The 115,343-nt window shown below is 35.7% G+C and carries 106 protein-coding genes, 1 pseudogene and 1 riboswitch (2 of these 108 only partly in view); of the genes and pseudogenes, 30 read left to right on the top strand and 77 right to left on the bottom strand.

Annotation, left to right across the window (positions count from 1 at the left end):
- From cccB to QUF93_RS27090, 4 genes are all read right to left on the bottom strand, one after another.
- A protein-coding gene (gene cccB, locus QUF93_RS27075) for a cytochrome c551 (RefSeq protein ID WP_002124013.1) crosses the window boundary here: on the bottom strand, positions 1 to 281 show its 5' portion. The gene continues 43 nt to the left of window position 1, outside the view; only the first 281 of its 324 coding nucleotides appear in the window; the start codon lies at positions 279 to 281; its stop codon lies off the left edge, out of view.
- 457 nt (positions 282 to 738) lie between these two features.
- Positions 739 to 1,837 (bottom strand): peptide chain release factor 2 gene (gene prfB / locus QUF93_RS27080; protein WP_106408074.1). Its coding sequence is split into 2 segments (ribosomal slippage): positions 739 to 1,764 and positions 1,766 to 1,837, totalling 1,098 coding nucleotides; the frame shifts between segments, so codons are not numbered across the junction.
- A gap of 293 nt (positions 1,838 to 2,130) precedes the next feature.
- Positions 2,131 to 4,638 carry a preprotein translocase subunit SecA gene (gene secA / locus QUF93_RS27085; RefSeq protein WP_289360757.1) on the bottom strand — a complete coding sequence of 836 codons (2,508 nt, stop codon included), beginning with the start codon at positions 4,636 to 4,638 and terminating at the stop codon, positions 2,131 to 2,133.
- Between the two features lie 263 nt (positions 4,639 to 4,901).
- Positions 4,902 to 5,840 carry a helix-turn-helix transcriptional regulator gene (locus QUF93_RS27090; protein WP_289360758.1) on the bottom strand — a complete coding sequence of 313 codons (939 nt, stop codon included), beginning with the start codon at positions 5,838 to 5,840 and terminating at the stop codon, positions 4,902 to 4,904.
- 82 nt (positions 5,841 to 5,922) lie between these two features.
- On the opposite strand from QUF93_RS27090, the gene QUF93_RS27095 reads away from it, so the two are divergent.
- Positions 5,923 to 6,366 carry a VOC family protein gene (locus tag QUF93_RS27095; RefSeq protein ID WP_289360759.1) on the top strand — a complete coding sequence of 148 codons (444 nt, stop codon included), beginning with the start codon at positions 5,923 to 5,925 and terminating at the stop codon, positions 6,364 to 6,366.
- A gap of 103 nt (positions 6,367 to 6,469) precedes the next feature.
- Here QUF93_RS27095 and hpf read toward each other — a convergent pair whose 3' ends face one another.
- From hpf to QUF93_RS27130, 7 genes are all read right to left on the bottom strand, one after another.
- Entirely contained in the window at positions 6,470 to 7,018 is a 549-nt protein-coding gene (gene hpf / locus QUF93_RS27100) for a ribosome hibernation-promoting factor, HPF/YfiA family (protein ID WP_002123998.1), read from the bottom strand.
- A gap of 321 nt (positions 7,019 to 7,339) precedes the next feature.
- Positions 7,340 to 7,537, bottom strand: coding sequence for a cold shock protein CspC (cspC, locus tag QUF93_RS27105; RefSeq protein ID WP_001990088.1), 198 nt, complete (start codon positions 7,535 to 7,537; stop codon positions 7,340 to 7,342).
- A gap of 126 nt (positions 7,538 to 7,663) precedes the next feature.
- The gene (locus tag QUF93_RS27110; RefSeq protein WP_002123997.1) at positions 7,664 to 8,368 is read right to left on the bottom strand and encodes a ComFC family protein; all 705 of its coding nucleotides are present in this window, start codon (positions 8,366 to 8,368) and stop codon (positions 7,664 to 7,666) included.
- Complete coding sequence (locus QUF93_RS27115) at positions 8,368 to 9,546, bottom strand: ATP-dependent helicase ComFA (RefSeq protein WP_289375877.1); 1,179 nt, start codon at positions 9,544 to 9,546, stop codon at positions 8,368 to 8,370. Before QUF93_RS27115 ends, QUF93_RS27110 begins: the two co-directional genes overlap by 1 nt.
- A gap of 127 nt (positions 9,547 to 9,673) precedes the next feature.
- Positions 9,674 to 10,978, bottom strand: a complete 1,305-nt coding sequence (locus tag QUF93_RS27120; protein ID WP_289375878.1) for a C40 family peptidase — start codon at positions 10,976 to 10,978, stop codon at positions 9,674 to 9,676.
- Between the two features lie 261 nt (positions 10,979 to 11,239).
- Positions 11,240 to 11,554, bottom strand: a complete 315-nt coding sequence (locus tag QUF93_RS27125) for a winged helix-turn-helix transcriptional regulator (RefSeq protein ID WP_002089608.1) — start codon at positions 11,552 to 11,554, stop codon at positions 11,240 to 11,242.
- A 173-nt stretch (positions 11,555 to 11,727) separates the two neighbouring features.
- Positions 11,728 to 12,570, bottom strand: a complete 843-nt coding sequence (locus QUF93_RS27130; protein WP_002123993.1) for a fatty acid kinase binding subunit FakB — start codon at positions 12,568 to 12,570, stop codon at positions 11,728 to 11,730.
- Positions 12,571 to 12,808: 238 nt separating this feature from the next.
- On the opposite strand from QUF93_RS27130, the gene QUF93_RS27135 reads away from it, so the two are divergent.
- Entirely contained in the window at positions 12,809 to 13,444 is a 636-nt protein-coding gene (locus tag QUF93_RS27135; RefSeq protein ID WP_002123991.1) for a YigZ family protein, read from the top strand.
- A 74-nt stretch (positions 13,445 to 13,518) separates the two neighbouring features.
- On the top strand, positions 13,519 to 14,646 hold the full coding sequence (locus tag QUF93_RS27140; protein WP_289360762.1) for an LCP family protein: 1,128 nt from the start codon (positions 13,519 to 13,521) through the stop codon (positions 14,644 to 14,646).
- A 103-nt stretch (positions 14,647 to 14,749) separates the two neighbouring features.
- Here the strand turns inward: QUF93_RS27140 and wecB (QUF93_RS27145) are convergent, their stop codons facing one another.
- The gene (gene wecB, locus QUF93_RS27145; RefSeq protein WP_289360763.1) at positions 14,750 to 15,865 is read right to left on the bottom strand and encodes a non-hydrolyzing UDP-N-acetylglucosamine 2-epimerase; all 1,116 of its coding nucleotides are present in this window, start codon (positions 15,863 to 15,865) and stop codon (positions 14,750 to 14,752) included.
- A 75-nt stretch (positions 15,866 to 15,940) separates the two neighbouring features.
- Entirely contained in the window at positions 15,941 to 17,311 is a 1,371-nt protein-coding gene (locus QUF93_RS27150) for a UDP-glucose dehydrogenase family protein (RefSeq protein ID WP_289360764.1), read from the bottom strand.
- 451 nt (positions 17,312 to 17,762) lie between these two features.
- Here QUF93_RS27150 and tagO point away from each other — a divergent pair, with 451 nt between their 5' ends.
- The 3 genes from tagO (at position 17,763) to QUF93_RS27165 (ending at position 22,719) form a co-directional block, all read left to right on the top strand.
- The gene (gene tagO, locus QUF93_RS27155; RefSeq protein WP_002123982.1) at positions 17,763 to 18,836 is read left to right on the top strand and encodes a UDP-N-acetylglucosamine--undecaprenyl-phosphate N-acetylglucosaminephosphotransferase TagO; all 1,074 of its coding nucleotides are present in this window, start codon (positions 17,763 to 17,765) and stop codon (positions 18,834 to 18,836) included.
- 213 nt (positions 18,837 to 19,049) lie between these two features.
- Positions 19,050 to 19,787: a polysaccharide deacetylase family protein gene (locus QUF93_RS27160; protein WP_002123979.1), complete on the top strand. Its 738-nt coding sequence runs from the start codon at positions 19,050 to 19,052 to the stop codon at positions 19,785 to 19,787.
- 256 nt (positions 19,788 to 20,043) lie between these two features.
- On the top strand, positions 20,044 to 22,719 hold the full coding sequence (locus tag QUF93_RS27165; protein ID WP_289360765.1) for a sigma-54-dependent transcriptional regulator: 2,676 nt from the start codon (positions 20,044 to 20,046) through the stop codon (positions 22,717 to 22,719).
- Between the two features lie 159 nt (positions 22,720 to 22,878).
- Here QUF93_RS27165 and exsM read toward each other — a convergent pair whose 3' ends face one another.
- Positions 22,879 to 23,292, bottom strand: coding sequence for an exosporium regulatory protein ExsM (gene exsM / locus QUF93_RS27170; protein WP_289360766.1), 414 nt, complete (start codon positions 23,290 to 23,292; stop codon positions 22,879 to 22,881).
- A gap of 189 nt (positions 23,293 to 23,481) precedes the next feature.
- Between exsM and QUF93_RS27175 the strand changes: the two genes are divergently transcribed.
- A complete protein-coding gene (locus tag QUF93_RS27175) occupies positions 23,482 to 24,663 on the top strand; it encodes a chromate transporter (protein ID WP_289360767.1) in 1,182 nt (393 codons plus the stop codon).
- Positions 24,664 to 24,703: 40 nt separating this feature from the next.
- Here QUF93_RS27175 and chbG read toward each other — a convergent pair whose 3' ends face one another.
- The 5 genes from chbG to QUF93_RS27200 form a co-directional block, all read right to left on the bottom strand.
- Positions 24,704 to 25,408, bottom strand: a complete 705-nt coding sequence (gene chbG / locus QUF93_RS27180; RefSeq protein ID WP_289360768.1) for a chitin disaccharide deacetylase — start codon at positions 25,406 to 25,408, stop codon at positions 24,704 to 24,706.
- 49 nt (positions 25,409 to 25,457) lie between these two features.
- On the bottom strand, positions 25,458 to 26,783 hold the full coding sequence (celF, locus tag QUF93_RS27185) for a 6-phospho-beta-glucosidase (RefSeq protein WP_289360769.1): 1,326 nt from the start codon (positions 26,781 to 26,783) through the stop codon (positions 25,458 to 25,460).
- A gap of 3 nt (positions 26,784 to 26,786) precedes the next feature.
- Positions 26,787 to 27,110: a PTS lactose/cellobiose transporter subunit IIA gene (locus QUF93_RS27190; protein WP_000989054.1), complete on the bottom strand. Its 324-nt coding sequence runs from the start codon at positions 27,108 to 27,110 to the stop codon at positions 26,787 to 26,789.
- Between the two features lie 183 nt (positions 27,111 to 27,293).
- Positions 27,294 to 28,601 carry a PTS cellobiose transporter subunit IIC gene (gene celB, locus QUF93_RS27195; RefSeq protein WP_289360770.1) on the bottom strand — a complete coding sequence of 436 codons (1,308 nt, stop codon included), beginning with the start codon at positions 28,599 to 28,601 and terminating at the stop codon, positions 27,294 to 27,296.
- 16 nt (positions 28,602 to 28,617) lie between these two features.
- A complete protein-coding gene (locus QUF93_RS27200) occupies positions 28,618 to 28,920 on the bottom strand; it encodes a PTS sugar transporter subunit IIB (protein ID WP_002123966.1) in 303 nt (100 codons plus the stop codon).
- A 913-nt stretch (positions 28,921 to 29,833) separates the two neighbouring features.
- Here QUF93_RS27200 and QUF93_RS28945 point away from each other — a divergent pair.
- Together QUF93_RS28945 and speD are read left to right on the top strand one after the other, a co-directional pair.
- Positions 29,834 to 31,207: pseudogene (locus tag QUF93_RS28945) on the top strand (polyamine aminopropyltransferase); the annotation flags it as partial.
- 28 nt (positions 31,208 to 31,235) lie between these two features.
- Positions 31,236 to 31,607 carry an adenosylmethionine decarboxylase gene (gene speD / locus QUF93_RS27210; protein WP_002123961.1) on the top strand — a complete coding sequence of 124 codons (372 nt, stop codon included), beginning with the start codon at positions 31,236 to 31,238 and terminating at the stop codon, positions 31,605 to 31,607.
- Between the two features lie 261 nt (positions 31,608 to 31,868).
- Here speD and QUF93_RS27215 read toward each other — a convergent pair whose 3' ends face one another.
- The 5 genes from QUF93_RS27215 to QUF93_RS27235 all read right to left on the bottom strand — a co-directional run bounded on the left by QUF93_RS27215 (position 31,869) and on the right by QUF93_RS27235 (position 34,805).
- The gene (locus QUF93_RS27215; RefSeq protein WP_289360772.1) at positions 31,869 to 32,273 is read right to left on the bottom strand and encodes a DUF3021 domain-containing protein; all 405 of its coding nucleotides are present in this window, start codon (positions 32,271 to 32,273) and stop codon (positions 31,869 to 31,871) included.
- 3 nt (positions 32,274 to 32,276) lie between these two features.
- A complete protein-coding gene (locus QUF93_RS27220; RefSeq protein WP_289360773.1) occupies positions 32,277 to 32,726 on the bottom strand; it encodes a LytTR family DNA-binding domain-containing protein in 450 nt (149 codons plus the stop codon).
- A 133-nt stretch (positions 32,727 to 32,859) separates the two neighbouring features.
- The gene (locus QUF93_RS27225) at positions 32,860 to 33,177 is read right to left on the bottom strand and encodes a PTS sugar transporter subunit IIA (protein WP_289360774.1); all 318 of its coding nucleotides are present in this window, start codon (positions 33,175 to 33,177) and stop codon (positions 32,860 to 32,862) included.
- Between the two features lie 9 nt (positions 33,178 to 33,186).
- Positions 33,187 to 34,488, bottom strand: a complete 1,302-nt coding sequence (celB, locus tag QUF93_RS27230) for a PTS cellobiose transporter subunit IIC (RefSeq protein ID WP_289360775.1) — start codon at positions 34,486 to 34,488, stop codon at positions 33,187 to 33,189.
- Positions 34,489 to 34,502: 14 nt separating this feature from the next.
- A complete protein-coding gene (locus QUF93_RS27235) occupies positions 34,503 to 34,805 on the bottom strand; it encodes a PTS sugar transporter subunit IIB (RefSeq protein WP_088060532.1) in 303 nt (100 codons plus the stop codon).
- A gap of 225 nt (positions 34,806 to 35,030) precedes the next feature.
- Here QUF93_RS27235 and QUF93_RS27240 point away from each other — a divergent pair, with 225 nt between their 5' ends.
- From QUF93_RS27240 to QUF93_RS27250, 3 genes are all read left to right on the top strand, one after another.
- The gene (locus QUF93_RS27240) at positions 35,031 to 36,248 is read left to right on the top strand and encodes a dicarboxylate/amino acid:cation symporter (protein ID WP_289360776.1); all 1,218 of its coding nucleotides are present in this window, start codon (positions 35,031 to 35,033) and stop codon (positions 36,246 to 36,248) included.
- Positions 36,249 to 36,454: 206 nt separating this feature from the next.
- Positions 36,455 to 37,612: an acyltransferase family protein gene (locus tag QUF93_RS27245; protein WP_289360777.1), complete on the top strand. Its 1,158-nt coding sequence runs from the start codon at positions 36,455 to 36,457 to the stop codon at positions 37,610 to 37,612.
- 42 nt (positions 37,613 to 37,654) lie between these two features.
- Complete coding sequence (locus QUF93_RS27250; protein ID WP_002123951.1) at positions 37,655 to 38,035, top strand: VOC family protein; 381 nt, start codon at positions 37,655 to 37,657, stop codon at positions 38,033 to 38,035.
- A gap of 28 nt (positions 38,036 to 38,063) precedes the next feature.
- Here QUF93_RS27250 and QUF93_RS27255 read toward each other — a convergent pair whose 3' ends face one another.
- Positions 38,064 to 39,149 (bottom strand): transcriptional regulator, encoded by a 1,086-nt coding sequence (locus QUF93_RS27255; protein ID WP_289360778.1) that lies wholly within the window; start codon positions 39,147 to 39,149, stop codon positions 38,064 to 38,066.
- 93 nt (positions 39,150 to 39,242) lie between these two features.
- Positions 39,243 to 39,377 (bottom strand): hypothetical protein, encoded by a 135-nt coding sequence (locus QUF93_RS27260; RefSeq protein WP_002123947.1) that lies wholly within the window; start codon positions 39,375 to 39,377, stop codon positions 39,243 to 39,245.
- Between the two features lie 269 nt (positions 39,378 to 39,646).
- Between QUF93_RS27260 and cydA the strand changes: the two genes are divergently transcribed.
- The 3 genes from cydA (at position 39,647) to QUF93_RS27275 (ending at position 43,752) form a co-directional block, all read left to right on the top strand.
- Positions 39,647 to 41,002 (top strand): cytochrome ubiquinol oxidase subunit I, encoded by a 1,356-nt coding sequence (cydA, locus tag QUF93_RS27265; protein ID WP_289360779.1) that lies wholly within the window; start codon positions 39,647 to 39,649, stop codon positions 41,000 to 41,002.
- Complete coding sequence (locus QUF93_RS27270) at positions 40,995 to 42,020, top strand: cytochrome d ubiquinol oxidase subunit II (RefSeq protein ID WP_002123943.1); 1,026 nt, start codon at positions 40,995 to 40,997, stop codon at positions 42,018 to 42,020. The genes cydA and QUF93_RS27270 overlap by 8 nt, the downstream gene beginning before the upstream one ends.
- Positions 42,021 to 42,393: 373 nt before the next feature.
- Positions 42,394 to 43,752, top strand: a complete 1,359-nt coding sequence (locus QUF93_RS27275) for an arsenic transporter (RefSeq protein ID WP_289360780.1) — start codon at positions 42,394 to 42,396, stop codon at positions 43,750 to 43,752.
- 101 nt (positions 43,753 to 43,853) lie between these two features.
- Here QUF93_RS27275 and thiC read toward each other — a convergent pair whose 3' ends face one another.
- Both thiC and lldP read right to left on the bottom strand, forming a co-directional pair.
- Positions 43,854 to 45,614, bottom strand: coding sequence for a phosphomethylpyrimidine synthase ThiC (gene thiC / locus QUF93_RS27280; RefSeq protein ID WP_289360781.1), 1,761 nt, complete (start codon positions 45,612 to 45,614; stop codon positions 43,854 to 43,856).
- Between the two features lie 112 nt (positions 45,615 to 45,726).
- Positions 45,727 to 45,842: riboswitch (TPP riboswitch) on the bottom strand.
- A 70-nt stretch (positions 45,843 to 45,912) separates the two neighbouring features.
- Entirely contained in the window at positions 45,913 to 47,571 is a 1,659-nt protein-coding gene (gene lldP, locus QUF93_RS27285) for an L-lactate permease (protein WP_289360782.1), read from the bottom strand.
- Positions 47,572 to 47,863: 292 nt separating this feature from the next.
- On the opposite strand from lldP, the gene QUF93_RS27290 reads away from it, so the two are divergent.
- On the top strand, positions 47,864 to 48,181 hold the full coding sequence (locus QUF93_RS27290; RefSeq protein WP_002123936.1) for a magnetosome magnetite crystal formation protein family: 318 nt from the start codon (positions 47,864 to 47,866) through the stop codon (positions 48,179 to 48,181).
- Between the two features lie 201 nt (positions 48,182 to 48,382).
- Here QUF93_RS27290 and QUF93_RS27295 read toward each other — a convergent pair whose 3' ends face one another.
- Both QUF93_RS27295 and QUF93_RS27300 read right to left on the bottom strand, forming a co-directional pair.
- Complete coding sequence (locus tag QUF93_RS27295) at positions 48,383 to 48,874, bottom strand: metal-binding protein (protein ID WP_289375882.1); 492 nt, start codon at positions 48,872 to 48,874, stop codon at positions 48,383 to 48,385.
- 47 nt (positions 48,875 to 48,921) lie between these two features.
- Complete coding sequence (locus QUF93_RS27300; RefSeq protein WP_002112935.1) at positions 48,922 to 49,287, bottom strand: YkvA family protein; 366 nt, start codon at positions 49,285 to 49,287, stop codon at positions 48,922 to 48,924.
- Positions 49,288 to 49,838: 551 nt separating this feature from the next.
- Between QUF93_RS27300 and QUF93_RS27305 the strand changes: the two genes are divergently transcribed.
- The 6 genes from QUF93_RS27305 (at position 49,839) to QUF93_RS27330 (ending at position 59,033) form a co-directional block, all read left to right on the top strand.
- Positions 49,839 to 51,767 carry an LTA synthase family protein gene (locus tag QUF93_RS27305; RefSeq protein WP_289375884.1) on the top strand — a complete coding sequence of 643 codons (1,929 nt, stop codon included), beginning with the start codon at positions 49,839 to 49,841 and terminating at the stop codon, positions 51,765 to 51,767.
- Positions 51,768 to 52,329: 562 nt separating this feature from the next.
- The gene (locus QUF93_RS27310; protein WP_289375885.1) at positions 52,330 to 53,214 is read left to right on the top strand and encodes a D-amino-acid transaminase; all 885 of its coding nucleotides are present in this window, start codon (positions 52,330 to 52,332) and stop codon (positions 53,212 to 53,214) included.
- Between the two features lie 211 nt (positions 53,215 to 53,425).
- Positions 53,426 to 55,126, top strand: a complete 1,701-nt coding sequence (locus QUF93_RS27315; protein WP_289375886.1) for a C40 family peptidase — start codon at positions 53,426 to 53,428, stop codon at positions 55,124 to 55,126.
- A gap of 363 nt (positions 55,127 to 55,489) precedes the next feature.
- On the top strand, positions 55,490 to 56,701 hold the full coding sequence (locus tag QUF93_RS27320) for a NupC/NupG family nucleoside CNT transporter (RefSeq protein WP_289360788.1): 1,212 nt from the start codon (positions 55,490 to 55,492) through the stop codon (positions 56,699 to 56,701).
- Positions 56,702 to 56,979: 278 nt separating this feature from the next.
- Entirely contained in the window at positions 56,980 to 57,735 is a 756-nt protein-coding gene (locus QUF93_RS27325) for a PleD family two-component system response regulator (protein ID WP_289360789.1), read from the top strand.
- Positions 57,732 to 59,033, top strand: a complete 1,302-nt coding sequence (locus QUF93_RS27330; RefSeq protein WP_289375888.1) for a glycosyltransferase family 2 protein — start codon at positions 57,732 to 57,734, stop codon at positions 59,031 to 59,033. Before QUF93_RS27325 ends, QUF93_RS27330 begins: the two co-directional genes overlap by 4 nt.
- A 153-nt stretch (positions 59,034 to 59,186) precedes the next feature.
- Here QUF93_RS27330 and QUF93_RS27335 read toward each other — a convergent pair whose 3' ends face one another.
- Positions 59,187 to 59,321 (bottom strand): hypothetical protein, encoded by a 135-nt coding sequence (locus QUF93_RS27335; RefSeq protein WP_002123916.1) that lies wholly within the window; start codon positions 59,319 to 59,321, stop codon positions 59,187 to 59,189.
- 250 nt (positions 59,322 to 59,571) lie between these two features.
- A complete protein-coding gene (gene opuD, locus QUF93_RS27340) occupies positions 59,572 to 61,089 on the bottom strand; it encodes a glycine betaine transporter OpuD (RefSeq protein WP_289360791.1) in 1,518 nt (505 codons plus the stop codon).
- A gap of 676 nt (positions 61,090 to 61,765) precedes the next feature.
- Here opuD and QUF93_RS27345 point away from each other — a divergent pair.
- Both QUF93_RS27345 and QUF93_RS27350 read left to right on the top strand, forming a co-directional pair.
- Positions 61,766 to 62,647: a cell wall-binding protein EntA gene (locus tag QUF93_RS27345; protein ID WP_289360792.1), complete on the top strand. Its 882-nt coding sequence runs from the start codon at positions 61,766 to 61,768 to the stop codon at positions 62,645 to 62,647.
- Between the two features lie 84 nt (positions 62,648 to 62,731).
- A complete protein-coding gene (locus tag QUF93_RS27350; RefSeq protein WP_289375889.1) occupies positions 62,732 to 63,034 on the top strand; it encodes a DUF3910 family protein in 303 nt (100 codons plus the stop codon).
- A 46-nt stretch (positions 63,035 to 63,080) separates the two neighbouring features.
- Here the strand turns inward: QUF93_RS27350 and QUF93_RS27355 are convergent, their stop codons facing one another.
- Genes QUF93_RS27355 through QUF93_RS27365 form a run of 3 tightly spaced genes read right to left on the bottom strand, consistent with a single transcriptional unit; the run spans position 63,081 to position 66,520 of the window.
- A complete protein-coding gene (locus QUF93_RS27355) occupies positions 63,081 to 64,460 on the bottom strand; it encodes a zinc ribbon domain-containing protein (protein WP_289360794.1) in 1,380 nt (459 codons plus the stop codon).
- Between the two features lie 12 nt (positions 64,461 to 64,472).
- Entirely contained in the window at positions 64,473 to 66,023 is a 1,551-nt protein-coding gene (locus QUF93_RS27360; protein ID WP_289360795.1) for a zinc ribbon domain-containing protein, read from the bottom strand.
- Between the two features lie 5 nt (positions 66,024 to 66,028).
- Positions 66,029 to 66,520, bottom strand: coding sequence for a zinc ribbon domain-containing protein (locus QUF93_RS27365; protein WP_289360796.1), 492 nt, complete (start codon positions 66,518 to 66,520; stop codon positions 66,029 to 66,031).
- 158 nt (positions 66,521 to 66,678) lie between these two features.
- On the opposite strand from QUF93_RS27365, the gene QUF93_RS27370 reads away from it, so the two are divergent.
- Positions 66,679 to 68,298: an SWIM zinc finger family protein gene (locus QUF93_RS27370; protein WP_289360797.1), complete on the top strand. Its 1,620-nt coding sequence runs from the start codon at positions 66,679 to 66,681 to the stop codon at positions 68,296 to 68,298.
- Entirely contained in the window at positions 68,282 to 71,038 is a 2,757-nt protein-coding gene (locus tag QUF93_RS27375; protein ID WP_289375890.1) for a DEAD/DEAH box helicase, read from the top strand. Before QUF93_RS27370 ends, QUF93_RS27375 begins: the two co-directional genes overlap by 17 nt.
- Before the next feature lie 29 nt (positions 71,039 to 71,067).
- On the opposite strand, the gene QUF93_RS27380 is transcribed toward QUF93_RS27375, so the two are convergent.
- Positions 71,068 to 71,553, bottom strand: coding sequence for a VanZ family protein (locus QUF93_RS27380; RefSeq protein ID WP_016130893.1), 486 nt, complete (start codon positions 71,551 to 71,553; stop codon positions 71,068 to 71,070).
- A 111-nt stretch (positions 71,554 to 71,664) separates the two neighbouring features.
- Here QUF93_RS27380 and QUF93_RS27385 point away from each other — a divergent pair, with 111 nt between their 5' ends.
- Positions 71,665 to 71,889, top strand: a complete 225-nt coding sequence (locus QUF93_RS27385) for a DUF1659 domain-containing protein (protein ID WP_000257694.1) — start codon at positions 71,665 to 71,667, stop codon at positions 71,887 to 71,889.
- Positions 71,890 to 71,986: 97 nt separating this feature from the next.
- Positions 71,987 to 72,202, top strand: coding sequence for a DUF2922 domain-containing protein (locus QUF93_RS27390; RefSeq protein WP_289375891.1), 216 nt, complete (start codon positions 71,987 to 71,989; stop codon positions 72,200 to 72,202).
- 20 nt (positions 72,203 to 72,222) lie between these two features.
- Here the strand turns inward: QUF93_RS27390 and QUF93_RS27395 are convergent, their stop codons facing one another.
- On the bottom strand, positions 72,223 to 72,621 hold the full coding sequence (locus QUF93_RS27395; RefSeq protein ID WP_002191205.1) for a DUF4359 domain-containing protein: 399 nt from the start codon (positions 72,619 to 72,621) through the stop codon (positions 72,223 to 72,225).
- 190 nt (positions 72,622 to 72,811) lie between these two features.
- On the opposite strand from QUF93_RS27395, the gene QUF93_RS27400 reads away from it, so the two are divergent.
- Positions 72,812 to 73,318: a competence protein ComK gene (locus QUF93_RS27400; RefSeq protein ID WP_289360799.1), complete on the top strand. Its 507-nt coding sequence runs from the start codon at positions 72,812 to 72,814 to the stop codon at positions 73,316 to 73,318.
- 54 nt (positions 73,319 to 73,372) lie between these two features.
- On the opposite strand, the gene QUF93_RS27405 is transcribed toward QUF93_RS27400, so the two are convergent.
- The 6 genes from QUF93_RS27405 to QUF93_RS27430 all read right to left on the bottom strand — a co-directional run bounded on the left by QUF93_RS27405 (position 73,373) and on the right by QUF93_RS27430 (position 78,312).
- Entirely contained in the window at positions 73,373 to 73,843 is a 471-nt protein-coding gene (locus QUF93_RS27405; RefSeq protein WP_289375892.1) for a sigma-70 family RNA polymerase sigma factor, read from the bottom strand.
- Positions 73,844 to 74,060: 217 nt separating this feature from the next.
- Positions 74,061 to 74,741, bottom strand: a complete 681-nt coding sequence (gene yknW / locus QUF93_RS27410; RefSeq protein WP_000425723.1) for a YknW family membrane protein — start codon at positions 74,739 to 74,741, stop codon at positions 74,061 to 74,063.
- 127 nt (positions 74,742 to 74,868) lie between these two features.
- Complete coding sequence (locus QUF93_RS27415) at positions 74,869 to 76,071, bottom strand: ABC transporter permease (protein WP_289375894.1); 1,203 nt, start codon at positions 76,069 to 76,071, stop codon at positions 74,869 to 74,871.
- Entirely contained in the window at positions 76,068 to 76,748 is a 681-nt protein-coding gene (locus QUF93_RS27420) for an ABC transporter ATP-binding protein (protein WP_000631628.1), read from the bottom strand. Before QUF93_RS27420 ends, QUF93_RS27415 begins: the two co-directional genes overlap by 4 nt.
- Positions 76,745 to 77,935 carry an efflux RND transporter periplasmic adaptor subunit gene (locus tag QUF93_RS27425; RefSeq protein WP_016130899.1) on the bottom strand — a complete coding sequence of 397 codons (1,191 nt, stop codon included), beginning with the start codon at positions 77,933 to 77,935 and terminating at the stop codon, positions 76,745 to 76,747. The genes QUF93_RS27420 and QUF93_RS27425 overlap by 4 nt, the downstream gene beginning before the upstream one ends.
- 239 nt (positions 77,936 to 78,174) lie before the next feature.
- Positions 78,175 to 78,312: a hypothetical protein gene (locus QUF93_RS27430; protein WP_289360802.1), complete on the bottom strand. Its 138-nt coding sequence runs from the start codon at positions 78,310 to 78,312 to the stop codon at positions 78,175 to 78,177.
- A gap of 384 nt (positions 78,313 to 78,696) precedes the next feature.
- On the opposite strand from QUF93_RS27430, the gene QUF93_RS27435 reads away from it, so the two are divergent.
- A complete protein-coding gene (locus QUF93_RS27435) occupies positions 78,697 to 79,005 on the top strand; it encodes a hypothetical protein (RefSeq protein WP_142273901.1) in 309 nt (102 codons plus the stop codon).
- 310 nt (positions 79,006 to 79,315) lie between these two features.
- On the opposite strand, the gene QUF93_RS27440 is transcribed toward QUF93_RS27435, so the two are convergent.
- The 34 genes from QUF93_RS27440 to QUF93_RS27605 all read right to left on the bottom strand — a co-directional run.
- A complete protein-coding gene (locus QUF93_RS27440; protein ID WP_016130900.1) occupies positions 79,316 to 80,650 on the bottom strand; it encodes an MFS transporter in 1,335 nt (444 codons plus the stop codon).
- A 19-nt stretch (positions 80,651 to 80,669) separates the two neighbouring features.
- Positions 80,670 to 81,704, bottom strand: coding sequence for an ABC transporter substrate-binding protein (locus tag QUF93_RS27445; RefSeq protein ID WP_071743897.1), 1,035 nt, complete (start codon positions 81,702 to 81,704; stop codon positions 80,670 to 80,672).
- Positions 81,701 to 82,483 (bottom strand): DUF3919 family protein, encoded by a 783-nt coding sequence (locus tag QUF93_RS27450; protein WP_016130902.1) that lies wholly within the window; start codon positions 82,481 to 82,483, stop codon positions 81,701 to 81,703. Before QUF93_RS27450 ends, QUF93_RS27445 begins: the two co-directional genes overlap by 4 nt.
- Positions 82,484 to 82,549: 66 nt before the next feature.
- Positions 82,550 to 83,980, bottom strand: a complete 1,431-nt coding sequence (locus QUF93_RS27455; protein WP_070145540.1) for a HAMP domain-containing sensor histidine kinase — start codon at positions 83,978 to 83,980, stop codon at positions 82,550 to 82,552.
- 11 nt (positions 83,981 to 83,991) lie between these two features.
- Positions 83,992 to 84,663, bottom strand: coding sequence for a response regulator transcription factor (locus tag QUF93_RS27460; RefSeq protein WP_215580178.1), 672 nt, complete (start codon positions 84,661 to 84,663; stop codon positions 83,992 to 83,994).
- Positions 84,664 to 84,783: 120 nt separating this feature from the next.
- Entirely contained in the window at positions 84,784 to 85,776 is a 993-nt protein-coding gene (gene galE, locus QUF93_RS27465; RefSeq protein ID WP_044439456.1) for a UDP-glucose 4-epimerase GalE, read from the bottom strand.
- A gap of 143 nt (positions 85,777 to 85,919) precedes the next feature.
- Positions 85,920 to 86,825: a polyisoprenyl-teichoic acid--peptidoglycan teichoic acid transferase TagU gene (gene tagU / locus QUF93_RS27470; protein WP_289375897.1), complete on the bottom strand. Its 906-nt coding sequence runs from the start codon at positions 86,823 to 86,825 to the stop codon at positions 85,920 to 85,922.
- A gap of 171 nt (positions 86,826 to 86,996) precedes the next feature.
- Positions 86,997 to 88,022 carry a GDP-mannose 4,6-dehydratase gene (locus tag QUF93_RS27475; protein WP_289375899.1) on the bottom strand — a complete coding sequence of 342 codons (1,026 nt, stop codon included), beginning with the start codon at positions 88,020 to 88,022 and terminating at the stop codon, positions 86,997 to 86,999.
- Positions 88,000 to 89,373 carry a UDP-glucose dehydrogenase family protein gene (locus QUF93_RS27480; RefSeq protein ID WP_289375901.1) on the bottom strand — a complete coding sequence of 458 codons (1,374 nt, stop codon included), beginning with the start codon at positions 89,371 to 89,373 and terminating at the stop codon, positions 88,000 to 88,002. Before QUF93_RS27480 ends, QUF93_RS27475 begins: the two co-directional genes overlap by 23 nt.
- A gap of 251 nt (positions 89,374 to 89,624) precedes the next feature.
- Entirely contained in the window at positions 89,625 to 91,103 is a 1,479-nt protein-coding gene (locus tag QUF93_RS27485) for a polysaccharide biosynthesis protein (RefSeq protein WP_289375902.1), read from the bottom strand.
- A gap of 650 nt (positions 91,104 to 91,753) precedes the next feature.
- Positions 91,754 to 92,872 carry a glycosyltransferase gene (locus tag QUF93_RS27490; RefSeq protein WP_289375904.1) on the bottom strand — a complete coding sequence of 373 codons (1,119 nt, stop codon included), beginning with the start codon at positions 92,870 to 92,872 and terminating at the stop codon, positions 91,754 to 91,756.
- Complete coding sequence (locus QUF93_RS27495) at positions 92,856 to 94,052, bottom strand: O-antigen ligase family protein (protein ID WP_289375906.1); 1,197 nt, start codon at positions 94,050 to 94,052, stop codon at positions 92,856 to 92,858. The genes QUF93_RS27490 and QUF93_RS27495 overlap by 17 nt, the downstream gene beginning before the upstream one ends.
- Complete coding sequence (locus tag QUF93_RS27500; protein ID WP_289375908.1) at positions 94,049 to 95,152, bottom strand: glycosyltransferase family 4 protein; 1,104 nt, start codon at positions 95,150 to 95,152, stop codon at positions 94,049 to 94,051. The genes QUF93_RS27495 and QUF93_RS27500 overlap by 4 nt, the downstream gene beginning before the upstream one ends.
- On the bottom strand, positions 95,130 to 96,218 hold the full coding sequence (locus QUF93_RS27505) for a glycosyltransferase (RefSeq protein ID WP_289375909.1): 1,089 nt from the start codon (positions 96,216 to 96,218) through the stop codon (positions 95,130 to 95,132). Before QUF93_RS27505 ends, QUF93_RS27500 begins: the two co-directional genes overlap by 23 nt.
- Positions 96,199 to 97,341: a non-hydrolyzing UDP-N-acetylglucosamine 2-epimerase gene (wecB, locus tag QUF93_RS27510; RefSeq protein ID WP_289375910.1), complete on the bottom strand. Its 1,143-nt coding sequence runs from the start codon at positions 97,339 to 97,341 to the stop codon at positions 96,199 to 96,201. Before wecB (QUF93_RS27510) ends, QUF93_RS27505 begins: the two co-directional genes overlap by 20 nt.
- 3 nt (positions 97,342 to 97,344) lie before the next feature.
- Positions 97,345 to 98,454, bottom strand: coding sequence for a capsular polysaccharide biosynthesis protein CapF (locus QUF93_RS27515; protein WP_289375911.1), 1,110 nt, complete (start codon positions 98,452 to 98,454; stop codon positions 97,345 to 97,347).
- A 16-nt stretch (positions 98,455 to 98,470) separates the two neighbouring features.
- On the bottom strand, positions 98,471 to 99,511 hold the full coding sequence (locus tag QUF93_RS27520; RefSeq protein ID WP_289375912.1) for a polysaccharide biosynthesis protein: 1,041 nt from the start codon (positions 99,509 to 99,511) through the stop codon (positions 98,471 to 98,473).
- A 20-nt stretch (positions 99,512 to 99,531) separates the two neighbouring features.
- Entirely contained in the window at positions 99,532 to 100,743 is a 1,212-nt protein-coding gene (locus QUF93_RS27525) for a glycosyltransferase family 4 protein (RefSeq protein ID WP_289375913.1), read from the bottom strand.
- Positions 100,744 to 100,878: 135 nt separating this feature from the next.
- A complete protein-coding gene (locus tag QUF93_RS29095; RefSeq protein ID WP_434476099.1) occupies positions 100,879 to 101,046 on the bottom strand; it encodes a PglD-related sugar-binding protein in 168 nt (55 codons plus the stop codon).
- 13 nt (positions 101,047 to 101,059) lie between these two features.
- Positions 101,060 to 101,704, bottom strand: a complete 645-nt coding sequence (locus tag QUF93_RS27535) for a sugar transferase (RefSeq protein ID WP_289375914.1) — start codon at positions 101,702 to 101,704, stop codon at positions 101,060 to 101,062.
- The gene (locus QUF93_RS27540; protein ID WP_289375916.1) at positions 101,704 to 102,819 is read right to left on the bottom strand and encodes a DegT/DnrJ/EryC1/StrS family aminotransferase; all 1,116 of its coding nucleotides are present in this window, start codon (positions 102,817 to 102,819) and stop codon (positions 101,704 to 101,706) included. The genes QUF93_RS27535 and QUF93_RS27540 overlap by 1 nt, the downstream gene beginning before the upstream one ends.
- A gap of 23 nt (positions 102,820 to 102,842) precedes the next feature.
- Complete coding sequence (locus QUF93_RS27545) at positions 102,843 to 104,654, bottom strand: polysaccharide biosynthesis protein (protein ID WP_002184598.1); 1,812 nt, start codon at positions 104,652 to 104,654, stop codon at positions 102,843 to 102,845.
- Between the two features lie 60 nt (positions 104,655 to 104,714).
- Positions 104,715 to 105,596 carry a UTP--glucose-1-phosphate uridylyltransferase GalU gene (galU, locus tag QUF93_RS27550; protein ID WP_289375917.1) on the bottom strand — a complete coding sequence of 294 codons (882 nt, stop codon included), beginning with the start codon at positions 105,594 to 105,596 and terminating at the stop codon, positions 104,715 to 104,717.
- Positions 105,597 to 105,839: 243 nt separating this feature from the next.
- Entirely contained in the window at positions 105,840 to 106,607 is a 768-nt protein-coding gene (locus QUF93_RS27555) for a tyrosine-protein phosphatase (RefSeq protein WP_289375918.1), read from the bottom strand.
- Between the two features lie 83 nt (positions 106,608 to 106,690).
- Positions 106,691 to 107,380, bottom strand: coding sequence for a CpsD/CapB family tyrosine-protein kinase (locus QUF93_RS27560; protein WP_289375919.1), 690 nt, complete (start codon positions 107,378 to 107,380; stop codon positions 106,691 to 106,693).
- Positions 107,370 to 108,107, bottom strand: coding sequence for a YveK family protein (locus QUF93_RS27565; RefSeq protein WP_002184593.1), 738 nt, complete (start codon positions 108,105 to 108,107; stop codon positions 107,370 to 107,372). Before QUF93_RS27565 ends, QUF93_RS27560 begins: the two co-directional genes overlap by 11 nt.
- Positions 108,108 to 108,709: 602 nt before the next feature.
- Positions 108,710 to 109,144, bottom strand: a complete 435-nt coding sequence (fabZ, locus tag QUF93_RS27570; protein WP_002184592.1) for a 3-hydroxyacyl-ACP dehydratase FabZ — start codon at positions 109,142 to 109,144, stop codon at positions 108,710 to 108,712.
- Between the two features lie 1,195 nt (positions 109,145 to 110,339).
- Positions 110,340 to 112,142 (bottom strand): ABC transporter ATP-binding protein, encoded by a 1,803-nt coding sequence (locus QUF93_RS27575; protein ID WP_289375920.1) that lies wholly within the window; start codon positions 112,140 to 112,142, stop codon positions 110,340 to 110,342.
- Positions 112,143 to 112,144: 2 nt separating this feature from the next.
- Complete coding sequence (locus QUF93_RS27580; protein WP_289375921.1) at positions 112,145 to 113,332, bottom strand: nucleotidyltransferase domain-containing protein; 1,188 nt, start codon at positions 113,330 to 113,332, stop codon at positions 112,145 to 112,147.
- A gap of 22 nt (positions 113,333 to 113,354) precedes the next feature.
- A complete protein-coding gene (locus QUF93_RS27585) occupies positions 113,355 to 113,807 on the bottom strand; it encodes a lasso peptide biosynthesis B2 protein (protein ID WP_098888472.1) in 453 nt (150 codons plus the stop codon).
- A gap of 45 nt (positions 113,808 to 113,852) precedes the next feature.
- On the bottom strand, positions 113,853 to 114,152 hold the full coding sequence (locus tag QUF93_RS27590) for a lasso peptide biosynthesis PqqD family chaperone (protein WP_000095761.1): 300 nt from the start codon (positions 114,150 to 114,152) through the stop codon (positions 113,853 to 113,855).
- Positions 114,152 to 115,081 carry a hypothetical protein gene (locus QUF93_RS27595; protein WP_000582033.1) on the bottom strand — a complete coding sequence of 310 codons (930 nt, stop codon included), beginning with the start codon at positions 115,079 to 115,081 and terminating at the stop codon, positions 114,152 to 114,154. Before QUF93_RS27595 ends, QUF93_RS27590 begins: the two co-directional genes overlap by 1 nt.
- 107 nt (positions 115,082 to 115,188) lie before the next feature.
- Complete coding sequence (locus QUF93_RS27600) at positions 115,189 to 115,320, bottom strand: paeninodin family lasso peptide (RefSeq protein WP_000808480.1); 132 nt, start codon at positions 115,318 to 115,320, stop codon at positions 115,189 to 115,191.
- Positions 115,321 to 115,334: 14 nt separating this feature from the next.
- Positions 115,335 to 115,343 carry the 3' end of an asparagine synthase-related protein gene (locus QUF93_RS27605; RefSeq protein ID WP_071734712.1) on the bottom strand. 1,929 nt of this gene lie beyond the right edge of the window, so the window shows 9 of its 1,938 coding nt (coding positions 1,930–1,938); its start codon lies off the right edge, out of view — the gene reads right to left on this strand; its stop codon occupies positions 115,335 to 115,337.

The following is a 115,343-nucleotide window of genomic DNA, read 5'->3' on the forward strand; positions in this document are numbered from 1 at the left end:
TCACCTTGAATAATTCCTGGTGACATTGAACCGCGACCTTTTTCAATAATCTTTTCAATCTCTGCTGCGTCGTATTTCTGTCCTACTTTTCGTAAATCTGGTCCAGTTGCTCCTGATAAATCTTTAGCGTGACAACCTATACAACTTTTTTGAAAAATTTGTTCTGCGCTATCTGTGCTTGCAGATTGTTTTGATGGTTTACTCTCTTCTTTATTTCCACATGCTCCTAAAGCAAAAACGACTGATGTCCCCAGCGTAATAGCCAACAATTTCTTTTTCACTTCTATCGCTCCCCATTGTTGATATTCTTTTCATTCATAACTAGGCAATAGTTTTCATAACACATTCAATATTCATTATAAGCATTATCTTTATATAGAAAAACCAAGGTATATTTCATATTTTTTACAAATATAGTGAGAAGCCTAATAAAATAAGCTTTCATAAATTGTTTCAATTCTGTGAACACCTTAAAAAGTTCTATAAAGAGCCTTTTTCTCCAAACCAAAACTGAGAATCCCTATATAAAGCCCTACTCTATTACCGCTCTGTTTTACTATTCTCTACTTTTTACAAAACAATATACGGCATTGTATTCTACATATAATCTCATCAAAAAGAGAAGTTGTCGCCTCCAACTTCTCTTCCTCTTTATTTCATCAATATAAATAAGATAAACCTCTTTATATCCCCTTGGACCTCAACATGTGCCAACAATTCTGTTGGCTTTTTCTCTTATTAAATACGAGAACGTAAATACGCATCAATAAACGGATTAATTTCTCCATCCATAACTGCTTGTACGTTACCAACTTCTGTATTTGTACGATGGTCTTTCACAAGAGAATACGGGTGGAATACGTAAGAACGGATTTGGCTGCCCCATCCAATTTCTTTTTGCTCTCCGCGAATCTCATCTAATTGTGCTTGTTGTTCTTCTAATTTCTTTTGATATAATTTCGCTTTCAGCATTTTCATCGCATGTTCACGGTTTTTAATTTGAGAACGCTCTGACTGACATGTTACAACCGTGTTTGTTGGTATATGCGTTATACGAACTGCTGAATCTGTCGTATTAACGTGCTGTCCACCTGCACCACTTGCACGATACGTATCTATTTTCAAATCTTCTGTACGCACTTCAATTTCAACTTCATCATTGAATTCAGGTACAACTTCACAAGATACGAACGATGTATGACGACGACCTGAAGAATCGAACGGTGAAATACGTACAAGACGATGTACACCTTTCTCCGCTTTCAAATAACCATAAGCGTTATGACCTTTAATTAATAATGTAACACTCTTAATACCAGCTTCATCGCCCGGTAAGTAGTCAACCGTTTCTACTTTAAACCCACGTTTCTCAGCCCAGCGTGTGTACATACGTAATAACATAGAACCCCAGTCTTGTGACTCTGTTCCACCTGCACCTGGGTGTAATTCTAAAATAGCGTTATTTTTATCATAAGGATCGCTTAATAGTAACTGAAGCTCGTACTCATTCATTTCTTGAATTAAAGTTTTCACTTCAGATTCTAATTCCTCATGTAAATCTTCATCATACTCTTCTTTAAGTAGGTCATGCGTCATTTCTAAGTTTTCGAACGTCTCATCTAACTGACGGAACCTTCCAACCATATCTTTCAGCGCATTCGCTTCATTAATTACAGCTTGTGCGCCTTGTTGGTCATCCCAAAATCCAGCGCCCATCATCGTTTCTTCTAATTCTGCAATTTGTTTTTCCTTAGTAGGAAGGTCAAAGAGACCCCCTAAAAGCCGCTAATCTCTTAGCCATTTTTTCTAATTCTTGCCTAATTTCTACTAATTCCATTTCCTTCACCTCTATGTAATTGCTGTTACTTTCATATGAAAACAAGGGAAACTCTCTCCGCTTATTACGGAGAGAGTTTAATCCTTTTTATCCCGCTATTTGCAGGCAGTAAGACTCCCATCTCACAATTCGGCGAATGCGAAGAAGTTAGGTGAGAGTCGGACTGCCAGTAAAAGCCCGATTGGTGAGGGCTAATAATCAGTGGGAATGAAAAAACCCACTGATTAAAGTTTCACTTTATTATACATTTTTGATGTAAAAATTTGCAAAGCAGTCTAAACTACAGTTCCCTATTACTGCCCAATACCACAACAGTTTTTATATTTCTTGCCACTACCGCATTTACATAAATCGTTGCGTCCCATTTGGTCACCTTTTACAACCGGTTTTTTCTTCGCGTCTTCGCCATCGCTTGATGGATGAACAGCTTCACCTTGAACAACTTCTTGACGCTCTAAGTTTTGCTCAATTTCAGCTTTCATAATGTAACGAGAGATTTCCTCTTCAATAGAAGCGATCATCGACTCAAACATTGCGAATCCTTCCATTTGGTATTCACGAAGTGGATCGATTTGTCCGTAAGCACGTAAATGAATACCTTCACGAAGATGATCCATTGCATCGATATGATCTGTCCATTTCGTATCTACAACACGGAATACAACAACCTTTTCGAATTCACGCGTCTGCTCTTCAGGTAGAAGTTTCTCTCTTTCGTTATAACGCTCTAATAATTTCGCGATAATTGATTCGCTCATTTCTTCTGGAGCAAGGCGACGTAACTCTTCTTCTTTTACATCTCCTTCTTCAAGAAGGTTTGTATTTAAGTAATCGACAAGACCTTTAATGTTCCAATCTTCTTCGATTTCTTCTTGCGTATGAAGTGCAACAGCACGTTCTATCGTAGATTTCATCATACCTTCAATAATGCTGCGTAAGTTCTCTGAATCCATTACTTCTTGACGCTGTTTATAAATTACTTCACGTTGTTGACGAAGTACATCGTCGTATTGCAATAGCTGTTTACGTGCATCATAGTTATTTCCTTCTACACGTTTTTGCGCAGATTCTACCGCACGAGAAACCATTTTACTTTCGATTGGCTGTGAATCATCCATACCAAGACGATCCATCATCGCTTTCATATTGTCAGAACCGAAGCGGCGCATTAGTTCGTCTTCCATTGATAAGTAGAACTGTGTTACACCAGGGTCTCCTTGACGACCAGAACGACCACGTAACTGATTATCAATACGACGGCTTTCGTGACGCTCTGTACCGATAACTGCTAGACCAATGTTTTTAATATCCTCGCCTAACTTAATATCCGTACCACGACCAGCCATATTCGTCGCAATTGTTACAGAGCCTTTCATACCAGCTTCTGCAATGATATCTGCTTCACGCGCATGGTTTTTTGCGTTTAAGATATTATGACGCACACCTTTACGTGTTAACATTTTCGAAATAAGCTCTGACGTTTCAATTGCAACTGTACCAACAAGAATAGGTTGCCCTTGCTTATGACGATTTACAATATCCTCAACAACTGCATTGAATTTACCTTCCATTGATTTGAAGATTAAATCAGCACGGTCATCACGAATAATATCTTTATTCGTTGGAATTACGATAACATTCATATTGTAAATACTACGGAATTCTTCTTCTTCCGTTTTCGCTGTACCAGTCATACCAGATAACTTTTCGTACATACGGAAGTAGTTCTGGAACGTAATTGTTGCAAGCGTCATACTTTCATTTTGAATTTCTACGCCTTCTTTTGCTTCAATAGCTTGGTGTAAACCTTCGCTATAACGACGACCTTTCATAAGACGACCAGTGAATTGGTCTACGATTACGATTTCGCCTTCTTGTACAACATAATCTGTATCACGGTGCATAACAACGTGTGCACGAAGCCCCTGATTAATATGGTGAAGAAGCGCTACATGTTTTAAATCAAATAAGTTTTCAATATGGAAAGCTTTCTCTGCTTTCGTAATACCATCTTCAGTTAACATTACATTTTTCGTTTTCACATCAAATGAATACTCTTTTTCATTTTCTAATGTACGAACGAATGCATTTGCAAACATGTATAGCTCTGTTGATTTTTGAGCTTGTCCAGAAATAATAAGCGGCGTACGCGCCTCATCGACTAAAATAGAATCGACTTCATCGATGATAGCAAAATTAAGTGGACGCTGAACGCACTGCTCTCTATATAACACCATGTTGTCACGTAAGTAATCGAATCCAAGCTCGTTATTTGTGCTATACGTAATATCAGCAGCATAAGCAGCTTGCTTCTCTTCACGTGACATACTATTTAAGTTAATCCCTACAGTTAAGCCAAGGAACTCATGAAGTTGTCCCATTTCACTTGCATCACGTTGTGCTAAGTATTCATTGACTGTAACAACGTGAACACCTTTTCCTGTTAATGCGTTTAAATATACAGGTAAAGTAGATGTTAACGTTTTACCTTCACCTGTTTTCATCTCAGAGATATTTCCTTCATGTAAGGCGATACCACCCATTAGCTGTACGCCATATGGACGCATTCCAAGAACACGATTTGCTGCTTCACGAACAACCGCAAAAGCTTCAGGAAGTAGATCGTCTACTGTCTCACCTTTTGTTAGACGTTCTTTAAATTCAATCGTCTTTCCTTTTAATTGTTCATCAGTTAGTGGCTTAATAGATGATTCTAATGCATCAATTTGCTCCACTGTCTTCTGCATACGTTTAATTTGGCGCTGGTTGACATCAAATACCTTTTTTAAAATACCGATCATAGGAAATACGCTCCTCTTTTATTAAAATAAAACTTCCGATTGCTTTCTTTTTCTCTTTACAATCAGTCGTTATAAAAATCAAATTTATGTTATGCCAATTTTTCTCCTAATTAAAAAAACTAAAATGTATAAACCTAATGATAATTGTAACACTTGTCTTATAACTATGACAACAATCGTCCAAATGTCGAGCTTTAGATTCAGAAAAAGTTTTTATTTTATTTGTTCCAACAAACTAATATTTCTTCGTTTCAAACTTTACGTTACAAATTTCGTATTAAATCTAAGTAGTATTCTTTCAAGTTCTCTTTTAAAGAAGATGGCTCAATTATTTTTATAGTTTTACCAAAACTAGCTAGATACGCGATGATAAAGTTGATTTCAGCAGGCTCATAAGTTCCTATTAAATATGTATCTTCACATTCTTCCCATAACTTCATCGAAGGATATTGCTGTTGCTTAAATATCTCTATCCCCCTCGCAGTAATTGAGCATTTAAATTGAATAGCTTGTTCAGTTGCCTTCCACAGACTATGTGCGTTATGTATATTTATATTTTCCAAATCCAGACTATCCTGAGCAACTACTATTTCTAACGACCTAATACGATCACAGCGAAACACTCGATAAGCCAATTTATCTAAATCGTAAGCCTGGCAATACCAATAACCTTTCATTGCATAAATCGAAATCGGCTGAATACGGCGCATTGTCGTTTGTTTCGGCGTTACATAGTTTATAGTTAAAGCCCTATTTTGAACAGCAGCTAACAAAATCTCTTCTAAATAACTACATTCATGTGCTTGTTCCAAATGAAAAAAGGACACTCTTTTTTGCAAGTTTTCAATTTGCTCACACTGTTTTGACGAAACACTATCTAAAAATTTCTTATTAATGGAACGAAACGAGATTTGAAAGGGAATACTTACAAAGCTTCTTAGCGCTTGCATTGCAAAATAAAGTGCAAAAACTTCATGATTTGTAAATGAAATCGGTGGTAATGTCATCGTTTTTATTAAACGATACCCTCCATACCGACCATATTCTGCAAAAAGAGGTACACCCATTTCCTCTAATGATGCAATATCACGTAAAGCTGTCCTTTTTGAAATTTGAAATTCATCTATTAAATCTTTCAATGTGAATATTTGTTTTTGATTAATAAAACGTAGCATCTGATTTAAACGTTCAACTTTTTTCATAAACTCTCCCTATAGGTGCCACATATTGGCACCTTATATTTGTATAGTAATAAGTGTAAACATATATGAAGGAGGCAATACAATGAACTTTGAAGTAATCCCTTTTTTATCATTAAATGGGCAAGGTGCTAAAGCAATTGCATTTTACGAACAGTATTTAGGCGCAACAGTTTTATTTAAAAAGAATTATAAAGAAATGAAAGAAATAGATCCAAATTTCACATATAAAGAAAGCCAGGAACATTATATTACCCATTCCGTTTTACAAATTGGCACAAATAAAATCATGATTGCAGAACAGGCAGTGGATTCCACACGCCCTTGGCAATTAAGTAATAGCTCATCATTATGCATTCAATCTAAAGATTTCAAAACCATTGAAGCACTCTATCACAATCTAATTCAACATGATGAGGTTTATATTTTAACACCTTTTGAAAAAAACTCCTTCAGCCCGGGTTATGCCATTGTGCGAGATCCTTTTGGAATAGTAATACAATTAACCGTGACAAAACATGACTTCTAAATTTCATTACGAATAGGCCATTTAAATTTATATCAATATTACAAGATAGGAAGGCAAAAACATATAAAAAAAGCGCAGCCATTTCGGCTACGCTTTTGAATGATTATTTTGTTTCGATTAAACCATATTTCCCGTCTTTACGGCCATATACAACATTAGTTTCATTTGTATCCGCATTTGTGAAGACGAAGAAATTATGTCCTAGCATATCCATTTGTAAGATCGCTTCTTCAACGTCCATCGGTTTTAAATCGAATCGTTTTGTACGTACAAGTTCTAATTCATCCTCTTCTACCTCATCCATAACAGCTACTGCTTCTGCTTCTGGAAGGATAAAATTAGTTTTAACAGAACCCTTTTCACGTAGTTTACGGTTTACTTTTGTTTTATGTTTACGAATTTGTCGCTCAATTTTATCAACTACTAAATCAATCGCAGCGTACATATCGCTATTTGTTTCTTCTGCACGAAGTAATAAATCTGTAAATGGAATTGTTACCTCGATACGTTGCTTGTCAGAGTATACTTTTAAATTAACCTTAATCTCTGGGAATGTATCAAAATAACGCTCTAATTTACTTAGTTTTTTCTCTACATATTCCTTTAATGCTGGAGTTACTTCAATATTTTCACCACGAATGTTGAACTTCATAGATGAATTCCTCCTTTCAAGCCTATGTACTATAATTTCGACATTGGCTTAAAAACTCCTTCTAATTTTTTTAAAAAAATTAGTGGAATTGCGATTTTTTTATCGGTTTTTGTTGAAATGAAAAGATGCATCGTTTCTATCTTTATTTTATCCTATTAACATCGTGAATAACGAATGTAACTGTGGACAATTCGTTACAGAAAAGAAACAACTTTTTGACAACTTCCCCACAACAAAAAAGCCCTTGTTACGAGCAAGAGCTTTCACCATCTATATAATGCCGCTAAAAATACAGCTCTATCTTTTCCAAAAACTTAATTTTTACAGTTTCACAACATTAGCCGCTTGTGGTCCTCGTGCTCCATCAACAATATCAAACTCCACTTGTTGACCTTCTTCTAACGACTTATACCCATCTTGTTGAATAGCAGAAAAATGAACAAACACATCGTCACCATCTTCACGCTCAATAAACCCAAATCCCTTTTCTGCATTGAACCATTTTACTCGTCCTTGCATGTTCATTCCATTCCCTTCACTCTTAAAATCAGGGCATTCGCCCCATATTTTGACTATAACGAATGACAAGACTGTAAGTCAAAGAAGATCTGTCGTCTTTTTATTATTCCTTTCGACATTTACATATTAACCTCTACAAAGCGTCAAACAAGAAACATCTCTCGCTCCTCGATCATACAAAAGGCTTCCAATTTGCCTAACAGTAATTCCTGTCGTATACACATCATCCACGATTAAAACATGTTGCTCATGAAACATCTCTTCTCCCTGAAAATAAAAAGGATTAACTCCCGATATCCTTTCTTTACGCTTCTTCTTACTTTGTTTTTCTGTTTCAATTCTTCTTAATGATGTACAAAACATTTTGATAGGCAAACAAGAAGCTAGTAACTCAGCTTGATTAAAACCACGCTCGTATTCTCTCTCTTCACTAAGTGGGACCGGAATAACAGCTGAAACATTCGCAAAATATTTTTGAAAAAGACTTCGAAAAGGCTGATGAAAAATATGCACTAATTCAGCATCTCCTCGAAATTTAAACTGTGCTAATATTTCTTTCATCCCTTCATCATACACATACAACGAACGATTTATGAGAGACGGAAACCTCTGCTCTTTCGTCCACCTTATGCAATCCGTGCAAATATCCCCGTTTTTATATTCAGCTGGTACAAGTTCTAAAGGCCGACCACACTCCTTGCACATTTCCCCTATAATATAGGAAAGTTTTCGCTCACATCTATCGCATATACACTTCTTATGAAGCTTAACAAAAAAAGTATACCAACTAATCGCGTATGAAATATACTCATCACAAAGTAGACAATGCATCAATCTATCAATCCTTGTTCTTTAGCATTTTTATTCATACTTTGAATATGTTTTTTCGCACGCACCATAGCCTCTGTCTTTCCATAATGAAAATAAACGACCTCTCCATTTGGTTCCTCAAAGCTTCTACCTGCTCGTCCTGCAATTTGAACGAGAGCACTTTCTGAAAATATTTCTTCTTCCGCTCCTAAAACTGCTACTTGTAAATTCTTCACAGTCACCCCTCGTTCCAAAATCGTTGTTGTAATTAATAAAGGGATTTCTCCCTTTCTGAAAGCTACTACCTTCTCTTTTCTCACCGGATCTTCTGCATGCACACCGTCAATTTGATTGTTTAATGATTTTAATAACTGGCTAATTTCTTCTACATATCGCACATGAGGAACAAATAGAAAAATGGGGTATCGTTTAGATAAGTACATATTTAACCATTGTAATAAAGCACGAGGAATTTTTTTACGCATAAGACCCTTTTTCCAATTTCCGCACCACCGAAATATCGGGACTGGCAATGGATGACGATGATAACGTCCTGAAATAATAACCCCTTTTTGCTTACCATTCCGTAATTTACGCTTCCACTTTTCATCTGGAGTTGCAGTTAAATAAATACGTGTTGCCTCCTCTTTCATCGCTCCGTTCACTGCATACTGCAACATCTTATCCGCATGATATGGAAAAGCATCTATCTCATCTACAATCATGACATGGAACGCCCTATAATAACGCAGCAATTGATGTGTAGTTGCAACGATTAACGCCACATCTTTTTCTCGATCTAAACTCCCTCCGTATAAAGCAGCTACATTTATATTTGGAAACACTTCTTGTAATCTTGGTGCTAATTCAAGTACAACGTCCGTTCTCGGCGTTGCACTACAAACTCTCTCTCCCTTTTGTAGTGCCTCTGCAATTCCACGAACAAGTACAGCACATTCACTTACCCTGCCCATTGTTATACATTTCCGGCAATACGTACATACTTTACTGCACCTTTTACATAGAAATGACGCAAATAATCGCTTCTCTATATTTCCGCAACGCTGGCACATATATTTTGAAGACTTCTTAATTACCCCTTGTACACAAACGACTTCTCGAGTCCTTTTCAAATGATTTAATTCACCCTGCAAATCTGAAGAAAGTTCTTCTAACAGTAACTGTCTACCAGCTAACATCATCAACCACCTCCAGCACTACTATAAATCCTTCTCTTTATCTCGTAAAAACTCAAAAAAGCCGATAACCTACTTATAAAATAGTAAGCTATCGACTTTATACACGTTTTTTATTCAATTATAAATCCTAGAATCTACCGTAGCCTAAGAAATGTTTTTGGTTGTAGCTACTGCTTAAGCTAGAGTAAGCAATCCCTTTATCACCAGCATGAATCATTTGGTCGTTACCAACGTAAATACCGATGTGAGATGGACCTGGTTTATAAGTACCTTGGAAGAATACTAAATCTCCAGGTTGTGGGCTACTTACTTTAGAAACTGAGTTCCAGTAACCTGCAACGTCTTGACGACCTACACCAAATACGTAAGAAATGAATCCACTACAGTCAAAACCACCGTTTGATGGAGATGCACTTCCCCAAACATATGGTAAACCTAAGTATTGTTGTGCTTTACCAATTACGCCACCCGCATTTGAAGCTGGTGCTGGTGCTGGTGCTGGTGCTGGCTTCTCTTTTTTAGGTGCTTCTTTTTTAGGCTCTTCTTTTTGAGCTTGTCCAGCATTGTTTGCCGGAGCAGCTTGCTGTGCAGGCGCTTGCGCTGGTGCAGCTTGTTGAGCTTGTGCTTCTTTAGCAGCTTGTTCTGCTTGTTTTTGAGCAGCAGCTTCTTGTGCAGCTTTTTCTTGTGCTTCCTGTTCAGCAATACGTTGTAATTGTAGTGCTTGTTTCTCAAGATCTTTCAATTGACTTTCCGTGCTTGTCATTGTAGTTACAACTGTATCCATTTTACCGCTTAAATCGTTTACTGCAGTTTCTTTTTTCGCTTTTTCAGCGTCAAGTTCTTTCTTAGCAGTTTCAATTTGAGCTTGTGCTTCTTTTAATTCTTTTTGTTTTTCTTTTACTGTCTCAACATCTTTTTTCACGTTCGTTTGATCTTCTTGTTGAGTTTTCATGATATCTTCGTCAGACTCAAGAATTTTAGACACAGAATTTAAACGATCAACTAAATCTGCAATATTTTTAGAGTTTACAAGAACTTCTGTTACAACGTTCGTGTTCGGTTGTTCTTGTAGTGCAACTAAACGTTTTCTTAATAACTCTTCACGTTTTGCAATCTTTGTTTGTAGTTCTGCAATATCTTTATTTTTAGTTTCAATTAATTGCTCTGTATCAGAAACTTTTTTTGTTGTTTCATCAAGTTTTGAAGCGTTCTCTTGAACAGACTTATCCAAACCTTGGATTGTTTTGTTTAAGTCATTCATTTGCTTTTGTAATTCATCACGTTCTTGTTGTTGTTTATGTAAAGTATCATTTTGTGTGTTAATTTGTGATTTCACGTCAGAAATTTTATCTTCAGCAAATACATTTGGTGTTAGTCCTGAAAACATTAACCCTGCAACTAGTGCGCAAGATGCCATTTTTAGCTTTTTCATTTTATTTTTTACACCGCTTTCTTTTTCTTTTTCCGTATATAACCTATTAAAATTTATACCATAATTCGGGAGTTTTTTTGCTAATGTTACGGTTTTGTAAAATAAATGTAATATTACATTTATCTCTATAGCAAAGTATATCTAAATTTGTATATATATGTAGAATTTTAAGAGCCTTACGCCGTTTTTTATAGAATTGAAAAAAACGTAAGGGAATCCCTTACGTTTTGAAAATACTCCAATATGAATGAGATAGAAACGTTACTTCATCCATTTTTCAGCCCAATTTTGGACCTCATCCATAACACTTTCCAACGCTTTCCCTTTATCAGTTACACCGTACTCGATTCTAACTGGTACTTCTGGATAAACATTACGAACTACAATACCTTCACCTTCTAATTCCTTTAAACGTTCTGACAACATACGATCGCTCATATTCGGTATAATATCTGCGATTTCTCTGAAACGTTTCGGCTCTTCGAGCAAAGATTTAATAATTAAGCCAGTCCATTTCTTACTAAGCATTGTAAAAGCTGACTCAAACTTTGGACATAAACAAGAATTATGCTCCATATGTTTCACCTCTCTTCTATTATAAAATAGTTTCTTGTAAAAAGTAAGTAATAAAACTTTCCTCATTATTTAATTTTACGTACATTTTACCATTTCCAAATATTAACTTGTCAAATTTCCGTAAAACATCCGTAAAAAAACCCTCTTCAAGTAAGAGAGCTTTTATATCTTTATCACTTCGTATACCAGCCTAAACCAAGCGCACCTTCACCTAAATGCGTCCCAATTACAGCTCCGAAATAACTCGTGCGAATTGTAACATGAGGGTATATCTCTTCTAATTCTTGTTTCCATTCATTAGCTTCCTCTTCACGATTCGCATGAATAATAACAGCTTCCATAGGCACACCTTTATTTGCCTGCTCATCAAAGATTTCAACGATACGCTTTAACGCTTTTTTACGCGTACGAATTTTTTCGAATGGAATAATTACTTTATCTCTAAAGTATAATACTGGTTTTACTTGTAACAAACTACCGATGAAAGCTTGCGCGCTATTTAATCTTCCACCACGTTGTAAATGATGTAAGTCATCCACTACAAAATAAGCATCCATCGTTTGCTTCATTTCATCAAAGCGAGCGATAATCTCTTCTGGTGCCTTCCCTTCACTTGCTAATTTCGCACCTTCACGTACGAAAAATCCTTGTACTTCACAACTGATTTCAGAGTCATACGTATATACATCAATACCATCTACCATCTGGCCAGCTGTCGTTGCTGTTTGATATGTACCACTAATTCCACTTGAAAGATGAATACTAATAACTGCATCATATTCTTTAGATAATTCCTCATATAACTCTAAAAACTTTCCAATCGCCGGCTGCGAAGTTTTCGGAAGTTCTTCCTGCTCACGTACTTTTACATAAAAATCATTTGCTGAAATTTCAGCTTCTTCTTGATAAGATTCCGTTCCAAACACAACGTTTAATGAAATCATATATATATTTAGTTCGTCACGAATATGCTTCGGTATATATGCTGTACTATCAGTAACAATAGCTGTTTTCATTTTCGTACCTGCCTTATAAAAAATTTTTATCCCCTAATTTTACACGAAAACTAGAAAAGGTGCATCCATACATAAAAATGCCGATTAGAAACTACAATCACCCGCTCGACAAATTACAACAAAAAGATAAAATACTCATCAAAAATTTCAACATATTTATAAAAAATGTTTGAATATAAAAACGACCGCTTTTAAAATGTAAAGTACTAGTCATTTTGAAAGATAGGGGCGTATATCATTGTTATTACAATATTTAACAATTAAAGGCTACGGCGAGCACGAAATTGTCATTCAAAAATCAAGATTCATTTGCTATGTGAGTCGCGCCACAACTGAAGAGGAAGCTCAAGCATTTATACAAAAAATAAAAAAACAGCATTGGAATGCAACACATAATTGCTCCGCATATTTAATCGGTGAACAAGATCAAATTCAAAAAGCAAACGATGACGGTGAACCAAGCGGCACAGCTGGTGTACCTATGTTAGAGGTATTAAAAAAACGAGGTCTAAAAGATACTGTCGTTGTCGTTACGCGCTATTTTGGCGGCATTAAACTTGGTGCTGGCGGATTAATTCGTGCATATGGAAAATGTACAAGTGAAGGTCTTAACCATGTAGGCGTTGTCCAGCGAAAACTAATGCGCGTTATGCAAACAGAAATTGATTACACTTTACTTGGCAAGCTAGAAAATGAATTACGTAATTCAGAATATGTCATTAAAGATATACATTATCTAGAAAATGTCACATTTGATACATATGTGGAAGAGGACAAAAAACAACCATTCACAAATTGGATGATTGAATTAACAAACGGGAAATGTACAATTAAAGAAGAAGATATGTTGTACTTAGAACAAGATGTTAACTAAGAATAGCTAACGTATCGTCTTTAAAGATTAATGTAGTGAATTAATTCCCTACAAATGAACTAAGGAGATTATATATGGAAGAACGTTATTATCATCTCCAAAATAGCAGAATAAAAAAGAAACGTAGAAGAAAATTTTTCTTCTTTCTTATTTTCGCATTTTTATTTGGTAGCGTAGGACTTTATATGTTAAATTCCTACTCTTCTCTCATGGGGATGTACAGTGGATTTAACCGTGAAAAATCTAAATTACGAGCAGAAGATGTGGAAATCACAAAAAAACCTTTCACAATACTAATTATGGGTATTGAAGATTACGCAACAGATGGTCAAAACGGTCGAACAGATTCACTCATGTTGGCGACAGTTAATCCAAACTCAAAAAAGATTTCACTTATGAGTATCCCGCGCGATTCTCGTGTTAAGATTGTTGGCAAAAATAAAGAAGACAAAATTAACGCTGCCCATGCTTATGGTGGAGAAAAAATGGCAATTGACACCGTCGAAGGATTTTTAAAAGTTCCTGTTGATCATTATATTAAAATTGATTTCCAAGGTTTTAAAGGTATCGTTGATGCTGTTGGAGGTATTACAGTTGATGTTCCTTTTGATTTCGAGGAGCGCTCCGATATAGATTATTACAAATTAATTCCATTTAAACAAGGTAAACAAGACTTAAACGGTGAAGAAGCACTCGCTTACGTCCGCATGCGAAAGCAAGATCCTAACGGTGACTATGGCCGAGCAGCGAGACAAAGGCAAGTACTGGCTGCAGTTGCCCAAAAGCTAAATTCTGCTTCAACCGTATTTAAAATTAAAGATTTAACAGCGGTAGTTGGAAAATATATAAAAACCGATATTCCTATTTCAGATGGACTTGCTCTTTACAACAAAATCTCTGGATTCGATCCTTCTACAATACAAACGTTAAAACTTGAAGGAGAAGATAAAAAAGTAGGTGGTATTTATTATTTCCTTCCAGACCCGATCAGTGTAGAGACAACTCGTAACGAGATATTAAAAGAACTAGGGGAAAAAGAACAGGCCCCAACAGAAACTACCAAAAACGAGAGTACAACTACAAATTCTGATTCTAAATCCAGTACAAAGCCAAAGAAGGAACCGAGTGAGGACAAAACACCACCACCTCCTCCCCCTTCTACAAATGCTCATGCAGAGTGGATTATGAGGAATCATGAATAAAAAAAGAGCCAAATCGTATATGATTTGGCTCTTTTTATTTCCCGCAATTGTTGCGGGCTAATAATAAACGGAAGATGAAAACCACATTTATTACAGTTTCACTCTACTTGTTGAAATGTTGTAAAATCGCTTCTACAATACGCTCTGATGCAAGGCCATCGCCGTAAGGATTAGATGCTTTCGTCATCTTATCATGAGCTTCTTTATCTGATAACAACTCATCAGCAAGACCAAAGATTGTCTCTTCATCTGTTCCTGCTAATTTCAGCGTACCTGCTTCGATACCTTCTGGGCGTTCCGTCGTATCACGAAGGACAAGAACTGGTACACCTAGTGATGGTGCTTCCTCTTGTACACCACCAGAATCAGTTAGCATTAAGTATGAACGAGCTGCAACGTTATGGAAATCAATTACATCTAGCGGTTCAATTAAATGAATGCGGCTATGCTCGCCTAAAATATCATTCGCTATTTCGCGAACAACAGGATTCATATGAACAGGATACACAACTTGTATATCTTCGTGCTTATCAACAAGACGCTTAATTGCACGGAACATATTACGCATTGGCTCCCCTAAGTTTTCACGACGATGTGCTGTCATAAGTACAAGACGATCATTTCCAAGTTTCTCTAACACCGAATGGCTATAAGTTTCTTTTACAGTTGTCTTCAGTGCATCGATTGCTGTATTTCCTGTTACGAAAATACGTGACCCGTCTTTATTTTCTTTTTGTAAGTTCGTTGCTGATTTTGTTGTAGGTGAGAAATGAAGATCCGCCATTACACCTGTTAGTTGGCGATTCATCTCTTCTGGATATGGAGAATACTTATCCCATGTACGAAGTCCTGCTTCAACATGTCCTACTGGAATTTGATTATAGAAAGCAGCTAAGCTTGCAATAAATGTCGTCGTTGTATCACCATGCACAAGTACGATATCAGGCTTCGCTTCTTTCATTACTTTATCTAAACCTTCTAAACCACGTGTTGTAATATCAATTAACGTTTGACGATCTTTCATGATATTCAAATCGAAATCTGGCGTAATTCCAAAGATATTTAATACTTGATCTAACATTTGACGGTGTTGTGCCGTTACAGTCACAATTGATTCAATCTTTTCTGGGTGCTTTTGCAACTCTAATACAAGAGGTGCCATTTTAATTGCTTCTGGTCGTGTCCCGAAAATTGTCATTACTTTTAAACGTTCAGTCATTTCATTGCCTCTTTTCTTTCACTAGTTACAACTTCTATTATCGCATATAAAAATATTCATGTGAAAATACACTTTTTAACGCGCCTGAGAAACATTACTATTACAGACGTCTTTTCGCCCAACTGAGTAATAATTTAATCCATGCTTCTCGGCATCCTCATTAGTATAACAATTTCTCCCATCAAATAGAATAGGTTCCCTCATAAGCTGTGCATAATTTTCTAGCGGATAATTTCGAATTGATTCCCATTCTGTTACGATAAAAACTACATGCGCCTCTCTAATCGATTCATCTATACACTCAGCGTATCGTATCGTATTTCCAAATAAACCTCTTACATTTTGAATGGCTTGTGGGTCATATACAACCACATCTGCACATATATTAATTAATTCTTCTATTATAATAATCGATGGCGCTTCCCTAATATCGTCAGTATTCGGTTTGAATGCTGCACCAAGAACCGCAATTCGTTTCTTCTTCATATCTATAATTTTCTTCGCTTTTTCAACTAACAACAACTGTTGTTTATTATTCACTTCAATGACTGCTTTCAACAAGCGAAAATCATGAGAAACATTCCCTGCAATTTGCACGAGTGCTTTCGTATCTTTTGGAAAACAAGATCCTCCATATCCGATGCCAGCATTTAAAAAAGATGCACCAATTCTCTTATCCATCCCCATCCCTGTAGCTACATCTACTATATCTGCACCCACTTGCTCACATATATTAGAAATTTCATTAATAAAACTAATCTTCGTAGCTAAAAAAGCATTAGATGCATATTTAATCATCTCAGCACTTCGAATATCTGTAATATACGTTTGTAAGCTTAATTTGCTGTACAAATTCTCTACTTTCCTTGCCGCTTCTTCACTACATGCTCCAATTACGATACGATCACCCTGAAAAAAATCATAAATACCAGAACCTTCCCTTAAAAATTCTGGATTCGATACAATATATAATTCATGTCTACCTTGTAGTTTCTCCTCAATCCATTTTCTCATTACATCATTTGTCCCTACAGGAACCGTACTTTTCGTAACAACAATAATATCGTTATTCACATATGTTCCAATATCATCACAAGCACTACGAATATACGTTAAATCTGCTGTTCCATCTAATGAAGACGGTGTTCCAACTGCAATAAATATAAACTCTACATCATTAAATGCCGTTGATTTACTTGCTGTAAACGTTAAATGATTATTCTCGTATGCTTCATTTATTAATTCATTTAATCCACATTCATAAATAGGTAACTTGCCTTGTTTAATCCGTTCAATTTTTTCACTATTTATATCGAAACATGTGACCGAATGTCCCAATCTCGCCAATCCTACTCCTGTAATCAATCCAACATATCCGGTACCTATTATCGTAATTTTCATTTTCCTTTCGCACAGGAATATACATAAGAAAATATACGAATACATAGAATTCTCCCTGTGCTTCCCCCTCTCACACTAAGAATGAGAAAACTCTTTCACTTCTTTATTATATGAATTGTTTTTTTATTCTTTTTTAAGATTTTGTAAAGTTAAATGATGCAATATATACAAAATGTAAATTCCCACATTTTAACACGGAACTTACTCATTTTTACGTGCAACACTTATAATACTGAAACAAAAGTCATCGCTATATGAGAGGGAAGTACAATCTCATATTACAAGCCATAATATGAGATCAACCTTCTCAAACGACACAACATTCCATATCCAATTGTCATATATTCTATTCACTCCCCTTTACAGCCAAAAGAAAAAAAGATTGAATTCTAATCTTTTTGTGATACCATATGTTATGAGCCTGTAAATAAACATCATAATTTTCAGATAAATAAGATTGAAAAAATTACGTTAAACTATAAAGGGTGGGGTATTAATGGACTCACAAGTGATTTATGCCATTTTGGCATCTTTCATCACTGTACTCGTCGTTACTCCTTTAGTTATTAAATTAGCTTTTAAAATAGGAGCAACAGATAAGCCAAACGCGCGTAAAGTACACCAAAAAATTATGCCTCGTCTTGGCGGGTTAGCAATTTTCATTGGTGTAGCTGTAGGATTTGTTGTCGGTGGATTGTACGAACAAAGAATGCTATCGATAACTTTAGGTGCTATCATTATTGTTATCATCGGGATTTTAGATGATATGTACGAACTATCTGCGAAGGTAAAATTCGGTGGACAACTATTAGTTGCCATCATGATTGTAAAAAGTGGATTATTAGTGCAAGTATTATATATTCCAATCCTTGGAGATACTGAACTCGGATGGCTAGCTTATCCAATTACAGTATTTTGGATTGTAGGTATTACAAATGCCATCAACTTAATTGATGGATTAGATGGATTATCCGCAGGGATTTCATCTATCGTACTTGCAACGCTAGCATATATGGCCCTCACTAGTCCATGGGGTACTGGAGCGGCTATTATCTTGCCTCTAGCACTGATTACATTAGCAAGTACAATTGGATTTTTATTCTATAACTTCCATCCAGCAAAGATTTTCATGGGAGATACAGGAGCACTATTTTTAGGATACTGTATTTCTGTTATATCGTTACTTGGATTATACAAAAGCGTAACGTTATTCAGCTTTATCGTTCCAGTTATCATTTTAGGCGTACCTGTATTTGATACGACATTTGCGATCATCCGCCGTATCGTTAATAAAAAACCTATTTCAGCACCAGATAAATCGCATTTACATCACCGCTTACTTGCAATGGGATTCTCTCATCGTAAAACGGTACTAATTATTTACGCATTTGGTATTTTCTTTAGTATAAATGCAATTATTTTCAGTAGTGCGACATTATGGTTATCCATTATTCTTCTTTTCGTTTTAATCTTCTTTACAGAAATCATTGCTGAAGTAATCGGACTTGTACACGAACGTTACAAACCAATTATTTCCTTCTATAAAAAAGTGAAAAAACGCGAAGACTAATTGTAGTATAGCCTTTACTGTTATGAAATATTCAAATAGCATCCTCTTTCTTGGAAGAGGATGCTATTTTTTGTTTTTTATTCCTCATTTCCTATTTCCAAAATATAGATTGTTTGAGAGTTCCTCTATTGGAGAAAGATATACGTATAGCGAAGATAATGGGGAAAATATCAAATTTTTTACATCTTGATTGTCAAACTGAGGGTGAATGTTATGATCAAGCGAGTATTTCAATGTATAATTTTATTTTTGACTATTACTATGTACGCATCATCTAATACAAAAGCAACTACAGACATTCAAATAGAGGATTACCAAAGCACTCAAACTACCTCTCCTACAAAAAAAATTGCGTACTTAACATTTGATGACGGACCAAATAAATACACACCACAAATTTTAAATATTTTAAAAGAGAAGAACGGAAAAGCAACTTTCTTCGTTATTGGCGGAAAAGTGCCACATTATAAAAAAACGATGGAGCGATTGATTAAAGATGGACATTATATCGGTCTCCATAGTATGTCACATGATGTAAAACGTCTTTACACTGGCGATCCATCTGTTTTAATTGCAGAAATGGAGCAAACCCAAAACATTGTCCAGCAAGTTACACATTTAAATACACATCTCGTTCGTGTCCCATACGGTAGCATGCCTTACTTAAAAAAGAATTACCGCGACGCACTCGTATCTGCCCAGTATAAAATGTGGGATTGGACAATTGATACATATGACTGGAAAAGCTATGATAATCCTTCCGCAATACTAGAAAGAGTACGAAATCAAAGCGATGAACAAGTAGAGGTTATTTTAATGCATGATTCTAGTGTCACAGTGCAAATACTCCCAAAAGTAATTGACTATTTGCAATCACAAGGGTATAAACTACTTCCCTACAATCCATCTTCCCATCTCGAAGTGAATTTTTGGAAAGACACAAGATTGTAACAGCTTTAGTGCCTATGTACTAAAGCTGTTTTACCCCGCGTTAACGGGCAGTAAGACTCCCACCTCAAAATTCAGTTGGAACAAAGACGTTAGGTGGAAAATCAACTGCCCGTAAACGCCCGATTGGTGAAGGCTAGTAATCAGTGGGGCCGAACAAAAACCCCACTGATTAAAGTTTCACTTTATTTTTCTCTTCCCACACTTCCCTTTTTTGTGTAGAATTTTAAGTAGTGATGAAGTTTCGAGGTGAATAGAAATGAAACGAATAGATCTCATTTTTAACGCAATACAAAAAGGGAATTATACAGAAGGTGTAACAGCATTAGAACTCGCTACACTTCTACAGTTAGACCGTGCAAATGTTAGTAGCGATTTAAACAAGCTTGTGAAAGATAATCGTTTATTAAAAACGAGTACACGCCCTGTCCGTTTTTATATAGAAACGAACACTTCATTGGAAACGCATTCAACAAAGGGCACTTCATTAGATACATTTGCTATTGAAAATACAAGCCTAAAAATTGCTATTGAAAAAGCAAAAGCTTCTATTCTCTATCCTCCAAACGGTATGCATACTTTACTACTTGGAGAAACTGGTGTCGGAAAATCGATGTTCGCTTCTTTAATGCACGAATACGCAATTGAAGTGGAACAACTTCCAAAAGATGCACCTTTTATCGTCTTTAACTGTGCTGATTATGCAAACAATCCACAACTACTACTTGGACAGTTATTTGGGATAAAAAAAGGAGCTTATACAGGGGCAAGTGATCAAAAAGGGTTAATTGAAAAAGCACATGAAGGGATTCTTTTCTTAGATGAAGTACATCGCCTTCCTCCAGAAGGACAAGAAATGCTTTTCACATTTATTGATCGCGGAGTATACCGCCGCCTTGGAGAAACAGAAAACGAGCGTAAAGCACAAGTATTAATTATTACTGCAACAACCGAAGAACCAAATTCATTTTTATTAAAAACATTTACAAGACGTATACCGATGACTGTCACGCTGCCACCACTTCGTGAGCGTACACATAAAGAACGCTTTGCTTTACTACAACTATTTTTCACAAATGAAGCGATCCGCCTGCGAAAAGAAATTCATGTTAGTCCAAATGCAATGCGTGCTTTCGTCTTTTACAATTGTCCCAATAACATCGGTCAATTAAAAACGGATGTACAAATCGCCTGTGCGAAAGCCTACTCTGACTTTGTGACAAAGAAACGTGATTCTGTCTATGTTTCAAGTACAGATTTACCTTGGTATATGAAAGAAGGGCTATTCATTGAAAGAAAAAGCCGTCATCTATACCAAATACCAAATGAAACATTTATCTTTACAGTTGATGAAGGTTGGAGTAATCATAAAATAGAGAATGAAAAACAGTCTTCTATTTACGATTATATTGATTATAAATATGAAGAACTTCAAGCACGCGGCATTGAAGAAGAAGAGTTAGAATTACTAATAGAAAATGATATTCAAAGCTTTTTCGTCCAATACTTTAACCAAATATCTAAAAAAACAAGTCATGAAAATGTGTTTAAAATTGTGGATCGTAATATCGTTTCCGTATGTGAAAAAATTGCGGAACTAGCTGAAAAATATTTATCTAAGACTTTTGATGAAAAAATGTTTCTCGCTTTAAGTTTACATGTACAGACAACTCTACAACGCTTGCGAGGCGGGAAACAAATTCACCACCCACAATTAAATCAAATTCGTACGAAGCATAAAGAAGCTTTTTCCGTAGCTATGCAATGCATTCAGCTATTAGAAGAAGAATTACAAATAACAATGCCTATTGATGAAGCTGGCTTTTTAACAATGTTCTTCGTTGTTGATCCAATTCCTGCCTCACAAACAGAAGTAAAAGTATTAATATTAGCACACGGTAATGGCATCGCAACAGAAATGGCAAACGTTGCAAACGAACTTCTCGGTATTGATGAAGTAACTGGTATCGATATGCCCTTGCATGAATCGCCAAAAGATTTCTTAGAGCGTGTTAAAGTGTATATGAAAACACTTCAAAATGTAAACGGGCTTCTCTTACTTGTTGATATGGGATCGCTCGCTTATATTGGTGATATATTAGAAACTGAATTCAAAATCCCTGTACGTGTTCTTTCAATGACGAGCACACCACACGCACTAGAAGCAGCTCGAAAAGCTCAGCTTGGCTATTCATTAGATGCACTATACGAAACAGTGAAGAACTTAACGCCATTCTATTTAAACGTACAGGAAGAAAAGAAAAAGCCACTATCACCAATGAAATCCGTGATTTTAACAGCTTGTTTAACTGGCGAAGGAAGTGCTTTAGCAATTCAAAAAATGTTAGAGAACTATTTACGCTTTGATAAAGACTTAATTGAAATTATTCCGATTAGCATCGTTCACGAAAAAGATTTAACGAAAATGATTGAGAACATTAAGAAAGAACGTAACATCATTTGTATCGTCACAAATTTCGATGTGCAAGTACCTTGCTTAACATATCATTTCCAAGACATTGTGAACTACACAGCTATTCAACCAATTCAAGAATTGATTACGTATGAAGAAACATATGCAAAAATGGCTGATATCCTTGAACAACAAATGCAGCGTAACGATGGGGCATTACTTATTAAAACAATTCGTTATGCATTAAATACAATTCAAGAATTGATTTCTTTACAGCTAACTCCCGACAGTTTAATGGGTGTGATTTTGCATATGAGCTGTATGGTTGATCGTCTTCAAAAAGGCGAAAGTCTCCTCCCTCATCCTGATAAAGAGAAACGAAGACAAGATGAGTACTGGATGTATATGAAAGTGAAAAAAGCACTGCAACCTATCGAAAATACATTTGAAATACAAATACCAGATGACGAAGTATTTTATGTAATGGACTTCTTCATCAAAAATCAACCTGTAAAGAATTAAACTAGGCGATATTTTCGAGTAGTACCCTAAGTACGTAGTAAATGAAATTATATTAGCTATTTTTAAAATATATTGATTTACCGAAAATAATTAACAATAGTAGCACTCTATATAAATAGAAAAGGCTGTTCCAAAATGTTTTTTGGACAGCCTTTTCGCTTACTTCTTTACTTCCCTTATTCTCCCCCTTATTTCTCCCTTTTTATTAGATTTCGTATAAACATTTACATATACATTTGCTTGCATTATCTCTTGAAACAAGCTGTCAAATGCTCTCCCCTGTAAAGGCCCTTCAAAATCTTCCACTTTAGCTACACCAGTAACGACTCCTTCATTCACACTAATTCCTTGCTCTAATGGACCAAACAAACTTAAAACAACTGGACCAATTTGATTCGTTTTCCCTAAATGAATTTGGCATGACGTGATTTTTTTTATGTTTTTTAATATGACCCGATATTGCAACTTCTTTAAATCTTCACTAAAAATGAGCTCTGTTACACCGTAAGCTTCTGTATTTACAGGAGGTATTTCCCTCTTTCCTGTTAACCTAGCAAAGAAATGTGTTGTCATACGGGCATTCTCCTCATATAAATTTCCCAGCACTACTTCTACTACTTTATGGTTTAGACATAATCATTTATGACTTTTTCAAATTTTAATTACGAAGAAAAGATTCACACAATCTTTACATTAAAATTGTTTCTTTCGCTTTACTCCCTCTTGTATAATGCACTTAGAAAAACAGTCTAGGAGGAAATTTTGAAAAATAATAACTACTCTTTCCAATCATTAATAGAGATTTTTCTCGTATCATTTAAATTAGGACTTACTTCATTCGGTGGTCCCGTCGCCCATCTTGGTTATTTCCACCACGAATACGTGCAAAAAAGAAAATGGATGGATGAACGAAGTTACGGAGACTTAGTAGCGCTATGTCAATTCCTTCCTGGCCCTGCTAGCAGCCAAGTCGGGATGGGAGTTGGGTTATTACGCGGCGGATTATTAGGAGCAATTATTTCATGGATTGGATTCACTCTACCATCTGTGCTCGTTTTAGTTTTCTTCGCTTCCTTCCTTAACCAGTTCGAACTTGGAAGTACAGGCTGGATTCATGGACTGAAACTTGTAGCGGTCGCAATTGTCGCTCATGCAATATGGGGAATGGCTCAAAAGTTAACACCGGACCGAAACCGTGCAACAATCGCGATTGTAACTGCCGCAATCACCCTATTATGGCCAAGTAGCTGGACACAAGTCATTCTCATTATAGTATCTGGCTTTATTGGTTGGTTTTTATATCGCGGTCAGCCAATTAGCCAAGCAAATAAAATAAACGTACCTATTTCAAAAATGGTAGCTATGTCTTGTCTCGTCTTATTCTTCGGGCTATTAATACTGCTACCAATGTTACGACCGTACTCTTATTTCATCTCTTTATTTGACAGCTTCTATCGCTCTGGTGCACTTGTATTCGGAGGAGGGCATGTCGTACTTCCTCTTCTTGAAAGCGAATTTGTACAAAACGGGATGATGACAAAAGAACAATTTCTAGCCGGATACGGATTAACACAAGCAGTGCCAGGGCCACTATTTACATTCGCTTCTTATATAGGAGCAGTGCTAAATGGAACCGCCGGAGCAGTTGTTGCAACGATCGCTATCTTTCTTCCTGCCTTCCTGCTCGTTGTTGGCGTTTTACCATTTTGGGACAGTGTAAGGAGAGTATCTTACATACAAGGTGCACTACTTGGAGTAAACGCAGCCGTTGTCGGTATTTTACTTGCAGCTTTTTATGATCCAATTTGGACGAGTACAATTATGAATTCTGTCGATTTCGTTTTTGCTTCTCTTCTATTTTGCTTACTCGCTTTTTGGAAAACACCACCTTGGGTTATCGTTATACTCGGAGCCTTCGGTGGATATGTTCTATCCATTTTGTAAGCACAAAAAACGACGGTCCTATTTAACCGTCGTTTTCTTATTAAAACTTCACAAGCTCCATTCCCTCAGGCAACTCGCTCTCCGTTAAAATACGCAACTCTTTCACGCGATCCATTACGTAAGAAGAACGCTTCACAAGCTCTGGGTCAATATAAGCTGGATGCACCATAATTTCTACCGTTTGTTCATCCTGTACTCTTTCTTTTAACTTCACAAAGTAATCTTCCGTCACACCTTCTGCGTAAAAATCACTGTAAAACACATCAGAAAATGGACGCACCGCTCGCTCTTTCTCACAACGACGAATCGGAACATTATATTTACTTGCCAATCTCTCAAGAACATCATGTAAAATAGGTAATCCGTGCACATGATGATGACTATCTAAATGAGTTGGTGTTAATCCGTAAGATAAGAACCTCTCAATTTGAGTAGTCCATTCTCTTTCTACCTCTTCTGGATTTATGTTTCCTTCCCATACAACACCTTGTTTATGAAACAATCCATCGCTACTCACAAGTGATGGTACATCCTTTAAAAGTGGTTCTCCTGCCGTTAATACAAGATGAACTCCTACTCCTAACGTTTTATACTCTTTCGCTAAACGCACAGCATGCTCTGTCCCTGGCATATTCATCATCATCGTCGTTGAATTTACAAGCCCGTTTTTATGTCCATCAATAATTCCGTAATTTGTACCTTCTGTAAGACCGAAATCATCTGCATTTACAATTAGCTTAATCATCCTAATACCTCCTATCGAAATAAAAAAAGCGGGCTAAATAGCGCCGCTTTTACTTCTCTATCTTTTTGAAGAACTGCGGAAGATGCTCTTTATGTGCTTCCAACATTTCATCTAAAATTTGTTTTGCAACTTTATCTGATGGTACAAGTGGATTAATTGTCATAGCAAGCAGCGCCTTATGATAATCCCCTGTAATAGCAGCTTCAATTGTTGTGCGCTCAAATGATTTAATTTGCTGTACTAAACCGCGAACTGGTACCGGTAAGTCTCCAACCGCAATTGGTTTTGGACCTTCTTTCGTAATAATACAGTTCACTTCAACGGCCGAATCATGTGGTAAGCTTGCAATTGTCCCGTTGTTTCGTGTATTAACAGGCTGGATATCACCTTTATTATTGTAAATAGACGTAATTAAGCTACATGCTGCGTCACTATAATAAGCTCCGCCACGCTTTTCTAATTGTGGTGGCTTAATATCTAAATTCGGGTCTTTATATAACTCGAATAAATCATCTTCTAATTTTTTTACTACTTCTGCACGTGTACCTTTTTCAATCGAAGCTTCTTTCTCTTCTTCTAACATTTCACGTGTTTTATAGTAGTAACGATGGTATGGGCATGGAATAGCGCGAAGACCGCGAATAAAGTCTGGCTCCCAGTTAAGCGCAGCAATGTTTTCCATCGTAATTTGCTTTTCTGGATCTGTTACAAGTTCTAGTACTCGATCCATTACGCTTACTCCATCTAAGTATACATCTAATCCGTATACCATATGATTTAAACCAGCGAAATCAACGTGTACGCGACTTGCATCTACTTCAAGTAATCTTGCAAGACCCATACGAATTCCGATTGGAACGTTACATAGACCAACTACTCTTTGAATGTTCGTGTAGCGAAGTACAGCTTCTGTTACCATACCTGCCGGGTTTGCGAAGTTAATAAGCCATGCATTTGGACATAGTTCCTCCATGTCCTTACAAATATCTAAAATAACAGGAATCGTTCTCAGTGCTTTAAATAAACCACCAGGACCATTCGTTTCCTGACCAATTACATCATATTTTAATGGAATTGCTTCATCTTTTGCACGAGCTTCTAATAAACCAACGCGAAGCTGCGTTGTTACGAAATCAGCATCTTTTAATGCCTCACGGCGATCAAGTGTTAAATGAATATCAATTGGTAAACCTGATTTTTTTACCATACGTTTCGCTAAGTTACCAACGATTTCTAACTTCTCTTTTCCTGCCTCAATATCTACTAACCAAATTTCACGAACAGGAAGCTCGTCATAACGTTTAATAAATCCTTCAATTAACTCTGGTGTATAACTAGAGCCACCGCCGATTGTAGCAATTTTAATTCCAGTCATGCTTTATTCCCCTTTCGCTTCTAGCTTTTTATAAAGGTCAATAAATTCTGCTGCTAATTCTTTTACTGTAATAGAATTCATTAAATGATCTTGTGCATGAATTAAAAGAACACTAATCTCTGTTTTTTCCCCTCTTGCTTCTGATTGTATGAGCTCTGTTTGGAAATGATGCGCTTCATTAATCGCTTCTTTCGCTTTTACCATCGCTTCGTCTGCTTCCGCCATTTTCCCCTGTTTGGCAAATTGAAGTGCCTCCATTGCAAAGCTTCGTGCATTACCACTATTTAAAATCAATTGGAATGGAATTTGTTCTGCTGTAGTCATCATAATTACCGCCCTCTCTATTATGGTTCAACCGATTTAAATACCCCTTCAGTTTGAACATTTCTATTAAAGTATTAATTTATTAATGATAGTTTGGTGTTCTTATAGATGGGTCTCATCTTTCTGAACATGATATAAAGGTAATTGTTCTCACAGACAATATTGTCTGTGAGAACAATCTTTATGTTACATAGGTACAGAGTTGTTATTTCCTTGCGCTGCTGCTTTTTCAGTACGAACAACTGAACGGTCAGATAACACAACGAATGGATAATAGATTACCATTGCAATTACAAAGTTAAATAACTGTAGAATCGCACCAGAAATATGTCCACCTGTTACAAGATAACCACTAATAATTGGTGGTGTTGCCCATGGAATCATCACAACTGTTTTTGGTACCCAACCAATAGATATAGCTGTATAAGAAGTAATTACTAATACAATTGGTGTTAGGATAAACGGTAAGAATAAAATTGGATTTAAAATAATTGGTGTACCAAAGATTACCGGTTCGTTAATGTTGAATGCACCTGGACCAATTGATAGACGCGATACACCACGTAGTTGTGCACTTTTTGCTACAAGTAATACCACTACTAAGAATGCTAATGTTGCACCAGAACCACCAAGATATACGAAAGTATCAAAGAATGGTTTTGTAATAATGTTTGGAACATCAAATGCAGATGTACCACCTTGGAATAACTTCATGTTTTTCTCTAATGCCGGTAAGTATAATGGCTCAATAATACCACCAACGATATTTGGACCATGTAAACCGAAGAACCAAAGAAGATGAACAAGGAGTACAATGACAATTGCACTTGGTAATGTCCCTGCTAAACTTTGCAGTGGTGATTGAATAGTATTAAAGATAAATTCATGAACACTTGTACCAGCTAATTTCACTGCTAATTGAATACCTGCAACTACTGTTAAGATAACAAATGCTGGAACTATAGCTGCGAAAGATCTTAAAACTGCTGGTGGTACTCCATCAGGCATTTTAAAAGTAATGTTTCTTTGTACAAAGAAACGGAATACCTCAGTAACAAGGAGTGCCACAATAATTGCTACGAATAACCCTTGTGCACCTGTCCAAGCTAAGTTCAATCCGCCTTCTTTCGGTGTTGTTGGCGTAAGAATAATTAACGCACCAAATGAAATAATACCTGCTGACAAACCATCAACGCCGTAAGATTTTGCTAAATTATAACTTGTTGTAAATGCTATGATTAGTGCTAGAATTGCGAAAGAACCGGTCCACATTCCACCGCCAACTTGTTTCCACGTTTCACCAAACAAACCTTTCATGAACTCTTGGAAAGCTTCAGACGGAAAACCATTAATTAGTGATGCCAGTGCACCAACTAAAATAAGTGGCATAACTGCAATAAATCCATCACGGATCGCAGCTAAGTGACGTTGCGATCCGATTTTACCAGCGACAGGAACAATATATTTCTCCATAAATGCAATAAACTTTTGCATTTCGCTTCCCCCCTAATTATTTTTTAAGTGTTAATGCGTGATCTAAAACTGCTTCTCCATTCATCATGCCGTAGTGCATTGGGTTAATAACGTCGATTCCAACGCTTTTTTCATCAGCAAGCGTTTTCATTGAAGAAAGCATGTAACGAACTTGCGGTCCTAATAATAGTACATCTGCTTGATCGATATTGTTTTTTACTGCATCCCCAGATACAGCCCAAATCTTACCTTCTAGACCGCGTGCCTTTGCAGCCGCTTCCATTTTTGTAACTAGTAAACTTGTAGACATCCCTGCTGAACAACATAATAAAATATTCATTTATAAATCCCCCTTGTGTGGTATAAAAAATTTATGTTTTTTATTTTTCTTTACGCTATTTATTAATGCAATTAGCGTGCCAACTTTTTAAAACGCCTAAAATCAGCGTTTTTTCGAGCAATTCATTTGTGTGTTACCGCTTTCGATCAGTGTGTCACCCAAAAAACACACAGTGTGTTATAAAACAACACGCTTTTAACACATAACTGTATGAAAATAGATTAGTGTTTAGTTGTCTAGTTGTATTTAAAATAAAAAAACACTAATTTTTTTTAAAAGCGTGAAAATATAATAACGAAAAATATAATATTTCGAATCAAATCAAAAACAAATACCTATTCAAGATACTCGTCTAACTATTGTCCAGTCACACTCTATTAAATTACATAGAATAGAATAAAATAAAGTATTTTGAAAGGGGATTCCAATGCCAAAGCATAGAAAAAAGAATAGAATGAAGATTTATAGAATACAGTTTCAAAATAAGTGGTATAAACATGAAGAGGGGTCTGAAGTAGATTCAAACACGTATAAACTAGACAAACAGGACACTGAAGATACGCAAGACAAGCAAGATAAACAAGACGAACCAGGTAAAACAGACAAGCAGGATAAACAGGATAAGCAAGATAAACAAGACAAACACGACAAGCAGGATAAACAAGACAAACAGGATAAACAAGACAAACACGATAAACAGGACAAACCAGATAAACCAGACAAACAGGATAAACAGGATAAACAGGGTAAACAGGATAAACAGGACAAACCAGATAAACCAGACAAACAGGATAAACAGGATAAACAGGATAAACAGGATAAACAGGATAAACAGGATAAACAGGATAAACAGGATAAACAGGATAAACAGGATAAACAGGATAAACAGGATAAACAGGATAAACAGGATAAACAGGATAAACAGGATAAACAGGATAAACAGGATAAACAGGATAAACAGGACAAACCAGATAAACCAGATAAACCAGACAAACAGGATAAACAAGACAAACAAGACAAACCGCACAAACCAGGCAAACCTGGTAAACCAGGCAAACCAGACAAACAAGATAAACCAGACAAACCAGACAAACAAGATAAACAAGATAAACAAGACAAACAAGATAAACAAGACAAACCAGACAAACAAGATAAACAAGATAAACAAGATAAACAAGATAAACAAGATAAACAAGATAAACAAGATAAACAAGATAAACAAGATAAACAAGATAAACAAGATAAGCAAGATAAACCAGATAAACAAGACAAACAAGACAAACCAGATAAACAAGATAAGCAAGACAAACAAGATAAACAAGATAAACAAGATAAGCAAGACGAACATGAAAAGCAAGTACAATCGGAAAATGTAACAATAGTACCAACAAATTCGTACAGCTTAGATATATGGGATGAAATTTCACTAAAAGAAATACAAGCTGGCGAACATACAAGTTTATTTGAAGAAAAAAGCAATTATCAAAATATTAACTTGCTACAAGTAAGTGATGTACGTCTATATTTGGATAAGCAACTACAATTTAGTTCCGTCGATGAGCAAATCTATCATGAAGCACTAGTTCATCCGATTATGTCAAAGGTAATAGATCCAAAGCGTGTTCTCATATTAGGCGGTGGCGATGGTCTTGCTTTAAGAGAGGTTTTAAAATATGAAACGGTTATCCATGTAGACCTCGTGGACTTAGACGAAGAAATGATTAAGATGGCTCGCAATGTTCCAGAATTAGTTTCTTTAAACCAACGCGCATTTTTTGATGATCGTGCAAATGTACATGTATGTGACGCAAAAGAATTTCTGAACTCTCCTTCCTCTTTATACGATGTAATTATTATTGATTTTCCGGATCCAGCGACAGAGTTATTAAGCACTTTATATACAAGTGAAATTTTTGCTCGTATAGCTACGTTCCTAACAGAGGATGGCGCATTTGTCTGCCAATCTAATTCGCCTGCTGATGCACCTCTTGTATATTGGGGTATCGGTAACACAATTGAACATGCCGGATTAATTGTAAAAAGCTATCATACAATTGTTCCTTCTTTCGGAACTGACTGGGGATTTCATATTGCTGCTAACTCTACCTATGTACTTGATCAAATTGAACAATTATACGTAGTACCAGTTCCTCGAACATTACCTTCTCTTCTTGCTCCTTTATTTCAATTTAAAGAAGAACATTTAGAGCACCGCAATAATGCCGTTTTAAATTCAGAATCGGACCTTACTCTACATCATTGCTATCAACAAGAAATGAAATTCTAATAATATTTTGATAAGGAAGGGAAAGTATATGGAATATTCTACGTTTGGGCGTCATATAATAGTAGATTTATGGGGCGTAGATTTTTCTCTATTAAATGACATTCATTTTTTAGAACATCATTTAGTTGCCGCTGCGAATCGCTCTGGTGCCCACGTTTTAAATGTAAGTAATAAGGAATTCCACCCATATGGGGTTACGGTATTAATTTTATTATCAGAGAGCCATCTCTCTATTCACACTTATCCTGAAAAGGAATTTGCAGCAATTGATTGTTATACTTGCGGCACATCTGTTGACCCTCAAAAAGCCATTGATTCTATAATAAGCGTATTAAAACCAGAACGTATGCATATAAAAAAATTAATTCGTGGTGTAGGAGAATTCGTTACTATCGATTAGTTATCATCCCTATTTCCCCCATGAAGAAGGAGGCTTGTTAATATAAAAATACCATCAGTGGAACTTATAACACTCCACTGATGGTAAGCACACATACATAGTCTATTCACCCCGCTATTCGCCGGGCAGTAAAACTCCCACCTCAAAATTCGGCTGGAGCAAAGAAGTTAGATGGGAGATCCACTGCCCGTAAACGCCCGATTGGTGAAGGCTAATAATCAGTGGGGGATGAACAAAAACCCCACTGATTAAAGTTTCACTTTATCTTAATTGATGATTTAATTTTGCTATTTTTCGTTTCCAATATAAAGTCATCATAAACCATATAATGACGTAAATAACAATGAAGCTTACTGTACAAATAAGAATCGGACCGAGGCGATTCGGAACCCAACCCACCCAAATTGCAATCGGCAAAAATGTCCCTAACAAAATAATAAAGTGAATAATTGTCTGTTTTAATATACTCCATTCTTCTTTTTCAAAAATGAACGAGGCGAAAGAAAAGATAAGACCTACCATATTCGCTGTAAGTAAATAAAGAATTAACATCTTCATATCAATTACCTCGATTCCATTCATATAACCAATCCATAAAAACAACAAACTATATAACATCGCCATCCCTAATCCAAAGGCTATTTTATGAACAACTCTATCAAACATCTTTTAACCTCCTCCTATATTTAAAGCTCCTTTAATAAACGGTACATATTTCCTCGAAACATATTCTTTCATTCCGTTAGAAAAATGGGCACACATACTGCCACTAAAAGACATTTCAAAGCTTTTGACATGTCCTAAATTTGCAAGTATCGACTTAGAAAATCTGGAAAACCGCTTGCCAGCTAGCTGTTCCTCTAATTCATACAAGCGAGCCTTCACTTCAAGACTCCCTTTCCTTGTTTGCGCCATAACTTTTCTTCCTTCCGTATAAAACCAATAAATATCATTTAAAGATAATAAATAATACTGCTGATCTAACACACCGACAATTTGATTCACATTTCCCCCTTCTATTATTTTTAAAAGTTGCTGGATTTCATCTGTTACTTCGTTTGTTTTTATAATAATTTCTACTTCTTCTTGTGATGGGTCCAATTCGATGCGAACTTTCATCTATTTCCCACCCCCTTTACACTTTCATTTTTTCATAAACTTGGAAAAAATAAATACAATCATACGTAAGTGGTCTTTGTTTCGTCATAACTGTCTCTTTTAAAAACATGAAAAAACCTTGCATAAGCAAGGTTCATTCAGCTACTGACATCTTCCTATATAATTCTACAAACTCACTTGCCAATTCCTTCACTGTAATTGCGTTCATTAAATGATCTTGCGCATGTACCATCAGCAGGGTAACTTCTGTCTTTTCCCCGCCAGCCTCTTTCTGTATGAGCTCTGTTTGTAAACGGTGCGCCTCTTGCAGTTCATTTAAAGCTTCTTGTAGTTTAGCTTCCGCTTCCTGAAATTCACCGCGCTTAGCACAATCAATTGCTTCCATTGAACAACTTCTCGCATTTCCCCCATGCAAGATTAGATGAAAAACTTTCGTCTCTATCGTATCCATTTTAGTTCTTTACTCCCCCTTTTCTTCCGCCACTTTTTGTTTATCCCATATTTTTAAAAATGGTAAATAAATAAAGAATGCCAGCGCAAAGTTAACAAGCTGCAACATAACACCAGAAATTTTCCCGCCCGATCCTAAATATCCACTAAAAAGAATAGGTGTAGTCCAAGGTACAGCAGCTCCGCTCGGACGGGCAACTAACCCCCATTCCATCGCAAAGTAAGAAACAATTGTTAACACAACTGGAACTAATATAAATGGAATAAGTAAAAGTGGATTCATTACAATTGGCATACCGAAAGTCACCATTTCATTAATATTAAAAATACCAGGTGCAATCGACAATCGGCCGATACTTTTTAATTGCTGACTTCGCGCAAATAATAACATTCCTACAACTAAAGCAAGTGTTGCGCCAGAACCGCCCATATAAATCCATAAATCAAAAAACTGTGCGGTAATCGTATTCGGTACGTCTTGACCAGCCTGAAAAGCAATTCGGTTCTGATCCATTAACGACAACCAAACCGGGCTCATTACCCCACCAACAATTGCAGCGCCATGAATCCCGCACGCCCAAAGTACATGGACAATAATAACTGCGATTACTGCGCCCCAAAGGCTAGCACCTAGTACACTAAGAGGCTCTTGTAAAAGCTTTCCTACAACATTATGAATGCTACCGAAAGTCGTATTTTCAAAAATCAATCTAATAATCCAAACGACCGTCACAACAATAAAACCTGGAATAAGCGCAGCAAATGAACGCGTTACTGCTGGCGGAACTGTCTCTGGCATTTTTATAATTATCTTTTTTTGTACAACAAATCGATAAATTTCAGTAGATATAATTGCAATAATCATCGCCACAAATAAACCTTGGCTTCCCATTAATGCAGCTGGTATCACTCCATCTACAAGTACACTTTCCTTTGTATTTGGTATCATATACATAACTTGGAATGGCGTTGCAAGTAAAAATGATACAAGTGACAATGCCCCAGATGCTAAAGCATCCACTTTATAATACTCACCAAGTCTGTAAGCGATTCCAAAAACAGCCACTAAAGACATTATATTAAAAGTAGCACTTACTGGGTACCCCAAAGCTTTTTGCCAACCCTCCCCAAACAAGCCGGCCATAAAATCATTATACCCTGGTATTGGTAGAGCACTAATAATAAGAAAAAAAGAGCCGATAATTAAGAATGGCATCGTTAAAATAATTCCATCACGAATCGCTTGTAAATGCCTCTGCTCTGCAACCTTTCCTGCCACTGGCATCACGTATTTCTCTAAAAACCCTATCATCTATCCCACTCTCCTCATGGTTTCATTGACAAAGCTGCTTGTAAGATAGCTTCTCCATTACAAAGCCCATAATGGACAGATTGAATGACATCAACGGGTATTCCTTTCTCCTTACATAACTCTTTCATTTTCGGCAATAAATAACGTACTTGCGGTCCAAGTAAAAGTACATCTGCATCATCAATATGATTTCGCACTTCTGAACCTGATACAGCCCAAATCTTTACCTCTATCCCACTTGCCTGTGCTGCTTTCTCCATTTTTGTAACTATCAAACTGGAAGACATTCCCGCTGCACAGCAAAGCAAAATATTCATCCCGCTTCCCCCCCTTTTTTCTACACCCAAGTTATGGTGTACCCCTTGCCACCACTAGGTTACAAATATATATGTCTAGATTTCTAACTGTATGCCGAGCTTAAAAACAAAAATTTCTAGGTTTTCACGCTATTCCATATATCCGTATTTTCCTAGTAAAGAAGTCTCTAAATCGCTATAATGATTCAGTATGATTTTTTTTATAATCGATAGGAGGGTTTATTTATGAAGGCATATCGCTTTCCGCTTATTTTATTATCTTCTATCCTAATTGGTGGTTTCATTGGTTATTTCATGGGTGCCGATGCAGTTGCTTTAAAGCCGCTTGGTGACATTTTCTTAAACTTAATGTTTACGATTGTTGTACCTCTTGTGTTCTTTAGCATCGCGTCATCTATTGCTAATATGGATGGATTAAAACGTTTCGGTAAAATTATGTCTAGTATGGCTGGGACTTTCTTATTTACAAGTATTTTAGCTGCTATTTTTATGATTATCATCGTGAAAGTATTCCCGCCAGCACAAGGTGTTGTATTAGAACTAACACAACCTGATAAAGCTGAAAAAGCTGTTAGCGTTGCTGATCAGATTGTTGGTATTCTAACAGTATCTGACTTCTCGAAGTTACTATCTCGTGAGAATATGTTAGCTCTTATTTTCTTCTCAATCTTAATGGGAATCGCAACTTCAGCAGTTGGCGAAAAAGGGAAACCATTCGCTACATTCCTACAAGCTGGTGCAGAAATTTCAATGAAAGTTGTATCTTTCATTATGTACTACGCTCCAATCGGACTAGCTGCCTACTTCGCAGCATTAGTTGGTGAATTCGGACCACAACTTCTTGGAACTTACTTCCGAGCAGCAATGGTATACTATCCAGCGTCTCTAATTTACTTCTTTGTATTCTTCACATTCTATGCATACCTTGCAGGTCGCAAACAAGGTGTTCAAATCTTTTGGAAGAACATGGTCTCTCCTACAGTTACATCTCTTGCAACTTGTAGTAGTGCCGCAAGTATTCCAGCCAACTTAGAAGCGACGAAGAAAATGGGTATTTCTTCTGACATTCGTGAAACAGTTGTCCTTCTTGGATCTACACTTCATAAAGACGGATCTGTTTTAGGCGGCGTACTAAAAATTGCTTTCTTATTCGGTATTTTCAACATGGAATTCGAAGGACCGAAAACATTAGCAATCGCACTTGTCGTTTCTCTTTTAGTAGGAACAGTAATGGGTGCTATTCCAGGCGGCGGTATGATTGGTGAAATGTTAATCGTTTCTCTATACGGCTTCCCGCCAGAAGCGTTGCCAATTATCGCAGCAATTAGTACAATCATTGATCCACCTGCAACTATGTTAAACGTAACAGCGGATAACGCTTGTGCCGTAATGACAGCTCGCCTTGTAGAAGGTAAAAACTGGATCAAAAATAAATTTGCTTAATAGATAAAAAGAAGATGCTCGTTTGGAGCATCTTCTTTTTTTGTTATTTGTCAGCGAATCGATACATTGGAAAAATCGTTGATATATTAGCAAAATCGTTAATATAATCCCATTCCGCCACAAATTTGTTAAAATTTTCACAAATATTCCACACCTCTTATCCATTCTCCGTACTATAATCATGTATGGAAAAGGAGATGGACACAATGACACAAAGCGCACCAGAATTTAAAGTTTTGCAAAGCATTGCATTTCTTGCTGTCGTTTTGCAAAGTTCCTTATTATATACAATGAATCAAGGAAATGTCTTACTTGAGCAATCCCTCATTATGGGCATGCTATTTAATCTTGCAAAATTTTCAGCACCTGCCTTCATATTTATCGTTGGCTTCCATTTAATTCGGCAATATACGAAGCAACTCGTTTATACAGAATATATTTATGAAAAAGCTGCACATTTACTCATCCCTTATTTCTTCTGGTCTATTCTTTATCTATTAACAACAAACGATATCATTACACTACAAGGCGGAATAAAAAGTTTATTACTCGGAACAGCCGCACCTCATCTTTGGTACGTTATTATGATGTTCCAAATTCACTTATTGTTCCCTTTACTATGCACACTATTTTATTGGTTTCAAAAACGAACAGAAAATAAAAAAGACATATATAAATATATGACCATCTTTGCTTGTCTATATTTCCTCTTAATGTGGTACTCTTCTCACTACATTTTTAATGGAGAGAAATTGACTAGTTCAACGATTTTACATTATACAGATCGTTCCTTCTTCTTCTATTCATTCTATTTCGTTATGGGAGGAATAGCTGCTGTCGCATTAAAAACTTGGCGTATATTTACCATGAAACATATCCCGCTTATAACAATCTTATTTTTCATCTTATTTTTATTCATCAATTATGAGTTATTTAGTTTTTACGGGGCCAATTCTATTCATTTAACCGTTTCTACTTATTTAAAACCGTCCATGTTTTTATATATTGTTTGTGAAATTATTATACTGTACGTATTATCTATTATGATTGTAAAAAGAAGGGGCTTATTATATAAAACATTAAAATTCATCGGAAACTATACGTATGGCGCCTATTTAGCCCACCTCTTCTTTTTACATATAGGCACAAAGTTTCTTTCTCTATTTGCACTACAAGAAAACACAATATTATATAGTCTATTACTATTTTCAGTAACAGCCGTACTTTCTATATTCACAATGGTCATTTGTAGTACACTACCATTTCATATATGGATTACAGGGCCTTCCCCTACGAAAAATATGAAATGGATCAAGATTGCTATTCGGAAGAATCATGAAAAAGTATTTAAACCATATCTTTGATATAATAGTATTTCATACAGGAAAAGAAAGTGAGCGTAACCTATGATTAATCAAATCGGACAAATTATGTTATATGTAAATAATCAAGATGAATCAGTACAATTCTGGACAGAAACAGTAGGATTCCAAATCGTTGCGGAAGAAAATAACGGACAAGGGTTTCGCTGGATTGAAATCGCTCCAACAAAAGAAGCAGGAACAAGCATCGTCCTTCACGATAAAGCGTTAATCGCGAAGATGCAACCTGAATTAAACTTAAATACACCATCACTTATGTTCTTCTCTAACAACTTAGATCAATTTTATAAAGAGCTTTCTGAGAAAAATGTTACAGTTGGACAAGTTGTAGATTTACCTACTGGTAGAGCATTCAACTTTGCAGATAATGAAAATAATTACTTTGCAGTTATGGAAAAGAAATAAGAAAAAAGTGCCACCCTAGGGTGGCACTCTATTTTTTACTCTTTTCCAATTCCATTTCCGCTAAAAGCGGCAATACATTATCAAAGATATGCGTATTATCATTCTCACCTGTTACATATCCACCATAATATCTACTGAATACATTATCATTTCGGAATGTAGTCATCCGCTCATACAATTCCTTCGCAAACTTTGTATCACCTGTTTGTAATACGTATAAAATTGTTAATCCGTAAGACGCTGGTGATTCATAGTTTACAGTTTGTTTTCCCGTTTCTAAGTTATAACGACCGTATAACTTTCCGTCCTCATGAAATTTTTTCTTTATAAATTCCAAATAAGCATCTGATGAAAGACCGCCTAAACTGCGATGATATGCAACGTATGATTGATCAATAAGATTCACTTCTTTATCGTATGTAAATGTACCATCTTCTTTATACTCTTTCGGAAATGCCCAACCCTCTCTCGGATAATCAGCTAAAAACTGAACAACTTCCTGATACTGCTGTGCAGAAATTTTCCCGTACTTTTTCATATAAGAGAATGCATGAGGATTTATGTAAGATGTTGTTGTAAATTTATTTTGTTTACCTGCATCTGCATCATAATAATCCACGTAATAATTATCTTTTTTATTATAACGAAGTACAGCATTGCTCAATTGATCAGCAAAGGTTTTATAGCGCTCTTCCTTATACATTTCATAAGCACGATATAATTGTTCAATAATACGAAGATCATCTATAAGTGCATTTGTGGCTGACTGCATTTCTCCCTTTTCAGAGATTTTCCATAAAACGATGTGATCCTTATGTACAAAATTATTTTGAATGACCTTTACTTGTTCATCGAATAACGCCTGATCATCTTTATCAAGCGTATATTGTAACCATAGTCCTGCCGATTCTGATAAAGCTTCACGGCCCTTCGCCTCACCCGTTCCTGCCTTCGTATCTGCTAAACGGTACGTTGCAAGTGTCCCATTTTCATTTACCATATGCCTTAAAATAAAATGCTCCGTACGGTTTCCTTGTAAAGCCGACCAAAATACAATTCCACCTAAAGCAAGCAAGACAATAACTCCAATCCCTATATATAAACGTTTTCGCAAACTTGTCACCTCCCTAGTAAGGCTAACCTTAATTTTACCAGAACATACACAAATATAAAAAAGACAATCCGCTAGATTGTCTCCCCCACAAACCTATTTAGAAGGTCTATATAGCGATTCCACAAGTCGATCGTATTCACGACGTGTAATTTCTTTATTATATAACTTTAATAATAAATCTCTATGCTCTTTTGAAAATGCCATCTTTTTAATAACTTCAGGATACATAAGATACCCTCTCCATTTCACATAAACTTCTTCATTTCATAAACGTAATACGCCAAGACGGAACTTATGTTCGCATAAAAGATTATAAAATATTCCTCTCTAAAAAACAAACAAAATATTACCTAACTCACATTTCTTTCTTTTTCGAATATTCAAAAATAATACTACCACATTCCCTTTTTTAAATGCATATATATTTTTGGCAGTTTTTTGAATAAATTTTCCAATTCAATCAGAAAATAATGGCAAAAAAGAAGAGGAGTATACACATGGATACCGTAACATTAGCACGGGCATTTTTTGGTTCTTCATTAGCATTCCACATTATCTTTGCAACGCTTGGCGTCGGGCTTTCTTTAATGATTTTTTTAAGTGAAATATTGTATCACTGGAAGAAAGATTCTGATTATGCCATTATGGCAAAAAGATGGACAAAGGCTTTTGCTATCCTTCTCGGTGTAGCAATTCCAACTGGAACAATTGTTGGTGTACAAATTTCACTTCTTTGGCCTGGTTTCGCCAAAATTGTTGGACAAGTTATTTCCGTTCCGTTTCAAATTGAGATTTTCGCCTTCTTTTTAGAGGCTTTATTCATGTCTATTTACGTATATGCAGCTGATAAACTACCTCCAGTTATGAGATTAGTCTCTCTATTTTTCGTTATGATTGGTGCCACTGCATCCGCCGTGCTTATTACATCAGCAAATACATGGATGAATACACCTGCGGGCTTTTCAATGGGGCCAGATGGCTCAGTTTTTAACGTTGATCCGTGGAAAGCTTTCTTTAATCCGAGCTTTGGCACAAGTGCATTCCACGTTGTTATTACGGCCTATGCAGCTGGGGCAGCTGTTATCGCTTCTATCGCTGGATTTAAATTATTAAAGAAGAATTTAAGTGTGCGTGAAATTGCTTATCATAAAAAAGGATTACTTTTAGGGCTTGTCGTTACATTTATCACAGGTGCTACGATGTGGATTTCTGGACATGAATCCGCGATTGCCTTACATAAACATTCACCAGAAAAACTAGCATCTGCTGAAGCTTTGTTTGAAACGACATCGCATGCACCTTTATCGATTGGCGGGGTTGTTGACCCTAATACACTTGAACTAAACTATGCACTCGAAATTCCGAACATGCTCAGCTTATTAGTAGGACTCGATCCTAGTACCGTCGTAAAAGGGCTAAATGAATTCCCGCAAGAAACGTGGCCACCATTTTATACACATACACTTTTCAACTTAATGGTTGGTGCCGCTGCTTTTACCTTTGCTGTCGCAGCTATTGCCCTCATGTATTGGTACTTTGTTTATCGAAAAAAAGAAGCGGAGTTACCGAAGTGGCTTCTTTGGGGTACCGCGGCATGCGGACCAGTTATGATGCTCGGTATTGAATTCGGATGGATTTTCAGTTGTAGTGGTCGTCAGCCATGGACAATTTATGGCATGCAACGCACAGTAGATGCTTCTACACGTGCTGATTTCGTCGGACCTTTATTTGTTCTATTCATCATTTTATATATCGGACTCGCTATTTTAACCGTCTTTGTACTACGGACATTCTTTAAGAAACATCCATTAAAGAATGATTTACATCACCAAGGAGGCGATTCTCGTGCATGAGGAAAGCATTGCAATCATCATCTTATGGGCTCTTATTTTCGTATATAGCATACTAGGGTCCATTGATTTTGGAGCTGGCTTTTGGGGCATGGTATACGCTAAACATCCAACGCTCGCTGCCAAGCTTGCTAATCGGTACTTATCACCAACTTGGGAAGTAACAAATACGTTTCTTGTCTTTGTCGTTGTCGCTTTTCTCGGTTTCTTTCCAAAAGCGGCCTTTACCCTTGCAACGGTTATGTTTGTACCAGTTATGTTAATTTTAGTACTCGTTGCGATTCGCAGTACATTTATGGTATTTGCTTACTCCCTGCCAAAGTATCAACACCTTCTTCGTATTATTTCAGGTATTACAGGGCTCTTAATCCCAGCTCTATTAATTACCGTTCTGCCCGTTACAGAAGGTGCCTATATTACGATGTCTGAAGGAAAAGAAGTGCTCCTTTACGGAAAACTTCTTTCTAGTCCCGTTATTTATTGTTATATGCTCTTCGGACTAACTTCGGAACTATTTCTATCATCTCTCTTTCTTGCTGATTTTGCTAGGGAACAAGGTTCTGAAGATACGTACCGAATTTATAGAAGAAACGCCATCATACTTGGTCCTGCAACGCTCGTGACTGCTATTATCGCTCTCGTTGTAATGGACCCTGAAACACACTGGCTTATGCAAGGACTAATAAAGCAATTCCCATGGTTTACAGTCTCTATCGTTTTATTTGTTATCGGATATTCCTCCCTTTGGTGGACAAATAAAAAGTATGGCACACTAGGCTTTCCTCGCATTGCAGTTTTAGCTGTCGTCGCTCAATATGCATTTGCAAGCTACGCTTACGGCGTCGCCCATTTACCGTATATCATTTACCCGGACGTAACTGTATTTACAAGCTTTACGACGGTCGAAACATTCTATGCGCTTCTTATTCTTTACGCAATCGGGATTGCAATTTTGCTACCCGGATTTATTTTCTTCTGGAATTTATTCTTGAAGGATCGAACTTTTTTGAAGGAAAAATAATAAAGTGAAACTTTAATCAGTGGAGGTTTTATCCATCCCCCACTGATTATTAGCCCTCACCAATCGGGCTTTTACGGGCAGCCCGGCTCCCACCTAACTCCCTCGCATTCGCCAAATTTTGAGGTGGGAGTCTTACTGCCCGCAAATAGCGGGATAAATGAGGGGCATTCGTACATAGAATGCCCCTATTTATTAGACGTCTCTCCTAATGGTTATTACACTACCACTGATACTTGTCCTATAGCTCAAAAAACACATATTCACATCATTCCATTATACGTCTAGTTCTTCTTATTTTTTGCTGAATATACTACCAATATAAACTTGAGACAAGCTACATTTGTTCAAGGGAAAATAGAAAGGTAGGTTAAATATGAGCATTGAAATATGGATTACTATTATTGTATTCTTCTTAACAATGATTGTTGTCTTTTGGCGACCCCGTGGCTTAAATGAGGCATGGCCGGCAGCAGTCGGCGCTGGCATTATCCTCATTACTGGACTTGTATCAAAACCAGACGTCATGGACATTATAAGTAAAATCGGCGGTGCCTCTATAACGATATTAGCGACCATCGTTATGGCGGTTATATTAGAAAGCTTCGGCTTCTTCCACTGGTCCGCAGCAAAACTTGCAAATTTAGCAAAGGGCTCCGGTCGCCGTTTATACTGGTATATTCAATTATTATGTTTTCTTATGACTCTTTTATTCAATAACGACGGTAGTATTTTAATTACAACACCGATTTTGATTTTACTTCTGAAAAACCTTCGATTAAAACCTCATCAACAAATCCCTTATTTATTAAGCGGTGCTTTAATCGCCACTGCATCTAGTGCACCAATCGGTGTAAGTAATATCGTAAACTTAATCGCATTAAATATTGTTAATATGACTCTTTATATGCATACAGCTATGATGTTTGTACCTGCAACACTAGGACTACTGTTTATGTCATGGCTCATGTATACAGTTTTAAAGAAAAAACTTCCAAAAAGATTACCTGTTTCTTCATATGATATTGAAGAGATTTTTTTCACGAAAAACTTCCATCCGTTAAAAGGAAAAAATTCTGTTGATACGAAACAAAAACGTACAAAATTCATGTTAAAAGTATTAGGCTTCGTCTTCCTTATGCGCTGTCTTCTATTCGTTGCATCCTTCTTATCGATCCCAATCGAAATTGTTGCTGTACTCGGTTCACTCATTCTTCTCATCTGGAGATGGTACTACTTACGAACAAACCCAGTCGATATTTTGAAAAAGACACCGTGGCACATTTTAATTTTCGCTTTCTCTATGTATGTAATTATTTACGGGCTTCACAACGCAGGATTAACAGCAGCACTTGTAAATTGGCTCGAGCCAGTTGTAAATCAGCATCTACTCTATGCAAGCTTTGCGATGGGCGGACTTGTATCTATCCTCTCTAACATCTTCAATAATCACCCTGCACTTATGATTGGTACCATTACGTTAACGGAAATGGGACTAGATCCAGTCACATTAAAAACGATTTATCTCGCAAATATCATTGGTAGTGACATCGGTTCACTATTATTACCAATTGGTACGCTAGCTTCTCTCATTTGGATGTATATACTAAGACAAAACAAAATTAAGGTGAAATGGAAAGATTATTTAAGCGTATCTCTCATCGTAATCCCACTCACAACAGTCGTCACATTATTCCTCTTATACTACTGGGTACACTTATTCTTCTCCTTATAGACAACAGAAGCCCCCTTTGCTACCGTCTTAGCAAAGGGGGCTTCTTCTATAATTAAGTTAGGTACTACAGTGTGATCAATCAAGTAAAGAGGTGTAACGTATTATTGGTATAAATGACTACCGATGTCTTTAAATTCTTTCGATTTCTCTTTCATACCCTTTTCAATTGCTTCTGTCGTTTCTAAATCATTTTCTTTCGCATATTCACGAATATCATGTGAAATTCTCATACTACAAAACTTCGGTCCACACATCGAACAGAAATGAGCTGTTTTCGCGCCTTCTGCTGGCAATGTTTCATCATGATACTCCATCGCGCGTTCAGGATCTAAAGATAAATTAAATTGATCGCGCCAGCGGAATTCGAAGCGTGCTTTTGAAAGTGCATCATCACGCTGATGAGCCGTTTTATGCCCTTTCGCAAGATCAGCCGCATGCGCAGCAATTTTGTACGTAATAACCCCTTCGCGAACATCATCTTTATTTGGTAAACCTAAATGTTCTTTCGGTGTTACATAACAAAGCATCGCAGTTCCGAACCAGCCAATCATTGCAGCTCCAATCGCTGATGTAATATGGTCATAACCTGGCGCAATATCTGTCGTTAACGGTCCAAGTGTATAGAACGGCGCGCCCTGACAAATATCAAGCTCTTTCTCCATATTCTCTTTAATTAAATGCATTGGTACATGCCCAGGTCCTTCAATCATAACTTGCACATCATGCTTCCAAGCAATTTTCGTTAATTCACCAAGTGTTTCAAGCTCAGAAAACTGCGCTTCGTCATTTGCATCTGCAATCGATCCTGGACGTAATCCATCTCCAAGAGAGAACGAAACGTCGTACTGCTTCATAATTTCACATATCTCTTCAAAATGAGTGTATAAGAAGTTTTCTTTATGATGGAATAAACACCACTGCGCCATAATCGAACCACCGCGCGAAACAATACCTGTCATACGCTTTGCAGTAATTGGAATGTAACGGAGTAATACACCGGCGTGAATCGTGAAGTAATCAACGCCTTGCTCCGCTTGCTCAATTAACGTATCGCGATACACTTCCCACGTTAAATCCTCTGCAATTCCGTTTACTTTTTCAAGCGCTTGATAAATTGGCACAGTTCCAACTGGTACCGGAGCATTACGAATAATCCACTCACGTGTTGTATGAATATTTTTGCCTGTAGATAAATCCATAATCGTATCTGCACCCCAGCGAGTCGCCCACGTCATCTTCTCTACTTCTTCTGCAATAGAAGAAGATACAGCAGAGTTTCCGATATTTGCATTTACCTTCACGTGGAAATTACGTCCGATAATCATCGGTTCTGCTTCCGGATGATTAATATTCGCTGGTAAAATGGCACGACCTTCTGCAATTTCCTTACGAACAAATTCAGGCTCTACCCCTTCACGAATCGCAACATATTCCATCTCAGACGTAATAATACCATTACGCGCATAATGCATTTGCGAAACATTTGCACCTTGCTTCGCCCTAAGCGGCTTGCGATCCATTTGCGGGAAAACAGGTGTATGTTTTGAAGCCACCTTGACACCGTCATCCTCTGGTTTTACTTCGCGCCCTTCGTATGCCTCTACATCCTCGCGCTTCATGATCCAAGAATGGCGCGGCGTTGGAATCCCCTTTTCCAGCTCCACTTTATACTCAGGATCTGTATAAGGTCCACTCGTATCATACACACGGATTGGCGGATTTTGAACACCATTCGTATCGCTTTGTGCAATCTCGCGCATCGGTACTTTCATACCTTCCCATGGTCCATCCACATAAACTTTCTTACTTCCTGGTAAACTCGATTTCAATTCAATTTGCTCAGCTGAAACAGACTGTTTCATAACCTTTGTTGCCCCCCTGTACGTGACAAGGACGAGATATGGCCAGCGTATGCCAAAATAAAAAGAGCCAGGTCCATAAAAAAATAAGGACCTGGCTCATAAAGACATAATTATGTAAAGCCGTTAACTTCCCTACGCTGGTACGAGCCAGATCAGGTCCAAAGGGTTAAGAAGTTCACACGCTTCTCTCTCAGCCTACGCATACGTTAGGCACCCCTAGTTTATCACTGATTTAATTTTCAATACTTTCCCATCATACATGATAATCTGAAAAATGCAAAGGTTATTTCTTTTTTGTTTACGGAATCATCCAAGTTAAATAATAAGCCTGTACATAAGTCATAATCCCCACAATAATTACGAAGAATAAACTATGCTTCACTGTAAAGCGGAACAGATCTGATTCTTTCCCAGCAAGACCAACTGCCGCACAAGCGATCGCAATCGATTGCGGAGAAATCATTTTACCTGTTACACCGCCCGTTGTATTTGCTGCAACGAGAAGCACTTCAGATACACCGACTTGCTGCGCTGTAATTGCTTGTAAATTCGAGAAAAGTGCATTCGCTGACGTATCTGATCCTGTTAAAAATACACCGATCCAACCTAGGAATGGTGAGAAGAACGGGAATAACCCGCCAGTTCCTGCAAGTGCTAGCGCTAATGTAGAAGATAAACCAGAATAATTTGCGATAAATGCGAATCCTAATACGAATCCGATAGATAGAATTGGCATCTTAAGTTCGTTTAACGTTTCTTTAAATGTTGCTACTGCATCTTTTGCACTCATTTTCAAAATAAAGATAGAAATGATACAAGCAATTAAAATTGCTGTTCCAGTTGCTGATAATACATCAAGCTTCAAAATTGCCTCATAAGGTGTTGGTTTATTTACAATTGGCTCTGCTTTCATTACTAAATTGTGTAAGCCTGGAACTTCAAACTTAAATACAAGACTTTCTAATGCGCCGCCTGGAGCGAATAATGCTTTAAAGAAACTTTGGCTCCAAATGACTACCATCACAGTTAAAATAATGAACGGAGACCATGCTTTTACTACTTTTCCTACCGTTAGTTTCGGCATAGATGTCGCCTTTGTTGCTGCTACTTCACTATTCGCTTCTTTAGACTGATAAATTTCTTTCGGCTGCCAAACTTTTAAGAATAGCGATAAACTTACTAAACTTACAAGCGCTGACGTAATATCCGGAAGTTCTGGCCCTAAAAACGTCGCTGTAATAAACTGTGTAATTGCAAATGAACTACCCGCTACAAATAGAGCAGGCCATGTTTGTCTTACCCCTTTAAATCCATCCATTAAAAATACGATAAAGAACGGAACAAATAATGATAAGAACGGTAATTGATGTCCAGCCATTTGTCCGATTTTATGCGGATCAATACCAGTTACTTGTCCAGCCACTGTAATCGGAATTCCCATCGCTCCGAATGCTACTGGTGCAGTATTTGCGATTAAACAAAGACCAGCCGCGTATAAAGGATTTAAGCCAAGGCCTGCAAGAAGCGCTGCCGTAATCGCTACTGGTGCACCAAATCCTGCTGCTCCTTCCAAAAATGCTCCAAATGAAAAACCGATTAAAATAACGAGTAAACGATGATCATTCGTAATGGATAATACAGATGCACGAATGACATCAAATTGACCTGTTTTCACAGAAATTTTATATAAAAATACTGACATAATGATAATCCACGCAATTGGCCATAATCCGTATAAGAAACCGTATCCGGTCGCTGCCATTGCCATTGTGAATGGCATTTTATACGCAAATAAAGCCACCAAAATCGTTAATACAACTGTAATAAACCCTGCCACATACCCCTTCATGCGGAAAACTGCTAAAGCTAAGAAAAAAAAGATGATTGGAATAAGTGCGACTGCTGCCGAAATCCAAATGTTACCGAACGGATCGTAAACTTGTGTCCATGTGTTCATTGTTCTCTCCCCCCTAAAGAATCCCCTTTTAAATAGATATAACCTTATCAATAGACTATCAGGTCATCATACCTTTAAGTCTAAAAATAAAAAACGTCTAAGAAAACGTTTTCACTAACTTCTACTTTATCACAACAATTTCCATTAAAAAAGATTTTTTTGAAAATTTCATTATTTAATATGCAAATCTTACAAAAACGTCACGTTCTTGTAATGTTCATCGATAGTAAGCTTGCCAAATTTACTGCATACTAAAAGTATAACAACGGACATTATTTATGAGGTGATATATATGAACGGAAACAAAATACTAGCTGCTTTATCATACTTTAGTGTACTATTTGCCCCTATCTTATTCCCAATTATCGTTTGGATTGTGGGCGATGCTGAAACAAAACCACATGCAAAACGTGCGCTATGGACACACATTATTCCAAGTATAGCTACATTCATCGGCCTAATTATTTTAGGAATTATGGGCATCGGATCTGATCGACCAGACGTAACACTTGGAATTGGAGCAATGATTGTCTTATGTATTTGCGGAATCATTAGCTTATACTACTTCATTTGGAATATCGTAAAAGGTATTAAAGTACTGAAAGCTTAATTTTAAACAAACATTTAATTAAAAAGGACACTTGCAAATTGCAAGTGTCCTTTTTTCCCGCTATTTGCGGGCAGTAAGACTCCCACCTCAAAATTCGGCTGGAGCAAAGAAGTTAGGTGGGAGCCGGGCTGCCCGTAAACGCCTGATTGGTGAGGGCTAATAATCAGTGGGGGATGAACCCCCACTGATTAAAGTTTCACTTTATCTTCTGCGTTTCTTCTTTTTTCTCATCATTTTCTTTCGGCGCGTATTCGCTTTATCCGCTATAATGTGGAGCGTACTCGCCACAACAATTCCCATTACAAACGTTACAATTTCAATCTCGTGTTCCTTCGCAATTTCTATTAAATTCCCATCGAGCGCTATTATATTTAATAGGAATAAAAACGGAGAAAACACGATTAACATGTATGCAATACGAATAATATCACCAATTATAATCGTATGCGTGAAGAAGGAACGATGGGGCATTACGCTCCTATATGGATACCAAAAAATGCGGAGTAATCCCCATTTATTATACGCATTGCTATACGTATCTAAATCCGGTGTTAAAAAGAAAGTACCTACTAGAAATCCAATTGCAAAAGTTAATAAAAAATCAAAATTTGTTAATCCATACGAAAAGAGCATAAACAAAACAACCGGAAGGGATATTAAGTTTATTTTCGTATGCGTTCTTCCTGATGGCATAATGCACTTCCTCGCTTACGTTCGCCCTGTCATCCGACAGGTCTCACCTATTGATCTAATTTTTGATCGATAAATGATGTGTCTATATCCGAACCAAACCATTCTGCCAACTTCACTCGTGCCTTATCTTTCACTTCTTCATTTACGTATATCGATGCTTGTAATAGTGCGGCCATTAACGCACCTAAATCATCCGTATAACCAATTCCAGCAACTAAATCTGGGATTGCATCAATCGGTGCAATGAAATAAGCAAGTGCTCCGATTACAATAATTTTCACTCGTTTTGGAACATCCGGTCTTTGCAAAACGTAAAACAACAATAAACTCGCATAGATTACCGACTGCCCTGCCTGCTTCGCAACATGTTTTATTTTCTTCCAAAACGCTTCAACTGAAAATTTTTGTTTCATTCAAAAGCCTCCCTATTTTTCAAAAGAAATAAGCTACAATATGTTATGTTATCAGTAAAAGTTCATCAAAATTACACATAATCTATCAATGAAATTTCATTGTAACAAACAAAACCAAAAAGAACAAGTGTTCGTTAATTTTTTCGTATTTTCCTTCATATAATAGTTTTCTAGACAACCACTTAAAGATTTCTATTCCATATTTCTCAACCAAAAAACTTTCAATTTCGCTTAACATTCTTTTCTATTTTTGTTATATTTTCTAGTTGACGAGCCTATAAACGAATGTTAAAGTTTTCTCTGGTAGTGACAAATCACATACAAAAAATGTAAAATGTTATAGTGTTTCTCAGAAATGAATTTTGTTGTATAATACAGAAATGACGTTATGCTTATGAGCAGCACAAGAAACCAAAAAGGGTATGCATAGTTAAAGTCGTATATGGGTGAATATAGAAACTCTAATTATGACCAAGAAAACTATGTATTTTTTATTTTAACATTTTTCGCTCCAAAATCGACCAAGCCTGATAGAGAAAGGGTGGAAATGAATGAAAGAAACCATGAAATCACAATTTCAAAATGTGCGTTTCACTTTATTCGTAGCTTTGGCCGTATGGCTAAAAACCTACATCATTACACGCACTAGCTTCGATTTAAAACTTGAATCGTTCATGCAAGAATTCATTTTATTCATTAGTCCATTAGCAGCATCATTACTGTTTGTGGGTCTTGCATTATTTGCAAAAGGGAAAAAACGTAACTATATAGCACTAGGAATTAACTTTATTTTAACGTTCATTCTTGTTGGTAACGTAATGTTCTACGGATTCTACAATGACTTCGTTACTTTACCAGTATTAGGACAAACGTCTAATTTCGGAAGTTTAGGTTCTAGTGTGAAAGAATTATTTAACTACAAAATCATCCTTGCATTTGCGGATATTATCGTATTCTTCGTTCTATTGAAGAAGAAGAAAAATTTCGCACCGACAGAGCGTGTAGCACGTCCGATGCGTTCCCTATACTTCGTGTCAACAATTGCTATTTTCTTCGTAAACCTAGGATTTGCAGAAGCTGAGCGTCCAGAACTATTAACACGTTCATTCGACCGCGTTATGCTTGTTAAAAACTTAGGATTATATGTACACCAAGCATACGACCTTGGCTTACAAGCAAAATCAAGTTCACAAAAAGCATTTGCGGATAGTAGTAAATTACAAGAAGCAGAAAACTATGTGAAAACAACACAAAGTAAACCAGATCCAAATATGTTCGGTACTGCAAAAGGGAAAAACGTAATTGTTGTCTCTCTTGAATCGTTACAAACATTCTTAATTGGTGCGCAAGTTAACGGACAAGAAGTTACACCATTCTTAAACCAATTTGCGAAAGAAAGTTATTACTTCGATAACTTCTTCCATCAAACTGGGCAAGGAAAAACATCTGATGCTGAATTCTTAGTAGATACTTCAATGTATCCACTAGACCGTGGTGCTGTATTCTTCACACACGGTAATAACGAATATACAGCAACTCCAGAAATTTTACGTCAGCAAGGATATCACACATCAGTATTCCACGCGAACAACGCAACGTTCTGGAACCGTAACATTATGTATCCGGCACTTGGTTATGATCGTTACTACAACGAGCTTGACTACAAGATTACGCCAGAAACAAAATTAAATTGGGGATTAAAAGATATCGAATACTTCGATCAGTCTATCGATATGTTAAAACAAGTGAAGCAACCGTTCTATACTCGCTTCCTTACTTTAACAAACCATTACCCATTCACTTATGATGACAGTACGAAATTAATCGAGCCGTACAACTCTGGTGATGGAGTATTTGACCGCTATATGGTAACAGCTCGCTACTTAGACGAAGCAATGAAACACTTTATTGAGCGTCTAAAAGCAGAAGGTATTTATGACAACTCTGTTATCGTATTCTACGGTGACCATTATGGTATTTCTGAAAACCATAACCGTGCAATGGCACAGTTCTTAGGAAAAGAAGAAATTACTACATTTGACCAGATGAACTTACAAAAAACACCGATGTTTATTCACGTTCCGGGTCAAAAAGAAGGTAAAACAATTTCAAAACCAACTGGTGAAATTGACATTAAACCAACAATTCTAAACTTACTTGGTATAGATTCTACGAATCAAATTCAATTCGGTCATGACGTATTCTCACCAGACAATAAAGGATTCGTTGTTCTTCGTGACGGTAGCTTCATTACAGATAAGTACATGTACACAAACAGTACATTCTACGACCGTAACACAGGTGAAGTTGTACAATTACCGAAAGAAGAAGCTCAACCACTTATTGATCGTGCACAAAATGAATTAAACATGTCAGACAAAATCATTGAAGGCGACTTACTTCGCTTCTCTGAAAGCAATAAAATCAAAACTGGTGAAGTAAAAACAGCTATTAAAGAAGAAAAGAAGAGCGCTGAGTAATCTCAGCCTCTTTTTTTATTTTCCTCCCTACAAATTCTTCTATACATTAACTTTAAAATTACATAACCTTCATCTAATATTTACACCACATTAACGAAGCATCTTTATAATAAAATATGTAAACAAGGTTCCACATATTTCTTATCTCTCATCTTTAATAAGATCCCTTAGAGAAATATGCGCATCATTTGTTTTCAACTTTCTTATAATTGTCTTTTAAAGTGTTTTTGTTTCCATACACAAAACCTTTAATCAGGCAATGTCCCTATGAAAGATAACTACCCTCCTTGTGCAACATTCCATACGAATGTTGCTTTTTTTTTTCAAAAAGCAGGATTCTTATTTCTCATTTTCGAATTTGTATATACAAAATGCTGTAAATCATCATTACTTCTCTATGATTTACAGCCCGTTCCCAACGAGAAAGCCCATCGTCTTTAGGCGTGGGAGTCTCAAAAATACATATACGTCATATGTAGAGAATTACTCACATAAAAATTACTATAGTGATTTTTATTCCGAATGAATTAAAGTTTCACGTTACTTATGTACTAACGAAAGGATGGGACGAAAATTGGCATACGAAAGATTTGTGCTATGGAATGATGCAGTTATTGATACAACGAAACATCGCGCGTACATAGAACTTGAAGAAAGAGGTTTACAATTTGGCGATGGCATCTATGAAGTTATTCGCCTTTATAACGGAAACTTTCACTTATTAGACCCACATTTAACAAGATTATATCGATCCATGGAAGAAATAGAATTATCGCTCCCTTTCTCAAAAGCAGAACTCATCATATTACTCTACAAACTAATTGAAAATAATAATTTCCACGAAGATGGAACGATTTATTTACAAGTATCTCGTGGTGTACAAGCTCGAGCACATGCATTCTCATATGACACCTCTCCGACAATCTATGCTTATATTTCAAAAAAAGAAAGACCGGCTTTATGGATTGAATACGGTGTACGTGCTATATCAGAACCTGATACGCGCTGGCTCCGCTGTGATATTAAATCGCTAAATTTATTACCAAATGTATTAGCTTATACGAAAGCTGAGCGCAAAGGTTGTAAAGAAGCACTTCTCGTACGGAATGGTATCGTAACTGAAGGTAGCCACTCTAACTTCTTTCTCATAAAAAACGGAACACTGTATACGCATCCAGCCAATCACCTTATTTTAAACGGCATTATTCGTCAGTACGTCCTTTCTTTAGCTAATACTCTTCAACTTCCTGTACAAGAAGAGCTTTTCAGCATTCGCGATGTTTATCAAGCAGATGAATGCTTCTTTACGGGAACGACTATTGAAATTTTGCCGATGACCCATCTCGATGGAACTGCGATTCAAGATGGTCAAGTTGGCTCTATCACCAAATTACTACAAAGGTCATTTTCTCAAAGCCTTTTAAAATCCAACAGCACATCTTCCTAAATACGAATAATCTTCTCATTTTCCACATCAAATATATGTATTTAAATGGAAATCAAGGTGCGGATTTATACCTTGATTTTTTTCTTGTAATCTTTTTGTCATATTCAGATTCCCGCATAAGTCTTGACAGTAATCGACATGCTCTTTAGAATTTTTAACAGTTGGTAAATATTTCTTCACTACATTACAGACAGAAAGGAATCGACAAATTATGAAAAAATACCTTGCCGGTCTTGCGGCAGTGTCTGTAGCAGGAGGAGCAGCACCCACACTTGATAGTGTTCAAGCTGCCCCGGAACAAAATACACAAAAAGCTGCTACACAAGCTGTCCAAACTTCCGCATCAAACAACTCATCTTATACAGTAAATGCTGACGTATTACACGTTCGTGCAGGATCAAGTACTTCTCACGACATCATCTCTCGCGTTTATAATGGTCAATCATTAAACGTAATTGGAGAAGAGAATGGTTGGTTCAAAATTAACCATAACGGACAAACAGGTTATGTTAGTGGCGAATTTGTATCAAAAAACGGAGCAACAAATAACAATGTAAGCACAGGTGGAAACAATAAAGTTACTGCTAATGTATTACGTGTTCGCACAGCTCCTAACACTTCTAGTGCTATTTCAGGCCGTGTGTATGAAGGACAAACTTTAAACGTTATCGGTCAAGAAAATGGTTGGGTGAAAATCAAACATAACGGACAAGTAGGTTATGTTAGTGGCGAATTTGTATCTGGCGTTTCTTCAAATGGGGGCTCTACAAACAATAACGACCAAATAAATGTACAACCAGCAAGCGGAAACTATACAGTAAACGTATCTTCCCTTCGCGTTCGTACAGGTCCTAGCACTTCTCATCCAACTATAGGTTCTGTTAAGAAAGGACAAGTAGTACAAGTTGTAGGCGAAGTTCAAGATTGGTTCAAAATCAATTACGCAGGACAAACAGCTTACTTAAGCAAAGACTACGTAACAAAAGGCGGTTCTAACGAAAACGTCACGCAAGGTAATAACCAAGAACAAAACAATAATGTAACTGTTCAAACTGGCGGCACTTACGTTGTTAACGCAACATCTTTACGTGTTCGTACAGGCCCTGCTACTTACCATAGCGTAATTGGTGGCGTATTAAATGGTACGACATTAAACGTAGTTGGATCTGAAGGTAGCTGGTTTAAAGTTAACTATCAGGGAAAAACAGGCTACGTTAGTAGCGAATTCATGAAATTCGTTAAAGGTGGGACCGCTACTCCTGAACAACCTGAACAGCCTAACCAAGGTGCAATTGGCGACTATTACATTAATGTTTCTGCACTAAATGTACGTAGCGGTGAAGGTACAAATTATAGAATCATAGGCGCACTTCCACAAGGACAGAAGGTTCAAGTAATCTCTGAAAACTCTGGATGGAGCAAAATTAACTACAACGGTCAAACTGGTTACATCGGAACACGTTTCCTATCTAAAACACCAGTTGGTGGTGCAGTAGATAATAAGCCTAACGACAACCAAAATAACAATAACAATACAAACAATAATAGCGGTGACAGTTCTTCTCTACTTGCATACGCGAAATCTATGCAAGGCGTACCATACGTTTGGGGCGGTACTTCTGCTAACGGTGTTGACTGCAGTGGTTACATCTACCACGTATATAAGAAATTTGGTCATAACATTAGCCGCCAAAGTGTTGCAGGATATTGGAGTAGCTTACCACAAACTTCAAATCCACAGCCAGGTGACTTAATTTATTTCAAAGACACTTATAAAGCAGGTCCTTCTCACATGGGTATCTACCTTGGGGGCGGATCATTTATCCAATCTGGAGATAAAGGTGTAGCAATCGCTTCATTAAGCAACTCTTATTGGAAAAGCCATTTCTTAGGGTATACAAAAGCACCTTAAGTGATAGTTTCAGAGCCTTCTAGTTTACTAGAAGGCTCTTTTTTAAAGGGCTCAATATAGTAACCCCCTTTCATTCTCTCTACGCAAAAATTATGCGTTCATTTTCCTATTTCATACACTATATTCTATAAAAATTATCCAAAACGTTATCATAATGTATATATTTCCACAAAAAACATAACCTATTTCATGTCGATTCATTTTATATGTGTTTTTTCAAATAATTTTCTTTTTATTCAAACTTTTCGTTAGACGTTTGACCTCCGATGTCCATTATGATAAGTTACTTAAGATGTTATATTTGCAGAAGTATAGACAACTGTTTTATACATTTTTTTACTATGAGGAAGGAGCATACACTGCATGAATGTTTTATGGGGAATTGGCGGCGTGATTGGAGTATTAGCAATCGCTTTCTTATTATCTTCCAACCGCAAAGCTATTAATTGGCGCACAATTTTAATCGCGCTAGCATTACAAATGTCATTTTCATTTATCGTATTACGATGGGATGCTGGAAAAGCAGTTTTAAAACACGCTGCTGACGGTGTTCAAGGCTTAATTAATTTTTCTTACGAGGGAATTAGGTTCGTTGCTGGGGATTTAGTCAACGCAAAAGGACCTTGGGGATTTATCTTCGTGATTCAAGCACTACTTCCAATTGTATTTATTAGTTCATTAGTTGCAATCTTATATCATTTCGGTATTATGCAGAAATTTGTTAGTATCGTTGGTGGCGCATTAAGTAAACTTCTTGGAACTTCGAAAGCAGAAAGTTTAAACTCAGTAACAACTGTATTTTTAGGACAAACTGAGGCACCAATCTTAATCAAACCTTACTTAGCACGCTTAACTAACAGTGAGTTCTTCACTATTATGGTAAGTGGTATGACAGCTGTTGCCGGATCAGTTCTTGTCGGCTATGCAGCAATGGGAATTCCATTAGAACACTTATTAGCAGCAGCAATTATGGCAGCTCCATCAAGTTTATTAATTGCAAAACTAATTATGCCAGAGACAGAAAAAGTAGATAACAACGTTGAACTTTCTACAGAACGTGAAGACGCAAACGTTATCGACGCAGCTGCACGTGGTGCATCTGAAGGTATGCAACTTGTTATTAACGTAGCAGCAATGTTAATGGCTTTCATCGCATTGATCGCTCTATTAAATGGTCTATTAGGATGGGTTGGCTCTTGGTTCGATATTAAGCTTAGCCTTGATTTAATCTTCGGTTACTTACTATCACCATTTGCAATCTTAATCGGGGTTTCTCCAGGTGAAGCTATACAAGCAGCAAGTTTCATCGGTCAAAAACTTGCAATCAACGAATTCGTTGCATACGCAAACTTAGGACCACACATGGCAGATTTCTCTGAAAAAACAAATCTAATTTTAACATTCGCAATCTGTGGTTTTGCAAACTTCTCTTCTATCGCAATTCAATTAGGTGTAACAGGAACGTTAGCTCCTACTCGCCGTAAACAAATTGCACAATTAGGGATTAAAGCAGTTATCGCTGGTACACTAGCGAACTTCTTAAACGCAGCAGTTGCAGGTATGATGTTCCTATAATTTTATATAAAGCCTCCTCTTTTAAAGAGGAGGCTTTTTTATATACTATAAATATAATTTTTATATATATTAAACCCTTTATGTCTAGATGTATAGATATATAGATATATAGACAATATGTTACAACAATTAGTATGTCTGTTTATTTTTTCTTGTAAAAGAGGGAGACTACTTGATTTCGCTCACTTAAAAAAGACTTCCAGCTACATGGTCCATTTCTTAATAATTGTGCATACTACAAATATCCCACACGAATTATCTTTAAGGAGGAAAGTTTCGTGAAAGATAAGTCCTATAAAATCCTCTCTATGTGGATTTTACAAATTGTATTTTATTTTACTACTGTACATGTGACGAAATATGAGCACGCACTCATTTTTACAATTATATATGTCATTGTAAATGTACTATTCCTATTTTTAGCTGATAAAACAGCCTTTGTTTTCTTTATACTGGGAACCATTATTTCAGTATTCTATTTATTTTATGAAGCGTGGCTTCACTTATGGAGTACATCAGATCAATGGGAATATATTATTACCCACTTCCTGATGGCAGCTAACTTCTTCATTGTTTATATTTCAACCCATCTATTAAAAAAGGTTATCCTTGAAAATAGAAAGTTAACTGAACGAGTGAGAGTGCTTGAGCAATACATTGGAGAATCAAAATTATTAACAAGACAAGAATTCGACAGACGACAAGCATTATTAACAACTGCAATGAATCGTCGTAATGAAACAGGCATTATCATTTTCTTTGATTTCACTTCCTTTAGTAAATATACGAAGGAAAGTGTCATGGATCGTGTAGCTTCATTATTAGTTGATACAGTCAGAACTGACTTTGACCTTGCTGCTGAATATGACAACAACACATTAGTCATTTTATTACAAAACACAAATGAAGCTGGTGCTGATATTGTAATGAACCGTCTACATCCAAAAATGGAGCAATGGCTTGCTGCTGAAGCAATTCAAGATATTAAAATAAAACGAGAACAAATCAATACAAAAGGACATGCCCCATTATGATGTCACTCTTTATGCTTCTTTTATTTATTTTGTTTTGTGTACTTGTTTTCTGGATCAGCATCACATTTTCAATTAAATATGTATTGATTTTTACAGCCTTTCTATTCTCTGGTTTACTCGTTTATTACTCTTTCTTAACAATTGCGGGCTTAATTCATCGAAATAGTAAACGAAAAGATCGTACGCTAGAACATTATCCAAGTGTAGATATTTTAATACCTGCCCATAATGAAGAGGTTGTTATTAAAGATACATTAGAAGCAATGGCAAAGATTGAATACCCAGGCAAACTAAACGTTTATTTATTAAACGATAACTCTCAAGATGAAACACCTGAAATTGGTGATGATTTCGACAAAGCTTATGCTCATATTCATCACATTCGTGTACCACCTGGCGAACCGAAAGGAAAATCGCGTGTATTAAACTACGGCCTTAGCATTTCGGATGGTGAATATTTCTGTGTTTACGATGCAGATAATCAACCTGAACCACATGCATTACGAATGCTCGTAGAACATGCTGAAACAACCCAGGATGCCGTTGGAGCAGTTGGACACGTTCGTACAGTAAATGAGAAAAGAAATTGGCTTACACGAATGATTTCATTAGAATTTCAGATTTTCCAGCTCCTTATGCAATCTGGACGCTGGCTATTATTCCAAACAGGTTCACTAACCGGAACAAACATGCTTCTTCGTCGTTCTGCATTAGAAGAGCTTGGCGGCTATGATCCTTATGCAATTGCAGAGGATGCCGAATTAACATTAAGAATTACCCAAAAGGGCTATCTCTTACCAATCGTCCCGGAATCGATTACATGGGAACAAGAACCAGAGCATTTAAAAATTCTTATTAAACAGCGTACACGTTGGCTTCAAGGAAACTTATACATTTTAGAAAAAATGTTTTCTTCGTTAAGCTTCTTTAAAGGGAAACTTCTCGTCCATTCCTTACAACAAGTTTTAGTGTATGTCGTATTTTGGCTATTCCTAATCATTTCAAACGTTTGGTTTGTAATTGGACTGCTCGGGATATTCCAAATTCAATATAGCATTCCATTACTATTTATGTGGTATGTCGCATATATTACATATGTTTCTCAATTATTTAGTGCCCAGAGCGTCGAACGAACCTTTACACCGACCAATATTTTCATAAGCGTCATTATGTACTTTACGTACGCACAGCTCTTTACGTATTTGTTTATTCGCAGTCTCATTCTTTACTTACGTGCAAAGAGCAAGAAACAAGTAATTGGTTGGGATAAAACAGTACGATTTAAGAAAGAAAAATAGATTTCATTAAAAAATAAGCACAGAGCGCCGTATGCTCTGTGCTTATTTTTTACCGTAATACTATATATCAGACAATACCCCTTAGCTGAAAGTTATTTCACGTCCATCCCCCAACGAACGATCGACCTTCATTTATATACGAAAAAGTGATTGCTATTTTTGTAGAACCAATTGCTTCTCTTGATGCTCTTTACGAGTTTCAGTCTTTGGTTCCGTGCTTTCTTGGACATTGCGATGTGCCACACGTTTCAAACAAATATGCTTCCACTTTCTTTCGTAACGTTTCATTATTCTAGTTGTCCCCCTTGAATGCGCTTTAAAACTATTTGAAATCGCTTACAGGAAATAATATAGCACATATACATAAAAGTGACAACACATTTCCGACATATTTTTGTCAAAAATATGAACATAATTTACATAATATCGGATATTGTCGAAACATATCGATTTTCCTTTTTAAACTACAGCTATCCACACTTTTCCTAATATTTGCATTAAAAAAGGAGCTGATATAAAATCAGCCCCTTTCCTTCTATTATTTATGTTGCTTCATACGCCCTTCTTTTTGCAACTCTTTAAATAGTGCTGCAATCATAAAGAAAATAACAAATACAAATGGGAATGCCGCAATAATCGACGCAGTTTGCAACGCCTCTAATCCACCAACATACAATAAGGTCGAAGCTATTACTGCTAAAACAATACCCCAAACCATTTTGATGCGATTTGGTGGGTTTAAGCTACCATGTGTCGTTAACATCCCTAGAACAAACGTAGCAGAGTCTGCCGATGTAATAAAGAATGTTGAAATAAGTAAAATAGCTAGTACAGATAAAGCTGGTCCTATGCCACCCATCTGGTCTAACATAGCAAACAATCCTACTTCTGTGCCCATTTCTTTAATTTGGCCATATATATTCGCTCCGTCGAACAATTCCATGTGAATACCTGTTCCTCCGAAAACAGAGAACCAAAGCGCACCGATTACTGTTGGTACGAGTAACACACCAATAACAAATTCACGAATTGTACGCCCGCGTGACACACGAGCAATAAACGTACCTACGAATGGTGACCATGCAATCCACCATGCCCAGTAGAAAATTGTCCATGACTGAATCCATTGATTTCCGCCTTCATTTAATGGACTTAAACGGAAACTCATACTTGGCAATTCTTGAATGTATGATCCGATTGTTGAAGTGAAATAATTCATAATAAAGTTTGTTGGACCTGCAAATAATACAATTATCATAAGTGCAAACGCTAAAATAATATTCGCATTACTTAAATATTTAATTCCTTTATCGAGTCCCGTTTGTGCAGATAGCATATAAAGAACAGTTACAATTCCGATGATTACTAGCTGTGTCGGTAATGAATTTGGAATGGATGTTAAATAACTAACACCACCCGCAATTTGCTTTGCCCCAAGTCCTAATGATGTCGCCACACCAAATACTGTCGCAAATACAGCTAGAACATCAAACATATGGGCAATACGGCCATGTTCACCGCCCTTAAATAGCGGACCTACTGTCGCACTAATTGTACTTGCTCTTCCTTTTCTAAATGTAAAATACGCAATACACAATGCTACAAGTGCATATAATCCCCACGGATGTAATCCCCAATGGAAAAATGAGAAACGAAGTGCAAGACGTGCACTCTCTTCAGTCGCACCCTCTCCAAACGGAGGTGTGTATAAATGATTCAACGGTTCTGCAACGCCCCAGAAAACCAAACCGATTCCCATGCCAGCACTAAATAACATAGCAAACCATGTCATATAACTATAATCAGGTTCATCATCATCTTTACCTAAACGAATCGAACCGTACTTAGAAACAATTAAGAAGATAGCAATTCCTAAGAAAATAGAAACGGAAATAATATAGAACCATCCAAACTTACTAACTAATACAGCTTGAATTGCAGTCGTTACATTTCCTAAGTTACCTTTTCCAATAATAGATTCGGGAATAATCCCCCAAATTGTAAATGCAATACATAATGTTAATGAGACAATAAATGTTTTCGTCAGTTTCCTCATCAAATCCCCCTTCGTATGTTTCATTTTTTGTAAATATCATAAATTCCGATATGTTAAATCGGATAGAAAACTATAGTTTTTGCAGTGATTTTCTTTCGGCTCTCTCAATTTCGCCTTCACCAATTAGAATTCTTATGGACAGCCTTACCTTCCGTATAACCTTTTCACTCTGCAAGAGCTAAAAGATAGGAATACTACTGTCAAATTGCGTGAGAAAAATGCGGATGGGAAGAGATTTTCCCAAAAAAGGATGTGTTACAGTTTTAAAAAAGGGCAGATTTATTCTTCACAACCCTTTCTTCTTGTAACAATTATGCGGTTTTTTTGCTAGTATATAGCACGTATTTATAATTTCACAAACGAAATGTTTATGTTTATATAACTATATTACCCATAAAACGGTAAAATACTCAAGGATTGTAACCGTATAGTAATCATCACGTAACATTCACGTAATGTTTTTATCTCCACTGAAAAAACATGTTGTATTAAAAATTTTGACTTTAACTATAAACCTACTAAAAATCCGGAGTGAAAAACGCTTTTCTTCATTTCTTACTATGTTACAAAGTGTTAACGACTCGTTACGAATGGTTTGTAATTGTGTGTTTTCCCCAAATCCGAAAAAATCTGTTGCTATAATGAGGACACGAAAACAAACGCAATGGAGGCTATCATGAAAAAATTAATTGGTATAGCAACAGCAGCAGTTTTTGGTCTTGGGATTTTCACATCATCTGCTAGCGCAGAAACTGTTGTAACAACAGACGTACTAAACGTACGAGAAAACCCTACTACTGAATCAAAAGTTGTCGATAAATTACTAAATGGTCATAAATTAGATGTTCTAAATACAGAAAACGGATGGTCACAAATCAAATTAGATGGTAAAGACGCATTCGTAAGTACAGAGTTTACAAAAAGCTCTTACTATGTAACAGCTAACGTATTAAATGTACGTGCTGAAGCGAACACAAACTCAGAAATTCTTGGGACGCTTAAGAAAGACGATATGATCGAAACAACGAACCAAGTACAAAATGAGTGGTTACAATTTGAATATAACGGGAAAAAGGCTTATGTTCATGTTCCTTTCTTAACAGGTACAGCACCTGTTATTGAAAAACAAGAAACGCCTGCTCCTACTAAAGCTGCAGTACCAGCTAAAGCTAAAGCTCAAGCACCTGCACCAGTAAAAACAGCTGCTAAGCCTGCTGTGAAAGCTGCTGAAACTAGCGAACCGTCTGGTGGTCGTGAGTTAAATGTTGTAGCTACAGCATATACAGCTCATCCGAGCGAAAACGGTGGCACATACGGCGGCCGTGTACTAACTGCAATGGGTCATGACCTAACAGCGAACCCAAACATGAAAATGATCGCTGTTGACCCGAAAGTAATCCCATTAGGATCTAAAGTATGGGTAGAAGGTTATGGAGAAGCAATCGCTGGAGATACTGGCGGTGCAATTAAAGGTAACCGTATCGACATTCTACTTGGATCAGATAGCGCTGCTCAAAAATGGGGACGCAAAACTGTTAAAGTGAAAATTTTAAAATAACCAATGACTGCTAAATTACAGCCGGTTCTCTTTATTGAGAGCTGGCTTTTATTTTTTTATAATATATATAAGGAGGTTACATCCATGAATTTACAAGAAAAAGTAGACTGGGTCGGTACACCAAAACCATACATATATAAAGATGATGTAACATACGATGCAATCGCAATTGACTTCTCACTCGCAAATGATGACAATCGCTATAAATTAATTGTGCTCGGCCATGAAGAAAATACACATTACAAAATCGTACAATACGGAATAAAGCCAGGCTCTCAAAAACCATTCCCTATTGATATTCCATTCGAGCAAGGAATGCTACCGCTTATAGAACAAATATTAAATAATCCATATGTACAAGCGATATTAAAGCAAACACGCTCCTAATTGCAAAAAAAGACTATCTCCATTACAAGAGATAGTCTTTCCTATATTAACGAGTCGGACCAGATACTTCCTCTGATTTCAGCGTATTATTCGCTCCAAGAGAATGGTACAATATCTGTCCATTTCCATTAACAGTAACGATATGGTCATTATTAAAGCTCTTGAATTTTACAGAGCCATCACCGTAACGAATATGATACTCTTCATATGTCGTTACTTTATATTTCGTTTCACTTTGACGTTCTACATTACGAATATCCATCGTTAATAAATCTTCTGTAATTCCTTTTTTGTGTAGATATTGTAAGTATTCACGGTCTTCTTTATACGATTTCCCGCTCTTATCATAATCATTTTCAATTAAGCTAAAATCATTTAATGAAATTGCACGCACGTTATTATAAATATGATTTCGTACAAATTCACCAACTGCCGAGTTTGACGTTTCTTTCGGGAACTTTAAATAATATGTGCTTTGGTCTCCAACTTTGATGCTTTCAGATTTAATGACACCAAAATCAGTGTTTTTCTCTAAATGTACTTCAACAGTTTCATCTGTCGGTACAGGACCAAGTTTATAGCTACCGTAACTTAATTTCCCACGTTTTTTACCATTCACAAAAACAGTTGCGTCGCTTTCATCGGAAGAAATGGTTACATAATTTCCTTCAAGTGACAAATTCACTTCTACTGTCCCATTCTTTTCGTCTGCTAAATCTACTTCTTTTTCTGTCTCTAATTCAGCAAGTTCTGTCTTCGCCTTCGCCTTTACAACATAAGCACCTGGGAAGTATGGACCTAATTCTTTCGAGGTTTTATCACTAGAAAGCTCTGTTTCTTTTTTATCATTCACATATATTTCAGCATTCTTTGCAGTTGTGCTAACACTCATGTAATAAGATTTCATGCTGAACTTATACTTCGGATATAAGAACCACTCTTTCCCGTCTTCTATAATTTGCCCATCTTTAAAAGATGCTTTATCACTTGCTAACTTTTGATTTACTGTCTCTTTTTGTAAATAAGACAGTAATGCTTTATTGTACGAAGGGTTATCCTTTAAATAACGTATGTACGCTTTAATATCTTCTGTCTTCACCTTTAAGCTTGGATCGTCTACTTTCAAAAACTCATCGATTGCATTCACATCTTTCTTTTGAAATGCTTCGATCATTGCATTTACTTGCTTTTCCTTCGAAAACTTGCTTGCACCGAATTTATATGCGCCAAACAAAATAGCAAAAACAATGACAAAACCTATAAGTAAAAACATGTTTTTCTTACTTTTCACTGGCTTTGTTTCTCTCTGCATTTCTGAACGAGAAGAAGCTGTTTGATCAGCAATTTCTTCTACTTTACTTCCACACTCAGGACAAAAGTTCAAATGGTCTGCGACCTGCTTTTTACAAGTTCCACAAAACTTCAATATGCTCTCCCCCTATTTCTTAGCTAATTTCATTCCAGCGAACGCCGCTACATATGTCACAATAAGACTAAACAAAGTTAAATATATAAATGAATTTTGCATAGATAGCACCGTGCCACTTGCCTCGAATACATTCATTACATTTCCAGACACATCAATTCGGAACTTAGAAATTATGTTCATTACAATCATCATAATTGTGTAAGAGCCACTACATACCGCTAGTGTAATATACATATTAGTAGTCGGTAATTCTGCTAATTTTCTACCTGCTCTAAACATAAGGAATAACGGAATCACAAGTAACAATAAACCATAATGGAATCCGCCATTTACTTCATCAACCTCAGCGATATCTTCCTGTGTTCCTCCTTGTGCAATCACTATATCTTTCATCCCAACTCCATTTACAGAAATGCCCGATACGAATGAAAATGCTAATTTGTTATCAACTGATTTCTTACTAATTCTTTTAAACTCATGATCAAATGCTGGACTTGATACTTCTAACGGAGAAAAATGAGCCATACTCCATAATTGAGGTGTTAATTCTAGTGCTAATAATGCACCTTGCGTTTTTGAAGCTTCCATTTCTTTTAATGGTTCAACACTGTCTTCGTTACTTACTAATGCCATAGCTACAACGCACATTACTAACGCTGTCACTAAAAGTCCTTTTATCATAGATGAAATCCCATAATAAATAGCTGCTCCATATGGCATTAACTCTTGAAACGCTGCTGCCATATTGTTTTTGCTTGTATGAACAATAAATCCTACTAAAGTGAATAACGTTCCACATACAAAACCACTTAGGAAGCTCTTTACAGCTGAATAACCAACTGTTATCTTGCCTGCATCTGAGAATGGAATTATAAAAGATTGTGCTGCTACAAAGCTTATAATAAGTAAAAAGATCCCATATATAATACCGACTGTTGCTGCTACAAAGATTTGATCCTTAATCGTCTTCGCAACACGTTGTTTTCCTAACCATATTCCTGTACCAGCCAAAATAATGAATGGAACAATTAATAATAAAACGAATGGCGTATGCCAAGATAAAGATAACATCAATCCACTATCATCACCGGCTGTAAAACCAAGCAAATGATAATTTAATAAGGTAGAAGTTGCGCTTGCATAAAATCTTGGTAGCATTTCCAGTTCTTTCGTAAGATTGCTAAACATCTCACTTAATATAGAAGCAAATAATAAACTTCCAATCCAACCGGCAACTAACATGAGAACACTTGCAATAGCCCCACCAATAAAGCCTGTTTTTAAAGCTGCTTTATCTACTGTAAATGCAACTTTCGGAGCACTATCCATCGTAGGTAACTTTACAATTTGTTCTTTTTGCTTAACAACAAATAAAGAATGCCCACACTTTTGACAATATAAATTTTGCTGCGCATTTTCATTACCGCAACCTCTGCAATATTTAGCAGTATCTCGATCTAACGTTACTGTATCTACTGCCCCCGCAATCTCCATACTTCCTTCATTAGGACAATAATTCACTTCTTCACCATGTTGTTTTCCGCACGTACGACAATACATCTTATTCACTCCCCACTTTGCTTAATTCCACAAACCGGGCAGTAAGTAGCGTTTTTATCAATATACTCATTACATGTAATACAATTTTCCTGTTCACTATTACTTTCTACCGCTAACATCGGGTTAGGGTTTCCACATGAACCACAGAACCTATCATTTATTGATAAAGGCCCACCACATTCACAAGTAGCTTTCTCGCCTTGTTGTTTTTGCAATTCAACGATGCGTTTTCTCGCTTGATAAATAGCAACATCAAACTCTTGAATTGGAGAAATCATTTCTTTTAAACTCGCTTCATTTACTCCATTTCCTCTTAGTTGAACATATACCTGTTGTCCAAGTTCTAATAAAACTCCTGCTTTTTTCTGCATTTGCACTTGTATTCCTTTTTTCAATTGAGCAATTTCTTGTGCAATTTGCAACTTCTGCTTTCCTTGTTCTATTCCCTCTTGTAACTTATTCATTCCACTACCTAATTTCGTCTGTAAATCTGACAAGTTGACTCTCTCCCTATAAATATATGGTAATATACAAAATTAACTTCATATATATTACCATGATTTTCTAATTGTGTAATTAGAATTTCATTTTTTCTGTTTTGAGCATTTTTTGTTTATAATGGTAAAGGAAAGAAATCTGTGTACGGAGGAATATTATGCTGCAACACTCAATTACGAAAGATGAAATTATGATGATTGCGAATGAGTTCGTTCAAGGGCTTGATCCGCAGCAAGTTGCTGATCAGGAACATGTCGCTACAGCTCGGCACCTATATCGTAGTGGTGTTGTCTATAACGTTGACTTTGATGGCTATACGCTATCCGGAACTGTAAATGCTGAAGGCAGTGTATATAGCGTTCACATCCCGATTCGTAATGTCACTGAAAGCTATTGCGATTGCTTCGCGCCAACGCAATGTGAGCATATGCTTGCTGTGTTACTATCTGCAGCTTCTAGTTTTGGGCAGGTAGGAGATGTATTAACTTTATTCAAAAATAATACGAAACCTTCCCTTCCTCCTATTCGAACTGCACGACAAGTATTGCAATCATCAGCTTTTGAAGAAATGGATTATAAAAGTTGGCAAACGTACTTTGAAAATGAATATGAATCATTTAAAAAAGAACAAGCGCGGCTCACTTATAAACAAATGTATTTTCTTATGAGTCTTTTTACAGACTTCTATACAAAATTAGAACGGAAAGCTCCGCGCATCGTTGCTATTCATGAATTATTTAAGTTGCACGCGGCACTTTATTGCTTTCAAAAATTATTAGAAGAAATTCAAGAATTTGAAGCAAACAAACTATATTCTTATCACCAACCAGTTAACGTCGTTCGCCTATTCGTTGATAAAGTTGAATCTATCGTTAGGGACCTAAAAACCGAGGCGATTCCAGAAGAATCCAAACCGATTTTACAAGAAACAGCTCGGCTCGTACATGAAGTATTCTTCTCTACCGATGCCTATACACAAGAACGATTCTTCATTTATCGTCACCTATGGGGTGAACTGTTAAGAACAGAAGAGCAGCTACAAGAAGAAGAAAAACGAATCGATACTAAAATCAATCCACTTTCCAAAGCATTAGCATCTTCTCATCTGCTCTTTTTAAACAATGAAGATTTATCGGCAATGGAATCACTCAAAAAACAGCCTGCTTCTGTTGTGAGCCTTTACTTCTATTGGTTAGAAGAGTTATTAAGTGCGATGCAATGGGACCGTGCTAAAAGCTGGCTTTCCTTTACTTATAAACAAGTAAAGGAAACGATAATGGAACAAGAGAATACCGTCTTCATACAAGATATCGTTCGATTATTTGTGATGATGTATGAGACATATGCAACGCATACGAATGAACAAGCGGGATTAGAAATGATTTTACAAGAACTATTACCTTATAGTTTCACGAACTATGAGCAATACGTACTAGCGAAGAAACAATACCATGCATGGACGGAACTTCAGCTCTTATATGGATTCGAAGTAATCGAACTTTTGAAAGAACCATTGAAAGATATTGAAAAAGAAGCGCCCGAAGCAGCACTTCCTCTTTATCACCATGCCGCAATGGAAGCAATTGAAGAGCGAAATCGCAAATCATATAAACGTGCCGTTCGTTACTTAAAGAAATTACGTATGCTTTATAAACGACTAAAGCGAACTGATGAATGGGATGCTTTCATTATTCATATCGCTAACTTACATTCACGTCTGCGTGCACTACAAGAAGAATTACGGAGAGGAAAATTAATCGATGATCATACAAACTGAAGTAACAATTAGGCTCCAGCACGTTAGTCAAGGTTGGTTCCTTTGGGGAGAAGATGATAGCGGTACGCTCTTACCCGTAGCAACTTGGAAAAAAAACGCATTCGCATGGCACTCTACTTCCTTCTACGGAACGTTTTTAAAAGAAGCAACATATGAGGGAAAACAAGGCGTTATGTTAACGAATGCCCAGGCATTTGAATACATCGCAAATAAACCAATGAATTCATTTGCAAATATGCAAATGAACGGTCCTATTACGGCGCTTACAAAGGACGCAAGTGAATTATGGGACGCTTTCGTCAGCGGCAGTTTCACACCTGACATGAAGTATTGGTCTCAGCAGCCATCTTGGAAAGTTCAGAATACCTCAATTGAAGATGACATGTTAGCATCTCTTTTCTCTGCCGCTGTGAACGAAAGTATTTTGCAAGATGCTCGCTCAAATGACGGATGGGAAGATGCAAAGAGACTATATGAACATTACGACTTTACGAAAAGGCAATTGGAAGCAGCACTACATGAAGAAGATTGGCTTCGAAAAATTGGTTACATTGAAGATGATCTTCCATTTACAGTTGGATTAAGACTACAAGAACCGCAAGAAGAATTTGAAATGTGGAAGCTTGAAACAATCGTTACACCAAAACGTGGTGCGCATCGCATATATGTATATGAAAGTATCGATTCCTTGCCAAAACGATGGCACGATTACGAAGAACGTATTCTTGAAACACAAGAAGGATTCAGTAAGCTCGTACCGTGGCTAAAAGAGGACGATAAGTTCCGAGAAGAACTCTTTGAAACTGAAGCTTGGAACTTCTTAACCGAAGCAAGCAATGAATTACTCGCAGCAGGTATTACAATTTTACTACCATCATGGTGGCAAAATTTAAAAGCAACAAAACCAAGGTTACGCGTACAGCTGAAGCAAAGTACAGCACAAACACAGTCTTTCTTCGGCATGAATACGCTCGTTAATTTCGACTGGCGCATTTCAACGGACGGTATTGATTTATCAGAAAGCGAATTTTTCGAACTCGTTGAGCAGAACAAACGTCTTTTCAATTTAAATGGTCAATGGATGAGACTTGATCCTGCCTTTATTGAAGAAGTAAAAAAACTAATGCACCGTGCCGATAAATATGGACTTGAAATGAAAGACGTGTTGCAGCAACATTTATCTAATACGGCGGAAACAGAAATTGTAGAAGACGATAGTCCGTTTACCGATATTGAAATCGAACTAGATGGATATTATGAAGAGCTTTTCCAAAAACTTCTGCACATTGGAGATATTCCAAAAGTAGATGTACCATCTTCGCTACAAGCAACACTCCGCCCGTATCAACAACACGGTGTTGAATGGTTGCTATACTTACGAAAGCTTGGATTTGGAGCATTATTAGCCGATGATATGGGACTCGGAAAAAGTATTCAAACGATAACTTACTTACTATACGCTAAAGAAAACAATCTCCAAACAGGTCCTGCATTAATTGTGGCACCAACATCAGTCCTTGGAAATTGGCAAAAAGAATTTGAACGTTTTGCACCAAGTTTACGTGTCCAATTACATTATGGAAGTAACCGAGCTAAGGATGAGTCATTTAAAGATTTTCTTCAATCAGCAGATGTTATATTAACTTCTTATGCATTAGCTCAGCTTGATGAAGAAGAACTTAGTACGTTATGCTGGGACGCTGTTATTTTAGACGAAGCACAAAATATAAAAAACCCACATACGAAGCAGTCGAAAGCAGTAAGAAACTTGCAAGCAAATCATAAAATTGCTTTGACCGGTACACCGATGGAAAACCGACTTGCTGAGCTTTGGTCTATTTTCGACTTTATCAATCATGGATATCTAGGAAGCTTAGGACAATTCCAGCGCCGCTTCGTCACACCAATTGAAAAGGACCGCGATGAAGGAAAAATCCAGCAAGTTCAACGATTTATCTCGCCGTTTTTACTGCGTCGTACGAAGAAAGATCAAACAGTCGCATTAAACTTGCCAGATAAACAAGAACAAAAAGCTTATTGTCCACTAACTGGTGAACAGGCTTCCTTATATGAACAACTTGTTCAAGATACATTACAAAATGTAGAAGGATTAAGTGGAATAGAAAGACGCGGATTTATATTACTTATGCTGAACAAGCTAAAACAAATTTGTAACCACCCAGCCCTTTATTTGAAAGAAGAAGAACCACAAAACATCGTCGAACGCTCTATGAAAACAAAAACGTTAATGGATCTCACCCAAAATATAAAAGATCAAAATGAAAGTTGCTTAATCTTCACTCAATACATTGGCATGGGGAACATGCTAAAAAGTATGTTAGAAGAAACATTCGGTCAGCGCGTCCTCTTCTTAAACGGGAGCGTACCGAAGAAAGAACGTGACAAGATGATCGAGCAGTTCCAAAACGGAACGTATGACATTTTCATCTTATCGTTAAAGGCCGGCGGAACAGGATTGAACTTAACTGCTGCCAACCATGTTATTCACTATGACCGTTGGTGGAACCCAGCTGTAGAAAACCAAGCAACAGACCGTGCATATCGGATTGGTCAAAAACGCTTCGTTCACGTTCATAAACTCATTACAACAGGAACGCTTGAAGAGAAAATTGATGAAATGTTAGAAAGAAAACAATCATTAAACAACGCCGTCATTACAAGCGATAGTTGGATGACCGAACTATCAACAGACGAACTAAAAGAATTACTTGGCGTATAAATCAAAAAGGAGCAAATCTCTAAATGAGATTAGCTCCTTTTTCTATGCCAAAACCAATTGCTTATTATAATTCCTGTTAACCCACCGCACGTATCAAGCAATGAATCTTGCCACATCGGTGTACGATCTCCTGTAAACCATTGATGAATTTCATCAAATGTTGCATACCCTGCAACGAAAAGGAGGGCGTATACAAAGCATCTTTTTCTCGAATAACCCGATCGATGAAAAGCGTAATACGTCAATGAACCGAGCATAAAGAACACCATAAAATGAGCACCTTTACGAAGGAAAAACTCAACAAATCCACTTACACCTTTATTTGCGATGCTAACAGGTGTACCTCCGCCATAATCGATAGATACCCATGAAAAATGCTCTTTCACAAACTCAGCATTTACATATTGCTCAATATCTGAGCGCATATCCTGTTTTTTATATGGCTGTGCTGAGGAATAGAAAATAATCCCCATCCATAGTAATACAGGAATCCAAAATAACCATTTACGATTCATTCTCCCGAAAGCTCCTCTCTTAGTCTTTTAAGAGTAACAAAAAAAAGAAAAAATTTCACGCCAAAACATGACATTTACCCCCTATTTATAAAGTGAAAGGGGGTGATAAACATGGCAGTTGAAACAATTGTAATGGATTTAACTTTACGCCTTGTATTAAACGGAGGATTAGACAAAAACGGTAAAACAGTTTTAAAGAACAAACAATTCAAACGTGTGAAAACAAATGCAGATTTAGGCAAAGTGCATGAAGTAGCACGTGCTCTTGCTTCACTACAACAATCATCACTTCAAGCTGTACAACTTGTAAGCACGTCAGATCTTTCTAACCTGTAAAGTGAAACTTTAATCAGTGGGGGGGTGCTTACCCCACTGATTATTAGCCCACACCAAACGGGCGGTTGCGGGATAAATAAAAAGGAGGGAATGAAACATGCAAGTACTAGAGTTAATTTTCGTGAAAGAAGATGGAAAAACAGTAGCCTTTTCTATCGAAAATCCCATCACACCAGTAAATGAACTAGTCGCAAATCAAGTGATGGATACCATTATTTCTTCATCTGTATTTTCATCAATTGGTGAAAATGCTCGTAAAAAAGGAGCTCGCCTCATAGAAAAAAACATATCTGAAGTTCAGATTACTCCGTAAATCAAAAAGACGAATCTGCATTATTTTGCAGATTCGTCTTTTTTCTTCGGCATTTCAATCGGGATAAAGATGTTTGAAAAACCAACGCAAACATACTTATAATTCTCTCCGCCTACATCAAACTCTGTCTTATATGTCGAGAAGAAAATATAATCATTTCGCTTTGTATAATGATCGATTAATAATCCAACTTGTGGCTCAACATACTTATTTGCCAATTTCTTTCCCGCCGATGCTATATCGCCAAGTATACCCTCTTTGTTTTCTTTCTCAACCTCGTCTAGCTTCTTACTCACATCATTACGCTTCATAAATTGTTTTGCTGCCCAATCCGTATATTCTCCCTTACCCGGATTACTATTTGCTAAATAAACTAAGAGAACAACAGCTAGAACCATAATAATATACTTTTTCTTCATGCTATATCACCGCCTACTCTTTTCTATTTTCATATATATGTACAAGCAATACAAATTAGAAAGACTATCATCTATTGATTGTAAACGAACAGTAAAAATTTACAATACGCAACAGAAGATTAATAGTGACTTTACATAATCCGTATATAATTATATATGAATTGAACTCTATGAGGGAGGATTAAGAATCATGGATAATGAAAATGATGTTTTTATTTCTCGTTCTACAATGATGCTCGAACCTTGCAAACACCCTTATTACCGGACAACAATTATTGACAGTAGCGGTGACCCCCTGCACTCTTGCCAAACAGCTATCCAACTTATAAAGAAATCTTGTCTAACAAATGTTCATTCTACTTATCAAGGTAGACGGCATGCAGTCCAAGCAAACTTTAATTTCAAACGAAATGTTCCGATTCCAATTAATCATAGAGAATATATTTGCGTTTTCCCAACAGAATCTCCTTCTTCTCCAAACTGTATTTGGTTGTTCTATAACCATATAGATGATATAGAGTTTTTTAGGAAAACTAAAACATCGATTATTCATTTTTCAAATGGAACTACCGTAACAATACTAATCAGCCCTCATAAGTTGCAGCAACAATTCTTGAAAGCTGGGCATGTATTATCCCGAATGAACATGAAAGATTCACTACACGTAAAAAACCTCTTGCCACATTTACTGTATTAAAGCAAATAGAATGGAACGCAATATTTCCCTTGCCTTCCATTCTATTTATTATTCTTATCTCCTTACACTATCTCGCATTTTCTCAAGCGCTTGTCGATATAACCATCTCACTTGATAATACGTCATCCCTATTTCATTGGCTATCTCCCCCATATTTTTCCCTACAAAGAACCGCTCTGAAATGATGTGCTTCTCCCTATCATCTAACACACTCATAAAGTCCTTCGCTCTCGTTCCTACATCTTCACACTCAAATCGTTCCTCATACTGATCAGTGCATACATACCTCTCTTGCACTACACATTCTTTCTTCAACCTCTCCAATATATAACCACGTACCGTTACAACCGCATAAGCAGGAAAACTACCTTTCTCCTCCTCATATCTTTCATAAGCATGCCAAAGGCCAATTAAACCACATTGATAATACTCTTCATAATCTTGGTAAATATTTAACCTCTTTATTTGATTTACAATCATACCTTCATACAAAACAACCGTATCTGCAAAAGTCTCTGGCTTCACAAAGTACCCGTTTCTAAAAGGTATACCTCTTCAGTATTCCGCGGTACCTCTACAATATAAAATAAAAAAAGAAATTTCATTGTGAGTAATTTCAAATACTGCTGACGGAACTTGAAGTTATACTAGGCAGTATTTGAAATTCTGATGGGGGTATTTGAAATAGGGGTAAAAATAAAAAAGGTGACTCTCGAGAGAGTCACCTTTTTAAAATAATATGTTATGCACCAAAATCAGAGAACATGCCACCTAACATACTAAACCCAATTGTAAGGATAAAGAATATAGAAATTAAAATTATTGCTTGTTTTTTACTTAAACCAGCAACGATATGCAAGCCTAAGCCAGTTAAAATTAAGCTCCAAATGTTAAAGACTTCAAATGCAGAACCAATGCCATATGCAATTGTTCCCTGTTCAAATAAAGGCCCTAAACTTGTATATTTATCAGCGCCATTCCCACCAAGAATATATCCTAAAGCTACATTGAGAAGACTACCAACATAAAAGACCACATTGGCATATATATAAATAGATAATATCTTCATATATGGAGTATCATTGCTCATAAACATCATAATAACTTTATAAAATCCTGCTACCACAAAAAGACCAACAGCTGTTCCAACTAGACCTCCAATAGATCCAAATCCAAGTGTAGTCCACTTCATTATCCCCGTCGTATCATCCTTAACCAACTTCGCTAGCTCCGGAGTATTAAGTAACCCTAAATAAGCTACCGCTGCTGATAAGATTGTCCCCATTAAAAGAAATAAGAAAAATCCTCCCCAGACTGGGCTTTTCGTCTTCATTCTCTCAAACTGTAAGCCTGGAGAAGTAACCATTCCAAATAATGACGGCTTCTTCGCACCTTCATCTTGCGTATTAATATTCATTTCCATTATAACGCCTCCTTCTATTTATATAACCCGTTCTAACGGGCGGTTCATATCCTCATTTAGAGGCTACGAACCGCCCACTAGAACGGTAATGTGTAGTAGAGAACCCTTTCTCTACTACACCAATAATTTATTCATAACGAAGTGCTTCAATTGGATCTAATTTCGCAGCTTTGTTCGCTGGAATTAATCCGAAAATAATACCTAGTGTCATAGAGAACAGTACGCCTCCAACGACAACTTCCCATGAAACGAGCGGTGGCCATTTTGCGAATGTAGAAACGATATATGCCCCGCCATATCCAAGACCAATTCCGATTAAACCACCTAGAAGCGTTAACATAACGGCTTCAATTAAAAACTGTAATAAAATTTTACTACGTGTTGCTCCAAGTGCTTTACGTATCCCAATTTCACGCGTACGCTCCGTTACAGATACGAGCATGATGTTCATAACTCCAATACCACCAACGACTAATGAAATACCAGCGATACCGCCGATGATCATCGTCATGATATTAGTAACTTTAGAAACATTTTCTTGGAATTCTTTTAAATTCACCAGTTCATATTTACCTGGAATTTCACTTGGCTTACGACTATTTAATACATCAACAGCTTGTTTCCCAGCGGATTCTAAATCGTCTACATTTTTAGCTTGAATTGCGATATTTTGAATATCATCTGTTCCGTATAAAATAGGCCATAACGTAAGGGGGATTAACGCTTCTTCCATTTCAAATCCCATAAACTCATTATCGGATCTATACACACCAATAATTTGCATTGGCTGCCCCTTCATCTCAATAATTTGTCCAACTGGGTTTACGTCCTTAAATAAAGTCTCTTCTGTTTTTGTACTAATCATCACAACGTTATTTGCATGAGAAATATCTGATTCATTTAAAGTACGTCCCTTTACGACCTTTACTTTATTAACTGCAAAATATTCATTATCAAGACCAATAACATTCAGATTTGCTTTTTTATCATTTACATCAAGCACCTCTGAATTCTGGTTTGTCGTAATAACGTGTGAAACATCTTTCACTTGTTTTACTTCCAAAATATCCTCTTCAGTTAACTTTGGCATTTCAAATCCACCCATAGCAAACTCATCATTAATATCTGGTTTAAATTGAATTGGCATAAGGTTATTACCGCCAGAACCTGCGAATTTCGACTTCAGCATTGCTTCCCCGCCTTGCCCAATTGCAACGACAGTAATAATAGAACCAACACCGATAATAATACCGAGCATCGTCAGAGCAGAACGCAGTTTATGAGCTAGAATAGAAGATAAGGCGATTTTTATACTATCTAGTAAACTCATACCGCACACCTTCTATCTTCTGTAATTTTCCCATCCCTCAGTACAATACGGCGAGAAGAATAAGCCGCAACCTCTTCTTCATGCGTAACCATAACAATCGTCGTACCTTCTGCATTGAGCTTCGTGAAAATGTCCATAACTTGCTCACCAGACTTCGTATCAAGCGCACCTGTTGGCTCATCGGCCATAATGAACGTTGGATTATTCGCAATCGACCTCGCAATAGCGACACGCTGCTTCTGTCCACCTGATAACTCATTCGGCAAATGATGAACTCTGTCGGACAAACCAACTTTACCAAGTGCTTCCAGAGCTCTTTGACGACGCTCTGCTTTCTTCACGCCACCATATACGAGCGGAAGTTCAACATTTTCTACTGCTGAAAGACGTGGCAGCAAATTAAAATGCTGAAAAACAAAACCGATATATTCATTACGAATTAAAGCAAGCTTTGACTCGTCTGCTGTTAAGATATTCACATCATTCAGCATATATTCACCTTCTGTTGGACGATCTAAACAACCGATAATATTCATAAGCGTTGATTTACCAGAACCAGACGGCCCCATAATCGAAACAAATTCACCGCTCTGAATCGTTAAACTAATACCGTGCAAAATCGGCACTGCCAATTTCCCTTGATAATACGTTTTAGCAATATTATTTAACGTAATCATTTCTCTTTCACTTCCATTCCGTCATACACGTCGTCGGAAGGATTTTTAACCACCTTTTGCCCCACTTTTGCGCCTTCAACAATCTCTGTCCAATCTCCATCAGTAGAACCTTTTTTCACATTTTGTTTACGAAGCTTTCCTTTATCCTCAACATAAACAAATGCATCATCGCCTTTTTCTACAATGCTCTTACTTGGAACAGCAATCATCGTCTTATTCTCTAAATTTACTTGCAATGAAACGTGATAACCTGGAGATAAACCATCTTGGCTATCAAGGCTTGCCTTATATGTATATTGAGACATATTTTGAGTCGCTTCGCCTACACCACCAGCTTGAGCCATCTCTGCACTCGTTGGGAATTCACTTACCTCTGTAATCTTACCTGTCCACTTCTTCTTATTATTTGCTTTCGCAGTTACAGTAAATGTTTGATCCTTTTGAATTTGTGACTTTTGAAGCTCAGTTAACGTACCTTGAACCTGGAACGGATCTTTAGAAGCAACTTGTAAAAACGCCTTTCCTTGTCCACCTAACGCTTGAGATGAACTTTGTGCCGCATCTTTATCTAACTTTTGAACAACACCAGTAAAATTACTATAAATCGTAAGCTCTTTCTGCTTTTTATTTAACTCTTCTTTCTGTAACTTCCCTTTCTCTTTCTCAAGGTCAGTTGTTTTTTGCGCTATTTCTAACTCACTTACTTGCTCTTCCATTGGGTCTGTTACTTCTTTCCCAGCCCCACTATCTTTTGCCTTCTTAATTTCTTTCTTCAACGAATCAATCTTCTTTTTCCCTTGATCATAACGCATATCAGCCATCTTCTGATCAAGCTCAGCTTGCTTCATCTGTAGATTAATTTCTTCATTATCATAAGAGAAGAGTTTCGTTCCTTTTTCTACCTCTTGCCCTTCTTTCACCGCAATATCTTTCACTTTTCCTTTAGTTGGATCCGCATAGAAGCTTTCAATATTCCCCGGCTTCACCTGACCCGAAATTAACTTCGTATTATTAAGTTTACGCTCCGTTACTTTCTCAAAACTTACAGCATCTGTCTTCGCCGTACCTTTCTTCTTACCTTGCATAACAAAAATATTCACTGCTGCTACAATAACAATTAGTGCAATAACCCCGACAATAATCCATTTCTTCTTCTTGTTTGGAGTACGAACCGTATTTGGTAACATATTCTCTCTCCTTTTATAACTTAATAGTTTAATAAACAGTCAAATTGTATAAAACTTTCTGAAAAACAATTACATAATATTACATTACTTTTACAAAGTTTTACACATTCGATTATATTGTAACAAAAATACCAATGATTAGAAATATGACATCTTATCTTTTAAGATAGTTTTAAGGAAAAGATTACCTTATATAAATAAGGCTATCCAAAATAATCTTTGGGTAGCTTTTCTAACCATTACGCTACTTTTGTACCTTTTCTCTCGTGCCCACGTTGAACGATGAACAAGAAGATTGTTGATAAAATGCCACCTGCTAATAGCAACAGGAAGCAGCCGTTCCAACCAAGGTGATCAATGAATAACCATATAAGCATAAGTCCTACACTTTAGTATTAAAAAGCCTACGTTTATAGGTTCATCTCCCCTATACTAAAGTTTCACCCGAATAAAAACATGCGACAATAGTCTCAAAAAAAATGTCTCGAAAAGTAGACGTTTTTTTGAGACTATATTCTTTTTGTCTACAAATATTGACTTATAGCTATTCCGAACAAAAGAAAATCATACATGTCTACAAAATCTTTTAAAAATAAGTAGACAACTGTCTCACTGTATTCCAAGCAGAGAAACATTTCCTCCATAGACAGCGGATAAAAACAAAGACCTTATGGTATAATAAAAAGATTATCTTATTTAAAATAACACTCTGCTAGTCAAAGCTGATATCATCATAGACGAAGCTGAATGTTCGACTGTCAATGCTGAGGTTATTATTAACGAAGCTGAATGTTCGACTGTCAATGCTGAAGTTATTATTAACGAAGCTGAATGTTCGACTGTCAATGCTGAAGTTATTATTAACGAAGCTGAATGTTCGACTGTCAATGCTGAGATTATTATTAACGAAGCTGAATGTTCAACTGTCAATGCTGAGGTTATTATTAACGGAGCTGAATGTTCGACTGTCAATGCTGAAGTTATTATTAACGGAGCTGAATGTTCGACTGTCAATGCTGAAGTTATCATTAACGGAGCTGAATGTTTCACTGTCGGAGTTTATATTATAATAACGTTTATAAAATCTTAAAAGATGTGATTTTTGTATTTTATATGGTATAGCGTATTGTTCTCCTCTTATGCTTTTTACAAACATTATCGGTTATCCTGAAGCCATTTATACATGATGATACTTTATAGTAAACTTATATATATTATTACACCCACTTTATAACGTTTTACACAATCAATTATATTGCAACAAAACTTCTAATGATCGGAAATATGACACCTTATCTTTTCAGATAGTTTTAAGGGATTGTTATTTTATACAAATAAAGCTATCCAAAATAATCTTTGGATAGCTTTTCTAACTAACTATTACGCTACTTTTGTATCTTTTCTCTCGTGCCCACGTTGAACGATGAACAAGAAGATTGTTGATAAAACGGCACCTGTTAATAGTAAGATGAAGCAACCGTCCCAGCCAGAACGATCAACAATAACACCGATTGCTGCGTTTGCTACAAGACTTCCGCCCACATAACCGAACAGACCACACATACCAACTGTCGTACCTACTGCAAATTTCGGTACTAATTCCATCGCACTTAAACCGATTAAGAACTGTGGTACGTAAATTAAACATCCGATAATCGAAACGGCAATACTTACAACAAGTACGCTAGTCGCTTGCCAATATACAAACGTACCAATAACAACTCCAACCATACTAATAATACACAATGGCATACGTTTCCCTTTAAATAATTTATCACTTAAAAGACCAACAATTAATGAACTTGGAATTGCCATACCTTCAAAGATTGCGTATGCTGCATGTGCTTCATTTTTTGAAAAACCTTTAACTGTCGTTAAATAAAGTGGGACCCAGTTAATAACACCGAAACGAATTAAATAAACAAATGCATTCGCAATACATAAGAACCATACAAATTTATTTTTCACTACGTATTTCATTAAAATTTCTTTTGGTGACATCTTGTTAGCATTATCTGCTTTTTCAAGATTTTCATAGTCATTACGATACTCATCAATTGGAGGAAGACCTTCAGACTCTGGTGTATCCTTCGCATTGATCCAAACAAGAACTGAAATTACCATTGCGATAATCGCTGGGAAAATAAACACGCCGCCTTGCCAATGACTTTCACCGAAAATGCCTACACCGATTCCGACAAGTGGTGGCACAAGCATTCCGCCAACGTTATGTGAAATATTCCAAATGCCTGTTTTCGTACCACGTTCTTTCTTTGAGAACCATTTCGTCATAACGATACTACAAGGTGGTGCTCCCATACCTTGTACAATACCGTTCAGGACAAGTAATGTAACAATCATTCCAAAAGAAGATGCAAACCCGAAACAAATATTTACAAGCCCTGATAAGAATAATCCGACTGCGATAAAGCGCTGGGCAAAAGCTTTATCTGATAAATTCCCCATAAAGAACTTACTAAATCCATAAACAATCGCCATTACTGAACCTAGTAGTCCAATTTCAGCTGTACTAAAACCATATTCTTGTACTAAATACGTACTTGATAACGTAAAATTACTGCGAACTAAATAATAAGCAGCATATCCAACTGAGATTCCGATTAGCACACGAATACGTAGTAATGTATATACTTTAGCGATCATATCCGCTGGTAATCTCTCAATTGCAGGTGCTGGCTTAAGCCATTTAAACATATACTCTCGTCTCCTTTTCTCACTTTTGAGAGAGACGCTGTCTATTCCATATCTCGATTATTCCACTATTTGATATATTTTGGTTCGTCCTTCTAACCGGCTGTCCTTCTATTTCTTTCTCATTCTTCGCAAACATCGTTGGTACTCCAAACGAAACTTTTTCTAAAATGTGACCCGCTTCTTCTGATAAACAATAATCAATAAATAAATCCGCAATAATACCACTCGGTGCACGTTTTAGTTTTGAAATCGCATTGACAGACAAACCTGTTTGCTCAGGTTCGTTACTTAAAATAGGAAATCCTCGTTTTTGAAGCATTCTCTGATCTCCCATAAAATTGATGCCTATCATATATTCACCACTTGCCACAAGTTCTGCTGGTATGTAACCATTCACGGTTACTTCTCCAACCTGTCCTGCAAGATGCCTCACATACGCCTTCGCTTCCTCTTCACCTAAAGTATCAATAAGTGATTGAAAAAACGTATATGCAGTACCCGAAACATTTGGATCTGGCATAACAATCTTTCCAGTGTACGCAGAGTTTAATAAATCTTGCCACCTGGATGGATACGGTAGACCGAGCGGTGCTATTTCTTCGTTCCACCGCTCTTTATTAATTGCGATTGCCAATTTCTCTACTTCGTAACCGTACCAATAACCATCTTTATCTTTAACAGTTTTTGAAATACGATTCGCATGCTGGCTCGTCACAGGAATAGACAGATCTTTTTGCTTCATCATTTGATGTGCATCTACTGTACCGCCAATAATAATATCCGCTTTCGGATTTCCAGATTCCTCTTCCACTCTTCGAAGAAGTTCTTCTGTCGAAAGACGAATAAATTCATACGTACATCCTCGCGGTTTACAAAATGATGAAAGCAATGCCTCACCAACTTCCTCGCGGGCCGCTACATATGCAACAAGATGACGATCCTCCAAAATAGGGAGACCACTTTTATTATATTTAATAGAGGTTGTATCTCGAGAGCAACTAGACATCGCTCCTCCAATTACTAGCAAAAAGAAGAAAAAGGCTATCTTTCTCATGACGCATTCTCCTTTACGAATAACTCTGCTAGAGAGCCTTTCATATACATGACATTCCCGTTATTATCACCGAGATATTGCACAACAAAGTACGATGGATACACAGAAATCGTAAGAATATCCTCTCGCTCATTCTTTACACGCTTGCCTGTTTTATAGGCAGTAATATAAGCAGTCGGTTCATTCTGTGATTGTAATAATTTCTGAATTTCTCCGTAATCTGTAATTTGCTTTGCGTATCGAATAGAATCAAATATTTGCGTAAGATCTATAGTACGTATTACATCCCCTTGCCTCACTACAACTTCCTTTGCCTCCGCAAAGAAATTACTAATGCGCTCTGGTGTATAATACAGACTTAACAAATACGTTTGCAATACTGAAATCATCGGATCCGTACCATTCTTTCCGTATACATTAGCCTCATACTGGAACAAGTCACCTACTGCAAAAGTACGTTTATGTCCATTCAAGTACGTTACTTCTCCAGTAAATACTTGTTCTTGATTCCTCGCTTCTCTCGGTTCTACTCGAATTCGGTCAAAGAATGAAACAATCGTATGCAAACGAACTTCATCCGTTACAACAATTTCTCCCCACTTCTCATGCCTTACTTTCACTTCAGTAGGAAGGGATTCATTCACTCTTTGTAAAACGGCTTGTTTGTCATCCACAATCGTGATTCGATTATATATTTGCTTCTCAATAACATAAAACAAAATAAGAGAAACGATCATACAAAAGACAAACACAAGAATTTGAAATGATAGCCTTTTCATTTCTGCCTACCTCCAAGATAAAAAAACGTTGTTTCGAAAATACCGCATAATTGTTTCATAAATGTATCATTTAACCGCTTTCAAGTTTTTTATGTCTTCCATCCGTCTTGGGAGTAAAAATGTCATACATATTGTAGTTCCCATTTCTTCACTACTCTCAATTCGCATACTCCCGCCTTGCTTCTTCATAATCTCCTGACAAATGTATAAACCATAGCCATTCCCGTAACTAGAAGGAAGCACCTTACCTTCCGGAGACTCATTCCACTCTGCAAGCACACCTTCATCCATACCAATACCATCATCATGAACAAAAACCTTTGCTTCCTGCTCATTTATAATTACATTCATACGAACTCGCGTAGCATCACTATATTTAATCGCATTATCAAGCACATTCAAGAAAATTTGCTTCGTCTTATCAAAATCCGCAACGACGTGTACTTCCATTAACTCATTCATAACTTCAATTTCAAACTGCCGCAACCTGAGTTTCACAATCGAAACTGCTTCTTCCGCCAATTCCTTTATATTCACGACTGTAGGTGACACTTCAAACGTACTCTTCCCGTACTTTGAAGACTTAAGTAATTCCTCTACAAGTGATAATAGACGCTCACTTTCTACAGCCACATAACGGAGACTCTCCTGCACATCCTCCTTAGATTGTAACTTCGGAATTAAATCTACATAACCGATAATCGCTGTTAACGGTGTTTTCAACTCATGCGTAATTCGATCTAAGAAATCTTTCTGCTTCTCTTTCTCTTCCTTCAACTGTTTAATATGTAGTTCAATTCCGTCAGCCATCGCATTAAAGGACGCTGAAAGCTGCGCAATTTCCACATACTCATTTAACTCAATCTTACTTTCATAATCTCCATTCGCAAGCCGATGCGCCATTTGCCTTAACTGATCAATTGGTTTATGAAGAGACTTCGCCAAACGAATCGCAAAGAAAATACCGGCGGCCACTAAGCAAAGAGATGTCATTAAAAACGTCCAACTCACATTCGTTAAAACTTCCTTCTCATCCGTTAGCTCATTTATGAAACGAATGCTTCCAATGACATCGTTTCCATAATAAACCGGACTTGAAAACAAAAGAATTGGAGCGGGGTCTCCCTCCTCAAAAACATAAGACTTCTTTCCCTTCAAAGAACTCTCAATGTCGATATTTCGATGAAGTAATGCTCCCTTTTGTGTATCTGCAACAACATCTCCATTCTTCCCAATCATCTGTACCCGGACATCCATTCGCTTCGCTAAATAAGAAGCGATTAAAAGTGAATTAGGACCTAGCGTCTCTACTTCTGCTTCCTTCTCTAAATAATTCATCGTATAAATTTGCGCTTCCACACTTAACTTTTCTAAGGAATCTGCCGCATTATGATACACATTCTTCTCCAGTGCAATATAAACAACCGCATACAAAAGAACAAGAATTGGAATCAACAATCCAACTATTCCAAACACCATATTTCGTTTTAAAGACATATCATCACCTTTTAGCAATCAAGCTTATATCCAACACCATAAATCGTCTTAATATGCTCCCCACTATTCCCGAGTTTCTTTCGAAGTCTTTGCACCATAATATCAACCGCTCTCGTATTTCCGATATACTCAAATCCCCATACTTTCTCAAGCAACTCATCTCTCATGAACACACGCTGAGGATTCGAAACAAACAACTGACATAAATTAAACTCTCGATACGTTAACTGAATTTCTTGCCCACTCACATGTACCTTTCTTTCCTTTGGACAAATTACCAATTCCCCTGCTCGGATCACCTCATGAGTAGAAGACACTTCCTCCTTCCTCACACGCCGACTCATATTTTTCACACGAAGAATAAGCTCCGCATAATTAAAAGGCTTCGTCACATAATCGTCCGCACCAAGCTGCAAGCCAAGCAATTTATCATTCATCTGACTCTTTGCTGTCAGCATAAGCACTGGGATATCACGATCCTTCTCTCGGAATAAACGTAATAACTCATACCCATCCGTATCAGGAAGCATCACATCTAAAATGAGTACATCCGGCTGCTCATTCCATCTCTCTAAAGCTTCTCTCCCATTAGCTGCCGTCAATACTTCATATCCTTCCATCTCTAACTGCATCCGAATTAAATTGCGGATACTCGATTCATCATCAACTACAAGTATTTTCATCATCATCCTCCTTCCATCCCGTATTATAGTACAGTTTAGTATAGCAAAAATCATACAAAAAAAGAGAGGGTATTGTCGAACATATGTTGAACGACGATACCCTCTCTTTTCCATTTCTACTTACTTCTCATAGCCATGAGGTTTCTTCTGATGCCAATTCCAAGCATGTTCAATAATTGTTTTAACCTCTACATACTGTGGATTCCATCCTAATTTCTCTTTCGCCTTTTGTGAAGAAGCAACTAGACGTGCTGGATCTCCCGCTCTTCTTGGTGCTACTTCTGCTGGGATTTCATGATTCGTAACTTCACGAACAGCTTCAACGATTTCTTTAACGCTAAACCCATTTCCATTTCCTAAGTTGTAGAAATCACTTTCCCCGCCGTTTTGTAAATCTTTAAGACCAAGGAAATGAGCTGCTACTAAATCTTCGACATGAATATAATCGCGAATACAAGTACCATCTGGTGTATTATAGTCTTCGCCAAACATCATAATCTTCTCACGTTGTCCTAAAGCTACTTGTAAAACTAAAGGAATAAGATGCGTCTCGGGACGGTGATCTTCACCAATAATACCGTTTGGCGTTGCACCAGCTACATTAAAGTATCTGAAAATCTTATACTTTAAATTAGAAGCTTGGCTATACCAATGAAGCATCTTTTCAATCGCTAACTTCGTCTCTCCATACGTATTCGTTGGATTTGTTACCGTCTCTTCATTAATAAGATCAACATCTACCTCACCGTAAGTTGCTGCAGTAGAAGAGAAGATAAACTTATCTACTTTGAACTCATCCATTACTTCTAGCAAGCAAAGTGCACCATACACATTATTATTATAATATTGAAGAGGTTTCTCCATACTAACGCCAACTAAAGAATCAGCTGCAAAATGCATAACCGCCTCAATATTTTCTTGTTTAAAAACATCTCTTAGAAAACCTTTATCACGAAGGTCTCCTTTATAAAACTTTGCACCCTCTGTAATCGCATCTTCATGCCCAGTTTGTAAATTATCAACTACTACTACAGATAGGCCTTCATCTATTAATTTTTTTACAGCGTGAGAACCGATGTAACCAGCTCCACCGCATACTAAAATTGAACTCATGTTCTTCCTCCTGCTCATATGTTAGAATCTTATAGTTACTTCCCTTCACCTCGTCTAATAGTCTTACATTATATAATACTAATATAAAAACAAAAAATAAACCCAACTCTTTCCAAAAGAGTTGGGTTTATCCGTATTATTACTTATTTCAGCTCAAGATTTGCTTTTAATTTATTTGTTAAATCTTGCTTCGCTGCGTCCGGAACATAGTAATACCAAATACCGTCAGCTGCTTTATGTCCGTCACCTGGGATTTGAATATCTTCACTATTTTGCAAGCAATTCTTATAATTCTTTTGCATATCAAACATTTGATCTTGTGTTAAGTTTGTTTTCACGTTCTTTTGGATTGCTGTAAGTACATCTCCATAATTTGCTAAAGAAGATAAGTTTGCACCTTTTTTAATAACTGCTTGCATCACTTGGCGTTGACGCATTTGACGACCGAAGTCACCACGTGGATCTTCTTTACGCATACGAGTATACGCTAAAGCTTGATCACCTGTTAAATGAATATTCCCTTTTTGGAAGTCCTTTCCTTCAAGAGAGAATTCTAAATCATTATTTACATCAACACCGCCCACAGCATCAACAATATCCTTAAATCCTTCCATATTAACTTCTATGTAGTAATTAATAGGCACACCTAAGAATTTTTCGACTGTTGCGACAGACATATCTACTCCGCCAAACGCATAAGCGTGGTTAATTTTATCACTTTTTCCTTTACCGACAATTTCCGTATACGTATCACGAGGGATACTTAACGTCTTCATAGAATTGTTTTTCGGATTTAAAGTAATAACCATTAAAGAGTCAGAACGTCCTTTATCTTCACCGCGTTCATCTGCACCTAGTAATAGGATTGAAACAGGTTCAGATTTATTGATTTTTTCTTCTTGTTTATTATTTTGATCACGCTTTAAAGGTTTATGAACTTCATCTAATGTTTTTGAAACAGAAGAATATATATTATAAGCGTAGACTCCTCCACCTATAATTAATACTCCTATGATTCCTAATATCCAAAATAGGATTTTCTTTTTCATTATTATAGACCTCTTCTTTCCATCATTCTGAATAAATATCCGGATAATAAAAGTATCAATTTAGTCTCTTATACTAAGAATGACATTCTATAACCAGTATATCAAAGTATATTCTATCTTAAGTAACCTAAACCTTTGATGGATTTTCCTTTCCCAAAAGCATAATCAATATTATTTCACTTTATAATACTCTACATACCAATTAGCAAACTCCTGTAAGCCTTTTTCTATAGAAGTTTCAGGTTTAAAATCTACAGCCTTCTGTAATAAATCAGTTGATGCATAAGTAGCTGGTACATCTCCTGGTTTGATAGGCTCAAATACCTTTTCAAATGCAACTTCTCTTCCTAAAGCTTTACCTAGCGCTTTCTCTAATGTTTCGATAAACACCATTAGTTTTTCAGGATTATTATTTCCAATATTGAATACTTTATGTTCAACATCACCTTTAGGTGGATTACTCAAAAGACGTTGGATTCCTTCAACGATATCATCTATATAAGTAAAATCACGATATAGGTCATTTTCAAAATCACCGTTATTAAATATTTTGATTGAATCACCAGCAAAATACTTATCAGTAAAACCAAAGTAAGCCATATCTGGACGTCCCATTGGACCATACACCGTAAAGAAGCGAAGCCCAGTAGCAGGAATCTTATACAAATGACTATACGTATGAGCCATTAGTTCATTTGATTTCTTAGTAGATGCGTAAAGTGATACTGGGTTATCTACAAAATCTGTTTCCTCAAAAGGAACCTTTTTATTTGCTCCATACACAGAACTAGATGATGCATATACAAGATGATCAACTGGGTAATGTCTACATGCTTCGAGAACATTATAAAAACCAATAATATTACTTTGAATATATACATCTGGATTTTCAATTGAATATCTCACACCAGCTTGTGCAGCTAAATTCACTACAATATTTGGCTTGTACTCTTCAAAGATCTTAGTAATCATATCCTTATCAGAAATATCCCCTTTAATGAAGGTAAATTTCTCATATGGCTTAAGTTGCTCCAAACGAGCATATTTAAGATTCACATCATAATAATCATTTATATTATCAACACCTATTACTTTGCAACCTTGCCCTAATAATTTTTTAGATAAGAAGTATCCTACAAAACCAGCGGCTCCAGTAATAAGGTATATTTTATTTTTATCTAGAGGCTTGTAAATCACTGTTATTCAACTCCTTCATGCGATCTCTACTTGTTGATTTTCTACCAATAGAATGATATTCTATGCCTGCTTCTTGCATTGCTTGCACATCATAAATGTTTCTACCATCATAAATTAGAGGTGTTCGCATTAATGTTTTATAAATTTCTGGAGTTAATGCCTTCACTTCTCCCCATTCTGTGAAAATAAAGCAGACGTTTGCACCTTCTAAAGCTTGTTCAATATCCGTAGCATATGTGATATTACCGTTCTTATTTTTCCCCTCTGGATACACTTTAGCAAAGTTATTCGCACCTACTGGATCAAATGCATAAATATCTGCGCCTTGCTCTAACAGTAGAGGAATATTTTCAAGAGATGCAGCTTCTCTTAAATCATCTGTACCAGGTTTAAATGTCAATCCTAATACCACCACTTTAAGACCGTTAAAAGTAATTAATCTTTGACTCGCTTTTTTGTATAATAGAGTCTTTTGATCTTTATTTACATCAATGGCAGCTTTTATCGTTCTTAATTCATAACCGTTTTGTCTCGCTAAGTACTCTAATGCTTTAGTATCTTTAGGGAAGCATGATCCTCCAAACCCAATACCTGCATTTAAAAATTTGCTTCCAATACGCTCATCAAAGCTCATACCTTTTGCAACATCTTGAATATCCGCACCAACTAACTCACAAAGATTAGCAATATCATTCATATAAGAAATCTTAAGAGCTAGGAAATCATTAGAAGCATATTTAATCATCTCTGCTGATCTTCTATTTACTGAAACGATAGGTAAATGGAATGGTTTATACAGATCCATTAACACTTTTTCAGCCCATTTACTTTCTGTACCAATAACAATTCTTTCTGCATATAGCGTATCATGAACCGCAGATCCTTGAGCTAAAAATTCTGGATTTGATGCCACTTCTACTTTCACATCATTAACTAAAAAGTCCTGAATAAACTGCTCTACTTTGTCATTTGTTCCAATTGGAACGGTTGATTTTACAACAATAAGGCAATCCTTTTCTACACTTTCAGCAATTTGTTTTGCAACGGTTGCAATATATGAAAGGTTTGCAGAACCATCAGCTTGTTCAGGAGTTCCTACACCAATGAAAATTGCATCTGCATCTTTATATGCTGACTTGTAATCCGTTGTATAATTAATTCTTCCAGCAGCATAATTTTTCTGCATTAAACCCTCTAAATCAGCTTCATAAATTGGTGAAACACCTGATTTCATTAATTCAACTTTTTTCTCATCAATATCAACGCAAGTTACTTGATGACCAACCTCAGCAAAACATACACCTGCTACCAGACCAACATACCCTGTTCCTGCTACAGCTATTTTGTACATATCATCGTACCCTTCATATATAAATAAAATATCTTATAGGAGATTTAATCAAATTAAAAATTATTACTCAAATAATATCTTTAATTATTTTCTATCATATAAAATTAAGATGAAAGCCTTATCTATTTTTGCATAGCCTGTTATATATGCATCTTATTTATAATAGATTTTAAAACTAAATAAAAAAGCTATCACACCGTAATTACCTAATCTTATATATCACTATTATATTTATTCACATTTTTGATTCTTTATTTCCTTATAACTTTACTTAAAATAAGCTCTGGTAAAATAATTATAACTATACTTAATACGGAAGCTATTATTACAGTAAACATGGAACTTATAACCCATTCAAACAAGTTATTAATATTTAAGTTGATCTTTGTGGTGACACTTATACTTATACTGATAATTAACAAAACAATCAGCCCAATTATTTGAAAATAGTGCTGTTTCCAGGATTCTTTAACGATATGAATATTTGAGAATATTTTCAAACTAACCATTTTATAAATACTACTCAGTAATAACCCTAAAACAAAAATATCTATTGAAATTTTACTCCAAAAAATTAATATTATTAATATGAATACTATAACCTCAATGATAGAATGAATAATAGTTTTTTGAAAGTTACCATTAGCATTGACTAAAGTTTGATAAGGTACTTTTAAGCAATTTATAAATGTATACCATAAAAATAGGAGCATAGTTGTGTAACTATAATAATCTATATCGGCTCCAGAAGTATATATCTGTATAAACGTCTTAAACATGACACTTGTCGTAATCATTAGTATCAAAATAATCAAAATACCATATTTATTAAATTTTTCGTGCATATTTTTAATGTTAGCTTCTTTCTTTGTTGACAACGCATGACCTAATTGCGGCAATAGTGATTGACCGTATATTAAATTAAAAAAACTATAGAACGTTCCAAATATTAAATTATATACCGCAAAGATACTAGCAAAATTCGTATCTATAAATATACTTATCAAAATAATAGGTCCATTATAAATTATTAAGCCCAATATTTGATGTATTAACACTGAATCCCGTTGTTCTATTTTAATAAGTTGATACTCAGATTTCAAAACAATATTTTCATGTTTAAAAAACATATTCAGAATAGGCATTTTTAATAGCACTACTAAACTCAATATAAGCAATAACATTACGATATCAAAATCATAATATATACCTATAAGTGTAACTAAAATTTTAATAATCTGGGCCAAAATTTGTGGTATTTGGTATTTAAAAACCTCTTTGTTTGCTAAAAAATAAATGTAGTATTTTGTAGAAAAGGCAAAATCCAGGTAAGTACTTAGAGCTATTACAATAACTAAAAGAAATACATATACATTATTTATACTAGTATTTGCTAAAAATGCATATATCCCCGCACCTATAAAAGATATTAACATAAAGTAGTTTGCAATTTTCCTATAATAATAATTTATAGATTGGAATAAATCACTTATCTCTCTGGCATTTTTATTAGCTAATGGAGCATAAAACTGTCTTATACTAGCAGTACTCAATCCCGCCTCGACAATTTTCATGTAGCCTATAATTTGTAGGGCTGCAGAAACTAAACCATTTATTTCAGAACCATAATTAACAATAATTAATCTTGGCAATATTAATCCATAAGCAATATTTATAACTTGAAAAAAAATGTTAGTTATTATATTTTTATTAAGGTTACTTTTTATCATGAAACGCTCCCTCAGTATCTTTCACAACATTACTTATCAGTTTATCTTCCGAAATACTTTCTCATCTAATTCCCCCTAGATCCAAACTGATTATCTACATCTCTCTAAGCTACTTCATTTACTAAAAACATTAAAAAATAAATCATCCCGACAAGTTCGCTATTTTTCACATACCATAATCGAATGATTACATAGATCTCTACTTACCCTAGACAGATATATATTTACTTAATTCATCACTTTATATATTTAAATTTCAATACATAAATGAAATATTATAGTTGTTGTTTTTTCTTTATCGGTAATTAATGCTAACTTTTGATACTCTTCATCTATTTTTATAATAAATATAAGTAATAGCTCCCCTCACTTATTGCCTCAATAGAATGTTCCTTTTCCATTTACAGTAGTAAATGAAGGGAGATATTTCATAAATATATACCATTCGTTCATTAAATAGTATTAGCAACTATTTCTTTTCAAATCAATTTTTATTTAATAACAAGTTCTTTTAACACTTACTATTCAACCTTGAAACAATCGTATTTTAAAATATCCACAGACCTAAATCTCAAACTAATAAGGCATATCCCTATCTTCATAAACTTTGATTAGTCCAAAATCAGTTCATATGTTAATCCATATTTTATCTATTCAAACTCACTTAGTATTTCTTCTGCTTTATAAGACCAGCTATTAAATTTAATAAAATCCTTATATTCTTTTGAGTCAATATCAATCTTATTATTAATTACAATATCTAGCTTACTAGAAAATTCATCCATGCTCTTAGCAAATTTAATAAATGTGCATTCATCATAACCAGATACTGGAATAGTAACTACAGGAGTTGATGCAAAAATTGATTCCACAATTTTAATCGGTCTAGTTGCTTTCATGAACTCATTTTGCTTATATGGAACTATTATTGCGTTAAATTTCCTATACCAATTATGAATTTCAGCTTTATTTACTTCCCCATAATACTCTACATTCTTATACGTTGATGTAAGGTGCTCCATATAGCTTTGCATGTTGTTTTCAATATTGCCTACAAATCCAAAATGTATGTCTTGTCTTAATTTTATTAATTTTTCTAATAGATCACAATCTATCCAATCCCTAATATTTCCTATAATCCCAACCGAATTTTGGATAGGTTTTATATCTATATCATACTTTTTTTGCATAGCACCATTACCAACTACTTTAAGTTTATGAAGATATTCTTCCCTATTTTCTGTAAGTTTAGGGCTCATTAAATATAAAAATTCACCATTTTTACAAGCCATTTCATCATACATGCTACGCTTTGCATTTACTTGATTATTATGCGCATCATTTCTGACCTCATCCATAATATAATAATAAGAATTTATGTTTAAGTGCAATTTATCTAAAAGACTGGACCATACTCCCCCATAATGAAGAACATTAATCTGATATTCTTCTATATTTGGTACTATCTTTTTTAAAGAACGCTTTAATAATCTTACATTTAGCCAATTTATTATATTATTAGACACTTCAGGCCTTAATATATAAAGTGGACGTAATAGAATTAAATTATTTTTAAGCAATCTAGGAGCTTGCATTGCTTCTTTTATTCTAAAGAATCTTTTTTTCATTACTGAAACAAATAAATCTGCACCTATATTTACAACTACAGTAATATTATTAGATTGATTCCCCATTTCTTGCCAAAGCTCAATGTGATTTGCTTGATTGTATTCCTGAGGAACTATAATGACATTAATTTTTTTTTTCATATTTTTTTCCATTCCTTAATTCATTTCCTATAAAGAACCATGCTAATAGTTGTGTCGTACCTGGTCCAAAGGGTTGCTGATACTCAGAGATACTTGTGATAAATGAAATAATCAATAAATAATCAGATATACTTAAATCTGCCAATTTTACTGTAAACCAAGATTTCACTATTTTCCCTAAAAATAAAAAATAGATTATAAAATAACCTAAACTTAGCAATAATCCTTTTTTATATAAATTGTATAATAAAAAATTATGTGGGTCGAAGATAGATGATTCTGTCCCCATTTTTCCAAACCATAAATTATTTTTAAGAAATTCAATAGTAGCGACATAAACATCAAATCTATCACCACTAACACTATTCAAATCCTTCGTATCAGTATTTAAAAAAAATGATTCATATACAAAATCAATAATAGTATTGGCTGAAAATAACATTAGCAATCCTGAAAAAACAATTAAAAATTTAGCACTTTTCTTTGTTCCTACATTAAGAAATGTTTTTATGATTACCAAAACAAAACACACTATTATCGCAAGCATTGTCGTCCTATTCCTCAATAAAAATAAAGGTATTATGTTCATGATTAAAAGTATACTAGTAAAAAGTATTGGTGCTAGCTTTTCCCTAATAATACCTTTTTGGGAAAACAAGATATACAACAGTAATGCTATTGATACGCCTAATATCGCACCTATCTGATTCTTTTGTGCTAAAAAATATTGTCCACTAAGAGTAAGCCCGTTCCCAAAACTCAAGATTATATACCAACCAACTAGTGAAGTTAGCATGGCGTAGCAATAAATTAACCATCTTTGATTTTTAGTATGGAGATTAACATTATAACCTATAATAATTAATAGGAGGGGTACCAACAACGTGCTCTCAATTATAATATTAGTACCAAATATGATCGAATAGACTAATCCTATTAATAGGCTTATATAGGCAATTACTATCATTGCAATAATGGTATTATTCTTTAACCTTATTTGCTTTGTAACAAATAAAGCAAATAAAATTAATAGCATCAAAGCATATAAGATGTACCTTAAAATAGAATAAATACCTTCAACCATTAAAAATGCCTGCATTGCAACTGAATAACATGCAGTAAAAACAAAAAGATACTGTATTTTCTTGTTTTTTGGATTTGTTCTTATTTTATCTATCATCTTATAATTCCCTCAAAAACCTGAATATGTGTTTCAACCATTTTTTCTATTGTATATTCTTTCATCTTCTTAATATTTTCTTCACTCATATACTTCATAAGTTCTGTATTGCTTAATATGTTGTTTATCCTATCTGCTAAAGCAATCTCATTCTCAACAGGAACAATATAACCATTTCTATCATTTTCTATTAATTGCAATCCAGCTACACACCTGTCAGTAGTTATAATTGGTAACCCAAAAGACATAGCTTCATTTACTACTAGCCCCCAAGCATCCTGCCTAGTTGGTAATACGAATAAATCAGACGCTTTATAAAAAACACCTAACTCTTCTTTATTTTTAAAATCGATGAAATGTACATTTACTAATCCTAAATCATTCTTTAACTCATAATAGTCTTTGGTTATCTGTCCTCCAACAATATAAATGCCAACATTTTCACCAAGATTCTGACAGGCCTTTAATAATACATCGAATCCTTTTAAGTGAACAAATCTTCCCACAGATAAAACTATTTTATCTTCTTTCATCTTAAGCATATCTCTGTACACTAATTTTTCTTCGCGCTCTAAAGGTTTATCTAATATTTCAATTTCTTTTATAGAGGTAAAAGGATACCTTATAATATTCTTACTATCCGCACCATATTTTATATAATATTGATCATGTACCTCAGCAGTACTAAAATAACATTTTGCCTCTTTTAAAATATATTTTTTAATTACTTCCTTCAAAGATTGACCGCTACCTGGGAAAGCACCATCAGTTTCAATAGAATAATCAATTTTATTTAACCTTAGATATTCTATAGCAAGAATACCTGTCGGAGTTAGAGGGTTAGATACTACAATATGATCGTACTTATTATTTTTAATATATTTAATAACACCAGGGGCAATAGCTTTATCTATTCCAAGGTTTACCCCCTTCATAATTACTCCATTAAAAAAAGTACATTCGTACTCCAACCAACTTTTATCTCTCTCTGAGGAACCATCTCTCTCAAATAAAACGCTTAAATCACAATGTTGTCCGAGTTCGTTAAAAAATTCAACCCTGTAAGGTGATGGAATGTTAGTTAGCCATAATATCTTCATTTTTTTCACCACTTATGCCTTTAATAATTTTTATTGTAAGTGCCCAACCATTATTACTTACTTTCCTTGATTCATCTGCTTCAACAGGACTTATTTGGCCATTAATTACTTTCTCCATTAATTTAGCCAGCTGTTGAGGTTTAAATGGATCAAAAAAATATGCATTTGAATATCCATCTAATACTTCCCTTGAGAAAGGACAGTCAGCTGCTAAAACTATAGTGCCTATTTGTCGAGCTTCCACTAAAGGTAATCCTACCGTTTCTATATACGAAGGAAATATCAATGTAGATGTATTATATTTCTCCATAACTAATTCAAAAGGAATATCTCCTATAAAAGAAATATTTCCTACATCTTCTCTATCTTTAATAGTTAGTGAAATATTGTATTCTGAAATACCTTTTTCGTTTAATTCAACACAAGCATCATATATACATTGGTGATTTTTATATAAACTATTAGCTGCTGGATAAAAGAAATTTTTTCTTTTAAACTTCGTATCATTCCTCTTATATTTCAGATAATCTTCTATCGGAGGAAATATATTCACTATTTTTTTAGAGTCTATTTTAGTAGCTTTAATAACCGCTTCTTTTATCCATTGTGTTTGAACTATTGTTTTATCTGCTTCTTTTATAGATTTTTTTATTAACTTACCAATAAGATGTTGATAAACGGCTAAAGTCCTTTCTTCAGTCTTCAGTAAAGAAAAACTTTTTACATTTTGGAAAGGTATTGCTTGATGCATATATAAAACTTGTGGACATTTCACTCCAAATGTAATTGTATTTTGTAGTGAAAATACAATATCTGGATTTAATTTCGAAATAAAATCTTTACCACTATACAAATCAAATTTCAATCTGGCTAACCAACTTTTTTTGACTGTATCCAGTGTAATTACTTTAATATTATCAGTTTCTTCAATATACCTATCACTTAATAAAAATATCCACTCATGTTCTTTTGATTCTCCTGATTTGACAAGATAGTCATAAAAACTTCTTAGTATTGATAACGCACCACCCGAACTCGCTGCTATATTATTTATAACTATTCTCATTTTTCCCCCACACAACTCTATTTACATAATTTGTATATGAAAGGATAATTCTAAGCACCTTTTCTGCAACATTAGGCATGCTATAATCTTCAACAAATCTTAATGTATCCTTTTCTTGCACTTCTAATATTTCTAGACCTTGGATAATTCTCTCTTGCTGTAAACCAACCATCATAACAGAAGTTTCTTCCATCGCTTCTGGCCTTTCATGAGCCTGTCTAATATTAAGTGCTCTAAACTGTAGAATAGAGGATTCTTCACTAATAGTCCCACTATCACTAAGAACTGCTTTAGATTTAATTTGAAGTTTTACATAATCATTAAATCCTAAAGGTTTTAATGTCTTTACTAATGGATTGAATTCTATTCCTTTCGCATCAATCATATTTTGGGTTCTTGGATGTGTACTTACAATTACAGGCATATTATACTTTTCTGAGATAGCATTTAGACTACTTACTAAATTCAAGAAATTTATTTCTGAATTTATATTTTCTTCCCTATGAGTAGATACTACAAAGTATTTTTCTTCTTCGAGTCCTAATCTTTCTAATACATTTGATTCCTCAATATCCTTTTTTCTTGAATTAAGAACTTCAAACATTGGACTTCCTGTTTTAATAATTCTATCTGCTTGTATTCCTTCTCTGAGAAGATACTCTCTTGCAATATCACTATAAGTTAAATTAATATCAGCTGTATGATCAACAATTTTCCTGTTCGTTTCTTCAGGTACCCTTTGATCAAAACATCTGTTGCCTGCTTCCATATGGAAGATTGGGATTTGTCTCCTTTTTGCCGCGATAGCACATAAACAACTATTTGTATCACCTAGCACTAATAATGCTTCTGGATTAACTTCTTCCATAATAGGATCTATCTTAACCAATATATTGCCTATGGTTTCTACAGCTGTTCCAGTAGCTGCATTTAAAAAGTAATCCGGTTTTTTTAAATTAAAATCTTTAAAAAACACTTCATTTAATTCATAATCATAATTTTGTCCTGTATGAACAAGAATATGTTCTATCGCACTTGATTCTTCTAATTTATTAATTACAGCTGATAGCCTTATTATCTCCGGTCTAGTACCAACAACCGTCATAACTTTTAACTTTTTCATAAACTATACCTCCAAAAAGTAAGTATCTGATTTTTCAGGATCAAAACATTCATTTACCCACATTACTGTCACAAGGTTATTTTTCCCAACATTTACAATTGAGTGAGTGTATCCAATTGGTATATCAACAACTTGTAATTTTTCTCCACTCACTCGATATTCAATAATATCCTCGGAATCTATCTTTCTAAATCGAATTAAGCCTTCACCACTCACTACTAAAAATTTCTCATTTTTTGTATGGTGCCAATGATTTCCCTTTGTAATTCCTGGTTTTGACAAATTTATAGAAACTTGTCCTCTTTCAGATGTTCTAATAAATTCCGTGAATGCTCCTCTATGATCACTATTCATTTTAAGATCATATGCAAACTCGTCTTCTGGTAAAAAGCTTAAGTATGTACTATAGAGCTTTTTAGTTAAAGCATCTCCCATATTTGAAATACTTAAATTTGTTCTACCCTCTTTAAAGCTTTTTATTACATTCGCTAATTCCCCAAGCTTAATTTTATGTGTTATAGGCACAAAACAATGTTCACCCTGTATAGTCGGATTATGCTTCAAAGCTCTTGAAAACTCTTCCAATACATCATCTATATAACAAAGATTCAATTCTACATCCGGATCATTTACTTGAATATCTAACCCTCTAGTAATATTATGACAAAACGTAGCTACCACCGTATTGTAATTAGGTTTACTCCACTTTCCAAATAAGTTTGGAAGTCTATATATATAAGCTCTAACACCAGTTTCTTTAGAATAATTGAATAATATCTCTTCACCAGCTTTTTTACTTTTCCCATACGGATTATTATTTTCTGCCTGAATGGAAGAAGTAATAAGTACGGAGGCCTTATTACCATGCTCTTTTAATAAATGTAGCAATTGAGATGTAAACCCGGCATTTCCTTCCATAAATTCATTTTCATCTTTAGGTCTATTCACACCAGCTAAATGAAAAACAAAATCACATTCTTTCGTATACCTTTCAAGTAATGTAATATCATCTTCTCTAGAAAATTCGAATATATCTTCATAGCCCTGATTTTTAAGTTCGGCAACAAGGTTTTTTCCAAGGAAGCCCTTTGCACCTGTAACAAGAATTTTCATTAATTATCCCCGTCCTCTAATTCATTGTATAAACTTGCGTTTTATTCCATTCTTCAAGTTCTTTTTGCACATAATCTAATTCTAATAATTTTTCTTTAATTTGTTCAATATCAAGGATCTGTGTATTATCTGAATTATATTCCCCAATAGTAGTAAGTTTTTGATTTCCTTCAGCAAAATATTTATCATAGTTAAGATCTCTTCGATCCGCAGGAACCCTAAAGAAACCTCCTAAATCTTCCGCTACCACGTATTCTTCTTTTGTTAGCAGTGTCTCATAGCGCTTTTCTCCATGACGTGTACCAATTACTTTAATTTCATTATCAACATTAAATAATTCCTTTACAGCTTGAGCAAGATCACCAATGGTACTTGCAGGAGATTTTTGAACCATAATATCCCCAGCTACAGCATTTTGAAAAGCAAATACTACTAATTCTACAGCTTCTTCTAGGCTCATCAGGAATCTTGTCATATTAGGGTCAGTCACAGTTAAAGGTTGACCCGCTTTAATTTGCTCTATGAATAGTGGAATAACTGATCCACGTGAAGCCATAACATTACCATATCTCGTACCACAAATAAGTGTATTCTCTGGAGATACTGTTTTTGATTTTGCCACAAACACTTTTTCCATCATTGCTTTCGAAATACCCATTGCATTGATTGGATAAGCCGCTTTATCCGTAGATAAACAGATAGCTTTTTTCACATCATATTCTATAGAAGCCGTCAGTATATTATCTGTACCTATAATATTAGTCTTTACGGCTTCTAAGGGGAAAAATTCACATGAAGGAACTTGTTTTAATGCAGCTGCATGAAAAACATAATCTACACCATGCATGGCATTTTTAACACTTGCTAAATCCCTTACATCCCCCAAGTAAAATTTCAATTTGTCATTGCTATAAAGTTTTCTCATATCATCCTGTTTTTTTTCATCGCGTGAGAAAATACGAATCTCTTTTATATCGGTATCTAAAACTCTTTTCATCACTGCATTACCAAAAGAACCCGTACCACCTGTTATTAATAAAATTTTATCCTTAAACATATTAATGACCTCTTTTCATATTATTTGAAATGATTCATTATTACTTCATATGAGTTTCTTGCTGTATAATTTGCCTCTAAATATCTCCTAGCATTAATCCCCATAGATTTTCTCGATTCTCTGTTACACATTTGATTTAGCTTTTCATTAAAACTCTCACTATTACTACTTTCACACCACAGACCAAATCCACCATCTTCAATAATCTCTCCAATATCCGTATTTATATCAGTCGCTGCTAAAATAGGCATCGAAGCTTGCATATATGACAAAATCCTTGAAGGGAAATTAGGTATTGTAAATCTTTTATCAAGAAATATTAATCCAACGTCGCATGAACTTGCTAAAATATCATACTCATCCTTTGGTAATTGAGAAAATAATTGTGTATTAGTTAAATTTTCGTTATTAACGCAAGTTTTTAGCTTAGCGAACTCTGTCCCCGCTCCAACTATAACAAAGTGAACTTGATCATTATTTTTGTTAGCCTTGAGACACTCCATTAAAAAGTCAATTCCTTGTGGCTTCCCTAGATTTCCTCCATAAATAAAGACCGTTTTATCAATTGGTATTTTATATTTAGCCTTAACTTCATTACTCTTTCTTACATCCTTTTGTACATTTAAAGGTTCTATGCTATTCGGACATATTTCGACAATATCTGGAGATATTTCAGGGTTATTTTGCAGTAAGAAATTCACGTTAGCTTTTGACATACACCCAATATAGTTTGAGATGCTATACAATCTTTTCTCCTTATTCCTAAAATATTTATAAAGCAAACTCCCAATCCCTTTTTTCTTTATCATACCTAGATCTACTGCATTTTGAGGGAAAATATCTTTTAGTAATAGATATGTTTTTGCATTATCCCTTTTTTGTACGTATTCAACCGCCTTTTGAAGCGTTATTGGTGGCGTTGAATATAATACTAAGTCAAACTTAACATCTGAGAAATAATTTTTAATACCTTTTAGAAATTTAGACTCCAAGGTTAAAGTTGAAACACCCTTTTCAATCATATTAGTTTTTTGAATATTACCGATTTGTAGTTTTAATATTTTACAATTTTCCATATCAATCAACCGCGTGTTTTGCTGCTTTCTCTTTTCCGTCGGAGAAATAATATAGACGTGATGTCCACCTTTTACGAATTCTCGTATCAAATCAGTGTATATGCCCTTTTCTTTAATTGTTGAAAAATCTAGAAGTGTTAAAAACAAGACATTCATACATTAAACTCTCCTCACTGGAACCCCTACATAAGTTCTAGATTCAGTTATATCTCTAATTACCACGGCACCTGCACCAATTTTACAGCTATGTGTAATATTTATGTTATTACTTACTACGCTACCAATCCCCAATCAAGTACCTCTTCCAACTTTCACTGTCCTCGCTAATCTATCAATTATTTCTATTCCCATTGAAGTTTTTATGTTTCCGTTATCATCCAAAAAAGAAATATCCTGCCATTTATTCATTTTCAGTGCGATATCAGCTATAACTTTCCAGTGGCCACTAGCCCCTACTATAAGAAGGGGGTTTTCATAACCCTATACTTCCTTTGCCATTCCCTTTAAATGGCTCCATTGTAGCAGCAGTTTCTGAATTAATCCCTTCTCTAATAACGACTTTCTTAATCGTTAAAAGAATGATTTTCCAATCTGTAATAAAACTTACATTCTCAACATACTCTACATCATAATTAAACTTTTCTTCCCAATTAATAGCATTTCGACCATTAACTTGCGCTAACCCTGATAATCCAGGCCTAACTTCATGGCGTCGCTTTTGATGTTCATTATATAGTGGTAAATACTGAACTAATAAAGGCCTAGGTCCTATAATTGACATATCACCTTTAAAAATATTAAAAAGACCTGGTAGTTCATCAAGTGATGTCGAACGTAAAAATTTGCCGAACTTAGTAAGCCTTACACTATCAGGTAGTGGCTCACCTTTTTCATTCTTTTCATCTGTCATGGTTCTAAATTTATACATCTTAAAAACAGTTCCATGCAATCCTGGTCGCCCTTGTTTAAATAATATTGGGCTACCCAGTTTAGTTTTCACGAGAAAAGCTACTATAAGGAGTACTGGGCTAAGCATTATAATAGCAATTAAAGACAGTATAAAATCCATTGGCCTTTTTATAAACCGTCCATAGATGCCAACTTTGGGACTCCTCATTACGCTATCCACAACCCTTTAATAATTTTCACAACTCTTTCTAAATCTGCTTCTGTCATCTTCGTATCGCTTGGTAAACATATACCATTCTCAAAAAGTTTCTCTGATACATCTGTACCAACAAAATCATATTTCTCAAAGAATGGCTGCATGTGCATCGGCTTCCAAACTGGTCTAGATTCAATATTTTCCTTTTCAAGGGCTTCCATCACATCAATCGGTCGAATGTTACCGTTCAAAGTCATAGAACTTAACCAATAGTTTGGCTCATTCCATTCATTGCTAGGCATAAATTCAATACCTTCAAGATTTCCTAATTCTCTCTTATAAAAATCGAATATGTATCTTTTCTTCTGAACTCTTTGATCTAATACTTTAAGTTGCCCTCTACCGATTCCGGCAACTACATTACTCATACGATAGTTAAAGCCTAATTCACTATGTTGATAATGTCTTGCTTGATCTCTACTTTGAGTAGCCCAAAATCTTACTTTTGAAATTCGTTCTTCATTATTAGAAACGAGCATTCCACCACCAGAAGTAGTGATAATCTTATTTCCATTAAAAGAGAAAATACCATAATCGCCAAAGCTTCCCGTATGCTTACCTTTATAGTAAGTTCCTAAAGATTCAGCAGCATCTTCAATTAAAGCAACATTATGTTTCTTACAAAGTTCAATAATCTTATCCATATCTGCAGATAGACCATAAAGATGAACTACTATAACTGCCTTTACGTTTGGATATTTTTCAAATGCCTCTTCTAATGCTTTAGGACACATATTCCAAGTTTCATAATCACTATCTATGAAAACGGGAGTAGCATTTTGATAGATAATAGGGTTTGCAGTAGCTGAGAATGTAAGTGTTTGGCAAAAAACAACATCTTCCTCCCCTACTCCAGCTGCTTTTAGAGCCAGATGAATTGCAGCTGTCCCAGAAGATAGCGCTGCGGCTGCTTTAGAGCCAACTTTCGTTGCTAGTTCTCTTTCAAATCCATTCACATTTTCTCCAAGTGGTGCAATCCAATTTGTATCAAATGCTTCCTTCACATACTGCATTTCATAACCTTCATCACTCATATGTGGTGATGAAAGAAATATTCTATCTCCCATTTAAAAAACTTCCTTCCCCTAAATTAATTTTTAAGATTAATTTTATTATTTGCAATATCTAATAATCGTTCTCTTATTTCCTCGTTACTAATTTCCTCAAAATCATTCATAAACTGTCTTAAAATCTCTTGATCCATTAGAACAGCTTTTCCTATATGAATTTTAGGGAATATTTGCTCCGGATGAATTTCACCTTCATTTAATAACTCTTCATACATTTTTTCGCCTGGTCTTAATCCAGTAAATTCAATTCCAATTTCTTCAATAGAATACCCTGAAAGAGTAATTAAATTTTTAGCTAAATCAACAATCCTTACTGGATCCCCCATATCTAGTACGAACAATTCGCCACCCCTAGCTAGCGTTCCAGCCTGAATAACTAATCTTGAAGCTTCTGGTATTGTCATAAAGTAACGAATCATATCAGGGTGAGTAACTGTTACAGGTCCACCTTTTTGAATTTGTTTCTTGAATAATGGGATTACACTTCCTCTACTTCCAAGAACATTACCGAATCTAACTGCAACAAAACGTGTACCAGTACTAATGGATGCCATATGTTGGACAATCATTTCCGCAAATCGTTTTGTAGCTCCCATTACATTCGTCGGATTTACCGCTTTATCTGTAGAAACCATTACGAACGTATTTACTTTAAATGTATCAGCCGCTTCTGCTACATTTTTCGTACCAAAAATATTATTTTTTACAGCCTCTTCAGGATTACGCTCCATTAAAGGTACATGCTTATGTGCAGCTGCATGATATACGATATATGGTTGATGCTTGTTCATTATTTCAAAGATTTTATGTCGATCTTGAATATCAGCAATTTCTGTCGTAATTTCCACTGCATCTTTATAAGTAACTCGCATTTCCATTTCAATAGTATAAATGCTATTTTCACCATGTCCTAAAAGAACAATTTTTGCAGGATTATACTTCATCACTTGACGACAAATTTCTGATCCAATTGATCCGCCCGCACCCGTTACTAAAATCGTTTTACCTGCAATCTTTTCCCCGATGCCCGCGTCATCTAATTGAATTGGCTCCCTACCTAATAAATCTTCCACTTGTACATCTCGAAATTCATTAACAGAAACTTTGCCATCTAAAAGATCTTCAAGCATTGGTACAATTTGCGTTTTTGCTTTCGTTTTTGTACACTTCTCAAAAATTTCGTTTATTTGATTTCTATTTAAAGATGGAATAGCAATAATGATATGCTCTATATCATTATCTTCCACAATCTCTTGAATATGATTTGTTGTACCAACAACCGGCACATTATAAATCTCCAATTTTTGTTTATTTCTATCATCATCAACAAACGCAATTGGATATAGATCCGCTTCTTTATTATGTTGCAATTGTCTTACTACCATAGTTCCCGCTGAACCAGCACCGATAATCAATGTTCGTTTTTTATCTGTAGCTTTCGTAATATATGTATCGCGAAACATACGCCATACAAAGCGAGAACCACCAATTAATAATAAATGTAACATCCATGCGATTGCTAAAATTCGAACATAAATATCATGATTTATAATTTGTTGAACAATTGCTGTTACAATAATAGAAAGTGTAATTGCTTTAAATATTTGTATTAATTCTCCAACACTTGCATATTCCCACGCCTTGTTATAAAGCTTATAAATAGCCGCAAAAATATGATGACTACACAATAATGTAATAGAGCTAATAATTACTGTCGCAGGGATTTTGTTTAATACATTCGGATGTATGAACCAATAACTTAAATATACGGCGGTTAATACAATAAATGAATCTAATAAAATTAATAATGAGAGCCGTTTTCGATAACTCAATATACCTGTTCCCTTCTTTATATAATTCGCATCTTATTGATAATAAAAAAGGACATTCTCTTATGAATGTACCTCTTCTTTTTTTACAAGTTCTTTTATATACTTCATCAAGTCTAATTTCAATTCTTCGTTTTGAAGTGCCATCTCAATCGTTGTTTTAATAAATCCGAATTTTTCCCCAACATCATATCGAGTACCTTCAAAATCATATGCAAACACATGTTGAATTTCATTTAAACGTTGAATCGCATCTGTTAATTGAATTTCTCCACCTGCACCTGTTTGTTGGTCTTCAAGGAACATGAAGATTTCTGGTGTTAATACGTAACGCCCCATAATTGCTAAATTAGATGGTGCTGTTCCCTGTGCTGGTTTTTCAACAAATCGGCGCACCTGATATTGACGACCATTTTGCGTGATTGGATCAATAATTCCATAACGATGCGTTTCATTTTCCGGTACTGTTTGCACACCAATTACAGACGAATGTGTTGCCTCGTACTCATTCATCAACTGACGTAAACATGGCGTATCAGCTTGTACGATATCATCACCAAGTAATACTGCAAATGGCTCATTCCCAATAAATTTACGAGCACACCATACTGCGTGACCTAATCCTTTTGGTTCTTTTTGTCTTATGTAATGAATATTAATCTTTGAAGATGCTTGTACTTTTTCAAGCATTTCATATTTACCTTTTTCTAAAAGGTTTTGTTCCAGTTCAAAAGAATGATCAAAATGATCTTCAATTGCACGTTTTCCTTTTCCAGTTACAATAATAATATCTTCAATGTCAGATTCAATTGCTTCTTCTACAATGTACTGAATCGTCGGTTTATCAACGATAGGTAACATTTCTTTCGGCATCGCTTTCGTCACTGGTAAAAATCTTGTTCCCAGTCCAGCAGCTGGAATAATTGCCTTCCTTACTTTTTTCAAATCAGTACCCCCAAACTTTTACATATATATATATATAGCAATAATAAAAAATCCTACCTATAGAGTCATATTTATAACTCCATAGGTAGAGTTTCTATCATAAATAAATTATGGGCATCTAACCCAGCCTCACACCATGCTTTTGACAACAAATGCGTCTAAGGTAGAAATTTACTCTACCCACAGCACGACCGAGTGCCCCCATTGATAACGGTTAGGAGGCATCACCAAGTGGTTTTCTCTTTAAAAGAGACCGAATATTTTTCTTTGCCTTATTTTCTCGGGCTCTTCTCGATAAATCATTTTTCCACTTATTAGTTCATATGTATTTTCCTTGAAGTCGTACAATGTAGAACTCCCAAATGTTTTCTCTACTGTTTCATACGCAGCTTGCAAGTGAAAGGAGCGCGTTGTTGTGTTATGAGCATCTGATGATATGACATGTGTTAAATGATGCTCAATAAGTTGCAATGAAAACTTCTTGATTTTCTTTCCGAACTTTCCTGTGACGCTTCCTGCGGTAATTTGTGTTAGTGCCCCTTGATTGACGAGCTTATACAACACATCGGGGCGTTCAATAATTTCCATATTCCGTTCTGGATGAACAATAACCGGCGTGATCCCTCTCACACGTAATTTATATAACATTTTTTCTGCATAGCGCGGGACATGGTTTGTTGGAAATTCAATTAATATATATTTATCCGTACGATTCAATGTAACAATACGCCCCGAATCATAGTCTTCTAATAACTCTCCGTACAACCTGATTTCTTGACCAGGTAAAATGGTTAAATTGATATCCTCTTCTTTTAATCTTTCATTTAACTGCTTTACCTGATGAAGAATGCTTTCTGCTAGATTCATATAAACCCCATTTTGGTGATGAGGAGTAGCAACGATTGTATGAATTCCTTCTTCGCATGCTGCCTTTGCCATTGCAATGCTGTCTTCGATTGATTGTGCTCCATCATCGACATTAGGCAAGATATGACAATGTAAATCAATCATTCTATTTCATCCTCTCTCCACATATTCTTCACATACTGAATATAAGAAGAAAAGATGAATGTTCACCTTTCCTTCTTTTGCATTTAGTTAGAACCGTAATAGTAATATTCGGATCCCTTTTGTTCTTTATCGTTTAAGATAACGCCAAGTAATGTACCTTTTGCGCTATCTAATGATTGTTTTGCTTTAAGTGCCGCCTCTTTTTCTGTTACACCACTTCGAATAACAAGTACAGAAGCATCACATTGATTTGCCATAATTTGTGCATCTGTAACTGGTAAGATTGGTGATGTGTCAAAAATGACAAGGTCATACGTGCCAAAAGCTTCTGAAAGTAAATCTTTCATCGAGCTTGCACCCAGTAATTCCGCTGGATTTGGTGGGATTGGACCACATGGTAAAAATGTTAAATTACCGATTTTCGTTTGTGTCACACATGTTTCTAGTGTATTACTACGTGTTAATACACTTGTTAAGCCAAATATATTATCCACTTGCATCATTTGATGTAATGCTGGTTTACGTAAGTCTGCATCGATAAGTAATACTTTCTTACCTTGTTGTGCGAAAACAATTGCAATATTAGCAGCCGTTGTTGTCTTTCCTTCACTTTGATTCGCAGATGTTACGATAAGAGAACGAATCTTCTTATCAACAGATGCAAATTCAATATTTGTTCGTATATTTCGGTATTGCTCTGACACAGATGATTTTGGTTGTTCATATGCAATCAGCTGACGGCGAGCACGTAATATTTTTTTCTTAAGAACCAATTGTATGACCCCCTACTCTCTTCGTTGCTGATAAACTACCGCTCTTTGTGCCATCTTCCTCCATATGAGAAACGACGCCAAGAACTGGTACACCAAGTTGTTTTTCAATATCTTCTTCTTTTTTCATCGTGTTATCTAAGTACTCTAGTAAGAATGCAATTCCAACAGAAGCCATTAATCCAACAACAAATGCAATTGCTACGTTCAGCATCTTATTTGGTTTAATTGGTGACTGTCCTTCTGTTACTTCTGCTTTTGATAAGATTGTTACGTTATCAACACTCATGATTTTTGCAATTTCACTCTTGAATACTTCCGCTGTTGTGTTTGCGATATCACGAGCTAGCTTTGCATCTTTATCTTGTACAGTAACAGCGATCACTTGTGAATCTTTCTCGTTTGCGACGTTAATTTTGCTATTTAAAGCCCCAGTTGACATGTTAAGCTTTAACTTTTCTTTCACTTGATCTAAAATAACTGGGCTTTTCACAATAACTTTATATGTATTTGTTAATTGAAGACTTGTTTGTACTTCACCAGGTTGAAAAACACCTTCTTGCTTCTTTTGATTAACAAGAATTTGCGTCGAAGTCTGATAAATCGGCGTTATAAAGTAGAAACTTACGATCGCACTTACAAGGGCTGCACCAATCGTAATTACAAGGATCATAACTAATCGTTTCCTTAAAATAGCAAATAACTCTTTCAAACTTATTGTTTCTTCCATGCCTTCCTCCAGCTTTCAATAATTTGTCATAAAAACTTCTAAAAAAAAAATAAATTGTTGGATTTTAATCTGACAACAAAAATCTGTTATCTAGTCCTAAAGTTGTTTAGTGATAGATAACTATTTAATATATTACAGAACTTATATTAGTATAGCAAGAATGGTTGAGAAAATTGTTGGAGAAATTGACAAATACTATACTACCGAATCTGACGAATTTCGACACAGTTTTTAATGTATAGATTTTCATTTGCTATATACTGTCGATATATGGGTATTATTAGTATTACTAGTGAATATATCATTGATTGATCTGTGCATTTATACTATCCTGTTTATAACAAATATTACCATTGTTGGTTTTTATTTTGTTTTTTTCTTAATCTTTCGATATCTTTTCCAGACTTTAGTTGATAAACTTTTTTTCGAAAGTCCCCTATTTTTTTAATCAAACGTTTGTTTAAAAGTAAGAGAACTTACCTATCGACAAATCCTCTTACCTTTCGTCCATTTCTTCATAATTCGCTTCAATAACAATAAAAAAGATGAATGACCATACTCTCTTCATTCATCTTCCAACGTAAAGTTATGTTAACAAATCTTTATTCTTTCTTATCACCAATTGCAAATGTGATTTCAGCTTCACAAGCGATTTCACCATTTACAGTTGCTACTGCTTTTCCTTTTCCAATCGGTCCACGGACACGTGTCATTTCGACTTCTAGGCGAAGTTGATCACCTGGGCGAACTTGACGTTTGAAGCGGCAGTTATCAATGCCAGCAAAGAATGCAAGGCGACCGCGATTTTCTTCCTTCTTCAGTACCGCAACAGCACCCACCTGCGCTAATGCTTCTACAATTAGAACACCTGGCATCACAGGATAATCTGGAAAGTGTCCATTAAAGTATTCCTCATTTGCCGTTACATTTTTAATCCCAACCGCACGCTTTCCTTCTTCTACTTCTAAAATTTGATCGACTAGTAGAAATGGATAACGATGTGGAATAATTTCTTTAATCTGTTGAATATCTAGCATATCATTCTCTCCTTATATACCAAATTGGTCATACCACCAACGCACTGTCCTTATTATCCCATCCTCCATTGTTTTTGTCACGAAAAACAAGAAATGCTTTCTACCCAAAATATCTATAAGGACTATTCATACAAAAAAGATACACCCTTTTCCCTTCGCTAATCGGCATAACAAAATAATAGCAATCAACACGGAGGTTGGAAAAAGGTGTATATCAAAGTTAGGGAGAGGAAATATACATTATTTCCCTCGTATGTCGTATTCATAGCTCATTATAAAGGACAAAAATAAGAAAGAAAAATTTAATATTTACTCCTTTTTACCATTATCCCCTTAATTTTCTACAAATTTCTACAAATTTCTTCATTTTTCTTATATTATCTTAAATAGCATATCCAGAAATTAAGATTCGTGATCCAGAACACTATGCTTTATAAAAAAATAAATCTTCGTGGATTAGCCTTTAATAAAAAACCTATAAAATATCATCACAAAAGACACATTTATATTTTACAGAAATATCCAATATTACATATGAATTCTTTTAAATCTATTTAACAATACATAAGAATAAATTATAACTAATAAGAAATTGTTGCTTTTCCTTGTTTATCTATTAAATAAGGCATTCCGGAGTATTTAATAGATAAACTCAAATGAAATAAAAAGAAATACTTATATAATATTCTTCACTATCTCTCTTTCATCTCCTCAAATCGTTTCCCTTCTTAATTACTTATATAAAATTAGTAGCAATTCAAAATACCAACAATTCATTAGGCACTACCTCTCATTAATCACTGACCATAAAAATGTCTACAAGGTGCTTCAAAATATATTATCACAACTACACTAATAAACCTTTATATACAAAAAGCAGCGAGACCTCTAGTCCTAAAGACAAGGGGTCTCGCTGCTTTTTGTTATATGATATAAATAAAATCAGGTTCCATGTTAAATTATAACACGGATATTTATACATGCATATAGACGGTATATTAATAATCCACAAAAAGTATTTCTAATTTTTTTACTGGTCACACAATTAAATTAAGCTCATATTTCCATAAAAAGACCAGTACACAAATACCAATTATCCCCCGAACCATAAATAATCAAATTGTGTTACCGGCCCGAAAGAAATAAAGGCAGTGTATTCCTTAAATTTATAAAAAATAATTGTGACTAGTCATATTTAAATGTTTACCTTAGCCTGTTGTCCAAGTAGACTACTAAATAAACCACTTTCATCTTTTGCCAGTTGTGCGAAACTACCGTGTTGAATAATTTGTCCTTGATCCATTACAATTACTTGGTCAGCTTTACGTATAGTAGATAGTCTATGTGCAATGACAATAATTGTCATGCTCCCTTTCAATCTTTCCAATGCTTCTTGTATTTTCGCTTCATTTTCAGCATCTAACGCACTTGTTGCCTCATCTAACACTAAAATAGAAGGCTTTCGAAGTATCGCTCTAGCCAGAACAAGACGTTGTCGTTCTCCCCCTGAAAGTTTGACTCCCCTATCGCCAATCAGTGTATCCAACCCTTGCGAGAGCCTGCTAACAAACTCAGCGGAAGCAGAAAATTCCAAAGCTTCCCAAAGCTGTTCCTCACTTGCATTTGGTTCAACCATTCTCAAATTGTCTCTTATACTGGCATTGAATAGAAATGGATCTTGAGGAACATAGCTAATAGATTTCCTCAATGATAATAGGTCCTTACTTATCAACGGTTTGTTATCTATTAATAACTGACCGCTCTCCGGCTGCATAAGTCCCATTATGATATCAATTAATGTACTCTTTCCAGCACCGGAACGCCCTGAGATAGCTGTCATACAATTTGCAGGAATACGCAAATTAATATCTTTAAGTGAGTACACAGCATTTCCTTTATTGTAGCGGAAAGAGATATTTTGACACTCAATAGATTGTTCTATCTGCATAGGATTTATACAATCATAATTCTGCTCTATATCTTGCAATTCTATACTTTTCTTACACTCTTCCTGTAATTGCAGCAAATCTTTAAAAGCGGGAAGATTCGCTGCAATTTGTTCCATGTTTGATTGTATACCTGCAAATCGTGGCCACAAACGAGAAAATATAAGAATAATTAATAATAATTGCTCCGTTTTCGTCTGAAACAGCTGAACGGATAGAAAGATAAGAATAGCAATGAAAACAGCTGATGCAATTTTATAAAAGAGTTGAGAATTATTTCTCACCTTAATATATGCAAACTGTTCACGTTCCACATCTTCTACCCAATTACGTAACCACATATAACGAGATCGTTCTAGTGTATTGCTCTTAATATCCTTAATTCCATTAAAATGATCAGTTATACCTGCAAGATACGCTTTTGAATTCTCTGAGGTTCGACCACCTAATCTTTTTGATTTTTTAATAAATCTTCGTGAAAGAAAGGCAAGTACCACAGCGCAACATAGTACAAAAATTGTTATATCTGCCGCTAACCAAAAAGCGAAACCAATCTGTATAAATGTAAACATTAAAGAAGTGAGCAACTGTAAAAATAAATTAGTGCCTGCGCTAACACGCCCTAATTCCGTTGTCAAAGAATTGATAAGATCTGATTTTCTCTTTTTCACAAAGAAACTCCAGTTGGCCTGCAACAATCCACGATAAGTTTCCAATCTCAAATGATTAATAAAACGTATCTGGATTTTCGCATTACGAACTGTTATATTCCTTTGCAAAAGCGCTTGTCCCACGACCAATATAATATATATTCCTAATACAAGTGGTAATCCTAAAGTAGTTGGAATCTCACCTAGGAATCCAAGAACCCCTGAAAGAGGACTTGTCTGTTCATTCATCTTCGCAATACCGCTAATACTTATCATAGGAATTAATAATAAAATGCCGATTCCTTCTACAAGACTGACCAATACCATTCCCATGAGATTAACAATGAGAATGTTTCCAGTAAAAGAGTATAACCGCTTTGTAAAATATAAAATATTTCTCATTTTCACTTCTCCTTACGGTACCTCATTTCCCTCCAAATCCATAAAACCGGCCGCAAAGGGAAATATAAAACATGCAGTTGTTTTGGCAGTGGTAAAGTTTCCACATCCTGAGGATAAGGATACAACCAACTAAGATGAAACAGTAGCTTTTGAGAGCTTGTCTTTAACAAATATAAATATCGCTCATGATATTTTGAAACTTCTTCTGGGACAGGATCTGTATGCAAGTTAATCATATTTTCCAAGTAATATATAGCAAGCTGCGCTAATTGCGTTACCTTTCTCCCTGACATTAATACTTTTGCCTCTTCCGCTACTATAAGAGTATCTAAAAGCTCAGAAGATAAAATAAGCGCCTGACCTACCAGTTGTTTACATCCATATCTTTCCAACATAACAGTGAGTTCTTCCCAATCTATTTCTTGCCTTACCATACGGTCAATGTCCGTTAACCATCGAAGCCTGGACCAACCATGCCTAGTTCCATGAGTCACAAGAAACATAAACAAATCCTCTCTACCTAAAAAATAGACAGGATAATTTGTGACAGGACTCGTCCTCTTTCGCCCCCATAACTCATCGAAGTGTGGTTCCTTTCCCGGTCCTGGGTGTAGTCGCCAATGAATCTCCAATTTCACCTTACTTATCGGATGCATGTAAGTTGTATGGTGGCGTCTCCACTTCCATTCATTCATAACCGTCGGAAAATCATCCTCTTTGACATAACCATTCTTTACAAGTAATTCGTTCACTTTTCCAAGATCATCTATAGGAACAAGGGCATCCAGATCCCCTGATGTTCGAAGGGAAACATCTCCATATAGGTCTGCGCCAAGAATAGGGCCCTTCAAAAATAGAAGTTGAAGTTGGTTTTCAGCAAATAATTTACTTACTTTTCCCATTTCTCCACTTAAATGAAGCATATGGAATGTATTCCTTTTAAAATATGTACTTAATACTTGCACAACATTTGATGGAACTAACTGTTTATCAATAGATTTCATTTTTGGGTAAATGAACGCGTACATGCGATGATGCAGCGCCAGTTTCAAAAATTTGTTCCAATCAATATTTATGAACCAGTCTCCCGGGATTTCTTGTATCTCTTTATCTTCCTTCTTTATAATTTCAAGTAACAATTTTAGTTCTTTAGGTAAATGACTCAAATCAAGATTACAACCGGTATACATCTCATTCTCCTTCAAGATTTTTTTACCCTATCCTTTTTGCAAATTTACCAACAACGGTAAATCTCTTCATTTCTTCTACGCCAGTAATATAAAAGGGCCCGCTACGTAACCACGCATGGGCAATCATATTTCCCGTCTCATCTTTCGCGGTCCCTAAGTAAAGGGTACTTTCAATTTGACGCTTCTCCAACATTTTCATTGCAGCGATAGCTTTAACGAGACACTGGCTTTCCCAAAATGTATAACGGCTCATCATATGCACTGCTTGAGAAATTTTCCTTAACGTAATCTTTTCCGATTCATCATAGCTTAAAGACGTTTCTGCCATATGAATTCCTAATATAGGAGCAGCTTTAGAAAACGGTATACTTTTCAGAATACGAGCCCAGCCTAAATAAAAGAAAGCTTCTATAAGTAATAATTTTGTTCCCCTATCGAACGACAAGAAAGCTTTGGCTTTATTTATGATATTCATCGATCCTACTCCTAATCTATTAAATCTGGAACGTTCAATTAAAAATCAAAGTTTTTCATCAACCGAGATTAACCCTTCTGCATACAAATGATTTAAGAAAGAGAGTACTTGTTCCTTACATTCTGCCTCTTCAATCATATATCGAGACAATAATATATCGATCACTTGATTGACAGATATTAATTCATTAATTAAACTCCAAATTTCACCACCTATACCTCCTAAGTTATAGTATTTCCCATTATGGATGCTCATCATCACTTTCTCCCCATCCATATCGCTCACTACATTTTCCTGACCTTGTACAACAAAACTGTGTAATGAAATTGTTTGTTTACTACTCATTATTTTTCCTCCTCTTTTAAAGACTCTAGAATTTTGGATACTAAATCATGTGCCGTAAACTTTGAAATAGGACGTCTCAATTGACACATATCTATTTTGTTGACGATATTTGTTGAATGCATAAAATGCCATTCCATCATCCCCAATCGTGGGATTAATGAATTCCTATATGTATGACGTAGCAATGTGCGTAGTCTCTCCAGTCCTTCAATCTGCTGAAGTTCAACATCCCCATTTTCTACTTTCACTAATTCGAATACACCTGCCAATGGTAATGGTTCCTCGAAAAAGTTAGCTGTAACGGGGACAGCATATTTAGTTTCCCTTTCAAATAATGGCTGATAATGCGCTGTCTCCATTCCAAACTGATCAAGACTCTCTTTCCATAACTTTTGTTGCGGGTAAGATGGTGTAACAAAAGGAGTATTATCCTCAGAAAGAGACACAGCAATTACATCATCACTTAAAAGCTTATAGCCTTTGCTTAAAAGGGCTGATGCAAGAGTTGATTTTCCAGCTCCTGATCTTCCTACAAAAGCATACGCCTTTCCATTGATGGCTATTACACTTCCATGCAGAGGGAGTATTTTTCTCTGCATCAACAATGCTCCCATACAAGTCCCAAGAATATAAAGCCGAATCTTATCTTGATCAGACCCTTTCATAGGTGAAACAATGATTTTTTCTCCATTTTTAATACAAAACGTAGCAGTTTCGGGGATTTGAAACATAATTAATTCTTCTTCAACTACAAACACTGACTTCGGAGAAGATAACTCTCCCCATAATTGGGACAAATCTGCAGTTTCTATTTTTACGTCTACTTCATTTTCGTAATTACTTACTTGAGGCAATTCCGGCAGGGGAATCTCACTTAATAGGGCTAATCCGAAGGCTTTGTAAATCTCTTTCTTTACAGTATGTATCATCTTTCTCACTCCAAATAGTTGAAAAATTGATTAAAAAAAACCCTTATACCGTAATTAAACTATATAAGGGCTGTAAAGCATATAAATCTCATTTAAATATTAGTGCATTAGCTGTGGTGAAGAGCGCCTTGCTCATCCTCATCTTCAAAAACTTGGTCAACAAGTCTCTTTCCAGGTCCAGCCATTGTCATGTTGATATCAAGTACTTCTAATACTGGTGATTGCCATTCTTGTTTCATAATTTCACCCCCTTTCAAATATA

Origin of the sequence: Bacillus hominis, from assembly GCF_030348325.1 — a bacterium.
GTDB lineage: Bacteria > Bacillota > Bacilli > Bacillales > Bacillaceae_G > Bacillus_A > Bacillus_A hominis.

Bases quoted from the DNA above. Each gene is read 5' to 3' on its own strand.
- QUF93_RS27235 (WP_088060532.1), bottom strand. From the start codon at position 34,805: ATGAATATTTTGCTTTGCTGTGCAGCGGGAATGTCTTCCAGTTTGATA.
- QUF93_RS27425 (WP_016130899.1), bottom strand. From the start codon at position 77,935: ATGTTACCAAATACGGTTCGTACTCCAAACAAGAAGAAGAAATGGATT.
- lldP (WP_289360782.1), bottom strand. From the start codon at position 47,571: ATGAACACATGGACACAAGTTTACGATCCGTTCGGTAACATTTGGATT.
- QUF93_RS27150 (WP_289360764.1), bottom strand. From the start codon at position 17,311: ATGTATTCGTATATTTTCTTATGTATATTCCTGTGCGAAAGGAAAATG.
- QUF93_RS27595 (WP_000582033.1), bottom strand. From the start codon at position 115,081: ATGATACATACTGTAAAGAAAGAGATTTACAAAGCCTTCGGATTAGCC.
- QUF93_RS27445 (WP_071743897.1), bottom strand. From the start codon at position 81,704: ATGAGAAAGATAGCCTTTTTCTTCTTTTTGCTAGTAATTGGAGGAGCG.
- QUF93_RS27500 (WP_289375908.1), bottom strand. From the start codon at position 95,152: ATGAAGATATTATGGCTAACTAACATTCCATCACCTTACAGGGTTGAA.
- QUF93_RS27125 (WP_002089608.1), bottom strand. From the start codon at position 11,554: ATGGAGCATAATTCTTGTTTATGTCCAAAGTTTGAGTCAGCTTTTACA.
- QUF93_RS27305 (WP_289375884.1), top strand. From the start codon at position 49,839: ATGAAAGAAACCATGAAATCACAATTTCAAAATGTGCGTTTCACTTTA.
- QUF93_RS27115 (WP_289375877.1), bottom strand. From the start codon at position 9,546: ATGTTAGCTGGTAGACAGTTACTGTTAGAAGAACTTTCTTCAGATTTG.
- wecB (WP_289375910.1), bottom strand. From the start codon at position 97,341: ATGAAAAAGTTAAAAGTTATGACGGTTGTTGGTACTAGACCGGAGATA.
- QUF93_RS27375 (WP_289375890.1), top strand. From the start codon at position 68,282: ATGATCATACAAACTGAAGTAACAATTAGGCTCCAGCACGTTAGTCAA.
- QUF93_RS27495 (WP_289375906.1), bottom strand. From the start codon at position 94,052: ATGATAGATAAAATAAGAACAAATCCAAAAAACAAGAAAATACAGTAT.
- QUF93_RS27090 (WP_289360758.1), bottom strand. From the start codon at position 5,840: ATGAAAAAAGTTGAACGTTTAAATCAGATGCTACGTTTTATTAATCAA.
- galE (WP_044439456.1), bottom strand. From the start codon at position 85,776: ATGAGTTCAATTTTAGTATGCGGTGGAGCTGGTTACATCGGTTCTCAC.
- QUF93_RS27415 (WP_289375894.1), bottom strand. From the start codon at position 76,071: ATGAGTTTACTAGATAGTATAAAAATCGCCTTATCTTCTATTCTAGCT.
- QUF93_RS27245 (WP_289360777.1), top strand. From the start codon at position 36,455: ATGACACAAAGCGCACCAGAATTTAAAGTTTTGCAAAGCATTGCATTT.
- opuD (WP_289360791.1), bottom strand. From the start codon at position 61,089: ATGAGGAAACTGACGAAAACATTTATTGTCTCATTAACATTATGTATT.
- tagU (WP_289375897.1), bottom strand. From the start codon at position 86,825: ATGAAAAAGAAAATCCTATTTTGGATATTAGGAATCATAGGAGTATTA.
- QUF93_RS27535 (WP_289375914.1), bottom strand. From the start codon at position 101,704: ATGAGGAGTCCCAAAGTTGGCATCTATGGACGGTTTATAAAAAGGCCA.
- QUF93_RS27295 (WP_289375882.1), bottom strand. From the start codon at position 48,874: ATGCCATCAGGAAGAACGCATACGAAAATAAACTTAATATCCCTTCCG.
- QUF93_RS27490 (WP_289375904.1), bottom strand. From the start codon at position 92,872: ATGAAAAAAAAAATTAATGTCATTATAGTTCCTCAGGAATACAATCAA.
- QUF93_RS27370 (WP_289360797.1), top strand. From the start codon at position 66,679: ATGCTGCAACACTCAATTACGAAAGATGAAATTATGATGATTGCGAAT.
- QUF93_RS27485 (WP_289375902.1), bottom strand. From the start codon at position 91,103: ATGATAAAAAGTAACCTTAATAAAAATATAATAACTAACATTTTTTTT.
- QUF93_RS27345 (WP_289360792.1), top strand. From the start codon at position 61,766: ATGAAAAAATTAATTGGTATAGCAACAGCAGCAGTTTTTGGTCTTGGG.
- QUF93_RS27160 (WP_002123979.1), top strand. From the start codon at position 19,050: ATGATCAAGCGAGTATTTCAATGTATAATTTTATTTTTGACTATTACT.
- QUF93_RS27580 (WP_289375921.1), bottom strand. From the start codon at position 113,332: ATGTATACCGGTTGTAATCTTGATTTGAGTCATTTACCTAAAGAACTA.
- QUF93_RS27565 (WP_002184593.1), bottom strand. From the start codon at position 108,107: ATGGAAGAAACAATAAGTTTGAAAGAGTTATTTGCTATTTTAAGGAAA.
- QUF93_RS27505 (WP_289375909.1), bottom strand. From the start codon at position 96,218: ATGAGAATAGTTATAAATAATATAGCAGCGAGTTCGGGTGGTGCGTTA.
- tagO (WP_002123982.1), top strand. From the start codon at position 17,763: ATGGACTCACAAGTGATTTATGCCATTTTGGCATCTTTCATCACTGTA.
- speD (WP_002123961.1), top strand. From the start codon at position 31,236: ATGGAATATTCTACGTTTGGGCGTCATATAATAGTAGATTTATGGGGC.
- wecB (WP_289360763.1), bottom strand. From the start codon at position 15,865: ATGACTGAACGTTTAAAAGTAATGACAATTTTCGGGACACGACCAGAA.
- QUF93_RS27200 (WP_002123966.1), bottom strand. From the start codon at position 28,920: ATGAATATTTTATTATGTTGTTCAGCAGGGATGTCTACAAGTTTACTA.
- QUF93_RS27480 (WP_289375901.1), bottom strand. From the start codon at position 89,373: ATGTACAAAATAGCTGTAGCAGGAACAGGGTATGTTGGTCTGGTAGCA.
- QUF93_RS27215 (WP_289360772.1), bottom strand. From the start codon at position 32,273: ATGTTTGATAGAGTTGTTCATAAAATAGCCTTTGGATTAGGGATGGCG.
- QUF93_RS27350 (WP_289375889.1), top strand. From the start codon at position 62,732: ATGAATTTACAAGAAAAAGTAGACTGGGTCGGTACACCAAAACCATAC.
- yknW (WP_000425723.1), bottom strand. From the start codon at position 74,741: ATGGAAATGAATATTAATACGCAAGATGAAGGTGCGAAGAAGCCGTCA.
- QUF93_RS27395 (WP_002191205.1), bottom strand. From the start codon at position 72,621: ATGAAGAAAAAGTATATTATTATGGTTCTAGCTGTTGTTCTCTTAGTT.
- QUF93_RS27385 (WP_000257694.1), top strand. From the start codon at position 71,665: ATGGCAGTTGAAACAATTGTAATGGATTTAACTTTACGCCTTGTATTA.
- QUF93_RS27310 (WP_289375885.1), top strand. From the start codon at position 52,330: ATGGGACGAAAATTGGCATACGAAAGATTTGTGCTATGGAATGATGCA.
- QUF93_RS27575 (WP_289375920.1), bottom strand. From the start codon at position 112,142: ATGAGAAATATTTTATATTTTACAAAGCGGTTATACTCTTTTACTGGA.
- QUF93_RS27330 (WP_289375888.1), top strand. From the start codon at position 57,732: ATGATGTCACTCTTTATGCTTCTTTTATTTATTTTGTTTTGTGTACTT.
- QUF93_RS27095 (WP_289360759.1), top strand. From the start codon at position 5,923: ATGAACTTTGAAGTAATCCCTTTTTTATCATTAAATGGGCAAGGTGCT.
- QUF93_RS27515 (WP_289375911.1), bottom strand. From the start codon at position 98,454: ATGAAAATTCTTGTTACAGGTGCAAAGGGCTTCCTTGGAAAAAACCTT.
- QUF93_RS27430 (WP_289360802.1), bottom strand. From the start codon at position 78,312: ATGCTTATATGGTTATTCATTGATCACCTTGGTTGGAACGGCTGCTTC.
- QUF93_RS27450 (WP_016130902.1), bottom strand. From the start codon at position 82,483: ATGAAAAGGCTATCATTTCAAATTCTTGTGTTTGTCTTTTGTATGATC.
- QUF93_RS27590 (WP_000095761.1), bottom strand. From the start codon at position 114,152: ATGAGTAGTAAACAAACAATTTCATTACACAGTTTTGTTGTACAAGGT.
- QUF93_RS27520 (WP_289375912.1), bottom strand. From the start codon at position 99,511: ATGTTTAAGGATAAAATTTTATTAATAACAGGTGGTACGGGTTCTTTT.
- QUF93_RS27300 (WP_002112935.1), bottom strand. From the start codon at position 49,287: ATGAAACAAAAATTTTCAGTTGAAGCGTTTTGGAAGAAAATAAAACAT.
- QUF93_RS27525 (WP_289375913.1), bottom strand. From the start codon at position 100,743: ATGAATGTCTTGTTTTTAACACTTCTAGATTTTTCAACAATTAAAGAA.
- QUF93_RS27400 (WP_289360799.1), top strand. From the start codon at position 72,812: ATGGATAATGAAAATGATGTTTTTATTTCTCGTTCTACAATGATGCTC.
- cspC (WP_001990088.1), bottom strand. From the start codon at position 7,537: ATGCAAGGACGAGTAAAATGGTTCAATGCAGAAAAGGGATTTGGGTTT.
- QUF93_RS27585 (WP_098888472.1), bottom strand. From the start codon at position 113,807: ATGAATATCATAAATAAAGCCAAAGCTTTCTTGTCGTTCGATAGGGGA.
- hpf (WP_002123998.1), bottom strand. From the start codon at position 7,018: ATGAAGTTCAACATTCGTGGTGAAAATATTGAAGTAACTCCAGCATTA.
- QUF93_RS27315 (WP_289375886.1), top strand. From the start codon at position 53,426: ATGAAAAAATACCTTGCCGGTCTTGCGGCAGTGTCTGTAGCAGGAGGA.
- QUF93_RS27260 (WP_002123947.1), bottom strand. From the start codon at position 39,377: ATGTATCCTGAAGTTATTAAAAAGATGGCATTTTCAAAAGAGCATAGA.
- QUF93_RS27165 (WP_289360765.1), top strand. From the start codon at position 20,044: ATGAAACGAATAGATCTCATTTTTAACGCAATACAAAAAGGGAATTAT.
- QUF93_RS27110 (WP_002123997.1), bottom strand. From the start codon at position 8,368: ATGCATTGTCTACTTTGTGATGAGTATATTTCATACGCGATTAGTTGG.
- QUF93_RS27225 (WP_289360774.1), bottom strand. From the start codon at position 33,177: ATGGATACGATAGAGACGAAAGTTTTTCATCTAATCTTGCATGGGGGA.
- chbG (WP_289360768.1), bottom strand. From the start codon at position 25,408: ATGATTAAGCTAATTGTAAATGCAGATGATTTCGGTCTTACAGAAGGT.
- QUF93_RS27440 (WP_016130900.1), bottom strand. From the start codon at position 80,650: ATGTTTAAATGGCTTAAGCCAGCACCTGCAATTGAGAGATTACCAGCG.
- QUF93_RS27390 (WP_289375891.1), top strand. From the start codon at position 71,987: ATGCAAGTACTAGAGTTAATTTTCGTGAAAGAAGATGGAAAAACAGTA.
- celB (WP_289360770.1), bottom strand. From the start codon at position 28,601: ATGCAAAAGTTTATTGCATTTATGGAGAAATATATTGTTCCTGTCGCT.
- QUF93_RS27220 (WP_289360773.1), bottom strand. From the start codon at position 32,726: ATGAAAGTTCGCATCGAATTGGACCCATCACAAGAAGAAGTAGAAATT.
- QUF93_RS27540 (WP_289375916.1), bottom strand. From the start codon at position 102,819: ATGGGAGATAGAATATTTCTTTCATCACCACATATGAGTGATGAAGGT.
- QUF93_RS27290 (WP_002123936.1), top strand. From the start codon at position 47,864: ATGAACGGAAACAAAATACTAGCTGCTTTATCATACTTTAGTGTACTA.
- QUF93_RS27360 (WP_289360795.1), bottom strand. From the start codon at position 66,023: ATGTATTGTCGTACGTGCGGAAAACAACATGGTGAAGAAGTGAATTAT.
- QUF93_RS27455 (WP_070145540.1), bottom strand. From the start codon at position 83,980: ATGTCTTTAAAACGAAATATGGTGTTTGGAATAGTTGGATTGTTGATT.
- QUF93_RS27275 (WP_289360780.1), top strand. From the start codon at position 42,394: ATGAGCATTGAAATATGGATTACTATTATTGTATTCTTCTTAACAATG.
- QUF93_RS27140 (WP_289360762.1), top strand. From the start codon at position 13,519: ATGGAAGAACGTTATTATCATCTCCAAAATAGCAGAATAAAAAAGAAA.
- QUF93_RS27555 (WP_289375918.1), bottom strand. From the start codon at position 106,607: ATGATTGATTTACATTGTCATATCTTGCCTAATGTCGATGATGGAGCA.
- QUF93_RS27335 (WP_002123916.1), bottom strand. From the start codon at position 59,321: ATGAAACGTTACGAAAGAAAGTGGAAGCATATTTGTTTGAAACGTGTG.
- QUF93_RS27460 (WP_215580178.1), bottom strand. From the start codon at position 84,663: ATGAAAATACTTGTAGTTGATGATGAATCGAGTATCCGCAATTTAATT.
- celB (WP_289360775.1), bottom strand. From the start codon at position 34,488: ATGATAGGGTTTTTAGAGAAATACGTGATGCCAGTGGCAGGAAAGGTT.
- QUF93_RS27190 (WP_000989054.1), bottom strand. From the start codon at position 27,110: ATGATGACTACAGCAGAACAAATTCCATTCCAATTGATTTTAAATAGT.
- QUF93_RS27250 (WP_002123951.1), top strand. From the start codon at position 37,655: ATGATTAATCAAATCGGACAAATTATGTTATATGTAAATAATCAAGAT.
- fabZ (WP_002184592.1), bottom strand. From the start codon at position 109,144: ATGCTAGATATTCAACAGATTAAAGAAATTATTCCACATCGTTATCCA.
- QUF93_RS27600 (WP_000808480.1), bottom strand. From the start codon at position 115,320: ATGAAACAAGAATGGCAATCACCAGTATTAGAAGTACTTGATATCAAC.
- QUF93_RS27320 (WP_289360788.1), top strand. From the start codon at position 55,490: ATGAATGTTTTATGGGGAATTGGCGGCGTGATTGGAGTATTAGCAATC.
- QUF93_RS27120 (WP_289375878.1), bottom strand. From the start codon at position 10,978: ATGAAAAAGCTAAAAATGGCATCTTGCGCACTAGTTGCAGGGTTAATG.
- exsM (WP_289360766.1), bottom strand. From the start codon at position 23,292: ATGACAACACATTTCTTTGCTAGGTTAACAGGAAAGAGGGAAATACCT.
- cydA (WP_289360779.1), top strand. From the start codon at position 39,647: ATGGATACCGTAACATTAGCACGGGCATTTTTTGGTTCTTCATTAGCA.
- secA (WP_289360757.1), bottom strand. From the start codon at position 4,638: ATGATCGGTATTTTAAAAAAGGTATTTGATGTCAACCAGCGCCAAATT.
- QUF93_RS27380 (WP_016130893.1), bottom strand. From the start codon at position 71,553: ATGAATCGTAAATGGTTATTTTGGATTCCTGTATTACTATGGATGGGG.
- QUF93_RS27420 (WP_000631628.1), bottom strand. From the start codon at position 76,748: ATGATTACGTTAAATAATATTGCTAAAACGTATTATCAAGGGAAATTG.
- QUF93_RS27435 (WP_142273901.1), top strand. From the start codon at position 78,697: ATGCTGAGGTTATTATTAACGAAGCTGAATGTTCGACTGTCAATGCTG.
- thiC (WP_289360781.1), bottom strand. From the start codon at position 45,614: ATGAAACAGTCTGTTTCAGCTGAGCAAATTGAATTGAAATCGAGTTTA.
- celF (WP_289360769.1), bottom strand. From the start codon at position 26,783: ATGACTGGAATTAAAATTGCTACAATCGGCGGTGGCTCTAGTTATACA.
- QUF93_RS27130 (WP_002123993.1), bottom strand. From the start codon at position 12,570: ATGAAAACAGCTATTGTTACTGATAGTACAGCATATATACCGAAGCAT.
- QUF93_RS27240 (WP_289360776.1), top strand. From the start codon at position 35,031: ATGAAGGCATATCGCTTTCCGCTTATTTTATTATCTTCTATCCTAATT.